Source organism: Variovorax paradoxus B4 (assembly GCF_000463015.1).
Lineage (GTDB): Bacteria > Pseudomonadota > Gammaproteobacteria > Burkholderiales > Burkholderiaceae_C > Variovorax > Variovorax paradoxus_E.
Genome location: NC_022247.1, coordinates 4,701,001 through 4,808,866, shown reverse-complemented (window position 1 = coordinate 4,808,866; position 107,866 = coordinate 4,701,001). Strand labels below are relative to the sequence as shown.

General features: G+C 65.8%; 121 protein-coding genes and 4 tRNA genes (2 of these 125 running past the window's edge). 75 read left to right on the top strand and 50 right to left on the bottom strand.

Annotated elements, in window-relative coordinates:
* The 5 genes from ctaD to VAPA_RS22490 form a co-directional block, all read left to right on the top strand.
* Positions 1 to 248, top strand: partial view of a cytochrome c oxidase subunit I gene (gene ctaD, locus VAPA_RS22505; protein WP_021009072.1) — the end only. It extends 1,384 nt beyond the left edge of the window; only the last 248 of its 1,632 coding nucleotides appear in the window; its start codon lies beyond the left edge, outside the window; its stop codon occupies positions 246 to 248.
* A 23-nt stretch (positions 249 to 271) separates the two neighbouring features.
* Positions 272 to 397 (top strand): cytochrome oxidase small assembly protein, encoded by a 126-nt coding sequence (locus VAPA_RS35235; RefSeq protein ID WP_370878952.1) that lies wholly within the window; start codon positions 272 to 274, stop codon positions 395 to 397.
* A gap of 25 nt (positions 398 to 422) precedes the next feature.
* Positions 423 to 1,049: a cytochrome c oxidase assembly protein gene (locus tag VAPA_RS22500; protein WP_021009070.1), complete on the top strand. Its 627-nt coding sequence runs from the start codon at positions 423 to 425 to the stop codon at positions 1,047 to 1,049.
* Positions 1,046 to 1,255, top strand: a complete 210-nt coding sequence (locus tag VAPA_RS22495; protein ID WP_021009069.1) for a DUF2970 domain-containing protein — start codon at positions 1,046 to 1,048, stop codon at positions 1,253 to 1,255. The genes VAPA_RS22500 and VAPA_RS22495 overlap by 4 nt, the downstream gene beginning before the upstream one ends.
* A 76-nt stretch (positions 1,256 to 1,331) precedes the next feature.
* Positions 1,332 to 2,213: a cytochrome c oxidase subunit 3 gene (locus VAPA_RS22490; RefSeq protein ID WP_021009068.1), complete on the top strand. Its 882-nt coding sequence runs from the start codon at positions 1,332 to 1,334 to the stop codon at positions 2,211 to 2,213.
* Positions 2,214 to 2,287: 74 nt separating this feature from the next.
* Here the strand turns inward: VAPA_RS22490 and VAPA_RS22485 are convergent, their stop codons facing one another.
* Positions 2,288 to 2,509 (bottom strand): twin transmembrane helix small protein, encoded by a 222-nt coding sequence (locus tag VAPA_RS22485; protein WP_021009067.1) that lies wholly within the window; start codon positions 2,507 to 2,509, stop codon positions 2,288 to 2,290.
* A gap of 36 nt (positions 2,510 to 2,545) precedes the next feature.
* Between VAPA_RS22485 and VAPA_RS22480 the strand changes: the two genes are divergently transcribed.
* The 6 genes from VAPA_RS22480 to VAPA_RS22455 are packed head-to-tail and all read left to right on the top strand — an operon-like array spanning position 2,546 to position 7,658.
* Positions 2,546 to 3,355 (top strand): SURF1 family protein, encoded by an 810-nt coding sequence (locus VAPA_RS22480; protein ID WP_021009066.1) that lies wholly within the window; start codon positions 2,546 to 2,548, stop codon positions 3,353 to 3,355.
* A complete protein-coding gene (locus VAPA_RS22475; RefSeq protein WP_021009065.1) occupies positions 3,339 to 4,022 on the top strand; it encodes a hypothetical protein in 684 nt (227 codons plus the stop codon). The genes VAPA_RS22480 and VAPA_RS22475 overlap by 17 nt, the downstream gene beginning before the upstream one ends.
* Positions 4,023 to 4,031: 9 nt before the next feature.
* Complete coding sequence (locus tag VAPA_RS22470; RefSeq protein WP_021009064.1) at positions 4,032 to 5,246, top strand: COX15/CtaA family protein; 1,215 nt, start codon at positions 4,032 to 4,034, stop codon at positions 5,244 to 5,246.
* Positions 5,243 to 6,148, top strand: coding sequence for a heme o synthase (gene cyoE, locus VAPA_RS22465; RefSeq protein WP_021009063.1), 906 nt, complete (start codon positions 5,243 to 5,245; stop codon positions 6,146 to 6,148). The genes VAPA_RS22470 and cyoE overlap by 4 nt, the downstream gene beginning before the upstream one ends.
* A gap of 24 nt (positions 6,149 to 6,172) precedes the next feature.
* Positions 6,173 to 6,790 (top strand): SCO family protein, encoded by a 618-nt coding sequence (locus VAPA_RS22460; protein ID WP_196232520.1) that lies wholly within the window; start codon positions 6,173 to 6,175, stop codon positions 6,788 to 6,790.
* A gap of 28 nt (positions 6,791 to 6,818) precedes the next feature.
* A complete protein-coding gene (locus tag VAPA_RS22455; protein ID WP_021009061.1) occupies positions 6,819 to 7,658 on the top strand; it encodes a DNA alkylation repair protein in 840 nt (279 codons plus the stop codon).
* Positions 7,659 to 7,706: 48 nt separating this feature from the next.
* Here VAPA_RS22455 and rpoH read toward each other — a convergent pair whose 3' ends face one another.
* Positions 7,707 to 8,648 carry an RNA polymerase sigma factor RpoH gene (rpoH, locus tag VAPA_RS22450; RefSeq protein ID WP_021009060.1) on the bottom strand — a complete coding sequence of 314 codons (942 nt, stop codon included), beginning with the start codon at positions 8,646 to 8,648 and terminating at the stop codon, positions 7,707 to 7,709.
* A 146-nt stretch (positions 8,649 to 8,794) separates the two neighbouring features.
* Entirely contained in the window at positions 8,795 to 9,259 is a 465-nt protein-coding gene (locus VAPA_RS22445) for an Mpo1 family 2-hydroxy fatty acid dioxygenase (RefSeq protein ID WP_021009059.1), read from the bottom strand.
* A 168-nt stretch (positions 9,260 to 9,427) separates the two neighbouring features.
* On the opposite strand from VAPA_RS22445, the gene VAPA_RS22440 reads away from it, so the two are divergent.
* From VAPA_RS22440 to VAPA_RS35435, 3 genes are all read left to right on the top strand, one after another.
* Positions 9,428 to 10,141 carry a response regulator transcription factor gene (locus VAPA_RS22440; protein ID WP_041946569.1) on the top strand — a complete coding sequence of 238 codons (714 nt, stop codon included), beginning with the start codon at positions 9,428 to 9,430 and terminating at the stop codon, positions 10,139 to 10,141.
* Between the two features lie 11 nt (positions 10,142 to 10,152).
* Positions 10,153 to 11,946 carry a hybrid sensor histidine kinase/response regulator gene (locus VAPA_RS22435; RefSeq protein ID WP_041946200.1) on the top strand — a complete coding sequence of 598 codons (1,794 nt, stop codon included), beginning with the start codon at positions 10,153 to 10,155 and terminating at the stop codon, positions 11,944 to 11,946.
* 131 nt (positions 11,947 to 12,077) lie between these two features.
* Positions 12,078 to 13,115 (top strand): hypothetical protein, encoded by a 1,038-nt coding sequence (locus VAPA_RS35435; protein WP_021009056.1) that lies wholly within the window; start codon positions 12,078 to 12,080, stop codon positions 13,113 to 13,115.
* 36 nt (positions 13,116 to 13,151) lie between these two features.
* Here the strand turns inward: VAPA_RS35435 and ftsY are convergent, their stop codons facing one another.
* On the bottom strand, positions 13,152 to 14,390 hold the full coding sequence (gene ftsY / locus VAPA_RS22425; protein ID WP_080666824.1) for a signal recognition particle-docking protein FtsY: 1,239 nt from the start codon (positions 14,388 to 14,390) through the stop codon (positions 13,152 to 13,154).
* A 29-nt stretch (positions 14,391 to 14,419) separates the two neighbouring features.
* Here ftsY and VAPA_RS22420 point away from each other — a divergent pair, with 29 nt between their 5' ends.
* Positions 14,420 to 15,886 (top strand): M16 family metallopeptidase, encoded by a 1,467-nt coding sequence (locus VAPA_RS22420; protein WP_021009054.1) that lies wholly within the window; start codon positions 14,420 to 14,422, stop codon positions 15,884 to 15,886.
* Between the two features lie 17 nt (positions 15,887 to 15,903).
* Positions 15,904 to 17,250 carry a M16 family metallopeptidase gene (locus tag VAPA_RS22415; RefSeq protein WP_021009053.1) on the top strand — a complete coding sequence of 449 codons (1,347 nt, stop codon included), beginning with the start codon at positions 15,904 to 15,906 and terminating at the stop codon, positions 17,248 to 17,250.
* 12 nt (positions 17,251 to 17,262) lie between these two features.
* Here the strand turns inward: VAPA_RS22415 and VAPA_RS22410 are convergent, their stop codons facing one another.
* Positions 17,263 to 18,180 (bottom strand): LysR family transcriptional regulator ArgP, encoded by a 918-nt coding sequence (locus tag VAPA_RS22410; RefSeq protein ID WP_021009052.1) that lies wholly within the window; start codon positions 18,178 to 18,180, stop codon positions 17,263 to 17,265.
* A gap of 81 nt (positions 18,181 to 18,261) precedes the next feature.
* On the opposite strand from VAPA_RS22410, the gene VAPA_RS22405 reads away from it, so the two are divergent.
* The 7 genes from VAPA_RS22405 to pcp all read left to right on the top strand — a co-directional run bounded on the left by VAPA_RS22405 (position 18,262) and on the right by pcp (position 23,435).
* Positions 18,262 to 18,897 carry a LysE/ArgO family amino acid transporter gene (locus VAPA_RS22405; protein ID WP_021009051.1) on the top strand — a complete coding sequence of 212 codons (636 nt, stop codon included), beginning with the start codon at positions 18,262 to 18,264 and terminating at the stop codon, positions 18,895 to 18,897.
* A 30-nt stretch (positions 18,898 to 18,927) separates the two neighbouring features.
* Entirely contained in the window at positions 18,928 to 19,596 is a 669-nt protein-coding gene (locus tag VAPA_RS22400) for an RsmD family RNA methyltransferase (RefSeq protein WP_021009050.1), read from the top strand.
* Positions 19,597 to 19,639: 43 nt separating this feature from the next.
* A complete protein-coding gene (gene coaD / locus VAPA_RS22395) occupies positions 19,640 to 20,143 on the top strand; it encodes a pantetheine-phosphate adenylyltransferase (RefSeq protein WP_021009049.1) in 504 nt (167 codons plus the stop codon).
* 143 nt (positions 20,144 to 20,286) lie between these two features.
* Positions 20,287 to 20,952: a 5-oxoprolinase subunit PxpB gene (gene pxpB / locus VAPA_RS22390; RefSeq protein WP_021009048.1), complete on the top strand. Its 666-nt coding sequence runs from the start codon at positions 20,287 to 20,289 to the stop codon at positions 20,950 to 20,952.
* A complete protein-coding gene (locus VAPA_RS22385; RefSeq protein WP_021009047.1) occupies positions 20,949 to 21,947 on the top strand; it encodes a 5-oxoprolinase subunit C family protein in 999 nt (332 codons plus the stop codon). The genes pxpB and VAPA_RS22385 overlap by 4 nt, the downstream gene beginning before the upstream one ends.
* A 71-nt stretch (positions 21,948 to 22,018) precedes the next feature.
* Entirely contained in the window at positions 22,019 to 22,759 is a 741-nt protein-coding gene (gene pxpA / locus VAPA_RS22380) for a 5-oxoprolinase subunit PxpA (protein WP_021009046.1), read from the top strand.
* A 16-nt stretch (positions 22,760 to 22,775) separates the two neighbouring features.
* The gene (gene pcp / locus VAPA_RS22375) at positions 22,776 to 23,435 is read left to right on the top strand and encodes a pyroglutamyl-peptidase I (protein ID WP_021009045.1); all 660 of its coding nucleotides are present in this window, start codon (positions 22,776 to 22,778) and stop codon (positions 23,433 to 23,435) included.
* Here pcp and VAPA_RS22370 read toward each other — a convergent pair.
* Positions 23,423 to 24,124, bottom strand: a complete 702-nt coding sequence (locus VAPA_RS22370) for an alpha/beta fold hydrolase (protein ID WP_196232519.1) — start codon at positions 24,122 to 24,124, stop codon at positions 23,423 to 23,425. The two genes, pcp and VAPA_RS22370, sit on opposite strands and share 13 nt — an antisense overlap.
* 143 nt (positions 24,125 to 24,267) lie before the next feature.
* Here VAPA_RS22370 and VAPA_RS22365 point away from each other — a divergent pair, with 143 nt between their 5' ends.
* Together VAPA_RS22365 and VAPA_RS22360 are read left to right on the top strand one after the other, a co-directional pair.
* Complete coding sequence (locus VAPA_RS22365; RefSeq protein WP_021009043.1) at positions 24,268 to 24,909, top strand: Yip1 family protein; 642 nt, start codon at positions 24,268 to 24,270, stop codon at positions 24,907 to 24,909.
* A 32-nt stretch (positions 24,910 to 24,941) separates the two neighbouring features.
* Positions 24,942 to 25,634 carry a histidine phosphatase family protein gene (locus VAPA_RS22360; RefSeq protein ID WP_021009042.1) on the top strand — a complete coding sequence of 231 codons (693 nt, stop codon included), beginning with the start codon at positions 24,942 to 24,944 and terminating at the stop codon, positions 25,632 to 25,634.
* Positions 25,635 to 25,661: 27 nt separating this feature from the next.
* Here VAPA_RS22360 and VAPA_RS22355 read toward each other — a convergent pair whose 3' ends face one another.
* The 3 genes from VAPA_RS22355 to VAPA_RS22345 all read right to left on the bottom strand — a co-directional run bounded on the left by VAPA_RS22355 (position 25,662) and on the right by VAPA_RS22345 (position 29,158).
* Complete coding sequence (locus tag VAPA_RS22355) at positions 25,662 to 27,257, bottom strand: N-acyl-D-amino-acid deacylase family protein (RefSeq protein WP_021009041.1); 1,596 nt, start codon at positions 27,255 to 27,257, stop codon at positions 25,662 to 25,664.
* Between the two features lie 112 nt (positions 27,258 to 27,369).
* Positions 27,370 to 28,728 carry a tetratricopeptide repeat protein gene (locus VAPA_RS22350; protein ID WP_021009040.1) on the bottom strand — a complete coding sequence of 453 codons (1,359 nt, stop codon included), beginning with the start codon at positions 28,726 to 28,728 and terminating at the stop codon, positions 27,370 to 27,372.
* Positions 28,729 to 28,759: 31 nt separating this feature from the next.
* Positions 28,760 to 29,158 (bottom strand): tautomerase family protein, encoded by a 399-nt coding sequence (locus tag VAPA_RS22345; RefSeq protein ID WP_018906729.1) that lies wholly within the window; start codon positions 29,156 to 29,158, stop codon positions 28,760 to 28,762.
* 111 nt (positions 29,159 to 29,269) lie between these two features.
* Between VAPA_RS22345 and VAPA_RS22340 the strand changes: the two genes are divergently transcribed.
* Entirely contained in the window at positions 29,270 to 30,139 is an 870-nt protein-coding gene (locus VAPA_RS22340) for a LysR family transcriptional regulator (protein WP_021009039.1), read from the top strand.
* 38 nt (positions 30,140 to 30,177) lie between these two features.
* The gene (locus VAPA_RS22335; RefSeq protein WP_021009038.1) at positions 30,178 to 30,804 is read left to right on the top strand and encodes a YitT family protein; all 627 of its coding nucleotides are present in this window, start codon (positions 30,178 to 30,180) and stop codon (positions 30,802 to 30,804) included.
* A 296-nt stretch (positions 30,805 to 31,100) separates the two neighbouring features.
* Here VAPA_RS22335 and VAPA_RS35630 read toward each other — a convergent pair whose 3' ends face one another.
* The 9 genes from VAPA_RS35630 to VAPA_RS22290 all read right to left on the bottom strand — a co-directional run bounded on the left by VAPA_RS35630 (position 31,101) and on the right by VAPA_RS22290 (position 40,667).
* Positions 31,101 to 31,646 (bottom strand): transposase, encoded by a 546-nt coding sequence (locus tag VAPA_RS35630; RefSeq protein ID WP_080666822.1) that lies wholly within the window; start codon positions 31,644 to 31,646, stop codon positions 31,101 to 31,103.
* Positions 31,647 to 31,772: 126 nt separating this feature from the next.
* Positions 31,773 to 32,216, bottom strand: a complete 444-nt coding sequence (locus tag VAPA_RS22325; protein WP_021005052.1) for a helix-turn-helix domain-containing protein — start codon at positions 32,214 to 32,216, stop codon at positions 31,773 to 31,775.
* Between the two features lie 81 nt (positions 32,217 to 32,297).
* Positions 32,298 to 33,710 (bottom strand): amidase, encoded by a 1,413-nt coding sequence (locus VAPA_RS22320; RefSeq protein WP_021009037.1) that lies wholly within the window; start codon positions 33,708 to 33,710, stop codon positions 32,298 to 32,300.
* Positions 33,707 to 35,194 carry an ABC transporter substrate-binding protein gene (locus VAPA_RS22315; RefSeq protein WP_021009036.1) on the bottom strand — a complete coding sequence of 496 codons (1,488 nt, stop codon included), beginning with the start codon at positions 35,192 to 35,194 and terminating at the stop codon, positions 33,707 to 33,709. Before VAPA_RS22315 ends, VAPA_RS22320 begins: the two co-directional genes overlap by 4 nt.
* A gap of 202 nt (positions 35,195 to 35,396) precedes the next feature.
* A complete protein-coding gene (locus VAPA_RS22310; protein ID WP_021009035.1) occupies positions 35,397 to 36,890 on the bottom strand; it encodes an ABC transporter substrate-binding protein in 1,494 nt (497 codons plus the stop codon).
* Positions 36,891 to 37,022: 132 nt separating this feature from the next.
* Complete coding sequence (locus tag VAPA_RS22305; protein ID WP_021009034.1) at positions 37,023 to 37,853, bottom strand: ATP-binding cassette domain-containing protein; 831 nt, start codon at positions 37,851 to 37,853, stop codon at positions 37,023 to 37,025.
* The gene (locus VAPA_RS22300) at positions 37,850 to 38,839 is read right to left on the bottom strand and encodes an ABC transporter ATP-binding protein (protein WP_021009033.1); all 990 of its coding nucleotides are present in this window, start codon (positions 38,837 to 38,839) and stop codon (positions 37,850 to 37,852) included. The genes VAPA_RS22305 and VAPA_RS22300 overlap by 4 nt, the downstream gene beginning before the upstream one ends.
* Positions 38,840 to 38,844: 5 nt before the next feature.
* The gene (locus tag VAPA_RS22295) at positions 38,845 to 39,720 is read right to left on the bottom strand and encodes an ABC transporter permease (protein ID WP_021009032.1); all 876 of its coding nucleotides are present in this window, start codon (positions 39,718 to 39,720) and stop codon (positions 38,845 to 38,847) included.
* Positions 39,717 to 40,667: an ABC transporter permease gene (locus VAPA_RS22290; protein WP_021009031.1), complete on the bottom strand. Its 951-nt coding sequence runs from the start codon at positions 40,665 to 40,667 to the stop codon at positions 39,717 to 39,719. Before VAPA_RS22290 ends, VAPA_RS22295 begins: the two co-directional genes overlap by 4 nt.
* 62 nt (positions 40,668 to 40,729) lie before the next feature.
* On the opposite strand from VAPA_RS22290, the gene VAPA_RS22285 reads away from it, so the two are divergent.
* Positions 40,730 to 41,026 carry a YfhL family 4Fe-4S dicluster ferredoxin gene (locus tag VAPA_RS22285; RefSeq protein ID WP_021009030.1) on the top strand — a complete coding sequence of 99 codons (297 nt, stop codon included), beginning with the start codon at positions 40,730 to 40,732 and terminating at the stop codon, positions 41,024 to 41,026.
* On the opposite strand, the gene VAPA_RS22280 is transcribed toward VAPA_RS22285, so the two are convergent.
* The 8 genes from VAPA_RS22280 to VAPA_RS22245 form a co-directional block, all read right to left on the bottom strand.
* Entirely contained in the window at positions 41,012 to 41,506 is a 495-nt protein-coding gene (locus VAPA_RS22280) for a hypothetical protein (protein ID WP_021009029.1), read from the bottom strand. The genes VAPA_RS22285 and VAPA_RS22280 overlap by 15 nt on opposite strands.
* A gap of 51 nt (positions 41,507 to 41,557) precedes the next feature.
* Positions 41,558 to 42,190, bottom strand: coding sequence for an aminoacyl-tRNA hydrolase (gene pth / locus VAPA_RS22275; protein WP_021009028.1), 633 nt, complete (start codon positions 42,188 to 42,190; stop codon positions 41,558 to 41,560).
* Positions 42,191 to 42,264: 74 nt separating this feature from the next.
* Positions 42,265 to 42,936 carry a 50S ribosomal protein L25/general stress protein Ctc gene (locus tag VAPA_RS22270; RefSeq protein WP_021009027.1) on the bottom strand — a complete coding sequence of 224 codons (672 nt, stop codon included), beginning with the start codon at positions 42,934 to 42,936 and terminating at the stop codon, positions 42,265 to 42,267.
* Between the two features lie 96 nt (positions 42,937 to 43,032).
* Entirely contained in the window at positions 43,033 to 44,004 is a 972-nt protein-coding gene (locus tag VAPA_RS22265) for a ribose-phosphate pyrophosphokinase (RefSeq protein WP_021009026.1), read from the bottom strand.
* 231 nt (positions 44,005 to 44,235) lie between these two features.
* Positions 44,236 to 44,312 (bottom strand) — tRNA-Gln (locus tag VAPA_RS22260).
* Positions 44,313 to 44,378: 66 nt separating this feature from the next.
* Positions 44,379 to 45,269: a 4-(cytidine 5'-diphospho)-2-C-methyl-D-erythritol kinase gene (gene ispE / locus VAPA_RS22255; protein ID WP_021009025.1), complete on the bottom strand. Its 891-nt coding sequence runs from the start codon at positions 45,267 to 45,269 to the stop codon at positions 44,379 to 44,381.
* Entirely contained in the window at positions 45,266 to 45,643 is a 378-nt protein-coding gene (locus VAPA_RS22250) for a lipoprotein insertase outer membrane protein LolB (protein ID WP_230558914.1), read from the bottom strand. Before VAPA_RS22250 ends, ispE begins: the two co-directional genes overlap by 4 nt.
* Positions 45,644 to 45,786: 143 nt before the next feature.
* A complete protein-coding gene (locus VAPA_RS22245; RefSeq protein ID WP_021009023.1) occupies positions 45,787 to 47,631 on the bottom strand; it encodes a tetratricopeptide repeat protein in 1,845 nt (614 codons plus the stop codon).
* A gap of 71 nt (positions 47,632 to 47,702) precedes the next feature.
* Here VAPA_RS22245 and mutM point away from each other — a divergent pair, with 71 nt between their 5' ends.
* The 3 genes from mutM to mutY all read left to right on the top strand — a co-directional run bounded on the left by mutM (position 47,703) and on the right by mutY (position 51,641).
* Complete coding sequence (mutM, locus tag VAPA_RS22240; protein ID WP_021009022.1) at positions 47,703 to 48,515, top strand: bifunctional DNA-formamidopyrimidine glycosylase/DNA-(apurinic or apyrimidinic site) lyase; 813 nt, start codon at positions 47,703 to 47,705, stop codon at positions 48,513 to 48,515.
* Between the two features lie 89 nt (positions 48,516 to 48,604).
* A complete protein-coding gene (locus tag VAPA_RS22235) occupies positions 48,605 to 50,569 on the top strand; it encodes a dynamin family protein (RefSeq protein WP_021009021.1) in 1,965 nt (654 codons plus the stop codon).
* A 7-nt stretch (positions 50,570 to 50,576) separates the two neighbouring features.
* Positions 50,577 to 51,641: an A/G-specific adenine glycosylase gene (mutY, locus tag VAPA_RS22230; protein ID WP_021009020.1), complete on the top strand. Its 1,065-nt coding sequence runs from the start codon at positions 50,577 to 50,579 to the stop codon at positions 51,639 to 51,641.
* 15 nt (positions 51,642 to 51,656) lie between these two features.
* Here mutY and rapZ read toward each other — a convergent pair whose 3' ends face one another.
* The 3 genes from rapZ to VAPA_RS22215 are packed head-to-tail and all read right to left on the bottom strand — an operon-like array spanning position 51,657 to position 55,124.
* Positions 51,657 to 52,532: an RNase adapter RapZ gene (gene rapZ, locus VAPA_RS22225; RefSeq protein ID WP_021009019.1), complete on the bottom strand. Its 876-nt coding sequence runs from the start codon at positions 52,530 to 52,532 to the stop codon at positions 51,657 to 51,659.
* A complete protein-coding gene (gene recN, locus VAPA_RS22220; RefSeq protein WP_021009018.1) occupies positions 52,532 to 54,211 on the bottom strand; it encodes a DNA repair protein RecN in 1,680 nt (559 codons plus the stop codon). Before recN ends, rapZ begins: the two co-directional genes overlap by 1 nt.
* Position 54,212: 1 nt before the next feature.
* Positions 54,213 to 55,124: an NAD kinase gene (locus VAPA_RS22215; protein ID WP_021009017.1), complete on the bottom strand. Its 912-nt coding sequence runs from the start codon at positions 55,122 to 55,124 to the stop codon at positions 54,213 to 54,215.
* 28 nt (positions 55,125 to 55,152) lie between these two features.
* On the opposite strand from VAPA_RS22215, the gene hrcA reads away from it, so the two are divergent.
* The 6 genes from hrcA (at position 55,153) to greB (ending at position 59,033) form a co-directional block, all read left to right on the top strand.
* On the top strand, positions 55,153 to 56,163 hold the full coding sequence (gene hrcA, locus VAPA_RS22210) for a heat-inducible transcriptional repressor HrcA (RefSeq protein ID WP_021009016.1): 1,011 nt from the start codon (positions 55,153 to 55,155) through the stop codon (positions 56,161 to 56,163).
* Positions 56,164 to 56,195: 32 nt separating this feature from the next.
* A tRNA-Ile gene (locus tag VAPA_RS22205) sits at positions 56,196 to 56,272 on the top strand.
* A gap of 64 nt (positions 56,273 to 56,336) precedes the next feature.
* Positions 56,337 to 56,413, top strand: a tRNA-Arg gene (locus tag VAPA_RS22200).
* Positions 56,414 to 56,655: 242 nt separating this feature from the next.
* On the top strand, positions 56,656 to 57,294 hold the full coding sequence (cysC, locus tag VAPA_RS22195) for an adenylyl-sulfate kinase (RefSeq protein ID WP_230558912.1): 639 nt from the start codon (positions 56,656 to 56,658) through the stop codon (positions 57,292 to 57,294).
* Complete coding sequence (locus VAPA_RS22190) at positions 57,291 to 58,418, top strand: hypothetical protein (protein WP_021009014.1); 1,128 nt, start codon at positions 57,291 to 57,293, stop codon at positions 58,416 to 58,418. Before cysC ends, VAPA_RS22190 begins: the two co-directional genes overlap by 4 nt.
* 36 nt (positions 58,419 to 58,454) lie before the next feature.
* On the top strand, positions 58,455 to 59,033 hold the full coding sequence (gene greB / locus VAPA_RS22185) for a transcription elongation factor GreB (protein WP_021009013.1): 579 nt from the start codon (positions 58,455 to 58,457) through the stop codon (positions 59,031 to 59,033).
* Positions 59,034 to 59,049: 16 nt separating this feature from the next.
* Here greB and VAPA_RS22180 read toward each other — a convergent pair whose 3' ends face one another.
* The 4 genes from VAPA_RS22180 to VAPA_RS22165 all read right to left on the bottom strand — a co-directional run bounded on the left by VAPA_RS22180 (position 59,050) and on the right by VAPA_RS22165 (position 63,183).
* Positions 59,050 to 61,305 carry a RelA/SpoT family protein gene (locus tag VAPA_RS22180; protein ID WP_021009012.1) on the bottom strand — a complete coding sequence of 752 codons (2,256 nt, stop codon included), beginning with the start codon at positions 61,303 to 61,305 and terminating at the stop codon, positions 59,050 to 59,052.
* A 100-nt stretch (positions 61,306 to 61,405) separates the two neighbouring features.
* Complete coding sequence (rpoZ, locus tag VAPA_RS22175) at positions 61,406 to 61,609, bottom strand: DNA-directed RNA polymerase subunit omega (RefSeq protein WP_021009011.1); 204 nt, start codon at positions 61,607 to 61,609, stop codon at positions 61,406 to 61,408.
* Between the two features lie 30 nt (positions 61,610 to 61,639).
* Entirely contained in the window at positions 61,640 to 62,260 is a 621-nt protein-coding gene (gmk, locus tag VAPA_RS22170) for a guanylate kinase (RefSeq protein WP_021009010.1), read from the bottom strand.
* An 8-nt stretch (positions 62,261 to 62,268) separates the two neighbouring features.
* Positions 62,269 to 63,183: a YicC/YloC family endoribonuclease gene (locus tag VAPA_RS22165; RefSeq protein WP_021009009.1), complete on the bottom strand. Its 915-nt coding sequence runs from the start codon at positions 63,181 to 63,183 to the stop codon at positions 62,269 to 62,271.
* 91 nt (positions 63,184 to 63,274) lie between these two features.
* Between VAPA_RS22165 and VAPA_RS22160 the strand changes: the two genes are divergently transcribed.
* From VAPA_RS22160 to VAPA_RS34005, 8 genes are all read left to right on the top strand, one after another.
* Positions 63,275 to 64,282: a serine/threonine protein kinase gene (locus VAPA_RS22160; protein WP_021009008.1), complete on the top strand. Its 1,008-nt coding sequence runs from the start codon at positions 63,275 to 63,277 to the stop codon at positions 64,280 to 64,282.
* Positions 64,279 to 65,193: a PP2C family protein-serine/threonine phosphatase gene (locus VAPA_RS22155; protein WP_021009007.1), complete on the top strand. Its 915-nt coding sequence runs from the start codon at positions 64,279 to 64,281 to the stop codon at positions 65,191 to 65,193. Before VAPA_RS22160 ends, VAPA_RS22155 begins: the two co-directional genes overlap by 4 nt.
* Positions 65,194 to 65,256: 63 nt before the next feature.
* The gene (gene rph, locus VAPA_RS22150; RefSeq protein WP_021009006.1) at positions 65,257 to 65,988 is read left to right on the top strand and encodes a ribonuclease PH; all 732 of its coding nucleotides are present in this window, start codon (positions 65,257 to 65,259) and stop codon (positions 65,986 to 65,988) included.
* Positions 65,989 to 65,997: 9 nt separating this feature from the next.
* Entirely contained in the window at positions 65,998 to 66,597 is a 600-nt protein-coding gene (locus VAPA_RS22145; protein WP_021009005.1) for a non-canonical purine NTP pyrophosphatase, read from the top strand.
* Positions 66,598 to 66,600: 3 nt separating this feature from the next.
* Entirely contained in the window at positions 66,601 to 67,860 is a 1,260-nt protein-coding gene (hemW, locus tag VAPA_RS22140) for a radical SAM family heme chaperone HemW (protein WP_021009004.1), read from the top strand.
* A gap of 32 nt (positions 67,861 to 67,892) precedes the next feature.
* A tRNA-Ser gene (locus VAPA_RS22135) sits at positions 67,893 to 67,980 on the top strand.
* A gap of 159 nt (positions 67,981 to 68,139) precedes the next feature.
* Entirely contained in the window at positions 68,140 to 69,288 is a 1,149-nt protein-coding gene (locus tag VAPA_RS22130) for a tyrosine-type recombinase/integrase (RefSeq protein WP_021009003.1), read from the top strand.
* A 93-nt stretch (positions 69,289 to 69,381) separates the two neighbouring features.
* Positions 69,382 to 71,022 (top strand): GIY-YIG nuclease family protein, encoded by a 1,641-nt coding sequence (locus VAPA_RS34005; protein WP_080666821.1) that lies wholly within the window; start codon positions 69,382 to 69,384, stop codon positions 71,020 to 71,022.
* Here the strand turns inward: VAPA_RS34005 and VAPA_RS22125 are convergent.
* The 12 genes from VAPA_RS22125 to VAPA_RS34000 form a co-directional block, all read right to left on the bottom strand.
* Positions 71,019 to 71,285: a helix-turn-helix transcriptional regulator gene (locus VAPA_RS22125; protein WP_230558911.1), complete on the bottom strand. Its 267-nt coding sequence runs from the start codon at positions 71,283 to 71,285 to the stop codon at positions 71,019 to 71,021. The two genes, VAPA_RS34005 and VAPA_RS22125, sit on opposite strands and share 4 nt — an antisense overlap.
* A complete protein-coding gene (locus tag VAPA_RS33625) occupies positions 71,282 to 71,998 on the bottom strand; it encodes an HD domain-containing protein (RefSeq protein ID WP_021009000.1) in 717 nt (238 codons plus the stop codon). The genes VAPA_RS22125 and VAPA_RS33625 overlap by 4 nt, the downstream gene beginning before the upstream one ends.
* Positions 71,995 to 72,192, bottom strand: coding sequence for a hypothetical protein (locus tag VAPA_RS22115; RefSeq protein ID WP_021008999.1), 198 nt, complete (start codon positions 72,190 to 72,192; stop codon positions 71,995 to 71,997). Before VAPA_RS22115 ends, VAPA_RS33625 begins: the two co-directional genes overlap by 4 nt.
* A gap of 31 nt (positions 72,193 to 72,223) precedes the next feature.
* A complete protein-coding gene (locus tag VAPA_RS22110) occupies positions 72,224 to 72,565 on the bottom strand; it encodes a hypothetical protein (protein WP_021008998.1) in 342 nt (113 codons plus the stop codon).
* On the bottom strand, positions 72,562 to 72,729 hold the full coding sequence (locus tag VAPA_RS34550) for a hypothetical protein (RefSeq protein WP_021008997.1): 168 nt from the start codon (positions 72,727 to 72,729) through the stop codon (positions 72,562 to 72,564). Before VAPA_RS34550 ends, VAPA_RS22110 begins: the two co-directional genes overlap by 4 nt.
* Positions 72,726 to 72,848 carry a hypothetical protein gene (locus tag VAPA_RS35430; protein WP_268977777.1) on the bottom strand — a complete coding sequence of 41 codons (123 nt, stop codon included), beginning with the start codon at positions 72,846 to 72,848 and terminating at the stop codon, positions 72,726 to 72,728. The genes VAPA_RS34550 and VAPA_RS35430 overlap by 4 nt, the downstream gene beginning before the upstream one ends.
* Before the next feature lie 48 nt (positions 72,849 to 72,896).
* Complete coding sequence (locus VAPA_RS22105) at positions 72,897 to 73,169, bottom strand: hypothetical protein (protein WP_021008995.1); 273 nt, start codon at positions 73,167 to 73,169, stop codon at positions 72,897 to 72,899.
* Complete coding sequence (locus tag VAPA_RS22100; RefSeq protein WP_041946195.1) at positions 73,166 to 73,672, bottom strand: hypothetical protein; 507 nt, start codon at positions 73,670 to 73,672, stop codon at positions 73,166 to 73,168. The genes VAPA_RS22105 and VAPA_RS22100 overlap by 4 nt, the downstream gene beginning before the upstream one ends.
* Positions 73,669 to 73,863 carry a hypothetical protein gene (locus VAPA_RS22095; RefSeq protein WP_041946194.1) on the bottom strand — a complete coding sequence of 65 codons (195 nt, stop codon included), beginning with the start codon at positions 73,861 to 73,863 and terminating at the stop codon, positions 73,669 to 73,671. Before VAPA_RS22095 ends, VAPA_RS22100 begins: the two co-directional genes overlap by 4 nt.
* Entirely contained in the window at positions 73,860 to 74,210 is a 351-nt protein-coding gene (locus tag VAPA_RS22090; protein ID WP_021008993.1) for a hypothetical protein, read from the bottom strand. Before VAPA_RS22090 ends, VAPA_RS22095 begins: the two co-directional genes overlap by 4 nt.
* 4 nt (positions 74,211 to 74,214) lie before the next feature.
* Positions 74,215 to 74,469, bottom strand: coding sequence for a hypothetical protein (locus tag VAPA_RS22085; RefSeq protein WP_021008992.1), 255 nt, complete (start codon positions 74,467 to 74,469; stop codon positions 74,215 to 74,217).
* A 119-nt stretch (positions 74,470 to 74,588) separates the two neighbouring features.
* Complete coding sequence (locus VAPA_RS34000) at positions 74,589 to 75,239, bottom strand: LexA family transcriptional regulator (RefSeq protein WP_021008991.1); 651 nt, start codon at positions 75,237 to 75,239, stop codon at positions 74,589 to 74,591.
* Positions 75,240 to 75,333: 94 nt separating this feature from the next.
* Here VAPA_RS34000 and VAPA_RS33995 point away from each other — a divergent pair, with 94 nt between their 5' ends.
* Entirely contained in the window at positions 75,334 to 75,597 is a 264-nt protein-coding gene (locus VAPA_RS33995) for a transcriptional regulator (RefSeq protein WP_329604087.1), read from the top strand.
* Positions 75,598 to 75,709: 112 nt separating this feature from the next.
* Here the strand turns inward: VAPA_RS33995 and VAPA_RS22075 are convergent, their stop codons facing one another.
* The 3 genes from VAPA_RS22075 to VAPA_RS34545 all read right to left on the bottom strand — a co-directional run bounded on the left by VAPA_RS22075 (position 75,710) and on the right by VAPA_RS34545 (position 76,973).
* Entirely contained in the window at positions 75,710 to 76,018 is a 309-nt protein-coding gene (locus tag VAPA_RS22075) for a hypothetical protein (protein WP_021008989.1), read from the bottom strand.
* 361 nt (positions 76,019 to 76,379) lie between these two features.
* Complete coding sequence (locus tag VAPA_RS22065; RefSeq protein ID WP_021008987.1) at positions 76,380 to 76,592, bottom strand: hypothetical protein; 213 nt, start codon at positions 76,590 to 76,592, stop codon at positions 76,380 to 76,382.
* A gap of 96 nt (positions 76,593 to 76,688) precedes the next feature.
* On the bottom strand, positions 76,689 to 76,973 hold the full coding sequence (locus VAPA_RS34545) for a hypothetical protein (protein WP_021008986.1): 285 nt from the start codon (positions 76,971 to 76,973) through the stop codon (positions 76,689 to 76,691).
* On the opposite strand from VAPA_RS34545, the gene VAPA_RS33620 reads away from it, so the two are divergent.
* From VAPA_RS33620 to VAPA_RS21930, 28 genes are all read left to right on the top strand, one after another.
* A complete protein-coding gene (locus tag VAPA_RS33620; RefSeq protein WP_021008985.1) occupies positions 76,972 to 77,502 on the top strand; it encodes a phage regulatory CII family protein in 531 nt (176 codons plus the stop codon). The genes VAPA_RS34545 and VAPA_RS33620 overlap by 2 nt on opposite strands.
* 40 nt (positions 77,503 to 77,542) lie before the next feature.
* Positions 77,543 to 78,466 (top strand): helix-turn-helix domain-containing protein, encoded by a 924-nt coding sequence (locus VAPA_RS33615; protein WP_021008984.1) that lies wholly within the window; start codon positions 77,543 to 77,545, stop codon positions 78,464 to 78,466.
* Positions 78,457 to 79,242 (top strand): hypothetical protein, encoded by a 786-nt coding sequence (locus VAPA_RS22050; RefSeq protein WP_021008983.1) that lies wholly within the window; start codon positions 78,457 to 78,459, stop codon positions 79,240 to 79,242. Before VAPA_RS33615 ends, VAPA_RS22050 begins: the two co-directional genes overlap by 10 nt.
* Before the next feature lie 130 nt (positions 79,243 to 79,372).
* The gene (locus VAPA_RS22045) at positions 79,373 to 79,945 is read left to right on the top strand and encodes a hypothetical protein (protein WP_021008982.1); all 573 of its coding nucleotides are present in this window, start codon (positions 79,373 to 79,375) and stop codon (positions 79,943 to 79,945) included.
* Positions 79,942 to 82,002 carry a phage terminase large subunit family protein gene (locus VAPA_RS22040; protein ID WP_021008981.1) on the top strand — a complete coding sequence of 687 codons (2,061 nt, stop codon included), beginning with the start codon at positions 79,942 to 79,944 and terminating at the stop codon, positions 82,000 to 82,002. Before VAPA_RS22045 ends, VAPA_RS22040 begins: the two co-directional genes overlap by 4 nt.
* A gap of 2 nt (positions 82,003 to 82,004) precedes the next feature.
* Positions 82,005 to 82,334: a Mor transcription activator family protein gene (locus VAPA_RS33610; RefSeq protein WP_021008980.1), complete on the top strand. Its 330-nt coding sequence runs from the start codon at positions 82,005 to 82,007 to the stop codon at positions 82,332 to 82,334.
* Positions 82,335 to 82,459: 125 nt separating this feature from the next.
* Complete coding sequence (locus VAPA_RS33990) at positions 82,460 to 86,029, top strand: SIR2 family NAD-dependent protein deacylase (RefSeq protein WP_021008979.1); 3,570 nt, start codon at positions 82,460 to 82,462, stop codon at positions 86,027 to 86,029.
* A 124-nt stretch (positions 86,030 to 86,153) separates the two neighbouring features.
* Positions 86,154 to 86,381 carry a hypothetical protein gene (locus VAPA_RS22030; protein WP_021008978.1) on the top strand — a complete coding sequence of 76 codons (228 nt, stop codon included), beginning with the start codon at positions 86,154 to 86,156 and terminating at the stop codon, positions 86,379 to 86,381.
* A 1-nt stretch (position 86,382) separates the two neighbouring features.
* On the top strand, positions 86,383 to 88,011 hold the full coding sequence (locus tag VAPA_RS33605; RefSeq protein ID WP_021008977.1) for a phage portal protein: 1,629 nt from the start codon (positions 86,383 to 86,385) through the stop codon (positions 88,009 to 88,011).
* Positions 88,008 to 89,360 carry a S49 family peptidase gene (locus VAPA_RS22020; RefSeq protein ID WP_021008976.1) on the top strand — a complete coding sequence of 451 codons (1,353 nt, stop codon included), beginning with the start codon at positions 88,008 to 88,010 and terminating at the stop codon, positions 89,358 to 89,360. Before VAPA_RS33605 ends, VAPA_RS22020 begins: the two co-directional genes overlap by 4 nt.
* A 35-nt stretch (positions 89,361 to 89,395) precedes the next feature.
* Entirely contained in the window at positions 89,396 to 89,773 is a 378-nt protein-coding gene (locus VAPA_RS22015) for a head decoration protein (protein WP_021008975.1), read from the top strand.
* Between the two features lie 38 nt (positions 89,774 to 89,811).
* Entirely contained in the window at positions 89,812 to 90,825 is a 1,014-nt protein-coding gene (locus tag VAPA_RS22010) for a major capsid protein (RefSeq protein ID WP_021008974.1), read from the top strand.
* 13 nt (positions 90,826 to 90,838) lie between these two features.
* Entirely contained in the window at positions 90,839 to 91,135 is a 297-nt protein-coding gene (locus tag VAPA_RS22005; RefSeq protein ID WP_021008973.1) for a head-tail joining protein, read from the top strand.
* 2 nt (positions 91,136 to 91,137) lie between these two features.
* Entirely contained in the window at positions 91,138 to 91,548 is a 411-nt protein-coding gene (locus VAPA_RS22000; protein WP_021008972.1) for a hypothetical protein, read from the top strand.
* A gap of 20 nt (positions 91,549 to 91,568) precedes the next feature.
* Positions 91,569 to 92,357 (top strand): phage tail tube protein, encoded by a 789-nt coding sequence (locus tag VAPA_RS21995; protein ID WP_021008971.1) that lies wholly within the window; start codon positions 91,569 to 91,571, stop codon positions 92,355 to 92,357.
* Positions 92,358 to 92,471: 114 nt separating this feature from the next.
* The gene (locus VAPA_RS21990) at positions 92,472 to 95,192 is read left to right on the top strand and encodes a phage tail tape measure protein (RefSeq protein WP_021008970.1); all 2,721 of its coding nucleotides are present in this window, start codon (positions 92,472 to 92,474) and stop codon (positions 95,190 to 95,192) included.
* 2 nt (positions 95,193 to 95,194) lie between these two features.
* Positions 95,195 to 95,590, top strand: coding sequence for a hypothetical protein (locus tag VAPA_RS21985; RefSeq protein ID WP_021008969.1), 396 nt, complete (start codon positions 95,195 to 95,197; stop codon positions 95,588 to 95,590).
* A 2-nt stretch (positions 95,591 to 95,592) separates the two neighbouring features.
* Complete coding sequence (locus VAPA_RS21980) at positions 95,593 to 99,177, top strand: hypothetical protein (protein WP_021008968.1); 3,585 nt, start codon at positions 95,593 to 95,595, stop codon at positions 99,175 to 99,177.
* Between the two features lie 24 nt (positions 99,178 to 99,201).
* Positions 99,202 to 100,386 (top strand): hypothetical protein, encoded by a 1,185-nt coding sequence (locus tag VAPA_RS21975; RefSeq protein ID WP_021008967.1) that lies wholly within the window; start codon positions 99,202 to 99,204, stop codon positions 100,384 to 100,386.
* Between the two features lie 3 nt (positions 100,387 to 100,389).
* Complete coding sequence (locus VAPA_RS33600; RefSeq protein ID WP_021008966.1) at positions 100,390 to 101,802, top strand: hypothetical protein; 1,413 nt, start codon at positions 100,390 to 100,392, stop codon at positions 101,800 to 101,802.
* Entirely contained in the window at positions 101,799 to 102,203 is a 405-nt protein-coding gene (locus VAPA_RS21965; RefSeq protein WP_021008965.1) for a hypothetical protein, read from the top strand. Before VAPA_RS33600 ends, VAPA_RS21965 begins: the two co-directional genes overlap by 4 nt.
* Positions 102,196 to 104,085, top strand: coding sequence for a hypothetical protein (locus tag VAPA_RS21960; protein WP_021008964.1), 1,890 nt, complete (start codon positions 102,196 to 102,198; stop codon positions 104,083 to 104,085). The genes VAPA_RS21965 and VAPA_RS21960 overlap by 8 nt, the downstream gene beginning before the upstream one ends.
* Positions 104,086 to 104,087: 2 nt before the next feature.
* Positions 104,088 to 104,321, top strand: coding sequence for a hypothetical protein (locus VAPA_RS21955; protein ID WP_021008963.1), 234 nt, complete (start codon positions 104,088 to 104,090; stop codon positions 104,319 to 104,321).
* 19 nt (positions 104,322 to 104,340) lie between these two features.
* On the top strand, positions 104,341 to 104,709 hold the full coding sequence (locus VAPA_RS33595; protein WP_021008962.1) for a hypothetical protein: 369 nt from the start codon (positions 104,341 to 104,343) through the stop codon (positions 104,707 to 104,709).
* On the top strand, positions 104,699 to 105,091 hold the full coding sequence (locus tag VAPA_RS21945; protein WP_021008961.1) for a hypothetical protein: 393 nt from the start codon (positions 104,699 to 104,701) through the stop codon (positions 105,089 to 105,091). Before VAPA_RS33595 ends, VAPA_RS21945 begins: the two co-directional genes overlap by 11 nt.
* Positions 105,088 to 105,672 carry a glycoside hydrolase family 19 protein gene (locus VAPA_RS21940; RefSeq protein WP_021008960.1) on the top strand — a complete coding sequence of 195 codons (585 nt, stop codon included), beginning with the start codon at positions 105,088 to 105,090 and terminating at the stop codon, positions 105,670 to 105,672. The genes VAPA_RS21945 and VAPA_RS21940 overlap by 4 nt, the downstream gene beginning before the upstream one ends.
* A complete protein-coding gene (locus VAPA_RS21935) occupies positions 105,669 to 106,022 on the top strand; it encodes a hypothetical protein (RefSeq protein WP_021008959.1) in 354 nt (117 codons plus the stop codon). The genes VAPA_RS21940 and VAPA_RS21935 overlap by 4 nt, the downstream gene beginning before the upstream one ends.
* Positions 106,019 to 106,288: a hypothetical protein gene (locus VAPA_RS21930; protein WP_021008958.1), complete on the top strand. Its 270-nt coding sequence runs from the start codon at positions 106,019 to 106,021 to the stop codon at positions 106,286 to 106,288. Before VAPA_RS21935 ends, VAPA_RS21930 begins: the two co-directional genes overlap by 4 nt.
* 37 nt (positions 106,289 to 106,325) lie before the next feature.
* Here the strand turns inward: VAPA_RS21930 and VAPA_RS21925 are convergent, their stop codons facing one another.
* Positions 106,326 to 106,637 carry a hypothetical protein gene (locus VAPA_RS21925; RefSeq protein WP_021008957.1) on the bottom strand — a complete coding sequence of 104 codons (312 nt, stop codon included), beginning with the start codon at positions 106,635 to 106,637 and terminating at the stop codon, positions 106,326 to 106,328.
* An 86-nt stretch (positions 106,638 to 106,723) separates the two neighbouring features.
* The gene (locus VAPA_RS21920; protein ID WP_155248087.1) at positions 106,724 to 107,104 is read right to left on the bottom strand and encodes a hypothetical protein; all 381 of its coding nucleotides are present in this window, start codon (positions 107,102 to 107,104) and stop codon (positions 106,724 to 106,726) included.
* A gap of 120 nt (positions 107,105 to 107,224) precedes the next feature.
* Here VAPA_RS21920 and VAPA_RS33590 point away from each other — a divergent pair, with 120 nt between their 5' ends.
* A protein-coding gene (locus VAPA_RS33590; protein WP_021008955.1) for an MrcB family domain-containing protein crosses the window boundary here: on the top strand, positions 107,225 to 107,866 show its 5' portion. It continues 375 nt past the right edge of the window; only the first 642 of its 1,017 coding nucleotides appear in the window; the start codon lies at positions 107,225 to 107,227; its stop codon lies off the right edge, out of view.

Below are 107,866 nucleotides of genomic sequence, written 5' to 3'. Positions count from 1 at the left end.
ACTACCCGATGCAGTTCGCCGACTTCAACGCGGTGGCTTCGGTCGGTGCCTTCGCCTTCGGACTCGCGCAGGTCTATTTCTTCTTCTTCATCGTGCTGCCGACCATGCTCGGCAAGGGCGAGAAGGCATCGCAAAAGCCCTGGGAAGCCGCTGAAGGCCTCGAGTGGGAAGTGCCGTCGCCGGCACCCTTCCATACCTTCGAGAACCCGCCCAAGCTCGATGCGACCGCCACCAAGGTGATCGGCTGAACGGCTCCAGGCCGCCGGCTTGCATGACCACAATGACCACGCCCGAACAAAAAAGGAACAACCGCCGCATGGGGCTCACGCTGGCCTCCATCGCCGTGCTGTTCTTTCTCGGATTCCTGGTCCGCATGATCTGGTTCGGCGGACGCTGAAGCAGCCAACGGAGCCGCCCGCATCATGAGCCTCGGTCAACGCATCAAGCGCGCCAATGTCCGCATGGTCGGCAAGCTGGCCGTGGTGACCTGCGGCATGTTCGCGTTCGGCTATGCCCTGGTGCCGCTGTACCGCGCCATCTGCGAAATGACCGGCATCAACATCCTCGCGCTCAGCGAGCTCGAGGTGCCGGGCGGTGCAAGCGGCGGCAAGAACGTGCGCGTGCCCGACAACACGCAGGTCGACACCACGCGCACCATCACGGTCGAGTTCGACTCCAACGTGCGCGGCGGCCTCTGGGACTTCAAGCCGGCCGAGCGGACGATGCAGGTGCATCCCGGCCAGCTCAACACCGTGGTCTACGAATTCCAGAACGTGCAGAACCGCCGCATGGCGGCGCAGGCCATTCCGAGCTACGCGCCGCAGCAGGCCGCGCCGTACTTCAACAAGCTCGAGTGCTTCTGCTTCAACCAGTACACGCTCGACCCGGGCGAGAAAAAGCAGTGGCCCGTTGCCTTCGTGATCGACCCGAAGATCTCCAAGGACGTGAAGACCATCACGCTGTCCTACACCTTCTTCGAAGTCGGCGGCAAGACGCCCGCAGCCCCGGTGGCTGCTGTTTCGAATGCTGCCCATGAGCCCCGCTCGTGACCGCACCGAACACGCCCCCCAAGGCCACGCTGTGGGACACGGTGAAGGCCGTGTGCTGGTCGTTCTTCGGGGTGCGCAAGAAAAGCGCCTACCAGGACGACCTGGCCAAGCTGAACCCGCTGCACATCATCGCGGTGGCCTTTGCCGCGGTCGTTGTTTTCATCGTCGGCCTGGTGCTGCTGGTGCGCTACGTGGTTGCGCCCTGAACACGGTCCGCATGGCCCACGACATCCAGAACCAGAACCCATCGAATCGAGAGAAGAAAGAAAGCCAGGAGCTGATATGAGTTCAACCACCCACGGCACCACGCCCTACTACTTTGTGCCCGGGCCGTCCGCCTACCCGGTCATGGCCGCGACCGGCCTGTTCTTCGTGATTCTCGGCGCGGGCCAGTGGATCAACGGCCACCAATGGGGCGCCTGGTCCCTGCTGCTGGGCATGGTCGGATGGCTTGCCACGCTGTTCGTGTGGTTCCGCACCGCCATCGGCGAAAGCGAAAGCGGCCAGTACGGCCACAAGATCGACCTCTCGTTCCGTTGGAGCATGAGCTGGTTCATCTTCTCAGAAGTGATGTTCTTCGGCGCCTTCTTCACCGCGCTGTGGTGGACCCGCACCCATTCGCTGCCGGCGCTCGGCAGCCTCGACAACGCGCTGCTCTGGCCCGACTTCAAGGCCGTCTGGCCCAGCATTGCAGCCGGCGCCACCGGTTCGCCGGCCGACATCGTCGAGCCCTTCCAGACCGTCGGCCCGTTCTGGCTGCCCACGATCAACACCGCGCTCCTGCTGAGCTCGGGCGCGACGCTCACCATTGCCCACCACGCGCTGCGCGCCGGCCATCGTGCCCAGACCATCCGCTTCATGTGGCTCACCGTGCTGCTCGGCGTGCTCTTCCTGGGCGTGCAGGGCTACGAGTATCACCACCTGTACACCGACCTGAACCTCAAGCTCAGCTCCGGCGCCTACGGCTCGACCTTCTTCATGCTGACCGGCTTCCACGGCCTGCACGTGTTCATCGGCATGCTGATGCTGCTGTTCATCACGCTGCGCCTGCAAAAGGGCCACTTCACGCCGGAGCGCCATTTCGGCTTCGAGGGCGCGGCCTGGTACTGGCACTTCGTCGACGTGGTGTGGCTCGGCCTTTACATGCTGGTGTATTGGCTTTGAGCGAACCCCGCGGCATGCAGAAAAAAAGGCGCCGGAAGGCGCCTTTTTCATGGTTCTCGTGGAACGAGCACCATCTACTTGCCGAGCGGGAGCCCGGTGGGCTGGATGTAGCCGAATTTCCAGGCCAGCAGCATGCAGAGGAACAAAAACACCGAGAGGCCGATCCGAAAGGTGAGCGCGCGCGCCATGCCGCCGCTCTTGGCGCGCCCGTTGCGCCCGTCTTTCAGCATGTAGAAGAGCGCGAAGGCAAGGCTCACGAAGATGCCCACGAAAACCAGGGCGATGAAATATTTCATGACCCCAATTATCGGCCGCACGCCTCATCCACTCCAGTGACGCCGGAACCCCTTCACCCCGCCGGGACGAGGCCGCGGCGGGGTCGCTTCCTGCTGGTCACGCTGGCCGCCGTGCTGACCCTGTCCGCCACGGTGTCGCTGGGCCGCTGGCAGCTTTCGCGTGCGGCGCAGAAGGAGGCGCTGCAAGCCGAGATCGAGGCCCAGAAGCAGAAGCCGCCGCTGGCCCAGGCCGAGTTTCTTGCGCTCGAAGCGCCGGCCGGCGCGCTGCACCGGCCCGTGCGGCTGCGCGGCCTCTGGCTGACGCCGCAAACGGTTTACCTGGACAACCGGCAGATGCACGGCGTGCCGGGCTTCTACGTGCTGACGCCGTTCGCCCTGGAAGGCAGCGACCAGGCCGTGATGATCCAGCGCGGCTGGGTGCAGCGCAATTTCAACGACCGCACGCAGCTGGGCGCGGTCGAGACGCCGGCCGGCATCGTCGAAGTCACGGGCCTGATCGAGCCGCCGCCGGGCCATTTGTTCGAACTCGGCAAGCCGGCCGCGGCTGCCTCGGCACCGGAATCCACGGGGTCTTCGCCCATCCGGCAGAATCTCGACCTGGAAGCGTTCCGCGCCGAAACCAAGCTGCCGCTGCGAACCGATGTGTCGCTGCAGCAGGTCGGCCCCGCTTCCGAGGGGTTGCAGCGCGACTGGCCGGCCCCCGCTCTGGGTCTGGAGAAGCACTACGGCTATGCATTCCAGTGGTTCGGGCTTTCGGCTCTCGTGGTCATCCTCTATGTCTGGTTCCAAATCATTTCCCCCTACCGCCGCTCGAGGCGCCGCGCACGCAATGCAAACAGCCTCTGACGAACCGCTGGGCCTGACGGTGCACTCCATGCCGTCGCCCAACCAGGCGCTCGACGGTGCCGAGGGCCGCCGCACGGTGGTCGGCCGCTGGAAGATGATTGCCGTGATGCTGATGTGCGCCGCGCCCGTCATCGCGTCCTACTTCACCTACTACGTGATCCGGCCCGAAGGGCGCAGCGTCTACGGCGAGCTCATCGATCCGCAGCGCACGCTGCCGGCATTCACCGCGGCGGACCGCAACGGTGCGCCGGTCGACTTCGCCACGCTCAAGGGCCAATGGCTGCTGGTGGCGGTGGCCGACGCGGCCTGCGACGCGCTCTGCGAACAGCAGCTCTACCTGCAGCGCCAGCTGCGCGAAAGCCTGGGCCGCGAGAAAGACCGGCTCGACCGCGTCTGGCTCGTGAGCGATGCGGCGCCCGTTCCGGCGCGGCTGGACAACGGCCTTCGCGGTGCCACCGTGCTGCGCTTGCCGGCCGAGCAGCTCGCCAGGTGGCTCGCGCCGGTCCCGGGCCATGGGCTGGCCGAGCACCTGTACGTGGTCGATCCGATGGGCAACTGGATGATGCGTTTTCCGGCCCGCATGGACGCCGCGGGCGCGAGCCGCGCCAAGCGCGACCTCGACCGCCTGCTGCGCGCCTCTGCATCCTGGGACGAGCCCGGCCGCTAGCACTGCACGATGGACACCGGCTCGCTCTACGACCTCACACCCATTGCCTGGCTGATGGCTGCCGGCGTGCTGATCGCGCTCGGTCCGCTGGTGTGGGTGTGGCGCCGCAACGCGGGCGCCGGACCGGCGCGCCGGCTGCACGCGCTCACGGTGCTGACGCTGTTCCTCACCTTCGACCTCACGCTGTTCGGCGCCTTCACCCGGCTCACCGATTCGGGCCTGGGCTGCCCCGATTGGCCGGGCTGCTACGGCAACGCGAGCCCGGTGGGCGCGCGCCATGAGATCGCCATGGCGCAGTCGGCCCAGCCGACCGGCCCGGTCACGCACGGCAAGGCCTGGGTCGAGATGGTGCACCGCTACCTGGCCACCGGCGTCGGCGTGCTCATCCTCGCGCTCGCGGGCGCCACCTGGATCGTGCGGCGGCGCCAGCGCCGTGTGCCTGCGCCAGCGGGCGGCGAGCACGCCACGCTCAGCGCATGGTGGCCTGCGCTCACGCTGGTCTGGGTCTGCCTGCAGGGCGCGTTCGGCGCCCTCACGGTGACCTGGAAGCTCTTTCCCGCCATCGTCACGCTGCACCTGCTGGGCGCCGTGGTGCTGCTGGTGCTGCTGTGCATCCAGGCGGTGCGCTACCGGCAGGCCGCGGCGGACCGCCTGCCCACGGCCGTATCGCCTGCGCTGCGCAACGGGTTGATCGCCACCTCGGCACTGCTGCTGCTGCAAATTGCGCTCGGCGGCTGGGTCAGCACCAACTATGCCGTGCTGGCCTGCACCCAGTTCCCGACCTGCCAGGGCAGCTGGTGGCCGCCGATGAGTTTTGCGCAAGGCTTCGAGATCTGGCGCCACCTGGGCGTGACCGGCAACGGCGCGCCGCTCGATTTTTCCGCGCTCACCGCCATCCACTACGCGCACCGGCTGATGGCCTACGCCGTGTTCGCCGCCCTGGGCGTGCTCGCCTGGCAGTTGCGCCGCACCCCGCCGTTGCGGCCGCAGGCGCGCTGGCTTGCCGGGCTGGCCCTGCTCCAGCTTGCCACCGGCCTTGGCAACGTGCTGCTCGGCTGGCCGCTGGCTGCCGCGGTATTGCACACCGGAGGCGCCGCGGCGCTGGCCGTGGTGCTGACCTGGGCGCTGTGCGAGAGCCGCCGCAGGGCGGCCGCTACAGTCGCGCACGACAGAGACAAGGCGCCCGGCGCCCCACATAACAACCAGAGGGAGGCCGCCGCGTGAGCACGCCGATTTCCGTGCAGCAGACAAGCACCGCCAACGTGCTGCGCCAGTTCTATGCGCTGACCAAGCCCCGCGTGGTGCAGCTGATCGTTTTCTGCGCCCTCATCGGCATGGTACTGGCCGTGCCCGGGCTGCCTTCGTGGGCCGACGTTCAGCGCGCCGTGCTGGCCTGCATCGGCATCTGGCTGGTGGCGGGTGCAGCGGCGGCGTTCAACTGCCTGGTCGAGAAGGGCATCGACGCCAAGATGAAGCGCACCGCCTGGCGCCCCACGGCGCGCGGGCAGCTCAGCGACCTGCAGGCGCTGGTGTTTTCCGCGCTGCTGTGCGTGGCCGGCTCGGCGCTGCTGTGGTTCCAGGTCAATCCGCTCACCATGTGGCTGACCTTTGCCACTTTTGTCGGTTACGCGGTGATCTACACCGTGATCCTCAAGCCGCTGACGCCGCAGAACATCGTGATCGGCGGCGCCTCGGGCGCGATGCCGCCGGTGCTGGGCTGGGCCGCGATGACCGGCGATGTGGGCCCCGAGGCGCTGATCCTGTTCCTGATCATCTTCCTGTGGACGCCGCCGCATTTCTGGGCGCTGGCGCTCTACCGCGTCGAGGACTACCGCAAGGCCGGGCTGCCGATGCTGCCCGTCACGCACGGCAACGAGTTCACGCGGCTGCAGGTGCTGCTCTACACCTTCATCCTGTTCGCGGCCTGCCTGATGCCTTTCATCTACGGCATGAGCGGCTGGCTCTACCTGGCGGTGGCGGTGGGCGTGAGCATCGGCTTCACGGGCTACGCCTTCGCGCTCTGGCGCAACTACTCCGACACGCTGGCGCGCAAGACCTTCCGGTTCTCGCTGATCCACCTGAGCGTGCTGTTCGCGGCATTGCTCGCCGACCACTACCTCCGCTGATTGATTGATCGAATGCCCGTGCCCATGAACAAGCGAAACGCTCTGAAACTGATTGCCGGTGGTGCGGGATGGGCCGGCATGGCCGCAACCCTGGGCCTGGGGCTTTCGGCCTGCGGCGAGCCCAAGCCCAGCTTCAATGCGGTCGACATCACGGGTGCCGACTACGCCCGTGACTTCTCGCTGAAGGATGCCGACGGCAAGGTCCGCACCCTGGCGGATTTCAAGGGCAAGGTGGTGGTGCTGTTCTTCGGCTACGCGCAGTGCCCCGACGTCTGCCCCACCACCATGACCGAGATGGCGCAGGTCAAGCAGCAGCTTGGCAGCGACGGCGACAAGCTTCAGGTGCTGTTCGTCACGGTCGATCCCGCGCGCGACACGCCCGAGGTGCTCAAGGCCTACATGGGCGCGTTCGACCCGAGCTTCGTCGCGCTGATTCCCACGGCCGACCAGCTCGTCGCAGTCGCCAAGGACTTCAAGGTCTATTACAAGAAGGTCGAGGGCAAGACCCCCACGAGCTATTCGATGGACCATTCGGCCGCCAGCTTCGTCTACGACGCCGACGGCAGGCTGCGGCTCTACGCACGCTATGGCGCCGGCGCGGCGCCCATGGTGTCGGACGTCAAGGCGCTGCTCAAGTCCTGAGCGGGCCGTGACCTACCCGCCGCCGCCCATGGATGCCGCCGTTGCCCTGGCCTCAGTCGACCACCTGAAGGCGCGCAGGGGCGCCTTCCGCATTGCGCTCATTCCGCCCGAGGTGCTGCGCGCGCTCAACGACGGGCTGCTCGAAACCGTCAACCTCAACGAATTCATGGCGCTCGAGCTGCCGCAGCTCGCGCGCAGCGTGGCGGCCCACATCGGCCTCGATCCGGCGAGCGAACGGCTGGCCGACACCATCGCCATGCTCGGCGCGTTCAAGCCGATGCAGCGGCATGGCCACATTGCGCGGGTGCTTTACGACCTGGCGGCGCTGCATGCCGAGCGCGATACCGTCGCCCACCGGCTGGCCACGCATGCCAGCGACGTTGCGCGCTGCTGGGCCGCGCAGTGGGTCACGCTCTCGGGCTTGCCGCTGGCGGCACAGCTGGAGGCGGTGCGGCGCTTTGCCGCCGATCCGCACTTCGGCGTGCGGGAAATCGCCTGGATGGCGGTGCGCGACGCGGTCATCGCCTCGCTCGACGAGTCGCTCGCGCTGTTGCAGCCGTGGACGGCCGACACCGATCCGAACATCCGCCGCTTTGCCAGCGAGCTCACGCGCCCGCGCGGCGTCTGGTGCGCGCAGATCGATGCGCTCAAGGCGGAACCCTGGCGCGCCTTGCCGCTGATCGAGCCGCTTCGGGCCGACACCAGCCGCTATGTGCAGAACTCGGTGGCCAACTGGCTCAACGATGCGAGCAAGACCCAGCCCGAGTGGGTCGACCGGCTCTGCGCGCGCTGGGTGGCCGAATCGGACACGCCGGCCACCCGGTACATCGCCAAGAGGGCTCTGCGAACGCTGGCCAAACAGGCATGAAAAAGCCCGGCACGCGGCCGGGCTCGTTCGGGCGAAGCGCGACGGGGCTCAGGCGAAATCGGCCAGCGCCTTCTTCATCTTCTTCATGGCCGCGACTTCGATCTGGCGAATGCGCTCGGCGCTCACGCCGTACACCGCCGCCAGGTCGTGCAGCGTCATGCCGCCCGAACCGTCGTCGTTGACCTTGAGCCAGCGCTCTTCCACGATGCGGCGGCTGCGGTCATCCAGCGCTTCGAGCGCGGTGGCAATGCCGTCGCTCGAGAGCCGGTCGCGTTGCTGCGACTCGAGCAGGGCGGTCGGCTCTTGGGTGGCGTCGGCCAGGTAGGCGATCGGGCCGAAGGCTTCGTCGCCGTCGTCCGACGGACCCGGGTCGAGCAGCACGTCGCCGCCCGACAGGCGGGTTTCCATCTCCAGCACTTCTTCGGGCTTGACGTTGAGCCGGGTCGCCATCTGCGACACCTCGTCGGGGCTCAGCGTTTCGCGGTGGGTGCCGTTGTCGGCCGCGGCCGAGTCGGCCTTGAAGCCCTGCTTCATCGAGCGCAGGTTGAAGAACAGCTTGCGCTGGGCCTTGGTCGTCGCGACCTTGACCATGCGCCAGTTCTTCAGGATGTACTCGTGAATCTCGGCCTTGATCCAGTGCATGGCGTAGCTCACGAGCCGCACGCCCTGGTCGGGGTCGAAGCGCTTCACGGCCTTCATGAGGCCGACGTTGCCCTCCTGGATCAGGTCGCCGTGCGGCAGCCCGTAACCCAGGTATTGGCGCGAAATGGACACCACGAGGCGCAAGTGCGAGAGGATCAGCGCACCGGCCGCTTCGAGGTCGTTGTGGTCGCGCAAACGGCGTGCGAAGCCCTGCTCTTCTTCGAGCGTGAGCATCGGCAGGCGGTTGGCGGCCGAAATATAAGCATCCAGGTTGCCCAGCGGCGGCACCATCGACCATGGATTGGCGACGGCGAGCTGGTTGGCAGAGGCTCCAGACAGCGTGGTCATCAGGGGAAACTCCTTTGTATAGGGCATATTAGCACTCGATTAGAGGGAGTGCTAAACCAAGGGTTCCCCCTAAGTTTCTATCGCACCGATAGTCAAAGCTGTCAGCCGGGCGGCGATCCGGCCTGCGGCACCGTCCGGCCCGGGGCCTACCAGCGGATACCCAGGCGCGAAAACAGCTTGGAGAGTACGAACAGGGGCCCCACCCAAAGATATTGGATGTCTTCGAAGAACGAAGGTTTCCTGCCCTCGATCTTGTGGCCGATGAACTGAAAAATCCATGCCACCACGAAGATGGCGGCGGAAACCGGCAGTACAAGGCTCCCCATGGCATGAACCAGCGCCAGCAAAAGGGCCGTGCCGGCCAGCATGGTGACGAGGAAGGCCGGGGAGCGCAGGGTGGCGTAGTAGACCAGGCTCGCGGCCACGAAGACGTAGGCGGCCCAGGGGTGCAGCGCAAACAGCAGGCCGACGAGACTCAGCATGATGGCCGGGATCGCGGCGAAGTGAATCAGCTCGTTGGTCGGATGTCGGTGGCTCTCGCCGTAGTGGGCCAACAGCCTGTCGACCTTGCGCTCGTCCGCTGCCAGTGGGGCATCGGCGGTGTGCATCATGGTTTGTCTCCAAGAGCGCCGTTCGGTGCGGCGGGGTAGCGCATGGTGCTCCCGCCCGCAGTGGATGGCAAGTGCTATGAAAATGGTAGCGAATGCCTCCCGCTTGTGATGGCCGCGCCATGACTTAGGGCACTGTTGCGCAGGTCGGGCATCGCTAAGATCGACCGCGTGGCCTCGCTCGAATCTTCATCCAACCCGCCGCCGCCGCCGACCCTGGAGGGCGGCATCCCCGCGCACCCGGGCGCGATCCTGGTGGTGGACGACCACGATCTGCTGCGGCTCGGTGTGCGCGCGTTGGTGCAGGCGCAGAGCGCTTCTACGGGCGCGAGCATCGAGGTCTTCGAGGCCGGCAGCGTGGCCGATGCGCTGGCGCTCTACGCAAAGCACCGCGAGTCGATTCGCCTGGTGCTGCTGGATCTGGCGCTGCCCGACACCCACGGCCTGAGCGGCCTCGCGGAATTCCGCCTGCGCTATCCGTCTGCCCGCATCGTGGTGCTTTCGGGCACCGGCAGCACGTCGCTGGCACAGGGGGCGGTGGCGCTGGGCGCGAGCGCCTTTCTTCCCAAGTCGGCAGACTTGAAGGAGGTGGTGGGATTCATCCGCGCCTGCGGCTTGCTCGAGCCCGGCGCCTCCGGAATTTCTCCTCCCGCCACGGTACCGAAGGCGCTCGGCGGCTACGCTGAATCCGCCCAGGCCAGCGCCTGGCAGGAACTCACGCCGCGCCAGATGCAGGTGCTGCAGTGGGTGCTCGAGGGCAAGGCGAACAAGGAAATCGCCCAGCTCGCGAACCTGAGCGAAGGCACGGTGAAGAACCATGTATCGACCATCCTGCTGCTCTTCGGCGTGCGTTCGCGCGCGCAGCTGATCAGCAGCCTGCGTTGAGCCCGCCGCGCATGGCCGACACGCCGCTGAACCAGCGGGTGCTGCGCGAGCACGTGGCGTCGGTCTACTTCAACTACAACGCGACCTTCCTGGCCCGCGTCGTCTTCGTCCTGGTGCTCGGCGCGTTCATGTACCTGCAGCTGGGCGACCCGATGGTGCTGCCGTTCGTGGTGCTGCATCTGACGCTGTACTTGTGCATGTACTTCACGCCGCGCTGGAATCCGTCGGTGCCGGCGGCGGACAGCGCCTGGTGGGCACGCAGGATCACCCGCATCGTGACCCTGCTCGGGTTTGCCGATGCCCTGGCGCCGTGGATCTTCGTGCCCGCGGGCAACCTGCCGGTCACCGCCGCGCTGATGGTGGTGATGATGGGCAACTGTGCCCGGGCCGTGCAGTCGCTGCGGCCGCTGAAGGCGGCACTGTTCGGCCACACGCTGCCCATGATGGGCGGGCTGATCATTGCCCTGGCGTGGCAGCGCGACTCCATCCATCTCTTCCTCGCGGCCTTCGCCTCGATCTACCTCTTTCTCATGCTGCGCGTCGGCGTGCAGGAGCACAGGCTGCTGGCGGATTCGCTGATCCTGCGCTTCGAGAAGGAAGCCCTGGCCGTGCGGCTGGCAGAGCAGATTGCCGCCACCGAACGGGCCAGCCAGGAAAAGACCCGCTTCCTGGCGAGCGCCAGCCATGACCTGCGCCAGCCGCTGCACGCCATCGCGCTGTTCGGCGCCGCACTGGAGAACGAGTTGCGCGGCCGCCCGGAAGGAGTCAACGCGGAGCGCCTGATGCGCGCCGTGAATGCGCTGGGCACGTCGCTCGACACCATGCTCGACATCTCCCGGCTGGACGCCGGCGTGGTCACGCCCGCGCTTCAGGCCGTTCAGCTCGATGCCCTGTTCCTGCCGCTCAACCACACCTTCTCGGCCCAGGCCGAGCAAAAGCAGTTGCAGCTGCGCGTGCGCGCCAGCGGATTGTGGGTGCGCAGCGACCCGCAACTGCTGCGTCGGATGCTGTCCAATCTGATGGACAACGCCCTCAAGTACACCGTGCATGGCGGAGTGACGGTGACGGCCCGCGAGCGTGGGGAGTTCGTGTGGATCGAGGTGCGGGACACGGGCATCGGCATTGCGCCCGAGCAGTCGAACCGGATCTTCGAGGAGTTCTACCAGATCGACAATCCGGGGCGCGACCGCTCGCGGGGGCTTGGCATTGGCCTGTCGATCGTGCAGCGGCTCTCGCGCCTGCTGGGGCATCCAGTGCAAATGCATTCGCGGCTGGGGCGCGGCACCCATTTCCGCGTCGTGCTGCCGGCCGCTGCGCCGCAGGCCAGCACGCTTGCCGGAAACTTCCCGACCGACGCTGCGGCGCCGCAGCAGGAACACCGGCCCAGGCGAACGGCGCCGGCACTGCCTGCGCGGGTGCTGCTGCTGGACGACGAATCGGAAATCCGGGAAGCCATGACAGGCCTGCTGCGCTCGCATTCGATCGACGCGTTTGCAGTGGCGGATGAGGCCGCCGCCGCCGCGGCCTTGCAGCAGGCGAGCAGCGAAGGGCGGTCCTTCGACCTGCTGATGTGCGACTACCGCCTGGCCGATGGCGTCGACGGGCTGGACGTGGGCCTGCGCCTGAGCGGCCGGCGGCAAGGCGGGCCCACGATCCCGTTGCTGCTGATCACAGGCGAGACCTCCCCCGACAGGCTGCAGCGCGTTCGGGAATCAGGCGTTCCCGTGCTGTTCAAGCCGGTGGCCACCGATTCGCTGTTCCGGATGATGGCCAGCATGGCAAGCTCGGAACACCGCAGTATTTAATACTTTCGAGCTCGTTGCCGACAATTGACAGGAATTGCCGGCAATGTCATGACTTTTGGCACTGGTGGCAGTCGGACCTCCAGACGTACCTTCCCTGGGTCGCACACACATCGATCAGGGAGGATTCCAAAATGAGATTCAAGCTTGCAGCGGTGGCAGCCGCAGCGGCCGCCACACTGGCCCTGGTGGCCTGCGGCGGCGGGGGAGGAGGAGGGGGTGGCGCATTGCCGATCGGCTGGGGCAACGGGGTTCCGCCGCCGCCTGCGCCCTCGCCGGCACCGGCACCGGCACCAAGTCCGGCTCCGGCTCCGGCTCCGGCTCCGGCTCCGGCCACCCGCACCTTCATGTACGAGGCTCTGCCGCCTGCCGCCGACGCTGCGGCGTTTCTCGATCAGCTCAATGCACAGGGCGCCAAGGCCTTCCGTTTCTTCAGCGGCCTGGCCTTCCCCACCAGCCCGACCAGCACGGAGGTTGTCGAGGCCTACGTGAAGGATGCCGGAACCACCTATGCTTTCGAGCTGCTGCCGGACACCGGCTCCGTGGCGGACCTGCAGGCCCAGCTCAACGCCCAGGGCGCCCGGGGCTTCAAGTGGGGCGGGCCGTACGTGGTCGGCGGCCAGATCCGCACGCTCTACCGCAAGGACAACGGCTCGGCATCGACCTACACCTATGCCGTGCTGGCGGCACCCGCCGACAGCGGCGCCTATCTGGCGCAGATCAATGCGCAGGGTGGCAACGGCTACTACAGTGTCGGCGGTGCCTACATGGTCGGCGGAGCCACGGTGCTGGTCTTTCAAAAGGACACGCAAGGCAGCGCAACCTACGGCTATGAAGCGCTGGACCAGCCCGGCAGCGACGCCGACTTCCTGGCCCAGTTCGAGGCGAAGGGCGCCCAGGGCTTCCGGTTCAAGACCGGCTACGTCTTCTCGGACGGCTTGAAACTGCTCTACGAGAAGGACCTGTCGCAATCGGCCACGTTCAGCTACCAGAACCTGCAGCCCGCGGCCAACAGCGCGGACTACATCGTGCAGGCGAATGCCGAGGGTGCCAAGGGCAACGCCCTGGTGGGCGAATACGGGCTGCCGAGCGGCCAGATCAGGACGCTCTACGTCAAGCCCGCCAATTGCAGCGGCTTTCTCTGCGATACCCGCTCGCTCTTCGGTTTTTGAGCGCAGGCGGCTTTTGCCGCCTGCGTCTCAGCCGACTCAGCCCAGCAGCGCCAGGGCAAACTCGCGCGCGTTGAAGGTCTCGAGGTCTTCCAGCTTCTCGCCCACGCCGATGAAGTAGACCGGGACCGGCCGCTCGCGCGCGATGGCGCAGAGCACGCCGCCCTTGGCCGTGCCGTCGAGCTTGGTCACCACCAGGCCGGTGAGGCCCAGCGTCTCGTCGAAGGCCCTGACCTGCGCCAGGGCGTTCTGCCCGGTGTTGCCGTCGATCACCAGCAGCACCTCGTGCGGCGCGGTGGCGTCGGCCTTGGTGACGACGCGCTTGATCTTCTTGAGCTCGTCCATCAGGTGCAGCTGCGTCGGCAGCCGGCCGGCGGTGTCGACCAGCACCACGTCCTTGCCGCGCGCCTTGCCGGCCGTGACCGCGTCGAAGCTCACTGCCGATGGGTCGCCGCCTTCCTGGCTCACGATCTCGACCGTGTTGCGGTCGGCCCAGACCAGCAACTGCTCGCGCGCCGCCGCGCGGAAGGTGTCGGCTGCCGCCAGCAGGACCGAGGCGCCCTCGTTGGCCAGGTGCTTGGTGAGCTTGCCGATCGAGGTGGTCTTGCCGGCGCCGTTGACGCCCGCCACCATGATCACCGTCGGCGTGAACTGGCCGATCACCAGCGGTTTTTCGAGCGGCTGGAGCAGGTCGGTGATGGCGTCGGCCAGCAGCCGCTTCACTTGTGCCGCATCGGTCGCCATCTGGCGCTTGACGCGGCCGCGCAGGTCGTCGAGCAGGTATTCGGTGGCCTTGACGCCGGCATCGGCCATCAGCAGGGCCGATTCGAGCTCCTCGTACAGCGCTTCGTCGATCTGGGCGTTGACGAATACTGCCTGGATGCCGGTGCCGGTCTTGCGCAGGCCGGTCTTGAGCTTGTCGAACCAGCCCTTGCGCTCGGCCGGCATCGCAGCCTCGGCGACAAGGGCGGGCAGGGGGGTGGCCAGCTCGGCAGGCGCCGGCGCTGGCACCGGTGCGACGTTCGGCACAGCGGCGGGGGCGGCCGGTGGCGGAGGGGGCGCTACCGATGGCGCTGTGGCTGGCGCTGCAGGCGGGGGCACCGCTTCCTCCGCGGCGGGCTTCGAGCCGAACCAGCTCGACGGAGAGAACACCGAGCGCGCGGGTGCGGCAGCGGGCGCAAGCGCGGGCTCGGGGGCAGGTGCCGGCTCGGCGGCCGGGGAGGGCGCCGGCGCGGCCGGGGATTCGGCAGGCGGTTTTTTCTTGAAGAAACTGAACATCGGGAGCTTTTTACAATCCGACCCATTCTATGAAACACCCCTCGCCACGCCGTGCTGCGTCCGGTGCGGTGCTGGCAATGGCGCTTTGCGCGCTGTGGGCCATGCCTGCGCAGGCCCAGTCCACACCGGTTCCCTCTGTTCCATCCACCACCGCTCCATCCGACGCCGCCGCGGCGGCATCCACTCCCCAGCAATTCACCCTGGCCAACGGCATGACGCTGCTGGTGCAGCCCGACAGGCGCGCGCCCACCGCGGTGCAGATGGTCTGGGTACGCGTGGGCTCGGTCGACGAGGTCGACGGCACTTCGGGCGTGGCCCACGTGCTCGAGCACATGATGTTCAAGGGCACCAAGGACATCAAGCCCGGCGAGTTCTCGCGCCGTGTCGCGGCGCTGGGCGGCCAGGAGAACGCCTTCACCACGCGCGACTACACCGGCTACTACCAGCAGATTCCCGTGGCCAGCCTGGAGCAGGTCATGAAGCTCGAATCGGACCGCTTCGCCAACAACCAGTGGCCCGATGACGAGTTCAAGCGCGAGATCGAGGTGGTCAAGGAAGAACGCCGCATGCGCACCGAAGACCAGCCGCGCGCATTGCTCGGCGAGCAGCAGAACGCGGCCGTGTTCACGGCCTCGCCCTACCACCGCCCCGTGGTCGGCTGGATGAGCGACCTCGACGCGATGACGCCCGACGACGCGCGCGCCTTCTTCCGCCGCTGGTACGTGCCCGCCAATGCCGCCGTGGTGGTGGCCGGCGATGTCGACGTGGCCCAGGTGCGCGCGCTGGCCGAGAAGTACTACGGCCGCATTCCCGCGCGCGCCGTGCCGGCGCGCAAGCCGCGCACCGAGCCCGCGCAGCGCGGCATCCGCCGCATCGAGTTCAAGGCGCCGGCCGAGCAGGCCTACGTGTCGCTCGCGTTCCGCATTCCGCAGCTGGAGAGCATCGATGCCGCGGACAGCGACGTGTGGGCGCTCGAAGTGCTGTCGGCCGTGCTCGACGGCTATACGGGCGCGCGGCTCGACCGCGCCCTGACCCAGGGCCCCGACCGCGTGGCCGATTCGGCCGGTGCCTACTCGGGCCTGGCCGGCCGCGGGCCGCAGCTGTTCATGCTGGTAGGCGTGCCGGCCCACGGCAAGAGCGCCGAAGCGGTCGAGGCGGCACTGCGCGCCCAGGTGGCGCGCGTTGCAAAGGAGGGCGTGAGCGAAGCCGAACTCGCGCGCGTCAAGACGCAATGGGTGGCCAGCCAGACCTACAAGCGCGACTCCGTGATGGCGCAGGCCCGCGAGCTCGGCAGCAACTGGGTGCAGGGGCTGCCGCTGGACACCAGCGCGCGCATCGTCGCGAAGCTGCAGGCCGTGACGCCGGCCCAGGTGCAGGCTGTGGCCGCCAAATATTTCGGCGACGACCAGCTCACCGTGGCCACCCTGCGCCCCTTGCCGCTCGAAGCCAGGCCGCGCGGCCGCGGTTTTGCTGCCCCGCAGGGCGAACTGCGCTGAAAGGCCCGGACTCTTCAATGACCCCAATGACAAAAATTCTGCGTTCCGCGCTGTTCGCGGCCGCCACTGTTTTCGCAGGCTTGAACGCCGCACAGGCCGCACTGCCGATCGAGCACTGGACGCTCGCGAGCGGCGCCAGGATCTACCTGGTGTCGACCCAGGCGCTGCCCATCGTCGACGTGCAGATCGATTTCGACGCCGGCAGCCGGCGCGATCCGGCAGACCAGGCCGGCCTTGCCAGTACGACCGCGACCATGGTCGAGAAGGGCGTGCGCGCCGGCAGGAACGGCGAGCCGGCGCTCGACGAGAACGCGCTCGGCGAAGCCTGGGCCGACCTGGGCGCCGAGTTCGGTACCAGCGCCGGCACCGACCGCGCCAGCTACTCGCTGCGCACCCTGTCCGACCCGGCGCTGCTGGCCAAGGTGGTGGCGCTGGCCTCCCGCGAGATCGGCGAGCCGGCCTTTCCCGACGACGTCTGGCAGCGCGAGCGCGAACGCATCAATGCGTCGCTGAAGGAAGCCAACACCAAGCCGGCGACCATTGCGGGCCGCGCCTTCGCAAAGAGCGTCTACGGCAGCCATCCCTACGGGCAGGAAGTCACCGAAGCCACGCTGGCGCGCATCGACACCACCGCCATGCGGCAGCGCTACCAGCATCTGATCGTGCCGTGCCGTGCCAAGCTCAGCATCGTGGGCGCCGTGACCCGTGCCGAGGCGGAAGCCATGGCCACCGCGCTGCTCTCTCGGCTGCCGGGGCCCGAGGCATGCACGCCGCTGCCCGCAATCTCGCCGGTGGCTGCGCTCACCGCGCCCAAGGACGAGCGCATTCCGTTCGCTTCGGCCCAGGCCCACGTGCTGATCGGCCAGCCCGGCTATCCGCGCAAGGACCCCGACCATTTCGCGCTCACGCTCGGCAACTACGTGCTGGGCGGCGGCGGCTTCGTCTCGCGGCTGACCAACGAAGTGCGCGAGAAGCGCGGCCTGGCCTACAGCGTCTACAGCGGCTTTGCGCCGGGCCTGGACGCCGGTGCGTTCCGCATCGGTTTCCAGACGCGTCCCGACCAGGCCGAAGAAGCCGTGAAGGTCTCCCGCGAAGTGCTCGCGAAGTTCGTGGCCGAAGGCCCGACCGCCAGCGAGCTCAAGGCCGCGAAGGACAACCTGATCGGCGGCTTCCCCCTCTTGCTGGACAGCAACCGCAAGCTCATCGGCAACGTGGCCAACATCGCCTGGCACGACCTGCCGCTCGACTATCTCGACACCTGGACCGCGCGCATGAACGCGGTCACCGCGGCTGACATCCGGGCCGCTTATGCGCGCAAGCTGCAGCCCGAACGCATGGTGACCGTGGTGGTGGGCGGCAAGTAGCAGGCCGCGCTGTCAACGCAGGGCGTGCGCGCCGCTTCCGGCGGCTGCGCGCACCGCCGCCTTGAGGCGTTCGAGCAATTGCGGCGCCGCGCGCGCCTGCTGCCAGTAGAGCGGCACCTGCAGCACCGAGCCGGGCACCAGTTCCACCAGTGCGCCCGTGCGCATCGCGTCGGCCGCCATGCTGGCCGGAAGCATCCCCCAGCCCATGCCGGCGCGCGCCGCTTCGACGAAACCCTGGGCCGAGGGCAGCCAGTGCCGCGGTGTCTCGATGCTGCGATGGCAGATGCGCCGCACCCAGCGTGCCTGCAGCCGGTCCTTGCGGTCGAACACCAGGCTCGGCGCATGGGCCAAGGTGCGCGCGCCCACTCCCCTGGCGAAATACCGATCGACGAACTCCGGGCTCGCGGCGGCCACGTAGTGCATGCTGCCCAGCGCCTCGCTGTTGCAGCCGGCCACCGGGTGCGCCAGCGCTGTGACGGCCGCCAGCACCGCGCCGCTTCGCAGGCGCTCGGCGGTGTGGTCCTGGTCGTCCACGGTCAGGTCGAGCAGGGCGGATGCTTCCTGCTTTGCAAAGGCCGCGGCGGCGGCCATGAACCAGGTGGCCAGGCTGTCGGCGTTCACCGCCACCCGCACCGTGACGCGCTCGGCCCCCTCGCCATTCCTGCCGCCCATGCCGAGCGCGGGCAGCGCCTCGCGCAGCTCGTGCTCCAGCATGCCCACGCGCTCGATGTGCCGGCAGAGCTGCTGCCCGGCTTCCGTCGCCACGCAAGGCTGGCCGCGCACCAGCAGCGCGCCGCCCGTGCGCTCCTCGAGCAGCTTCACGCGCTGGGAGACGGCCGACGGCGTGACGTTCAGAGCGCGGGCCGCGCGCTCGAAGCTGCCCTCCCGCACCACGGCGGCCAATGCATTCAGGGCGGCGTAGTCGAGCATGGTTCGTGTGAATTAGAAGAACTGAATGTGGCTTAGGAAGTTTAGTTTGAGTTAATCCGGCCGGAGCGGCAAGTTGGCGCCATGGTCATCGAACAAATCTCTGCCGCATTCGTCAACGGGCTCTTGATGAGCCTGGTGCTCATCGTTGCCATCGGCGCGCAGAACGCCTATGTGCTGCGGCAGGGCCTGCGGCGCGAGCATGTGAGCACCGTGGTGCTGTTCTGTGCGGCGAGCGATGCGGTCCTGATCACGGCAGGCGTGGCTGGAATGGCGCAGGCACTGAAAGGGCGGCCCGCATTTGCCACCGCTCTGGCCGGGCTTGGCGCGCTGTTCCTGGGTGCGTACGGGCTGCGCGCGCTGTGGCGTTCGCGGCAGCCCGGCGCACTGCACGCAAAGGCCCGGGGCGCAACGCTCTCGCGCACCGCCGTGCTGGCGCAGGCGGCGGGCTTCACCTTGCTGAATCCGCATGTCTATCTCGACACCGTGCTGCTCGTGGGCAGCACCGGCGCCCAGTACGGCGGCTCGCTCAAGGCCTGGTTCGTCGCGGGCTCGGCGCTTGCGAGCGCTCTGTGGTTCTCGGCGCTGGGCTTTGGCGCGCGCTGGCTGGCACCGGTGTTTGCGCGCCCGCGCGCCTGGCAGATGCTCGACGCGCTGATCGGCGGCACGATGCTGGTGCTTGCCGCGCTGCTGGCGCGGCGGGCCTTGCTCGGCGCCTGACTTCGCGCGCGGCGGCGTTAAGCTCGCCGCATGCCCCAGAAGAAAGCCGCAGCCGCCAGGCGTTCCCCCTCGACGCCATCGCCGTCGCCATCACCGCGATCGAAATCGCTGCCGCGCGAGGTGCGCATCATCGGCGGCCAATGGAAGCGCAGCCGCCTTTCGGTGGCCGACAAGCCGGGCCTTCGCCCCACGCCCGATCGTGTGCGCGAAACGCTGTTCAACTGGCTGGCGAGCATCGCGGGAGCCGGCGGCGGCGAGCTGCCGGGCTGGCATTGCGTCGATGCATTCGCGGGCACCGGCGCGCTCGGCCTGGAGGCCGCATCGCGCGGCGCCGCGAGCGTGCTCCTCTGTGAACAGGACGCCGCGCTGGCGGCCCAGCTGCAGGCCGCGAAGACCAAGCTTTCCGCCGAAGCCGTCCGCATCGAGCGCGGCAACGGGCTCACCGCGCTCGAACGCGCCCCCGCGGGCAGCCTGGATGCGGTCTTTCTCGACCCGCCTTTCGACAGTACCGCCCTCTACGAACCCGCGCTGCGCGCCGCCGCGCGCGCCGTGAAAGCCGGGGGCGCCGTCTACCTGGAGGCGCCACGCCGCTGGAACGACGAAGAGCTGGCCGCCCTCGGTCTTGTAGGTTTTCGTTACCTGAAGGCCGGGGCCGTGCATGCGCACTTGCTGCGGCAGGCCGCAAACGGGACTGCATAATCCGCCGAACAAGCCGCACCGGCTGCATGAGGAAGAAGCAACCATGGCCAGCAACGTGATCGCGGTTTATCCCGGCACTTTCGATCCCATCACCCTCGGCCACGAGGACGTGGTGCGGCGTGCAACCCAGCTTTTCTCGAAGGTCATCGTCGCGGTTGCGGCGGGCCATCACAAGAAGGCGCTGTTCAGCCTGCAGGAGCGCATGGAGATGGCGCGCGAGGCCGTGAAGCCGTACAGCGACCAGGTCACGGTCGAGAGCTTCTCGGGCCTGTTGCGCGACTTCGTGGTGGCGCGCGGCGGCAAGGCGATGGTGCGCGGCCTGCGCGCCGTGACCGACTTCGACTACGAGTTCCAGCTCGCGGGCATGAACCGCTCGCTGATGCCCGATGTGGAAACCGTGTTCCTGACGCCCAGCGACAAGTACCAGTTCATCTCCAGCACCTTCGTGCGCGAGATCGCCATGCTCGGCGGCGAGGTCCACAAGTTCGTTTCGCCAGATGTGGAGAAGCAGCTCGCAGCCAAGGTGCGCAGCCTCGGTCGTGAATAGGTCCTCCCCCAGTCTTCGCGCACTTCGTGTCGCTTCGCCAACCCCCTCGCCGGGGGCAACACCAGCGGCCCGGCAAAGCCGGTTCCGCGGTGTTCCACGAAGATGCAAGACCGTCATCCGCATAGTCGGCATGGGGCTTTGAGATGAGTAGCCGACTTCCTTTGCCGCGCCTGCATCCGCTGGGCGATGCGGCGTTGCTTTGCGAGCTGGCGCCGCCCGCCACGCTGGCGCAGCAGCAGCAGATCTGGGCGCTGGGCGCCGAGGTGCAGCGGTGGGCCGGCGTGGGCGAGGTGCTGCCGGGCATGAACAACCTCACGCTGACCTTCGATCCGACCGCGATCGGCATCGATGCGCTGATGGCGCGCGTGAACGAGGCCTGGCCGCGGTTGTCGGCCACGGCGATCGAAGGCCGGAGGGTGGAGATCCCGGTGGCGTATGGCGGCGAGCACGGTCCCGACCTTGCCGACGTCGCGGCGCACACCGGGCTCACGCCGGCCGAAGTGGTGCGGCGCCACAGCGCGGCCGAGTACGTGGTCTACCTGCTGGGCTTTCTGCCCGGTTTCGCCTTCATGGGCGGGCTGCCGCCCGAGCTCGCCACGCCGCGCCGCGCCGAGCCCCGCACAGCGGTGCCCGCGCGCTCGGTCGGCATCGGCGGCGAGCAGACCGGCATCTATCCGCTGGTGTCGCCGGGCGGCTGGCAGCTGATCGGCCGCACCTCGCTCGAACTCTTCGATCCGTCGGCCGAGCCGCCCACCCTGCTGCGTCCGGGCGACCGCGTGCGCTTCGTCGTCGAAAGCGTGCAGACATGATGCTCGTGCAGAAGCCCGGCATGCTGGCCTCGGTGCAGGACCTGGGGCGGCACGGGCATCGCCAGCTCGGCATCTGCCCCGGCGGCGCGCTCGACGTGCTGGCGCTCACGCTGGCGAACCGGCTGGTCGGCAATGCCGACGGCGCGGCCGGCCTCGAGCTCACCATGGGCGGGTGCGAGATCCGCTTCGAGACCGCCACGCGCATCGCGCTGGTGGGAGACGGCTTCGGCGCCCGGCTCGACGGCGCGCCCATTTGGCCCTGCTGGAGCGTGCCGGTGTCGGCGGGCCAGACGCTGAAGCTCGCGGGTGCCAACGCAGCCGGCGTGAAGAAAGCCGGGTTGCGCAGCTGGCTCGCGGTGGCGGGCGGCATCGACGTGCCGCTGGTGCTCGGCTCGCGCAGCACCGACCTCAAGGCCGGCTTCGGCGGCCACGAGGGGCGCGCGCTGCGCAAGGGCGACCGGCTCCCACTGGGCGCCACGGCGCTCGATGCCGCCCGGCTCGCCCGGCGCCCGTTCGGCCTGCGTGGTCCGGACTGGGGGCCGGAGGAGGGCGACTCGGCCATCGCCTTGCGCGTGTTGCCCGGCCCCGAGTTCGACCAGTTCACGGTGGCCTCGCAAGCGTTGCTCTGGAGCGAGCGCTGGCGCATCACGGCCCAGAGCAACCGCATGGGAAGCCGGCTCGCGGGCGCCGCACTCAAGCGCAGGCGCAGCGCCGACATGCTCTCGTCGGGCGTCATTCCCGGCACGATCCAGGTGCCGCCCTCGGGCCAGCCGATCATCCTGATGGGCGACGCGCAGACCACCGGCGGCTATCCGCGCATCGGCGTGGTCATTCGCGCCGACCTGTGGAAGCTCGCGCAGGCGCCGCTGGATGGCCGGTTGCGGCTGGTGCAGGTCGACATGGCCGCGGCGCTCGAGGCGTGGGCCGAGCAGCAGCGCTATCTTGCGCAGGTGGCGCAAGGGCTTGCGGCAGCGGGTTGGACCGGACCGGCATAGACTGTGCGAGCAGGCATGCGCGCGGGCTGGCCTCCGATGTGCCGGCCCGTCTTGAAGAAGGAACCAACCCAATGCAAATCGACCTGAATGCCGACCTCGGCGAAGGCGCCGGCAGCGACGAAGCACTGCTCGGCCTCGTGAGCTCGGCCAACATCGCATGCGGCTGGCATGCGGGCGACGCCAAGACCATGCGGCAATGCGTGCGCTGGGCCATCGAGCACGGCGTGGCCATCGGTGCCCATCCGAGCTTCCCGGACCGCGAGAACTTCGGCCGCAGCACCATGCACCTGCCGCCCGACGAGATCGTGGCCAATGTGCTCTACCAGGTCGGTGCGCTGGCCGCGATCGCCAGGGCCGAGGGCGGCAAGCTCTCGCACGTGAAGGCGCACGGGCAGCTCTACAACCAGGCGGTGAAGGAGCCCGAACTCGCCGACGCGCTCTGCGAAGCGGTGCGGCGCTTCGATCCCTCGCTCCGATTCTTCGGCCTTGCGGGCAGCGGCATGATCGACGCCGCGCGCCGCGCCGGCCTCACGCCCGTCGAAGAGGTATTTGCCGACCGCGGCTACATGCCCGACGGCAGCCTGGTGCCGCGCAGCCAGCCTGGCGCGCTGATCGAGGACGAAGAGCAGTCGCTCGCCCAGACGCTCTCGCTGGTGCGCGACCGCAAGGTGACGGCCATCGACGGCAGCATCGTGCCGGTCAATGCCCAGACCGTCTGCCTGCATGGCGACGGCGCCCACGCGCTGGCTTTTGCGCGCCGTATTCGCGACCGCCTGCAGCAAGAGGGCATCGCGGTTCGCGCGATGGCCTGAGCGCCCGGTTCAAGCCGTGGCGCAGCGAACCGATGTCCTGCTGACCGGCTTCGATCCGTTCGACCGCGAAGCCCTCAATCCCTCATGGGAGGCCGTGCGCGCACTCGACGGCTGGAAGTGCGGCCGCGCCACCGTGCATGCGCGCCAGGTGCCCTGCGTCTTCGGCCAGGCCATCGAGGCGCTTGCGAGTGCGATGGACGAACTTCAGCCCCGGCTGGTGCTGTGCATCGGACAGGCCGGCGGCCGCGCCGAGATCACGCCCGAGCGGGTGGCCATCAACATCGACGACGGCCGCATTGCCGACAACGCGGGCCGGCAGCCAGTCGACGTGCCCGTGGTGCCCGGCGCGCCCGCCGCGTATTTCTCGACGCTGCCGATCAAGGCCATGGTGCGCGACCTGCGTGTGGCCGGCATTCCGGCGGCGGTATCGAACACGGCAGGCACTTTTGTCTGCAACCACATCTTCTACGGCCTGATGCACCGCATTGCCACGCATCCGGCGGCAGGGCTGCGCGGCGGCTTCATCCACATTCCCTACCTGCCCGAGCAGGCCGCGCGTTTTCCCGGCGTGCCGAGCATGTCGCTGGCCACCATGGTCGAGGCGCTGCGCATTGCGGTCTCCACCGCGCTGGCCGTCGAAAAGGACGTGGCCGAAACCGGCGGTCAGCTCCACTGAGCGAGCCAGCCGAGCAGCGCCGCATTCACGGAAGCGGGCTTCTCCATCGTCAGCATGTGGCCGCATTGCGGCACCCACACCACTTCGGCATGCGGCACCAGCGCCGCGATCTCGCGCGTGCAGTCGGGTGGGGTCAGCCGGTCCGTATCGCCGCACACCAGCAGCACCGGCGCACGCAGCGAGGGCAGGTGGGTGCGCGCGTCGGGGCGCCGCATCACCGCGCGGTTCTGCGTGATGAGCTGCTGCGTGCCGGCGTCCAGCACGATCTCGACGTAGCGCTGCACCAGCGCCTCGTCGGCGGCCTGCGCGGGGTGGAAGGCGAACACGACGTTCGGCTCGATCACGTCGCGCAGTTCGCCCCGCTCGAACAATTCGATCGCGCTTTCGCGCAGTTCGTACATGTCGGGCGCCTCGGGCCGGGCATTGGTGCCCAGCAGAGCGAGCCCCGCGATGCGTTCGGGCGCCTGCCGCGCGGCTTCCATCGCGACCATGCCGCCCATCGACGCGCCGCACAGCACGAGCGGGCCGGGGTTCTCGCGCAGCACGGCCGCGGCCATGGCTTCGATGGTGTCGTGGCGCATGTGGGCATCGCTCACGCGCGTTTCGAGCAGGGGCGCAAGCGCGGGAAGCTGGGCCTCCCAGATGCGCTCGTCGCAGGCAAGGCCGGGCAGCAGGACAAGGTTGGGCATGGCCGGATTTTGCGCCAAGGCGCCACCCGGCATAACGGCATAGGCTTCCTGGCCAGAAGTTTTTTTGCGCCGGAATCGACATACTTTTTGCCGCTGCGCGCTTGGCGGTCCGCGCCTTTGCGCTCCACATCGAGGACAAAAAAATGAACCTGGTTCAACGCGTGCAGGACATCCTGCTCAAGCCCAAGGCCACCTGGCCGACCATCGACGCAGAGCCCGCGGACGCCGCGTCGCTCTACAAGAACTACGTGATGATCCTTGCACTGATTCCGGCGGTGGCGGGCTTCATCGGCCTGTCGGTCATCGGCATCGGCGCCTTCGGCGTCAACTTTCGCGTGCCCGTTGTCTCGGGGCTCGTGAACATGGTGGTCGGCTACGTGCTTTCGCTCGTCATGGTGTTCGTGCTGGCGCTGATCATCGACGCGCTGGCGCCGACCTTCCAGGGCACCAAGAGCCAGATCGGCGCGCTCAAGCTCTCTGCCTATGCCAGCACGGCCAGCTTCCTGGGCGGGATCTTCAGCCTGATTCCGTCGCTGGCAATCATCGGCGCGCTGGCGGCGCTCTACGGCATCTACCTGATCTACGTGGGCCTGCCGGTGCTCATGAAATGCCCGGCCGACAAGGCGCTGGCGTACACGGCCGTGGTGGTGGTCTGCGCCATCGTCGGCGGTGTGGTGATTGCCTGGGTGCTCTCGCTTCTCACGCCCTCGCCGGCGCGCGTGGGGGCGGTGCCGTTCGAGGTGCGGGTGGTGGCCGTGCAACAGATGCTGCCATCGAGGTCCTGAGCGTCACGCGCGCAGTGGAGAATGGGCGTTCCATGCCCATGCCTCCACCCGACTCCGCGACCGAACTCATCCTGATCCGCCACGGCGAAACCGCCTGGAACCGCGAACTGCGATTTCAGGGGCATGCCGATGTGCCGCTCAACGACATCGGCCACGAGCAGGCGCGCCGCCTCGGCCTGCGCCTGGCGAGCGAAACCGCGCAGCACATCATCAGCAGCGATCTCATGCGCGCGCAGCAGACCGCCGCGCCGGCGTCGCTGCAGCTGTCTCTGCCGGTGGTCACGTCGGCGGGCTTGCGGGAGCAGTATTTCGGCATTGTCGAAGGCATGCGGGCCGACGAGATCCAGACGCTGCATCCGCGCGCCTGGGAGCAATGGCTGGAGTTCCGCGAGGACCACGCCATGCCCGAAGGCGAGACGGCGCGCGAATTCCACACGCGCATCGTCGCGGCCATCGGCGCCCTGGCGGCTGCGCACCGGGGGCAGCGGCTGGTGGTCGTCACCCATGGTGGCGTGCTCGACATGGTGTGGCGCACCGCGCGCGGGCTCAGCCTCAGCGGGCCGCGCCAGAGCGACATTCCCAACGCGGGCTTCAACCGCGTCCGCATTGCCGATCCCGCCATGCCCGATGCCATCGAGATCGTCGACTGGGCCGACACGCGGCATCTGGCCGACTTGCCGCCGCAGCCGACCTACGACCAGCGGCGGCATCTGAAGAAGAGCTGAGCCGCCTGGGCGGGCGGACGCGTCGCCTCAGGTGCAGCTGCCGGCCTTCGGCGTGCGCAACAACGGCTGGCCTGCGCCAACGCCAGTGGGCTTGCCGGCATCCACCGCCAGACGGCCGTTCACCAGCACCGTGACCACGCCTTCCGACAGCAGCGCCGGCTGCGTGTACGTGGCCTTGGCGGCATAGCGTGCGGGGTCGAACACGACCACGTCGGCGTAGTAGCCCGGCCGCAGGTGCCCGCGCTGTTTCAGCCCCAGCGTGTCGGCGGTCAGCGACGAGCTGCTGCGGATGAACTGTCCCAGCGAGATCGTGTGTTCCTTCACCACGTACTGGTCGTACTTGCGTGCGAAGGTGCCGTAGGCGCGCGGATGGCCCAGCGAGGAGTCGGACGAGGTCATGACCCAAGGCCGCTTCATGAACGCGCGCACGTCTTCGTCGCTCTGGTTGAACGAGGCGATCATCAGGTCGCCGTCGCGCAGCACGGCGATGGCGGCATCCACCGGATCGGCACTCGAGGCCTTGGCCACGTCGGCGAGCGTCTTGCCCACGTACTTGGTGCTGCCGGCTGAAAACAGGATGGTCTCCGGACCGCCACGCAGCCGCAGGTTCTCGCGCATGCCGGTTCGCAGGCGCTCCTGGACGGCCGCGTCGTCGAAGCGCTTGAGCATTGCCTCGCGCCCGCCGTCGACCGCCCAGGGCGGCACGAGGGCCGCCGAGAAGCGTGTGCTCGATGCCGTCCACGGATAGTGGTCGGCCGTGATGTCGAGGCCGGCGGCACGCTCCTTCTCGATGCGGCGGATGATGTCGCCGCTCTGGCCCTGCACGTCCACGCCCAGTGCCTTGATGTGCGCCACGTGCACCGGCAGGCGGGCTTCGTGGCCGATGCGAATCACTTCCTCGATGGAACCCTTGAGCCCGATGTTGTACATCGACTCGTCGCGGATGTGGCTGTCGTAGAGCCCGCCGTGGCGGGCCGCGACCTTCGCGAGCTCGATCACTTCCTCGGTCTTCGAGAAATTCTGCGGCGGATAGAAAAGGCCGGTCGAAAGCCCCAGCGCGCCGTCGCACATGGCGTGGCTCACGTGCTGGCGCATGGCGTCGAGCTGCTCGGGCGTCGGCGCGCGGTTGGCTTCGCCGAGCTGGTCGATGCGCACGGGGCCGAAGCCCACGTACATGGCGACGTTGGTTCCAACGGGCGCCGATCGCAGGCGCTGCGTCTGCGCGGCAATGTCGAAGCCGCCGAAGCCGTCGTTGCCGATGACCGCGGTGGTCACGCCCTGGGTGAGGAAGGGAATGTTCAGGCGCTTGCGTGGATCGGTGGAATGCAGATCGGCGTTGGCATGGGTGTGTGCGTCGATGAAGCCCGGTGCCACGACCATGCCGGTCGCATCGATGGTTCGCCGCGCGCTGAACTGTGCCGGCGCCTTCCTGCCCGCGAAGACGATGCGGTCGCCCACGATGCCGACATCGCCCACCACGGGCTCGTTCGAGTCACCCGTGTAGACGGTGCCGCCGCGCAGCAGCAGGTCGAGCTCGGCCGGGGCATCGGTCGCGGCACGGGCTGCGGATGAGAGAACTGCCAGGGCCGCGAGCACGGCGAGCACGACAACTGATTTCTGCATGGGAAGGAACCGGAGCGATGTGGAGCGGGCAGTTTAGAAGTCGCCCTCGCATGTCCGTTAATTCCTTTTGCGACACGCCCCATGACCGGAAGGCATGACCTTCGCTCGCCCGTCAAGGACGGGAAGCCAGCTGCTCGAGGCCGAGCCGCGCATGGACCTCGCCGGCCTGGCGCCGCAGGCGCAGCGATTCGGGCTGGCCGTTGAGCTGCTGCTGCAGGATGCCCTGTGCGCCCATGAGCGTGGCCTGGCTGCCGGTGCGCACGAGCGCATCGAGGTACAGCTGCTCGAACAGGTCGCGCTGCGCATGGCTGCCGCCGATCTGGAGCAGGCGCGGCAGGGCGCTGCCGAGCTCTTCGATGGCGGAAGCGAAATCGCCGCGCGCGTGGGCCGCGAGCCCGCGCGCGGCCGGCACGCACACGTGTTCCCAGGCCGTGCGCGTCGAAAGCGGTGCGCGCGGCGCATGGGCCTCGATGTTGCGCAGCAGCGTATCTGCTTCGGGGCGGCCGGCGCGCGCCAGGCCATACAGGTACTGCAGGTCGAGGAACGGCAGCACATGGTCGGCGGTGCGCTGCAGCAGATGGCTGCTCACGTCGTCCCATCGCGTGCCGACGTCGATGCCCGCGAGTTCGAAGCGCGCGAGCAGCGAGACGGCGCCGATCTGGTCCTGCGAATAGTCCTTCACCACGCCCCACACCTCGCGGTCGTACAGCGCGAGCGCTTCGCCGTCGCGGCCGAGCTCGATCAGGAACAGCGCCACGTGCCACCAGTTGTGCGTGACCATGAACGAATTGAGCCCGCTCCAGGTGTCGCTCACGCCCTGCATGAACGCCAGCCCCTCGGAGAGCCGGCCCTCGGTAAGCATCACATGCGCCAGCGCATGGTGCGCCCACGGCTCCTTGCGGCACATGCCGATGGCGCGTCGCGCACTGGCCTCGGCCTCGCGCATCAAATGGCATTGCTCGTAGCCGAAGGCCGCCATGCCGTGCACGTAGGACACGTCGGACGCGGCCGGCAGCGCGGCGAGTGCCAGGCGCAGCATGCCTGGGCAGTCACCGGTATTGAAGCAGTGGTATTGCCCCAGCTTCACCGATACGAGGTCGCGCGGATGCTCCCGCGCCTGCTCGGCGTGCAGGGCGATGGCCCGGGCGATGTCGCCATCGGCCCAGGCCTCGATGGCTGCGATGTAGCGCCGTTCGCGCGGCGTGGCGCGCTCGGATGCGGCACGGGCCTTGGCAAGAAAGGGCCGTGCATTGGCTGCAGCGTCGCGAGATTCGGCGAAGAGATGCAGCGTTGCGCAGTAGGCCTGCACCATCGGGCTCGCGTCGCTGCCGGCCAGGGCGAGCAGGTTGACCGCGCGCGCCTCGGTCGACACGAAACCCATGACGAAGTCTTCGACCAGCGGCAGGCTGGCGGCGTCGTCGAGCGTGAGCGGGTTGCCGAAGCTGTCGGCGTGCAGGGTGGCGGTGGGCATGGCCGGATGGTGCCATGCCCCGCCGCAGGCTTCAAACGCCCGCTTGCTGGTGGCGGTATTCCTGCGTCTTTCCGCCGTAGCCGTAGGCCGCGCCGCGGGCGTCGATCACGTGGATGTACGAGACCTCGTGCAGGTCGGGCCGCAGCCGCGCCATGGCGGCATGCACCTCGCGCAGGTAGCGCGCCTTTTCCGCCTTGGTGTTGGTTTCGTCCGTGATGCTGATGTCGAGGTGGAAGGCCGACTTGCCGAGCGAGGCCAGCGACTGCCCGCCGATGAACCATGTGTCGGCGGCGATGTACTGCACCGTGATGGCAATCACCGGCAGCTGCTTGCCGAGCACGCTCTGGGTCAGTTCGGCGACCACGTCGACCGTCTTGCGTGTGAGCTGGGCGTCGGGCTCGCCCGAGAGGTGGACAACGATGTGCGGCATAGGGAACTCCATGAAGGAATGAGTGAACGATGGGCTATTGTGGGAATCCAAGGGGCATCGGAAAAGCAGGAAGATATGATGGAATCCATCGGAAAACCGGATGGATGAACCATGCAGACCTTCGATCTGGAACAGCTTCGCACCCTGGCCGCGGTGATCGATGCCGGCAGCCTCACGGCCGCGGCGCCGCGCGTGTTCCTGTCGCAGTCGTCGGTCAGCGAGCAGATACGCAAGCTCGAGGAGCGGGCAGGGCAGTCGCTGCTCACGCGCAGCAAGGCCGGCGTGGCGCCGACCGAGGCCGGCACGCGGCTCCTGGCCTATGCGCGCCGCATCCTCGCGCTCAGCGACGAGGCGTTCCGCGATCTGCACGGCGAAATGCTGCAGGGCGAATTGCGGCTCGCCGTGACCGACTACTTTCGTCCCGGCGATCTCACGCGGCTGCTGGGGCGCCTCGGCGAGAGCTATCCGCAGGTGCGGCTGAACGTGAGCATCATGAAGAGCGACGCGCTGCGGGCCGCCTATGCGCACGGCGATTTCGACGTGGGGCTGGCAATGAATATCGCCGGAACATCGTCTTCGCCGGAGCAAGGCGCAAAGGCACCGGTGATCCGGCGCGAATCGCTGGTGTGGCTCGGCGCGGTCGGCATGCGGCTGGCGCGGGGTGAGCCGGTTCGGCTGCTGGCCTTGCCGGACACCTGCTCACTGCATCAGTACACCGTGGCGCTGTTGCGGCGGCGCCGGGTGCCGTATGTGCTGGCGCACGTGGCTTCGGGCGTGGCGGGATTGCAGTCGGCGCTGGCCGCGGGGCTGGGCGTGGCCTGCCTGAACGAATCGGCGGTGTGCGAAGGGGTCGCTCGGCTCGCACCGCCGCACGGACTGCCGGCCCTGCCCCGGGTCGCGTTCCAGTTCCTGCCCGCGCGCCGCGGAGAGACCGAGTTCGTGACGCGGGCGCGGGAGATGCTGGCGACCTACCTGGTCTGACGCCTGCGGGGTGGCGCGGGATTTGCGTCAGGCCTGCCATGGATGCGCCACAATCCACCACGCGGCCCGAACTGCTGCGTCACTCCCGCTTCGACGACGCGCAGGCCATCTTTTCGGGCACCCTGTTCGTCGCCATTGCCATGATGCTGTGCGGCCAGGCAGGCCTGCTCACGGGCGGCACGGCCGGTGTCGCGTTTCTCCTGCACTACGCCACCGGCGTGAGTTTCGGCAAAGTGTTCTTCCTGGTGAACCTGCCGTTCTACTGGTTCGCATGGCGCCACATGGGGCGGGCCTTCACGGTCAAGACTTTCTCGGCGATCGCACTGCTGTCGGTGATGACCGACTGGGCGCCGCGCTACATCTCGATCGATTCGCTGCACCCGGCCTTCGCGGCGGTGCTCGGCGGCCTGCTGCTGGGCACCGGATGCCTGTTCCTCGCGCGCCATCGCGCGAGCCTGGGCGGTGCTACGGTGCTGACGCTGTACCTGCAGGAAAAGCGCGGCTGGCCCGCCGGCAAGGTGCAGATCGGCATCGACTGCACGGTGGTGCTGCTCGCGTTGTTCGTGATTCCGCCGCAGCGCGTGGGGTGGTCGGTGCTGGCTGCGGTGGTGATGGGGCTTTTTCTGTGGATCAACCACAAGCCGGGGCGCTACGCTGCGACTTGAGTTTGTTCAGGGCGCTGTTGTTCGGGGCGCGTGCACAGGCCACCGGGTACTCCCCTCCGCGAATGTCCCCCGGGGCTACGCCCCTCCTCCTTGATTTCGCTGCGGGGAGTACCCGATGCCCTGCGCACCTGGGCAGCGCTTGTGCCGGCTGATCAACAACCGCTCTGACCAACGCTCTCGCCGATGGGGTGCCTTGCGCAGCGAAATAAAGGAGGAGGCCGCAGGCCGGGGGACATTCGCGGAGCAAGGTACCCTATCGGCGGGAGCGCGCCCTGAACCGCGGCTGTCCTAGTACGTCAACACGTAAGTTTCGAAACGTAATGACGACCGAGCTTGTGATCTGCATCCTGTCGAGTGAACTTCCACTCGATGGTTCGGCGCAGCGCGTTTCGATCTGCTTGCCAGGCATCGACTTCGCGTCGCAGGAGTTGCTGGCTGGGGAGGTGGCGGTTCAGGCATTGGCGCGTGAGGATGCCGATCTCGATTTCTGCCATGTTGAGCCAACTTGCGTGCTTGGGCGTGTAGTGAAAGCACACCCGGCGCAACAGCGTGTTGGCCGCGCGCACTCCCAACACATCGTCGAAGCATTTCCTGAAGTGAATGTTCAGGTTGTCCAGCACGAGGTGAACGCGGCGTGCCGTCGCATAAGTGTCGGTGAGAAGTGCCTGGACGAAGCCGACGAAGTCTGTCTTGCCCCGGTGATCGGTACCTGAGAAGACGCGCTGTCCCGCCTTCGGGCTCGACTGCCACGAACAGATTGGTGGTGCCCTTGCGCACGTATTCGTAGTCCAGCTTGGCCGCCTCGCCCGGCGCCATGGGCAACGGCTCTCGGCTATGAGCAACGAGTTGCAGACTCTTCTCGTCGATGCAGATCACGGGCTCGTCGCCGCACATCGGTTTGGCGTACAGCTTGAGCAGGTTGTACATGCGGCAGCGGTACTCTTCGGTGAGCGTGCCGATGCACCACATCAGCCGTCGCCAGGGCTTGAGATCGTTTTTTTTAGCATGCGCCGGACGGTTTCCCGACTGACGTTGCCAAGGCCCAATTCCTGGCGCGCGGCACGTTCGAGTTCGACGATCGTCCAGCGCTGGCGACCCTCGGGCGCAGCCGAGCATGCCAGTGCCGTCACGCGCGCCTCGGCATCGGTGTCGTACTGTCGCGGCCGACCCGAGCGTGCAACGTCGAACACGGCCAGATCGACGCCCCCTTGCAGGTATGCCGACCGGGTGCGCCACAGCGCGGTGCGTCCGATCCCCAGAACGTCCATGATCTGCGCCTCGGGAATCCCGCGATCCAGGCACCACAGCGCATGCGCCCGGTTCACTTCGCGCGAATGATGGATTCCCTTGCGTCGAATCTCCTCGATGATCGCCCGATCCTTCTCGGTCAAATGCAGTTCGGTCTGGCGCATGAGCACTCCTTCGTAACCCCAACGGGGATAGATGGAGTGTATTCATGTTTTGTTATTTACGTGTCAATGTACTAGTAGCGTTCAATGCGCCGCAGGCCAGGGCCGCTGCGGCTCCCTGATCTGCTCGAACGCACGCGACACGCGCAGCACGCCGAGGTCGTCGAAGCGCTGCCCTGCAATCTGAAGCCCGATCGGCAGCCCGCTCGCAGAGTATCCGCAGTTCACCGAGGAAGCCGGCTGTTCCGACATGTTGAACGGCACCGTGAAGCCGATGTGCTCCAGCGGCCGCAGCGGATCGTTGGTCGGCGAAGGCGCCTCCGCGGCCGCGGGCATGTTCGGCGACACCGGCGAGATCACGTAGTCGAAACGCGCACAGGCCTGCACCGTGGCCACGCGTGTTGCATGGAACTGGCTGAAGCCGCGGAACACATGCTCGCCGCTGAACTCGGCCGCGCTCTCGGCCCACTCGCGGATGTAGGGCAGTACCTTGGCGCGCTGGTCGGGGCGCAGGGCCTTCATGTCCACCAGCGAGCGCATGCGCCACAGATGGTCCATGCCGTCGAGCATGGCTTGCGACATGAACGGCTGCATGGGTTCGACGATTGCGCCGGCTTTTTCGAACAGGCGCGCCGCATGCTCGACCGCCGCCTGGATCTCGGGCTCGACCGCCAGGCCGCAGCCCGCGTCGAGCAGCAGGCCGATGCGCAGCCCGCGCAGGTGGTCGGGCGATACGTCGAAGCTCTCCCAGTCGATGTCCTGCGCCGGCAGGCTCATGCTGTCGCGCGCATCGGGCTTGGCGAGCACCTGCATCATCAGCGCGGCATCGCCGACGCTGCGCGTCATGGGGCCGGCCGCGCGGCCCATGTACGGCGGATCGATCGGAATGCGGCCCAGGCTCGGCTTGAGCGTGAAGATGCCACACCAGCTCGCGGGCAGACGCAGCGAGCCGCCGATGTCGGTGCCGATGTGCAGCGGGCCGTAGCCCGCGGCGGCAGCCGCACCGGCACCGGCGCTCGAACCGCCGGGAGTCTTGCTCAGGTCCCAGGGGTTGCGCGCCAGCGTGTGAAAGCTCGAGAGGCCCGAAGACAGCATGCCGTAGTCCGGCATGGTGGTCTTGCTCACGATCACCGCCCCGGCTTCCTTCAGGCGCGCGGCGGGCGGTGCATCGGCGGCCGCGGGCTTCAGGTCGACGGCGGCCGTGCCGGCCGGCATCGGATCGCCGCGGGTCGCGATGTTCTCCTTGATGGTGGCCGGCACGCCGTCCAGCGGACCGAGCGCGTCGCCGCGCTGCCAGCGTGCTTCCGAAGCGCGCGCCTGCTCGAGCGCGGCTTCGGGCCTGAAGAGCCAGGTGGCCTGCAGCTTCGGCTCCCAGCGCTCGATCTGCGCGATGACGGCCTGCGTGACTTCGACAGGGGACAGGCGCCTGTCGCGGTAGGCGGCGGAAAGTTCCTGGGCGGAAAGCTCGTTCAGCGAGGATGGCACGTCGGCACTCATCCCCACGACAGCGCCGAGAGGTCGTTCACGAAGATCGGGTTCTCCTTCCAGATGCCCTTCACGTTCTTCTTCGCGATGGTGGGGAACTGCGGCTGGTAGAGGAAGCCGTTGGCCGCGTCCACGGCCAGCATCTTCTGCGCTTCGCCGAGCAGCTTGTTGCGCTCGGCGGCATTGGCCGTGGCCCTGATCTTGTCGAACAGCGCGTTGAAGGCCTTCGACTGGTAGCCCCAGTAGTAGTCGGGCTTGGCGTAGTTGCCGAGGTCGAAAGGCTCGACGTGCGAGACGATCGACAGGTCGTAGTCCTTGTTGCCGTAGGTGCCGCTGAGCCACTGCGCCCACTCGACATTCTGCACCTTGACCGTGATGCCGATCTTGGCCAGCTGGGCCACGATCACCTCGCCACCCTGGCGCGCATAGGGCGGCGGCGGCAGCGTCATGGTGAGTTCGAGCGGCGTCTTCACGCCGGCCTCGGCCAGCAGCTTCTTGGCCTTTTCGATGTCGAAGGGGTTGACGCCCGTGGTGTCGACATAGCCCGCGGCGCCCGGCACGTAGTGGCTGCCGATCGGCACGCCGAAGCCGTCGGCCGCGCCTTCGATCACGGCCTTGCGGTCGATGGCCGCGAGGATGGCGCGGCGCACGCGCACGTCGTCCAGCGGCTTCTTCTTGTTGTTGATCGAAAGGATGGTCTTGGCGCGCGAGCCGGCCAGGATGACCTGGAACTGCGGGTTCATCTTGAACTGTGGCACCACGCGCGTGCCGATGCGCGTGAACACGTCGACGTCGCCGGCCATCAGCGCGGCGGCCTGCGCAGCCGTGTCGGAAATGAAGCGGAAGGTGACCTTGTTGATCTTGGCCGTGGCCGGGCTGCGGAAGCCGTCCCACTTGCTCAGCGTGAGCGACGAGCCCTTGGCCCAGCTGTCGAGCTTGTAGGGGCCGGTGCCGACCGGCTTGGTGGCGTTGCCGTCGGCGCTCTTGGGCTCGACGATCACGGCCGTGGCCTGGCCCAGCACGAAGGGCAGGTCGGGATCGATTTCCTTGTTGATGATCACCACGGTGTAGTCGTCGACCACCTGCGTGCTCAGGTTCGCGAAGGTGCGCTTGTCCTTGTTGGTGCTCTTCTCGCTGCCGGCGCGGTCGAAGGCGAACTTCACGGTGCTGGCGTTGAAGGGCTCGCCGTTCTGGTACTTGACGCCGCGCCGGAGCTTGAAGGTGTAGGTCTTCAGGTCGGGAGAGACTTCCCAGCTCTCGGCCAGGAGCGGCGTGACGCTGCCGTCGGCGTTGATCTTGGTGAGCGTCTCGAGGATGTTGTACTGCACCACCTCCGCGATGGCGGCCGCGGCACCGGCGGTCGGGTCGAGGCCCGGCGGCTCGAGCGCCATGCCGATCACGATGGCGTCCTTCCGTCCCTGCGCCATGCCGGCGACGGGAGAGGCCAGTGCCACGGTGGCGCTGGCGGTGGCAAGGAGGGTGCGACGGTTCAACATACGTTGTGATCTCCGGAAAAACGATAGGTGCGAATGGCTGCTTCCGATGTGCACCGCGCCCCGAATGGAGGCGTGGCGGCACGAAGGAAGGACACGCAGCACGAAAGATGCCACGCGCGCAGCAAGTCATTCTCTCGCAGCGCAGGCTTCGGCGCCCGGCCGCGGAGGCGGTTTTTCCTCGGGACGTTCCCGGATGCCGGGCTCAGCTCCAGGAGAGGGCGGCGATGTCGTTGACGAAGATCGGCGTGTCTTTCCAGAGCCCGCGCAGGCCGCGCGCCGCCACCGTGATGAACTGCGGCTGGTACAGGAAGACATTGGCCGCGTCCTCGGCCAGCAGCCGCTGCGCATCGCCCAGGTAGCGCAGGCGATCGGCGGTGCGCGCGCTGTTGCGCGCCTTGTCGAACACCTCGTTGAACCTGGCCGACTGGTAGCCCCAGTAGTACTCGGGCTTGGTGTAGTTCACGAGGTCGAAGGGTTCGACGTGCAGGATCAGCGAGAGGTCGTAGTTCTTGTTGCCGTAGGTGCCGCTGATCCACTGTGCCCACTCGACGTTCTGGATCCTGGCGACGATGCCCACCTTGGCGAGCTGTGCGGCAATGAGCTCCCCGCCTTGCCGCGCATAGGGCGGGGGCGGCAGCACCAGGTCCAGTTCGAGCGGCGTCTTCACGCCCGCCTCGGCCAGCAGCTGCTTCGCCTTCTCGACGTTGTAGGGGTTGATGCCCGTGGTGTCGACGTAGCCCGGCGCGCCCGGCACGTAGTGGCTGCCGATGGGCACGCCGCGGCCGTCCGCGGCGGCCTCGATCACCGCCTTGCGGTCGATGGCCGCGGCAATGGCGCGGCGCACCCGCACGTCGTCGAGCGGCTTGCGCCTGTTGTTGATGGCAAGGATGGTCTTGCCGCGCGAGGCGTTGAAGAGCACCTGGAAGCGCTTGTCGTTCTGGAACTGCGGCAGGCTGCGCGAGACCGAGGCATGTGGGAACAGGTCGACGTCGCCCGAGAGCAGCGCCGTGGTCTGTGGGGCCGGCTCGGAGATGAAGCGGAAGCTCGCCTTGCGGATCTGCACCGCGCCGGCGTTGCGCCAGCCGTCCCACTTGGCGAGCACGATGGCCGAGCCCTTGGCCCAACTGTCGAGCCGGTAGGGACCGGTGCCTACGGGCTTGACGGCGTTCGTCTCCACCGTCCTGGGCTCGACCATGATGGCGGAGGCCTGGCCCAGCAGGAAGAGCAGCTCGGGCTCGATCTCCTTGCTGATCAGCACCACCGTGTGCTCGTCCACGACCTGCGTGGCGATGTTGGTGAAGGTGCGCTTGTCCTTGTTGGTGCTGTTGGCCGCGGCGGCGCGGTCGAACGAGAACTTGACGGTGTTCGCATCGAAGGGCTCGCCGTTGTGGAACCTGACGCCGCGCCGGAGCTTGAAGGTGCAGGTCTTGAGGTCGGGCGAGACTTCCCAGCTCTCGGCCAGCAGGGGCGAAACGCTGCCGTCGGAGTTGATCCTGGTGAGCGTCTCGAAGACGTTGTAGAGCACCACCTCCGCAATCTCGGCATCGGCCTTGGCCGTGGGGTCGAGCCCCGTGGGCTCCAGCGTGAGCGCCAGCACCGGCGCGTCCTTTCTTCTCTGCGCGAATGCGGTTGCCGGCAGCGCGAGAGGGGCCAGGGCTGCGGCGCCGGTGGCGAGCAGGGTGCGTCGTTTGAGCATGAAGCGGAGTCCTCGGAACGGGGGCAGGCATCTTGCGCGCAGGCAGGCGGCCGCGCAACCAGATGCTTATGACCCACTCATCCTAGGGCTGGCTCGCGAAGCCTCGATGTCAGGCCACGGCCCGACGAGGAATCAGGCCGCCAGCAGCGTCCCGCCGGCAGGCGTGCGCGGCACCGCGTCGAGCAGCGTGCGCGTGTAGGGATGCTGCGCATTGCGAAAGAGTTCGCCGGGAGGGCCCTGCTCGACGATCTTGCCTTTCCACACCACGCAGACCTCGTCGCACAGGTGGTTCACCACCGCGAGATCGTGGCTGATGAGCAGGTAGCTGACACCGAACTGCTGCTGCAGGTCCTGCATGAGATTGAGCACCTGGGCCTGCACCGACACGTCGAGCGCGCTCACGGGCTCGTCGGCCACGATGAGCTTGGGCCGCGTGATGAGCGCGCGTGCGATTGCGATGCGCTGGCGCTGCCCGCCCGAGAACTCGTGCGGGTACTTGTCCATGTCGGTGGTGCGCAGGCCCACTGCGGCCAGTGCTTCGGAGGCGCGCTCGCGCTGAATCGCACGGCTGGTTTCGGCCAGCGCTTCGAGCGGTTCGGCGACGATGCGCGCCACCGTCTGGCGCGGATCCAGCGAGCCGTACGGGTCCTGGAACACCATCTGGAAGTCTCGCCGCGCCGTGCGCAGCTCGCCCTTGGGCAGCCGGTGCAGGTCGCGGCCCAGCATGCGCACGCTGCCCGAGGTGGGCGTGTCGAGCGCCATGACCAGGCGTGCGATGGTCGACTTGCCCGAGCCCGATTCGCCGACGATGCCCAGGCTGCGGCCGGCCGCCACTTCGAAGCTGACGCCGTTGAGCGCCTTCACAAGCGGCGGCGGCCCGAAGAGCTTTTCGCGCGGCAGCGCGTAGTGGCGCACGAGGTCCGTCACCTCGAGCAGGGGCTGCGTGCTGGCGGGCTGGTTCATGATTCGAGCGCGCCTTCCGCCGCAATTTCCTCGAGCCGGATGCAGCGCACCGCGTGCTCGTGCCGCAGCACGGTGGGCGGCGGCCGGGTCGTGTGGCAGGCATCGACCGTGTACTTGCAGCGGCCCGCGAATGGGCAGCCCGGCGGCAGGTCGACCAGTTCGGGCACGCTGCCCCGGATGGTTGCCAGGCGAATGCCGCGCGGCGCGCCGAGCGCCGGTCGCGCCGCGAACAGGCCCTGGGTGTAGGGATGCGCGCGCTCGGCGAACACCGTGTCGGTCGGGCCGCTCTCGACCACGCTGCCGCCGTACATCACCAGCATCTTCGAGACGCTCTGGGCGATCACGCCAAGGTCGTGCGAGATCAGGATCAGCGCCATGCCGCGCTCCGCGACCAGGCCCTGGATGAGTTCGAGGATCTGCTTCTGGATGGTGACGTCGAGCGCGGTGGTGGGCTCGTCGGCAATCAGCAGGTCGGGGCCGCAGGCCAGGGCCATCGCGATGCCGATGCGCTGGCGCTGCCCGCCCGAGAACTGGTGCGGATAGGCATCGAGCCGCGAAGCCGCATCGGGAATGCCCACGCGCTCGAGCAGTGCCAGCACTTCCTTGCGCGCTTCGGCGCCCGTGAGCCCGCGGTGCAGCCGAAGCGGCTCGCCGACCTGGCGCGCAATGGTGTGAACCGGGTTCAGCGCTGTCATCGGCTCCTGGAAGATCATGCCGATGCGGTTGCCGCGGATCTGGCACATGGCTTTTTCGCCCAGGCCCACGAGCTCGGTGCCGTCGAAGCGGATGCTGCCCCTGACCTTGGCGGTCGACGGCAACAGGCCCATCAGCGACATCACCGTGATCGACTTGCCGCAGCCCGATTCGCCGACGATGCCCAGCGTTTCGCCGCGCTCCAGCGTGAAGCCGATGCCGCGCACGGCCTCGGCGGGGCCGCGCTGCGTTTGCAGTTCGACGTGCAGGTCTTTGACTTCGAGCAGTGGCATATCGCTTAGCGGGCGCGCGCAAGGCGCGGGTCGAGCAGGTCGCGCAGCCCGTCGCCGAGCAGGTTCAGGCCGAGCACCGCCATGGCAATGGCCATGCCGGGGAACACCGCGAGCAGCGGCGACTGGAACATCATGGTCTGTGCCTCGCTCAGCATGCGGCCCCACGAGGGCTGCGGCGGCTGCGTGCCCAGGCCGAGGTAGGAAAGGGCGGCCTCGGCCAGGATGGCGATCGCGAAGCGGATCGTGATCTGCACGATCAGCACGGCCGAGATGTTGGGCAGCACGTGCTGCATCGTGATGGCGAACGAACCCTTGCCGCAGGCGCGCGCGGCCGCCACGTATTCGCGCGACCAGATGGCGTTGGCCGAGGCGCGCGTGATGCGGGCGAAGGTCGGGATGTTGTAGATGCCGATCGCGATGATCGCGTTCACGATGCCGGCGCCGAACACCGCCGTCATCATGATGGCCGACAGGATGGCCGGAAACGCGAGCGAGAAATCGGTGAGCCGCATGATCGCTTCCTCGACCCAGCCGCGCCGCGCCGCGGCGAGCAGGCCCAGCGCCGTGCCGACGACCAGGCCGATGCCCACCGCGATCACGCCCACCAGGATGGACGCCCGCGCGCCCACGAGCAGCAGGGAGGCCACGTCGCGTCCGTAGGTGTCGGTGCCCAGCCAGTGCGAGCCCGAGGGTGGCTTCAGCTTGCTGGCCATGTCCATCTCGTAGGGCGACCAGGGCGTCCACACCAGCGAGACGGCGGCGGCCAGCAGCAGGAGCAGCGTCAGCACGCCGCCGAGCGCGAAGCTGCGGTGCCGGAGCGCGCGGCGCCAGAAGCCCGGCACCTTGAGCGCCGCTGCGCTCGGAACAGTGGTGGCGCTCATATGTCGCTCGCCTTGATGCGCGGATCGATCACGGCATAGAGCACGTCGACCACGAAATTCACGATGACCACCAGGGCCGCGAGCAGCATCACGCAGTTGCGCACCACGATCAGGTCGCGGTTGCTGATGGCCTGGAAGATCAGCCGGCCCAGGCCCGGCAGGTAGAACACGTTCTCCACCACGATGGTGCCGGCCAGCAGCTCGGAAAACTGCATGCCCATGACGGTGACCACCGGGATCATCGCGTTGCGCAGCACATGGGTCCAGAGCACCGCGCGCTGCGAAACGCCCTTGGCACGCGCGGTGCGCACGAAGTCTTCGCGCATTACCTCGAGCACCGCCGAGCGCGTGATGCGCGCGAGGATCGCGGCCTGCACCACCGCCAGCGAGAGGGCAGGCAGCAGCAGCGACTTGATGCCCGCGAAGATGCCTTCGCCCCAGCCCTCGAAGCCGCCGGCCGAGAACCACTGCAGCTGAACCGAGAACACCAGGATCAGCAGGATCGCGAACCAGAAATTGGGAATGGCGATGCCCACCTGCGTGAGACCCATCAGGCCGACGTCGCCGAGCTTGTTGTGGCGCGCGGCGGCGGTCACGCCCACCAGCAGCGCGAGCACCGTGGTCAAGGCCATCGCGAGCAGGGCGAGCGGCACGGTGAGCGCGAGCCGTTCGAGGATGAGGTCGAGCACCGGCGAGCTGTAGGCGTAGCTGTCGCCCAGGTTGCCGGTCAGGAGGCCGGCAATCCAGTGCCAGTAGCGCGTCCAGGCCGGCTGGTCGAGGCCGAGCTTGGTGGCCAGGGCGGCCACCGCCTCGGGCGCGGCGTCGGGCCCCATGAGCATCTGCGCGGCATTGCCGGGCAGGATCTCGAGGACGAGGAAGACGATGACCGAGGCGCCGATCAGCGTACCGATCAGCGTGGCGAGGCGCTTGAGAATAAACAGGCTCATGGGGCGGGGCGCAGCATAACCCGACTCGTGCAACAAGCGTGCCTTGTTCGCGATAATCAGGTATGGCCCTCATGATCACCGACGAATGCATCAACTGCGATGTCTGCGAGCCCGAGTGCCCGAACGATGCGATCTACATGGGTGCGGAGTTCTACGAGATCGACCCGCACAAGTGCACCGAATGCGTCGGCCACTTCGACGAGCCGCAGTGTGTGCAGGTGTGCCCGGTGGCGTGCATCCCGATCCACCCGGAGCACGTGGAAAGCCGCGAGACGCTCTGGCAGAAGTTCGAGCGGCTCGCCGCAGCCAAGGCAAAGGCCGTGGCCGCGCAGTCGCAGGCGCCTTCAGCCGGCGCTTGAATCGTTTCGCTTCTTCCTGCGGCTGCTTCCTCGCGCAGAGTCGGGTTTGTCAATGGCTGCTGCGCCGCTGAAGCGCGGGCTCGATTTGCGGGGTTCCGCGCCGAGTCTTTGGGCGCGTGCCCGTGCCAGCTGTTCGGAAGACGCGAGCCGGCGTTCGGCGATGGCGGCTTGCCGGGCGTCGTGCGCCGACCGGCGGCTGCGCTCATAGGCCTCCTTTTCCTGCGACAGGCGAATGCGCTCGAGCTGGTCGGCGCGCGCCTCGGCCCTGCGCGTGGCGGCATCCGCCGCGCGGCGGTCCGCCTCGGTGGGCGCGTCGTCCACCGCCAACTGCTTTCCGCCTTCGCAGGGGCGGTCGGTGTAGGTGTTGCCGCAGCGGTAGGTCTCGGACCTTCCTTGCGCCACGGCGGGCATCCAGAAAGTGCCGCAGGCCACCAAAAACAAGGCGGCACCCGCTTTCCCGGCCCTGGTTTTATTCTTCATTTCTTTTTCTCTCCCTTTTCTTTTCTCTCCCGCGCTCTCGTGGCCGGCTGACTAGGCGGCGGCGGGCGCGCCTCCGTCGCCGGGCTCCCGCCGCGGCGGTTTGGGCCGGGGCGGTTTGCTCGTGTGGATGATCAAGGTGGCCTTTTCCATTTCGCCCGCCACCAGCGCGGGCGCCGCGTGCAGCGTGCGCGCGATGGCGTCCTCGATGGCTTCGCGCTGCTCCTTCAGCGGCTTCTTGAGCACCCAGTTGATGACCTCTGACTTCACGCCGGGGTGTCCGATGCCCAGGCGCAGGCGCCAGTAGTCGCCGGTGCCCAGCTGCGCATGGATGTCGCGCAGGCCGTTGTGGCCTGCGTGGCTGCCGCCGAACTTGAGCTTGGCCTGGCCGGGCACCACGTCAAGCTCGTCGTGCACCACGAGGATTTCCTCGGGCGCGATCTTGAAGAAGCGGGCAAGCGCGCCCACCGATTTGCCCGACAGGTTCATGAAGGTCTGCGGCTCCAGGAGCCAGACGCTTTGCCCGTCGATGTTCGCGCGTGCCGCAAGGCCGTGGTAGCTGCGCTCGGGCGCGAGGTTGAGCTTCCAGTCGCGCGCGAGGGCGTCGATCCACCAGAAGCCGGCGTTGTGCCGGGTGGCTTCGTATTCAGGACCCGGGTTACCGAGGCCGACAAACAGCTTGATCATGAGGTGAATTATCTCGCCGCCCAAAAAGCAGAAAGCCCGCACGAGGCGGGCCTTCTGCAGGGACGCGAAAGGAATTACTTCTTCGCGGCGGGCTTTGCCGTCTTGGCGGCAGGCTTGCCACCGGCAGCCGGTGCGGCGCCTTCGGCAGGTGCTGCGCCTTCAGCGGCGGCTGCCGGCTCTTCGGCGACCAGCGGCGGCACGGCCGACACGATGACCGGGTTCAGCTTGCCGTGGCTCACGAACTTCACGCCCTTGGGCAGCTTGATGTCGCTCACGTGCAGCGTGGCGTTCTTCTTGAGGCTCGAGAGGTCCACTTCGATGAACTCGGGGAGGTCGCTCGGCAGGCAGCTGACTTCGAGTTCGGTCATGACGTGGGTCACGAGGTTGTGGTCGAGCTTGACGGCGTCGGACTCTTCTTCACCCTTGTAGTGAAGCGGCACCTTCATGTGCATGCGGGTCTTGGCATCGACGCGCTGGAAGTCGATGTGCTGCACCAGCTGGCGGAACGGGTGGTACTGCACGTCGCGCAGCAGCACCTTGCTGGTGGCGCCGCCGAGTTCCATTTCGAGGATCGACGAGTGGAAGGCTTCCTTCTTGAGGGCGTGCCACAGCGCGTTGTGATCGAGCTCGATCAGCTGGGGCTGGCCTTCACCACCGTAGACGATACCGGGCGTCTTGCCCGAGATGCGGAGACGGCGGCTCGCACCCGTGCCCTGCTTGGCGCGCTCAAAAGCGACGAATTTCATAACAACTCCTGTGAGAGTCCACCGCGACCAGTGCGACTCCGGTTCAACAAGGGCGCCATTCCGAAAGAGGAAGGTGGCGCCCGCTTTTTGCCCAGATCAGAACAGGTTGTCCTGGTCCGAGAACAAACTCATGACCGACTCGCCCTTGGCAATGCGCTGGATCGTCTCGGCGATCAGCGGTGCCACGGAGAGCTGGCGAACCTTTCCACACGCCAGGGCGCTGTCGGAAAGGGGAATGGTGTTGGTCACGACCACTTCGTCGAGCGCGGAGTGGGTGATGCGCTCGATGGCCGGGCCCGAGAAGATCGGGTGCGTGCAATAGGCGTAGACGCTTTTCGCACCGCGCTCCTTGAGCACTTCGGCCGCCTTCACCAGCGTGCCCGCGGTGTCGATCATGTCGTCCATGATCACGCAGTTGCGGCCGTCGATTTCGCCGATCACGTTCATGACCTCGCTCACGTTGGCCTTCGGGCGGCGCTTGTCGATGATGGCGAGGTCGCAGTTCAGCTGCTTGGCCAGCGCACGGGCGCGCACCACGCCGCCGACGTCGGGCGAGACCACGATCAGGTCTTCGTAGTTCTTCTGGCGCAGATCGCCCAGCAGCACCGGCGACGCATAGATGTTGTCGACCGGAATGTCGAAGAAGCCCTGGATCTGGTCGGCGTGAAGGTCCATCGTGAGCACGCGCTCGACGCCCACGGTTTCCAGCAGGTTGGCCACCACCTTGGCCGAGATCGGCACGCGGCTCGAACGCGGGCGGCGGTCCTGGCGGGCATAGCCGTAGTAGGGAATCACCGCGCTGATCCGCTCGGCCGAAGCGCGCTTGAGCGCGTCGACCATGATGAGCAGCTCCATCAGGTTTTCGTTGGTCGGAGCGCAGGTCGACTGCACCACGAACACGTCGCGCGCCCGGACGTTCTGGTTGATCTCGACGGTGACTTCGCCGTCGGAGAAGCGTCCAACGCGCGCGGCACCCAGCGAGGTACCGAGGTTGTGCGCGATTTCTGCGGCCAGGCCAGGATTGGCGTTGCCGGTGAAAACCATGAAATCAGGGTGATTAGCCTGCATGAGCGCGTCCCGGCAGTGCGAATTGGCTTTTAGGAAGCCGCCAAAGAGTTTGAATCGTGGCGACCCATGGGCCACCGATTATTGCAGCGGGCAGGCTGCAAAAGAAGCACTGCGGCCGTTGGGCCGCAGTTTGAAAAACGCTGCGGGCAGTTAGACCGCAGCCTGAAGCGCTGCGGGCGGTTAGACCGCAGCCTGAAGCGCTGCGGGCGGTTAGACCGCAGCCTGAAGATTTGGCAGGGGAGAAAGGATTCGAACCTTTGCATGCTGGAATCAAAATCCAGTGCCTTAACCAGCTTGGCGACTCCCCTACACGGGTCGATGGCTTTCGCCACAAACCGATATGTCGCATCGGACCCATAACGATCCGATTATCTTCAGGTCGCCCATCCCCAAAGTGGATGAACGGCCAGGTTGCTGCATTGGCGAACCTGCCAGCCCTTGGGGGCTTCGGCCAGTTGCGCTTCCTGCGGCTCTTGCGGCATTTTCGCGAAAACCGAACTTCCGGAGCCGGTCATCCGGGCTTTCAATCCTTGGGCACCGAGCCATTCGATGGCGTCGGTGACCGCGGGGCAAAGCCGCTGGGCAACCGGCTGCAGGTCGTTGTGGCCGAAGTCGAAAACCTTGAAAGCGCTGCTTTCGGGGTTTGGAGCTTCAAGCTGTTCGCTATCTGCAGCAAAGCCCGAGATTATAGCAACAGGAGTGGCGCGTTGAAGGTCGGGCGCAGAAAAAATTAGCCGGGTATCGAGTCCCTGGGGTGGCTTGGCCACCACGAACCGTGCGGGCGGGATGTCCACGGGCCTGATTTTCTCGCCGATTCCCTCAACCCAGGCATTGCGCCCGCCAAGGAAGAACGGCACGTCGGCGCCCAGTTTCACGCCGATGTCAGCCAGGCGCGACAGCGGCAGGTTCAGGTTCCACAGGCGGTTCAGGGCCAGCAGGCATGTGGCGGCATCCGAAGAGCCTCCGCCCATGCCGGCCTGCGCCGGCACCTGCTTGGCAATGCCGATGTGGGCGCCCTGGCCGGGCGCCGCATGCGCCTGGAGCGCCCGCGCCGCGCGCAGCACGAGATCGTCGGGCGGCAGTTCGGTCGTCAGGTCTTCGCGGCTGAGCTGGCCGTCGCTACGCAGCTCGACGTGGAGCGTGTCGCACCAGTCGATCAGCATGAAGACCGACTGCAGCAGGTGGTAGCCGTCTTCGCGCCGGCCGGTGATGTGCAGGAAGAGGTTGAGCTTGGCCGGTGCTGGAAGGTCGTAGATCGCCTTCATGACCGCTCGAAGACGATGCGCAGGTCCGCCGTGGGGCCGGGAGTTTCGCGGGTGGCCTGCAGGCGGCCGTTCGCGACCTGCGCCAGATCGGGACGCCAGCCGGGCACGCGTTCGTTGCGGCCCGCGAGCCAGCCGAAGAGCGCGCCGACGGGTATGGCGGCACCGGTGGCGGCCTCGATCAATGCGTCGACCGAGTCGAAGCGCCGGATATCGCTGCCATTCTTGAGCAGGGCCTCGCCGGGCGCCCAGTGCAACTGGGCCAGAGTGCTGCCGATCGGGCTCGTGAGCGAGAGCTCGCCCGCCTCGGGGGAACCACGCAGTTCGAACAGTGCGGAGAAGGTCTGCACCGGCTGGCTGTCGATGCGCAGCGACATGCGGCCGCTCCAGCTGTCCGAACTCCTTGGCGCGGAGGATCCTCCCGTCAATTGGGCGCAGCCCGCGATCGAGAGAAGAGCAGCCCCGCCCGCAACCAGAAGGGCGCGGCGGCTGCCGCCGGCATGCCCGGAGGCGAGCATGTTCACGGCTTGACCCGCAGGCGCTTGAGCGTTTCCTGCAAGGTCTCGTTCTCGGCGTCGCTCAGAAGGGCTTCCTTCCAGATCGTGACCGCGCGGTCCTTCTGGCCGGTTGCCCAGAGCACTTCACCGAAATGCGCGCCGATTTCCGGATCGGGCCGGGTCTTGTAGGCCGCCTCGAGGATGCGGATGGCCTCGGTCGTGTTGCCCAGCCGGAATTCCACCCAGCCCAGGCTGTCCGCAATGAAGGGATCTTCGGGGGCCAGCTGCACGGCTTTCTGGATCAGCGTTCGCGCCTCGTCGAGGCGGATCTTGCGATCGGCGAAGGAGTAGCCGAGCGCGTTGTACGCGTTCTGGTTCTCGGGCTTGAGTTCGATCAGCCTGCGCAGGAGCCGCTCCATTTCGTCGAGGCGGTTGAGCTTTTCGGCCACCATCGCCTGGTCATAGACCAGGTCGCTGTCGTTCGGGGCGGCGGCGGAAGCCTGCGTCAGCATGTCGTAGGCCGCCTGGTATTGCTTGGCGTCGCGCAGCAGCTGCACTTCGGCGAGGAATTTCTGCTTCTTGTCTTCGGGCGTGCGCTCGGGCAGGCCGCGCACGAGTTCACGCGCCTGGGGCAGCTTGCCCTGGCGCGCCAGGAGACCTGCGCGGCGCGTCTGCGCAACGACGAGGTCGTCGGTGCTGTCGACGCGTGCGAGCCAGCGCTCCGCGGCCGTGAAGTCCTTGCGGCGCTCCGCCAGTTGCGAAAGAACGAGATACGCCTGCGTGGTGCCGCGCTGGCGATCGTCCGGGTCTTTCTGGTTGGCCGACAGGTCGATGTAGCGCTTGAGCGATGTTTCGGCCGCCGCGTCCTGCCGGGCCTGCGCCTGCAGGCTGCCGAGCAGCAGCCAGGGCTCGGCCAGTTCGGGCCGCGCCGCGGTGAGCGCCTGCAGTTGCGCGGTGGAATCCGCATAGCGGCGGTTTTCGACCAGCACGCGCGCGTAGGCGATGCGCAGGTCGGGCGGCGCCTTGGGGTTGTTGGCCAGGTAGCGCGTGACGATCGGTTCCGCGAGCGGCTGGCCGGGGTCGATCATCTCGAGCGCCAGTGCGGCCGGCGCGTCGGAAGCGGGGTCGATCTGCTGGCCCTTGAATGCGGCGTCCAGGGCGCCGGAGGTGTCGCCGGCGTTCAGGCGCATGCGGCCGACCGTGGCCCAGGCCAGTGCGCCGGTCGCCGGGCTCTTGAGCTCGTCGACCAATGCCTGCTCGACCACCGAGGCGGCCTGCTTCTTGTCGGAGGCGCGCGAGTAGTTGCGCGTGATCACCGCCATCAGCATCGGCTTTTCGATCTGCGGCGTGGCGGCGATTTCGGCCCGCAGCGGCTCGACCGTTTCGCCAATGCGGTTGAGCGCAATCAGTATCTGCAGCTCGATGCGCCGAGCATCGCGCGAGTTGGGCAGCGTCTCCTGCCATGCGCGGGAGGCCGCGAGCGCTGCGTCGCCGGAGCGCGACTGCAGGGCGATCTCGACCGCGCGCTGGAACAGCTTGCCGTCGCGCAGCCGCCGGGCCGCGTCGAGCACCAGCGCATAGCCCGATCCGGGGTCGCCGGAGCGCGCGGTCATCTCGCCCATCAGGATTTCGTAGAACAGCTCGGAGGTGAGCGCCGAGGGCCGCGCGTCCGGTTCGCTGGCCGGCTTCGCGGCGGCCGCCGGCACCGTTGCCGGCCTCGTGCCCGGCCGGGATGGCGCCGGCCGTTCGATGATGGGTGCCGGGCTCTTGGGCGCGGCGGGATCGGAGGTTTGCGCCTGAGCGGCACAAGCCAGCAACATGAGAGACGCGGCCGCCGCAAGGCGGTGTCGGCGGAGCGATGGAATCATCGAACCATAATAATCCAAGCTTTTGAGCGAGCATCGTGTGGGGCTTCGTCTCAGCCCGGAGTTTTTATTTCATGCCTGAGCTTCCCGAAGTCGAAGTGACGCGGCGCGGTTTTGCCGAACGCATTGCCGGTGCACGCATCGATGCGGTTCGCATCGGCAAACCGTTGCGGTGGGCGCTGATGGTCGCGCCCGAGACGCTGGTCGGTCGCCGGGTGCTGCAGGTGCGGCGGCGCGGAAAGTACCTGCTGATCGACCTCGATCGCGGCCTGCTGCTGCTGCACCTGGGCATGTCGGGCAGCCTGCGCTTCGATGCGTTGCTTCCCCCGCCGGGCGTTCACGATCATTTCGATCTCGTGACCGAACTCGGTACGCTGCGGCTGAACGATCCGCGCCGCTTCGGCGCCGTGGTCTACGTGGAGGACGAGGCCGCGCCGTGGGCCGTCAAGCTGCTCGGCGGCCTGGGGATGGAGCCGCTGGGCGATGCCTTCGATCTGGATGCGTTTCACGCCGGCCTTCGCAAGCGCCGGACGGCGGTGAAGCAGGTGCTGCTCGCGGGCGACGTGGTGGTGGGGGTGGGAAACATCTACGCGTCGGAGGCGCTGTTCCAGGCGGGCATCCGACCCACGCTTTCGGCCGCGCGCATCAGCCGGCCGAGGGCGGCCAGGCTTCATGCGGCCGTGCGCGAAATCCTTGCAAGGGCGGTCGAGAAGGGCGGCAGCACGCTGCGCGACTTTTCCAACGTGGACGGGCAGAACGGCTATTTCCAGCTCGAAGCCACGGTCTACGGCCGGGCTGGCGAACCCTGTCGGGTCTGCGCAACGCCGATCCGGCAACTGCGCCAAGGGCAGCGTTCCACTTACTATTGCCCGAATTGTCAAAAATAGTGTCGTAGTCTCCGCGTTCGAATATCCTGCAATCGGTTGTGCTCCAGTTTGCAATGCTATATTTGTAAGTTATTTCTTACATATTCCCCTTGAGCCGCTCTTTCAATCAACAACTCGATCAGCACGGTGCCTGGCGAAGCAATTTCGCGCACCGCCTCCAGTGGCTGTCCCGCTGGCTGACCGAGAACGAGCTGCTCGACCAGGCGGTGGCCGAGCGCCTGCGCGGCCTCGAGCTGCAGATTCGTACCAGCAAGGTCATGGTGGCCTTCGTGGCGGAGTTCTCGCGCGGCAAGTCGGAGCTCATCAACGCGATCTTCTTCGCGGCCTACGGGCGGCGCATCATGCCGGCCAGCGCCGGGCGCACCACGATGTGCCCGACCGAGCTGGGCTACGACGCCGCGGTATCGCCGAAGCTGCGGCTGCTGCCGATCGAAACCCGCCTGGAGCCCCACTCGCTCACGCATTGGCGCGAAAAGGCCACGCGTTGGACCGAAATCGCGATCGATGTGGGCAATGCCGACCAATTGGCTCAGGCCATGAGCAAGGTGGCCGAAGTGCGCTGGGTCAGCAAGGACGAGGCGCACGCGCTGGGCTTCTGGAACGAAGAGACGCCGGACGACAATCCCGTGCAGGACGCCGAAGGCCGGGTCGAGATTCCGCGCTGGCGCCATGCCATCCTGAACATGCCGCATCCGTTGCTGGAGCAGGGGCTGGTGATTCTCGATACCCCGGGCCTGAACGCCATCGGCGCCGAGCCCGAGCTCACGGTGAGCCTGATCCCGCAGGCGCACGCTGTCGTCTTCATCCTGGGCGCCGAAACCGGCGTGACGCGTTCCGATCTGTCCATCTGGCGCGAGCACCTGGTCACCGAGAGTGAAGGCAGCGACACGCGCTTCGTGGTGCTCAACAAGATCGACACCATGTGGGACTCGCTGAGCACGCCGGCGCAGATCGAGCTTCAGATCGAACGCCAGCGCGAGGTCGCGGCCAAGTTCCTCGAGGTTCCGCTGGCGCAGGTGCTGCCGGTTTCGGCGCAGAAGGGCCTGCAGGCAAAGATCCAGCGCGATGCGCGGCTGCTCGACGCCAGCCGGCTGCCGGCTTTCGAAGCGCTGCTCGCGGAAGGCGTGCTGGGCAAGCGCGAAACCATGCTGCGGCTCGCGGTGGACGCCGGCATGGTGGCATTGCGGACCGAGGCCGAGCGCATCCTGAAGGTCCGCCAGCGCGACCTGTCGGAGCAGGCGCTCGAGCTGCAGGGATTGCGCGGCAAGAACGTGTCGGTCATTCGCCACATGCGCGCGCGCATCGACCAGGAGCAGACCGAATTCGAGGGCAGCAACACGCGCATCCTCGCGCTGCGTTCCGTGCAGGGCAAGCTGCTGCGCGAGGTGTACGCCGTGCTCGGCCGCACCGCGCTCAAGGAAGACATGGTGCGGCTTTCGGCTGCACTCAAGCGCCCGGGCGTCAAGTTCAACGTGCGCAAGGTGTACGGCGAAACCTTCGACTCGCTGCGCAACAACTTGCGCGAAGTGCAGGCGACGACGGCCGAGATCCAGTCGATGCTGCACGCCACTTTCCGCCAGCTCAACGCGGAGCAGGGCTTTACCCTTCAGGCGCCCGCCGAGCCTGACCTGACGAGCTTCGAGCAGGAGCTCAGCCAGATCGAGCGCAGCCACATTCACTACCTGGGTGTCGGCAATCTGCTGAAGCTGGCGCAGGCGGACTTCTGCGACAAGCTGGTGCGGGCGCTCGCGAGCCGCCTGCGGCTGGTCAACGAAGCCGCAATGACCGAGGTCGAGCGCTGGAGCAAGGGCGCGAGCGCCCAGATCGATGCCCAGCTGAAGGAGCGCCGCCGCAATTTCAGCAAGCGCATCGAGGCGATCGAGCGCATCCAGAATGCGGCCGGCAACCTCGACGAACGCCTGCTCGAACTTGCCCAGCAAGAGAGCAGCCTGGCCGAGCTGTACCTTCGGCTCCATGAATTCACCTCGGCCATCGCGCAACAGGGGAGGCCGGCAGCCGCTGCCGCCGTCGGCGAGCTGCGTGCGGCGGCCTGATCGTCCGGTGCCGGCTGCGGCCGTGGAGTCGCAGGCGCCGGCCGATTTCGCCGGGCGCATCGTGGCCTGGCAGCGCAGCCACGGACGCAGCGAGCTGCCGTGGCAGAACACGCGGGATCCCTATCGCGTGTGGCTGTCGGAGGTCATGCTCCAGCAGACCCAGGTTTCGACCGTGCTCGGGTACTTTGCGCGCTTTCTCGAACGCTTTCCGACCGTGCGGGCCTTGGCCGACGGCACCGAGGACGAGGTTTTCGGCCTCTGGAGCGGCCTCGGCTACTACAGCCGCGCCCGCAACATGCACCGTTGTGCGCAGGAGGTGGTGGCACGTTTCGGCGGCGAATTTCCGCGCACGGCCGCCGAGCTCGAGACTTTGCCCGGCATCGGCCGTTCCACCTCCGCGGCGATCGCGGCCTTCTGCTTCGGAGAGCGGGTCGCAATTCTCGACGGCAACGTCAAGCGCGTGCTGACGCGCGTCCTCGGCTTTGGCGGCGACATGTCCTCGTCGGCACAGGAGCGCGCGCTGTGGGACCGGGCCACGCAGCTGCTTCCGCCGGCCGAGCAGAAAGAAGCCATCGCGAGCTACACGCAAGGAGTGATGGACCTGGGCGCCACGGTCTGCCTGCCGCGCAAGCCGAGCTGCATGATCTGTCCGCTGGACAAGACATGCGTGGGGCTGCGCGAGGGCCAGCCGGAACGCTATCCCGTCAAGACCCGCAAGCTGAAGCGCAGCGCGCAGTCGCTCTGGGCGCTGCTCGCGCGCGACGCGCAAGGCCGTGTCTGGCTGGAAAAACGGCCGGCAAAGGGCATCTGGGCCGGGCTCTACTGCCTGCCCGTGTTCGAGAGCCGCGAAGACCTGCTGGCCGCGCTGCCGCCGGCGGCGCTGGCCGACGCACAGGATCTGCCGCCCTTCGTGCATGTGCTGACCCACAAGGACCTGCACCTTCACCCGGTGATGCTCCAAGGCAGCCAGCCGCAGGGCGATGCCGCGCGCTGGGTGGATGCCGAAGAGTGGGGCCGCCTGGGGTTGCCGGCACCGATGCGCAAGCTGCTGGAGAGCAGTAGCGCGGGCTAGCCGGGAGGGGCGGACTCAGCCCGCGTCGAGTTCGCGGTGGCGCTTGAGGGCGACCCAGCGGGTTCCGAACGCCCGCGCGAGTTGCTCGACCAGGAACACCGAGCGGTGCTGGCCGCCCGTGCAGCCGATGGCCACGGTCACATAGCTGCGATGGTCCCGCGCCAGGGCGTCGAGCCAGCGCGAGAGGAACTGCTCGATGTCGTCGTACATGCGCGCGACGTCGTCGTGTTCGCGCAGCCATTCGACCACCTGCGCATCGCGGCCCGTGAGCGGCCGCAGCGCGGGCACGTAGTGCGGATTGGGCAGCATGCGCACGTCGAACACGTAGTCGGCGTCCAGCGGCACGCCGCGCTTGAAGGCGAAGGATTCGAACACCAGCGTCAATGCGCTCTGCGGCGCGGAGATCAGCGCCTTGATGTAGCTCTGCAGCTGGGCCGGCCGTATGAGGCTGGTGTCGATCACGTCGGCGCCGTCGCGCAGGTCGGCCAGCAGCTCGCGCTCGAGTTCGATGGCCTGCACCAGCACGCGCTCCTGTTCGGGCGCATCGTTGCGTCCCTCCTGGCGCGATAGCGGATGGCGCCGGCGGGTTTCCGAATAGCGCCGCAGCAATGCGTCGGTGGTCGCTTCGAGGAAAAGCGAGCGCAGCGAAACGCCGTCCTGCCGCAAGGCCTCGAGCTGCTGCGGAACGATCGGCAGCGACACGCCGCTGCGCACGTCCATGGCAATGGCGACGCGCGTGGCCTGCTGCTCGTGCTGCAGCGCGATGAAAGCCGTCAGCAGTTCGGGCGGCAGGTTGTCGACGCAGTAGTAGCCGGCGTCTTCCAGCGCATGCAGCGCCACCGACTTGCCCGAGCCCGACATGCCGGTGATGAGCACCAGGTCGAGGTCCATCACAACGCCGCCGAAGTCTTGTGGCCCAGCATTTCGCGGGCATGCGCCAGCGAGGTCTGCGAAAGCTTCTCGCCGCCGAGCATGCGGGCGATTTCGCGGGCACGGGTGTCGTCGTCGAGCCGCGAGACGCCGCTTTCGGTGCGCGGGCCGTCCTGGCCGATGGTTGTCGTTTGGCGCTTGGCCACCACCAGGTGGTGGTCGGCGCAGGCGGCAACCTGCGGCAGATGGGTGACCGCCAGCACCTGGCGATCGCGCCCGAGCTGCTTCATGAGGCGTCCCACGGTCTCGGCAACGGCGCCGCCGACGCCGGCATCGACCTCGTCGAAGATCAGCGTCTGCGCGGCACCGAGCTGGCTGGTGGTGACCGCAATGGCCAGGGCGATGCGCGAGAGTTCGCCGCCCGAAGCCACCTTGCCGATGGGGCGCGGCGTGCTTCCGGGATGGCCGCTCACGAGAAAGGCAACGTCTTCAAGCCCGGCACGGCCCGGCTGCGCCAGCGGCTGCAACTCGACCTCGAAGCGTCCGCCCTGCATGCCAAGCCCCTGCATCGCCTGCGTGACCGCCTCGGCCAGACGCGGGGCGGCCAGCTTGCGCGCCTTGGCGAGCGCCTTGGCTTCTTTCAGGTAGGCCTGCTGCGCGCCTTGCTCGGTGCGCTCGAGGCCTGCGAGATCGCTCTGCGCGTCGAGCGCCTCCAGTTCGGCCTGCCAGCCGGCCAGGAGTGCCGGCAGGTCGTCCGGCGTGCGCTTGTAGCGGCGCGCGAGCGACATCCACAGGCCCATGCGCTCGTCCAGCTCGGCCAGGCGCTGCGGATCCGCCTCGGCGTCCCGCAGGTAGCCGTGCAGCGTGTGGGCGGCATCGGACGCCTGCGCGACGCTGGAGGCCAGCACTTCGCCGAGGGCGCGGAATTCGGGCTCGATGTGCTCGCAGTTCTGCAGCAGGGTGACGGCGCGCGACAGCGCGGCGAGCGCGCCGTTGTCGTCGTCTTCGAGCGCCTGGCTTGCGCCCTGCGCCGCGTCGATCAGTGCCTGCGCATTGGAGACGCGGGCGTGGTTGGTCGAAAGCTCTTCCCATTCGCCTTCGGCCGGTGCCAGCTTCATGACTTCGGCGATCTGCCATTGCAGCCGCTCGCGTTCGCGCAGCAGCGAGTCCTGTGCCGAGCGCGCGTGGTCGAGCGCGGAAAGCGCCTGGCGCCAGCCCTGCCAGGCTGCGTCCAGCGCATCGGTGCGCACACCGGCATAGGCGTCGAGCAGGCCTCGCACGGCCTCGGGTCGCGTCAGGCTTTGCCAGGCATGCTGGCCGTGGATGTCGAGCAGGCGGTCGCCGAGTTCGCGCAGCTGGGTGGCGGTGGCCGGGCTGCCGTTGATCCAGCCACGGCTGCGGCCTTGCAGGTCGACGGTGCGGCGCAGCAGCAGGGCGTCGCCGTTTTCGAACCCGCCCTCGTCGAGCCAGGCTGCAAGCGCCGGGTCGGCATCGAATTCGGCGCTGACGTCGAGCCGTTCGGCGCCTTCGCGCACGGCGCCCGCGTCGGCCCGGTTGCCGAGCGCCAGTTGAAGCGCATCGATCAATATCGATTTGCCCGCGCCGGTCTCGCCGGTCAATACCGTGAAGCCTGCCGACAGGTCGAGTTCGAGTGATCGCACGATCACGAAGTCGCGCAATGCGATGCGTCGCAGCGCCATTTCAGGAGCCTCCTTCGTTCCAGTGAAGTTTCTTGCGCAGCGTGTCGAAATAGCTCCAGCCTCGGGGGTGCAGAAAGCGCACGCGGAAGTCGGAGCGGCGCACCACCACGCGATCGCCGATCGCGAGCGACGCCAACGACTGCATGTCGAAATTGGCGCTGGCGTCGCGCCCCGCCACCAGTTCGATCACGATCTCGTCGGCATCGGGCAGGAGCACGGGGCGGTTCGACAGCGTGTGCGGCGCAATAGGCACCAGCACCCAGCCAGGCACCGCGGGGTGCATCAGCGGCCCGCCGGCCGAGAGCGCATAGGCCGTCGAACCGGTAGGCGAAGCGATGATCAGGCCGTCGGCGCGCTGGTTGGCCACGAAATGCCGGCCCACGGAAACGCGCAGCTCGACCATGCCCGAGGTGGCGCCGCGGTTGACCACCACGTCGTTCATTGCCAGCGCATCGAAGACCGATGCACCGTCGCGCATGACGTGCGCATGCATGAGGCTGCGGTGGTCTTCTTCGTATTCCCCGGCCAGCATCGGGATCAACGTGGCCTGGTAGTTGTCGAGCGGGATGTCGGTGATGAATCCGAGCCGGCCGCGGTTGATGCCGATCAGCGGAATCCCGTAGCAGGCAAGCTGCCGGCCGATGCCCAGCATGGTTCCGTCGCCTCCCACCACCAGGCCGAGATCGCAGCGCTGGCCGATTTCCTCGACGCTCAGCGGCTGGTAGCGGCCGCCGACGCTGGCGTGTGCATCGGCTTCCTCGGCCGCCGATTTTTCGACGAATACCTCGCAGCCTTGCGATTCCAGGAAGGCACCGATATCTTCCATCACGCCGTCGCGGGCATCGGCCTGCGCCCGGGCGCCTGAAGCCTGGTATTTGCCGATCAGCGCGACGTGACGAAAGCGGGAAGTCATCTACAAATTACAACACTAAAATCTTGCAATGCTGGACGACCGTGCCAAGTTGCTCCTCAAGACGCTGGTAGAGCGTTATATCGCCGAAGGCCAGCCGGTCGGGTCGCGGACTTTGTCGCGCGCCCCGGGTCTGGACCTGTCTCCCGCGACCATCCGCAACGTCATGTCCGACCTCGAGTCGCTGGGGCTGATTGCCAGCCCGCACACCTCGGCCGGACGCATTCCCACCGCCCGCGGCTACCGGCTGTTCGTCGACACCATGCTCACCGCCCAGCGCGAGCACATGAATGCGCCGAGCCATCTTCCCCCTGACCAGCCGCAGAAGGTGATTGCCAACGCGGCCAACCTGCTGTCCAACCTGTCGCAGTTCGTCGGCGTGGTCATGGCGCCGCGGCGGGCTTCCGTCTTCAAGCAGATCGAGTTCCTGCGCCTTTCGGACCGGCGTCTGCTGGTGATCATCGTCTCGCCCGATGGCGACGTGCAGAACCGGGTGATCTTTCCGGAGGCCGACTACACGCAGTCCCAGTTGGTGGAAGCATCGAACTACATCAATGCCCACTACGCGGGCCTGACTATCGAGCAGGTGCGCGACCGTCTCCAGTCCGAAGTCGAAAAACTGCGCGGCGAAATTGCCGCGCTGATGCAGGCCGCGGTCAACGTCAGTTCCGAGGTGCTCACCGAGGCGCAGGAAGACGACGTCGTGATTTCCGGCGAGCGCAACCTGCTCTCCGTCACCGATTTTTCGAGCGACATGGGACAGTTGCGCCGTGCCTTCGAGCTTTTCGAACAGAAGGCGCAGCTGATGCGGCTGCTCGACGTGTCGAGCAAGGCCGAGGGCGTGCGCATCTTCATCGGCGGCGAGAGCCAGGTGGTGCCGTTCGAGGAGCTCTCCATCGTCAGTGCCAACTACGAAGTCGACGGCCAGGTGGTGGGCACGCTCGGCGTGATCGGGCCGACCCGCATGCCCTACGAGCGCATGATCCAGATCGTGGACATCACCTCGCGGCTGGTCAGCAATGCGCTGAGCCACCGCAAGTAGGCAACGCCGCGAATAGAATCGTGGCCTCTCGTGGGCCGTTAGCTCAGTTGGTTAGAGCAGCGGACTCATAATCCGTTGGTCGATGGTTCAAGCCCATCACGGCCTACCACTTGCATTCATTTCTGAGCCTGGTTCGCCAGGGACCAAAAATGGATGCTATAATCGATAGCTGTGCGGCTGTAGCTCAGTTGGATAGAGTACTTGGCTACGAACCAAGGGGTCGTGGGTTCAATTCCTGCCAGCCGCACCACTCTTTGAAGGGTTAGGACATTACGTGTCCTAACCCTTTTTCTTTTTGCGCGGCTCTCTGCGGGATCTTTTTCCGTTCAACGAGATCACGGGCAATGTCCCCGTTCCGGGGCTCGGTGCGATGCGATCGGTTCTGTGCCAGACGCTCTCGACCTTCGGATGTTGTTGAGGCATTCTTGATGTTCATCGGAGGAGCCGGAAGAAAACGGGCCGCTTGAGAACCTTCGTCTTCCTTCACACCGGGTGAGCCATCTCTCTTGGATCGCCACGCCCGGGCAGATCTGTTTTTCGATGCCAGAACAGTTGCAGAATCCAGACGATCGTCCTGCTTCGACAACACCGCGGCCGCCTCCCGTCATATGGCTCACAGGGCTGTCCGGCGCGGGAAAGTCCACCATCGCCGCCGCCTTGCAGCCCTTGCTGCGGGCCAAGGGCGTGGGTGCCGTGAGGTTGGATGGAGACGAGGTCCGCAAGGGGCTGAACCGCGGGCTCGGTTTCAGCGCGGAGGACCGCCACGAGAACATCCGCCGTATTGCCCATATCGCGCGGCTGTTGAACGAGCAGGGCATCGTGGCAATCGTTGCCGTCGTTTCACCGCTGCAGGCGCTCAGGGATCTCGCGCGCTCGATCGTCGGCCCTTCGTACCACGAGGTCTTTGTGCATGCGCCCTTGGAAGTCTGCGAGCGGCGCGATCCCAAGGGGATGTACGTGCGAGCGCGGCAGGGCGAGATTGCGCGCTTTACCGGCGTGTCCGACATCTTCGAAGCCCCGGAAAACCCCGCTCTCACAGTCGACACTTCCAGCTGCGATGTCTCTGCCGCGGTCGAGCAGATCATGGCTTCGCTGGACGGGTCGGCGCCAACCCGTACGCTGCACGAATGACGCCTGCAAGAAAAAACCACTTGATGATTGCCGGCACGGGACGCGCCGGCACGACCTTCCTCGTTCAGTATCTGGCGGCTTGCGGGCTGGACACGCATCTTGCACGGCATCCGGCAGCGAACACCTACAACGACGATGCCAACGCAGGCCTCGAGGATCTGCCGTTCGACAACCCCAACCTGCCGTATGTCATCAAGTCGCCCTGGCTGCACGCATACGCCACACGCTTGCTCGCGGATCCGTCCATCGTGCTCGATGCGGTGATCTTCCCCATGCGCAGCATCGTGGAGGCCTCCACCAGCCGCGTGGTCAACGAGTTGCGCGCGCGGTATGCCATGGAAGGGCTGCCGGATGACTGCCGGCTTTGGGAGTCCTGGGGAACGACACCGGGCGGCGTCGTCTATTCGCTCAATCCGATCGACGAAGCGCGCCTTCTTGCGCTGGGCTTTCATGAATTGATGCATACGCTGGTCAGGCACGACGTGCCGCTGGTGATGCTCGACTTCCCGCGCCTCGTCGAGGATCCCGGCTACCTCTATGAAAAGTTGCATCCGGTGATCGGCGGGAAGGTCGACAGGGAGCGGGCACTGTCGGCCCACCGGGAGACCGCGGTGCCGGCGAAGGTCCGGGTGGGCAGGGAACTGGCCGCCAGCACCGCGGCCCTGCGCCCGCAAGAGCCAGCCGCGCAGACGCCGGGCATCGAATTTCCTTCTCAGGCCACCCTGGATCGCGTGGCGATCAAGCGTGAACTGGACAAGGCCGTGTCCGAGCGTGCCGTTCTCCAGCGGAAACTCGACGAGGCGACTGCTGGCCGCGCTGAGCGCCAGCGTGAGTTGGACGAGGCGATTGCTGCCCGTGCGGCGTGCCTGCGCGAACTGGACGGGGCGATCGCCGGCCGTGCGGCATGCCAGCATCAATTGAGCGAGGCAATCGCCGAAGGTGATGCGCGCCGACATGAATTGGCCGAATCCCGGCGCAGCCAGGCCGCTCTCGCTCAGGATCTGGAGCGCCTCGGATTGCGCGCCTCGCATCTGGAAGCGCAATGTATCGCCGTGAAGGCGTCGAACTCATGGCGAGTGACCGCGCCGCTGCGCGCCCTGTCGCGGATGCTGAAGGTACGATGAGCAGGCACTCCCTTCCTTGAGACCAGAGGTTCTAAGTTGAGCAAAGCATTCACCAAGGAAACCGATACCGACGGTGACGACGACGGCGGCGAAAGCACCGCCCCCGCGCTGCCGAGCGGCAGCAAGAACTACATGACGCCGGCCGGCTATGCCCGGCTGCGCGACGAGTTGCTTCAACTGATGGATGAAGAGCGGCCGAAGGTGGTCGAAGCCGTGCACTGGGCCGCCAAGAATGGCGATCGCTCCGAGAACGGCGACTACCTCTACGGCAAGAAGCGGCTGCGGGAAATCGATCGGCGCATCCGCTTTCTCACCAAGCGGCTCGAAATTGCCGAAGTGACCGATCCCTCGGTCCATCACGGCAGCGACCAGGTGTTTTTTGGCGCGACGGTGCGCTATGTGGACGAAACGGGCGACGAGCGCAGCGTGACGATCCTGGGCATCGACGAGGCGGACAGTGCCCAATCACAGGTCAGCTGGATTTCTCCGATCGCCCGCGCGCTGCTCAAGTCGCGCGAAGGCGATGTGGTGAAGCTCGTGACGCCGGGCGGTGCGCATGAAGTGGAACTGCTGTCCGTCAGCTATCCGGCGCCAGGCGCGAGCGCGGCCCGTTAGCTTTCCTGCCCTTCGGTCAGGGTGCGGGAACCGTTCTCGCGGCAGTCAGCACCGAGGCCGTGCGCCGCGCGGCGCGCAACACGCTGTCGAGGTGGCTTCGGTCGCGCACTGCAATCACGAAGCGCAGGTCGGTCGAATCCTGCGGCGTCTCGTCGGCCATTTCGACATGCGTGATGTCGGCCTCGGCGTCCGCCAGGGTCGCGGCCACGCGTGCCAGCACGCCCTTGTCGTTGCGCACCGTGATGACCACGCCGGTTTCGAAGGTGCGGGTCGGTTCGTCCGCCCATTCGACCGCGAAAAAGCGCTCGCTGTCCTTGTGGCGCAGCCGCTGGCCAACGCCGCAGGACTCGGTATGCACGACCAGGCCTTCGCCGTGCCCAAGGTAGCCGACGATCTCGTCGCCCGGAATCGGCCGGCAGCACAGCGCAAAGCGGACCGACGAGTTCTCGCTGCCGTCCAGCGTGACGGCGCCCTGGGAAATGGTCTCGTGCGAGATGAAGCGCTCGCGGCTCAGCAGCAGTGCATCCGGGCGCTCGCCGAGTTCGGACAGCATGGCCACCAGCCGCTTTGCCACGATGCTGGCAATCCGCTTGCCCAGGCCGATGTCGGTCAGCAGTTCGGCACGCGTGCGGTTGCCCGTGAAACGCAGCAGCTTTTCCCACAGCGCCTGGTGCTCGGCGTCTTCGGCCGGCAACTTGCTGAGGCCTTCGGCGCGCAGTGCCTGAGCCAGCAGCTTTTCGCCCAGGCCTTCGGATTCGGCATGGGCCAGGGTCTTCAGGTAGTGGCGGATCTTGGAGCGCGCCCGGCCGGTTCGCACGAAACCGAGCCATGCGGGATTGGGCGTGGACACGGGCGCGGTAATGACCTCGACCACGTCTCCATTCTTGAGCTCCGTGCGCAGCGGCACCTGGTCGCCATTGATGCGTGCTGCGGAGGTGTGGTCGCCGATGTTGCTGTGGATGGCGTAGGCGAAGTCGACCACCGTGGCGCCACGCGGCAGCGCCAGGATCTGGCTCTTCGGCGTGAAGACGTAGACCGCATCCGGAAACAGGTCGACCTTGACGTGGTCCCAGAACTCGGCGGCATCGCGGGTTTCGTCCTGGATGTCGAGCAGCGACTGCAGCCACTTGGTGCCGAGCCTGTCGTTGCTGGCCGCGTTCGGCTCGGCGGCCTTGTAGAGCCAGTGCGCCGCAACGCCGGATTCGGCCACCACGTGCATGGCTTCGGTGCGCAGCTGGAACTCCACGTTCACGCCGGCCGGGCCCACCAGGGTGGTGTGTAGCGACTGGTAGCCGTTGAGCTTGGCGATGGCGATGTGGTCCTTGAACTTGCCCGGCAGCGGCTTGTACATCTGGTGCAGGATGCCCAGGCCGGTGTAGCAGGCAATCACGTTCGGCACGATCAGGCGAAAGCCGTAGATGTCGGTCACCTGGGCGAAGCTCAGGTGCTTTTCCTCCATCTTGCGGTAGATCGAATAGAGCGTTTTCTCGCGTCCCGCGATGCGCAGCGTCATGTTGGCGTTGGCAAAGGCGGTCTCGACCTCGCGCTGCACCTTCTGGATCAGGTCGCGGCGGCGACCGCGCGCCTTGGCCACGGCCTTGGACAGGGTGGCATAGCGCCAGGGTTTCAGATGCCGGAACGACAGTTCCTGCAATTCGCGGTACGTCTGGTTCAGTCCGAGCCGATGCGCGATGGGCGCATAGATCTCGAGCGTTTCGCGCGAGATCCGCGCCCATTTCTCGCGCGGCGCATCGTCGAGCGTGCGCATGTTGTGCGTGCGGTCGGCCAGCTTGACCAGGATCACGCGCACATCGCGCGCCATGGCCAACAGCATCTTGCGGAACGACTCGGCCTGGTTTTCCTCGCGGGTATTGAACTGCAGCTTGTCCAGCTTGGTGAGCCCGTCGACCAACTCGGCCACCGGCGCGCCGAAGCGCTCGATCAGTTCGGGCTTGGTGACGCCGCAATCCTCGATGGCATCGTGCAGCAGGGCGGCCATCAGCGCCTGGGCATCGAGCTTCCATTCGGCGCATTGCGCCGCCACGGCAATGGGGTGGGTGATGTACGGCTCGCCGCTGTTGCGCAGCTGGCCCAGGTGGGCTTCGTCGGCGAAGCGGTAGGCGCGGCGGACCAGCTCGGTGTCTTCGGGGCTCAGGTAGTCGAGCCTGGCGGTCAGCGCGGCAAAGCTCGCGGCAGCCGCATTCAGCGCCGCCGGACTCGGCTTGGGCGTGCCCGTGGGGGCATGGGACTGATGTTTGGCAACCGCGCTCATGGCTACCACTTTAGCGTGACCGCTGTATGGACGCGTCCAGACGTAAAAAAAGCACCGCTTTGCGGTGCCTTTTCGTTGCAGGGCTGCGTCAGAGCAAAGATCAGCCCGGCACCTTCTTGAGCATTTCAATGCCGATCTTGCCTTCGGCGATCTCGCGCAGGGCGGTCACGGCAGGCTTGTTCTTGCTTTCGATCTTGGGCGCGTGGCCCTGGCTCAGCATGCGCGCACGGTAGGTGGCGGCCAGAACCAGCTGGAAGCGGTTGGGGATCTGAAGCAGGCAATCTTCGACGGTGATGCGGGCCATGATGGAATCTTTCGGTCAGTGAGCAGGAAATCAGGGGATGTTCAGGGCGGCGAATGTGTCGGCACGTGCGCGGCGCTGTGCAGAATACCGAAGCCGCTGAGCGTGGACGATCGCCTTGAGATCGAAAAGCGCGCGCTCAAATAACTCGTTGATTATAACGAAGTCGAATTCCCCCGCCCGGGCCATTTCTTCGGCGGCATTCTTGAGGCGCAGCTCGATGACGGCGGCGCTGTCTTCGCCGCGCCGCTCCAGCCGGGAGCGCAATTCTTCCCAGCTGGGCGGCAGGATGAAGATCATGACCGCGTTGGCAAAGGTCTGGCGGATCTGGATGGCGCCCTGGAAGTCGATTTCCAGGATGACGTCGGCCCCCTGGGCAATCCGCTCCTCGATGGCTTTCTTGGAGGTGCCGTACCGGTGTCCATGCACATGGGCCCACTCCACGAAGCCGTCCGCCGCGATCATGGCGTCGAATTCGGAGGGCGAGGTAAAGAAGTACTCCCGGCCGTGCTTTTCCTGCCCGCGGGGTGGCCGGGTGGTGTGGGAAACCGAAGGCTGGACGGCCGTATCCAGCTCCATGAGCGCCTTGACCAGGCTCGATTTGCCGGCACCGCTCGGTGCCGCCACGACAAAGATGTTGCCCGGATAGTCCATTCGCTCGCTCATTCGATGTTCTGTACCTGTTCGCGCATCTGCTCGATCAGCACCTTCATGTCCACGCCGATGCGGGTGAGGTCCAGCGCCGCCGACTTGGAGCCCAGTGTATTGGCCTCGCGATGCAGCTCCTGGATCAGGAAGTCCAGCCGCTTGCCGATTTCGCCGCCCTTCTTGAGCAGCCGCTCGATCTCGTCGAGGTGCGAATTGAGGCGCGTGAGCTCTTCCGCCACGTCGATGCGGATCGCGAAAGCGGTTGCCTCGGTCAGCGCCCGGTCCTGGGCCGCCTCGGGCAGCGTGCCGCCGGTCAGGCCCATGGCTTCCTGCCAGCGCTCCAGGAAACGAGCGCGCTGCTGCTCGACCAGCTGCGGAATCAGCGGGCCGGCCTGTTCGACCAGGGTGCGCAACTGGGCCAAGTGGGCCTCCAGCATCTTGGCGAGCCGCGCGCCTTCGCGCTGGCGGGCCGACATCAGCGCATCCAGCGCCTTGCCGGCCACCTCGAGCAGGTCGCTGCCCCAGTCGCCGCGCATGGCGCTGTCGCCGCCGGCGAGCCGCAGCACGTCGGCCACGCTCAATTCGCGGGCGCCGGGCAGCCAGGCCTTGATGCCATCCTGCACGCCGTTGAGCCGCTGCAGCAGCTTGACGGAGGGCTCGACGACGCCCGCCTGGGCGGTGTTCTCGATGGCGGCCCGCACCTCGACCTTGCCGCGCTTGAGCTTGCCCGTGAGCAGCTCGCGCAGCGCGGTTTCATGCTGACGCAGTTCCTCCGGCAATTTGAAGGTGAGGTCGAGGAAGCGGCTGTTGACCGAGCGGATTTCGACCCCGAGTCGGCCCGCGGCGGCAGGCCGTGCTTCGGCTTCGGAGTGGCTGCCGACGGGGCCGTTCTGGCCACTGGCATAGCCGGTCATGCTGTAAACTGGCATTGCGCCTCACTGTGGTTTTGCTTGCATGCACCGAGGCGTCGGCATGGCGTTCGCTTGCCGCACCATCGCCTTCGGGCGAAACTCCCGGATTATGTCAAAGGTCAAGCCTTCGCCCCTGCTGCCCGATACGGTCATTGGCGGTTACCGCATCGTTCGCCGGCTTTCCGCAGGCGGGTTTGGCGTTGTCTACCTCGCCATAGACCCCAGCGGACAGCAGGTTGCCATCAAGGAATACCTGCCATCATCGCTGGCAACGCGCGGGCCGGGTGAACTGACGCCCGAAGTTGCGCCCGAAAAGCTCTCCCTCTACCGGCTCGGCCTCAAGAGCTTTTTCGAGGAAGGGCGCTCGCTCGCGCAGATTTCGCATGCCTCGGTGGTCAGCGTTCTCAACTTTTTTCGCGAGAACGAAACCGTCTATATGGTCATGAACTACCTGGAGGGCGCCACCCTGCAGGATTTCGTGGTGACCGCGCGCGACCTGAAAAGGCCGAAAGTCTTCCGGGAATCGACCATCCGGTCGCTTTTCGATGAAATCCTGCGCGGCCTTCGCATCGTGCACCAGTACAAGATGCTGCACCTGGACATCAAGCCCGCCAACATCTTCGTCACCGACGAAGACCGCGCGGTGCTGATCGACTTTGGCGCCGCGCGCGAAGTGCTCAGCAAGGAGGGCATCTTCATCCGCCCGATGTACACCCCCGGCTTCGCCGCCCCCGAGATGTACCGGCGCGACTCGTCGATGGGCCCCTGGACCGACATCTACGCCATCGGCGCCTGCATCTACGCCTGCATGCAGGGCTATCCGCCCAACGACGCCCCGCGCCGCATCGAGAAAGACCGCCTCAGCCTGTCGCTGTCGCGCCTGCGCGGCGTGTACTCCGACAACCTCATCGAGGTGGTCGAATGGTGCATGTCGCTCGATCCGCTCTCCCGCCCGCAATCGGTCTTTGCGTTGCAAAAGGAACTGAGCCGCGAAGGCGAGCGGCGCTATACCAAGCTCACCGTCGGCGAAAAGGTACGGCTTTCCTTCGACAACATCCGCTCCTTCGACAAGAAGGCCCTGCCCAAGGCGGCGGCACCTACCACGCGTCCGGCATGAAATTCTCGGTATTCCAGGTCAGCCGCAAGGGCGGCCGTCTCAAAAACGAAGACCGCATGGGCTACTGCTACACGCGGGAGTCGGGCCTTTTCGTGCTGGCCGACGGCATGGGCGGCCATCCCGAGGGCGAGGTTGCTGCCCAGTTGGCGCTGCAGACCATTGCGGCCCTCTACCAACGCGAAGCGCGCCCCACCGTCAAGGACGCCAAGGCCTTCCTGGCCGAATCGGCCATGGCGGCGCACCAGCAGATCATGCGGTATGCGAGCCACAAGGCCATGCTCGACACGCCGCGCACCACCGTCGTCGCAGCCCTGCTCCAGGGCACCACGGCCACCTGGATGCATTGCGGAGACTCGCGCCTTTACGTGGTGCGCGACGGCCGCCTGCTGACCCGCACGCGCGACCATTCGCATGCCGAGCGACCGCGTCCGCATGGTGCGGACATGCCGGTCAACCGCAACCTGCTGCTCACTTGCCTGGGCTCGCCGACCACGCCGCTGTTCGATATTTCGGCCCCGCTGCAGCTGCAGCGCGGCGACCGCATCATGCTGTGTTCGGATGGCGTCTGGGGCGTGCTCGATGACGCCGTCATCGTGCACACGCTGTCTTCCGACAAGCCGGTGTCCGATGCCGCGCCGGACCTGGCCGAAATGGCGCTTCGCAAGGGCGGCGCGCACAGCGACAACGTGACGCTCATCGCCCTCGAATGGGAAATGCCCGACGCGGCGGGCGACGACCGCGGCGTTTCCACCGAGACCATCGACGACGGCGTCTTCGCCTCCACCATCCAGGCCGGCATGCCTTCGGACGGCGAGCTCGACGCCCTCGATGAACTCGACGAAGACGCCATCGAGCGCTCGATTGCCGAAATCAACGAAGCCATTCGCCGCTCTGCTGCAAAGAAAATCTGATACCCGGGCTGCTTAGTCTTGCGGGGCTATCCCGCTTTTGTTCCACATACCCCTCACAAGAAAATGACTGCTTTCACACGAAGCGGCGGCCGCGCCGCCGACCAGCTGCGCCCGGTGCGCATCACCCGCGGCTTCACCATTCACGCGGAAGGTTCGGTGCTCATCGAATTCGGCCAGACGCGCGTGCTGTGCACCGCCTCGGTCGAAGAGCGCGTGCCGCCGCACAAGCGCGGCAGTGGTGAAGGCTGGGTCACGGCCGAATACGGCATGCTGCCGCGCGCCACCCACACGCGCAGCGACCGCGAAGCCGCCCGCGGCAAGCAAAGCGGCCGCACGCAGGAAATCCAGCGCCTCATCGGCCGCTCGATGCGCGCCGTGTTCGACCTGGCCGCGCTGGGTGAGCGCACGATCCATCTCGACTGCGACGTGCTGCAGGCCGATGGCGGCACCCGCACCGCCGCCATCACCGGCGCATTCGTCGCCGCGCAAGACGCCGTCAACAAGCTGCTCGCCGCCGGCACGCTGGCCGCGACGCCCATCAGGAGCCATGTGGCGGCCATTTCGGTCGGCATCGTCGGCGGCACCCCGCTGCTCGACCTGGAATACACCGAGGACTCCGCCTGCGATACCGACATGAACGTCGTGATGACCGGCGCCGGCCATTTCGTCGAAGTGCAGGGTACCGCCGAGGGCGCGGCGTTCTCGCGCGACGAGATGAACCTCCTGCTCGGCCTGGCCGAAAAGGGCATCGGCGAACTGATCGTGCTGCAGCAGCAGTCCCTGCTTGCGAAGTAACTGATGGCGATGAAACTGGTTCTGGCCTCCAACAACGCCGGCAAGCTTGCCGAACTCCAGCTGCTGTTTGCGGAGCTGGCCGTGACGCTCGTGCCGCAATCGGCATTGGGCGTGGGCGAGGCCGAAGAGCCGTTTCGCACTTTCGTCGAAAACGCGCTGGCCAAGGCGCGCCATGCCTGCGCCGCAACCGGCCTGCCGGCCATTGCCGACGACGCGGGGCTTTGCGTCGATGCCTTTGGCGGCCTGCCGGGCGTGGACACCGCGTTCTATGCCATGCAGTTCGGCTATGCCAAGGGCGACGCCAACAACGTCAAGGCCCTGCTCGAGCAGCTCGACGGCGTGGTCAACCGGCGCGCCGCGCTCGTCAGCACGCTGGTCGCGCTGCGCGGGCACGACGACCCCGAGCCCCTCATCGCGGTCGGGCGCGTGGTCGGCGAAATTGCGAAGGCGCCCATCGGCGACAACGGCTTCGGCTTCGATCCCGTCATGTACCTGCCCAGCTTCGGCAAGACCTTTGCCCAGCTGCCGCCCGAGGTGAAAAACGCCAACAGCCACCGGGGCCAGGCGGCCAAGGCCATGCTGGCCCTGATGCGCGAACGCTGGTTCTGAGCGATGGCCTCCGTCGTTCCCATCCAGCCCGCGCAGCCCACCGGCGCACCGCAGGCCAACGACGTGCTGCACTGGATGCGGCCCGGCCCGCTGCAACTGGCGGCGTTGCCGCCGTTGTCGCTCTACATCCATCTGCCCTGGTGCCTGCGCAAGTGTCCTTACTGCGACTTCAACTCGCACGAGTGGCGCGCCACCAGCGAGGCCGAGGCCGAAGGCATTCCCGAGGCGGCGTACCTCGACGCGCTCATTGCCGACCTGGACGCCGCACTGCCGCTCATCTGGGGCCGCACCGTTCACACCATCTTCATCGGCGGCGGAACGCCGAGCCTTTTTTCGCCGCAGGCCATCGATCGCCTGCTCGGTGATGTGCGCGCCCGCCTCAAGCTGGCGCCCGAGTCCGAGATCACGCTCGAAGCCAACCCCGGCACCTTCGAGCGCAACCGCTTCCGCGCCTACCGTGCCGCGGGCGTCACGCGGCTTTCGGTGGGCGTGCAGAGCTTCAATGACGAACACCTGAAGGCGCTGGGCCGCGTGCACGACCGTGCCCAGGCCATCGCCGCCATGGAAGAAGCCGCGAGTGCATTCGACACCTTCAACCTCGACCTGATGTATGCGCTGCCGGGCCAGACGCTCGAGGGGCTGGACGCCGACCTGACCCAGGCGCTGGCGCTGGCGCCGCCGCACATCTCGGTGTACCACCTCACCATCGAGCCCAACACCTGGTTCGCCAAGTTTCCGCCGGCCTTGCCCGAAGACGACCTGGCCTACGCCATGCTCGACCGCATCACCGAACGAACCGCCGCCAGCGGCATGTCGCGCTACGAGGTTTCGGCCTATGCACGCAGCGGCCACACCTGTGCGCACAACCTCAACTACTGGCAATTCGGCGACTACCTGGGCATCGGCGCCGGCGCGCACAGCAAGCTGAGCTTCGCGCACCGCATCGTGCGCCAGGTGCGGTTCCGCGAACCGCGCCTGTACATGAACAACGCCCGCGCCGGCGCCGCCGTGGCGCAAAGCGACGAAGTGGCGCTGGCCGACCTGCCGTTCGAGTTCATGCTCAATGCGCTGCGCCTGAAGGAAGGCTTCACGCTGCCCCAGTTCAGCGAGCGCACGGGGCTTGCCATGACCAGCATTCAAAAGGGGCTGGAGGAAGCCGAGCGCAAGGGCCTCATCGCGCGCGACCTGCACCGCGTGTGGCCCACCGAGCGCGGGCTGGACTTTCTGAGCGATCTGCAGTCGCTCTTCCTGCCCGAGGAGTGACGGGCCGGCGTCAGCATAAAATCGACGGTTCCGGAGAGTTGGGTGAGTGGTTTAAACCAGCAGTCTTGAAAACTGCCGACGTGAAAGCGTCCGTGAGTTCGAATCTCACACTCTCCGCCAGAATCCATCTTTGGCAGTTTCTTGAAGTCCCGCGCAGTTCATGCGACGGGACTTTTTCATTGGGAGCGGCATCCTTTTTGATCTAATGGGGGCTGTCGCAGACTGCCCCTAGCCAAGCTCCAAACATGGCATCAGTCATGGTATTTTCTAGCCGATACCATGACCCTCACTGTTAAAGCTGTTGACGCCGCCAAACCGCGCGAAAGGGCCTACAAGCTGGCCGATGCGCATGGCCTCTATCTGTTCGTTTCGCCCACCGGCGCAAAGAGTTGGCGAGCCAACTACACCGCCGACGGAAAGCAGAAAACCAAGACCTATGGCCTCTACCCTGGGGTGAGCCTGGCTGAAGCGCGGAAAGAGCACGCAGCGGCTCGTGAGGGGCCGCCGGCCGCAGCAGCGGCGCCGACCTTTGAGACGGTAGCGCGCGACTGGCTCAAGGCAAAGCTGCCGACCCTTGCCAATGGCAAGCATCAAATTCAGGTGCAGAACACGCTAGAGCGGTACGCGTTTCCGCTGCTTGGCTTCCGGCCCATCGACGCCATTCCGCGGTCGGAGTTGGTCGCGGTGGTGCGGGCTGCGCAAGCCGGCGGAAAGATCGAAACCGGGCATCGCGTTGCGAGCCGCATCTCGGCAGTCTTCGACTTCGCGCAGGACACGGGTTTGCTTCAACAGCACGGTGCGGCCGGGTTGACGCGTGTGCTCACTGCTCGCAAGACCAAGAAGCCGATGGCGAGCATCCCGGCGGAAGAGGCTGGCGAGTTGATGCGCGCGATCGATAGTTACGAAGACTCGGTGACTCGGCTCGGCTTACAGCTCCTGGCGCATACGTTCGTACGCGTGGGCGAGCTGCGCGGCATGCTTTGGGGGGAGTTGAAGGAGCAAGGGGCGATTTGGGTGGTACCTGAAGTGCGCATGAAGATGCGCATTCCTCATGTTGTGCCATTGTCGCGGCAGGCACAAGCCATTCTTGCGACTCTGCGGAAGATGAGTGGCGACGGCTCGCTCGTGCTCGATTCGCCAATTCACCCTGGGCACCCGCTTTCGGAAAACACCTTTCTGTTTGCCTTGTATCGTCTGGGCTACAGGGGGCGCATGACAGCGCACGGTTTCCGCGCATTGGCTTCGACTGTGCTAAATGAGCGTTCGGGATTCTCACACGATGTGATAGAGCGGCAGCTTGCGCACAAGGAAACGAATGCCGTTCGCGCTGCGTACAACCGTGCGGATTACCTTGCACAGCGCCGCGAGCTGATGCAATGGTGGTCCGATTGGTTGGAGAGGGCGCAGTTGACTCCCGCTGACTCCTAGTTTTCCACGAATCTGCATCGCTCGGAGGCTCGCTGTAACGTAATATCTCAAAAATACTACGTGGAGCAAAACTTGGCATCACACCAGGATCGCATGGCAGAAATTGGATTCTGGACTCTGCCTCCCAAGGGGTCGGAACGCAGAAAAGGACTTGATGCCTTTATTGAGGAAAATAAAGATAATCCAAAGCACCAAAAGTTGCTCAAGGAAATATTCGAAGGGGCAACTGCGTTAGTCATCGTTCAGAATGAAAACGGTGCTGGCCTGTCTGCGGACAGGCAATTGAGAGAATACAACGCAGAGTATAACAACCGGGTATTTCACGGCTCTTTGCGCGACATGCCGAGTTCCTTCAATGTAGTGGAGGCATTTAATAAATTTCTTCCGAAATCAGGAACATTTGAACTGAGGGATGAGTGTGATCATCTGTTCTCGTTCCAACATTTCATCGATTGGGTAACGAGTGGCGCTTCGGATCAATTTCCTTTGGATATTCAGAGAATATTGCCGGAGGGGAAGGCTCATTCATATAATTCGATTGATAAGCCTTCTGGCCTGTTGTTTCGGAGTGAAGGCAGTGAGGAATTTGGGTTTTCTTCAATTTCGCTGATTAGAGTCGAAAAAGAAGTCACAGCATTGCTTGTTGCAGGGCAAAAATGCAATCTCGAAGATGAAACGAAGAATATTCATAAACTCTGGGAGTCCACTGAGGCCCTCCCACATCGGGCGCATATTGCCCCTGATGAAGATCTAATAGCGCGCGCCGAGCCCTTAGTCGAGGATCCTGATCTATGGAAAACTGTCGTCCTTCTGCGGTTCGATCTTGAGACAAAGACCGTCGATGCGCAATATGTGTTCCATGACTGCGGAACAACTTACACAGGAAAGACGGACGATGTGTCTGCATTTCTTGACGAAAAAGGCGAATTCTTTTCCGAGAAAATAAAGAAGCAGTTCGAGCAATCAGCGAGCGCCATGAAAGATTATGGGACGCTATTTGAGCTGTGCAAAACCTGTTTGCTCCTCCCTACCTTCTTCGAAGCTCATAACGATGATATCGAAATTGAGCGCCACCCTACCTCCTTCAGGGAGTATCGATCGCATCTCAAAAACAAGAAGGTTTTTGAGCGTGTAAATCCGAAACATTGGATTACCTACAGAGATGTTCGACTGCTGCGAGCACCTCCAACCCGTTCCCCGGACCGGACGATTTTTAATGCACCCGAATACAAGGTTGAAAAAAGCGGTTACTGGCGGAAGTTGCCGATCGATGTAGAGGGGAGAGACAAAGTGGGTCGGCCGATCCATGGCAGAACCTGGGTTAGTCAGGTTCAGTCATGGGTGGAGGATTCACCCACGAATTCAACTGTTTTCGCTTCTCGCGGAGGGGGTGAAATTCCTGGCTCCAACCCGGGATTTATATACGTTATGCGCTCCGCGGCGCATCTTAAAGATGTGTTCAAAGTCGGGCTAACACGCCGTACGTCAGATGAACGTTCGGGGGAATTGTCGAGAAGTACAAGCTCCCCCGACCATTTTCTTGTCGTAGAAGAATGGGCGACTGGTGACTGCGTGCAAGCCGAAAGACTGATTCACGAAGAACTGGCGTCGTACAGATTCAATCCAAGTCGGGAATTTTTTAAGGCGCCGTATCGCACGATTTTTAAAGTGATCGACAAGGTGATTTCAAGCCTTGAGGGCGATGTGGAACCCTGCAGACCAGGCGGTACTTAACTAGAAACCACGTTCACGAATCCTCGCAAATCTGAGACGCGCCACCGCGTGATGCCCGCAATCTTCACCGGCTGGGGGAGCTGCTTAAGCTTCACCTTGTTCCAGAAGGTGGACCGGCCCATGGACAGCATCTTTGCAGCCTCTGCCGCTGGGACGAGAAGTTTTTCGTTCATTTGAGTTTCCTGGTTCTTGATTGAGGTTGGAATGCGCGGGGTGCACCCCGCGGGGAAAGGCTTCGTTGCGATGAATTCGGGTGGGCTCATGAGGTTTCCTTGTTCGTGGCCAAGTTCAGTGAATGACGAGCGGTGCTGTCAGCGTTGGTCGCCGCCAATCCGGCGAGGGTGCGCTGCACCTGCAACTCGAGAAAGCGATTGCGGAACTGCTCGCGCCAGTCTTTCCACGTAGCTGCTTCGCGCTCGGGCGTGTCGAGGCGAATCCAGTCCGCGGGTGCCATTGGCTGCGTGGTGTTGTCGCCCAATACGGCCCACGGCAGATGCCGTGCTGGGTCAAACGGAGTCAGGTCGCGCCGCGCCGTGGCGAGCGCCTGCGAGTCGATGGAGCGCAGCAATGTCTTGTGGCTGGCGAACACCGAAAGCAGCTTGAAGTGCTCGCGAACGGTCTTCGCATGCTCGGCCTCGAAGAGTGCCCACGCGGCGATGCCACCGGCGCCCATGCTGAAGCTGTTCACGGCGAGCTTCGCCGGACTGATGAGGTCATTGGTGTATGCCTCGTGTGCGTCATGCATCAGCGCGGCCATCTGCACGAACACCGAAGCACCGGCGTGCCGCGCGATGTCGCAGCACAGCAGGCTGTGCTCGGCGACGCTGTACGGGCGCGTGGTGGCGCCGTTGAACTGGTTCACGATGGCGAGGTGGTGGGACACGTCGCGGATGTCCACGGGACGGCCGCTTGCGGCAAGCGCGGCGGGGCCAGTGAGATGGTATTCGGCGCCTGTGCTGGTGAGCATCCACGTCATACGCTGCGCTCCGACGTGTGCTGCGATGCGCGGACGCGCAAGGCGTCACGGTGCTCGTTGTAGATCCGGACGAACGCCTGTCCGGCCGGGTCATCGAAGGGATATCGGCAAGCTTCATTCGGCGTTTCGCCGCGTTCGGCTGCGGCCTTGGCTTCGCGCTCGATGGTCGCGAGCGGGGTAACAGAAAAGGGCATGGTGTTCTTTGGGTAAGTGATGCCTGCCGCGCTATGCGGCCTGGGCGATTGCTGGGGCGCGTGCGGGCAGCGGCTCGCACGTCTTAATGGCGGCATGGATTTCCGGCGCTTGAGCGCCTGGCATCGAACGCGGGTTCGTGAGTTCAAGGCGCAGCGCATCGCCGGCTTTGAGGTTGCGGTGCTGCGCACGCCACGCAGCGGCAGAGGGACCGATCCAGCGCACGACGTACACCTCGACGGCGCGCGGCCCTTGGTTGTCGACGACTCGCATCTTCAGAACGAACTCGCCCGCGTTAGACGTGTGTTCGCTGACGGCGGGGCGTCCTGGGCGGTCCTTGCCGACGAAGAAAACGCCGGTGGTCGTGGTCGTCATGCCTGCGCACCTCGCTGCTCGGCACGGATGCGCTTGAAAGTCTTGCGGATGTCGGTGGCGACGCTCGGCGTGTACTGAAAGCGGCTGTCGGTGAGGCCACCGATGGGGCCGGTTTGTTGCGGCTGCTTGGGGCGCCGCGGGCGAGGGGAAACGATCACGATCATGGTGTGCTCCAGCCGTAGACACACATCGCGGCAAGCGCGATGGGCAGGACGATGAAGACCGCCAGCGCGGCAGCGGTCGCGAGGAAGCCCGGGATGGGCTTGACGGGCGATGTCCTCATGAGGCCAACGCCGGTTTCTTGGAATGAGGTCGAGCGCATGCCGGCCTTTCAGAACGGGCAGTGCAGGGCAGTGCGCCTGCGCGTGGTCAGAACGATTTCGAGCGCGATGTCGGTCACCTCTTCGTCAGAGGCGCCGTAACGGCTCGCGAGCAGGGCCGCGCTCATGGGATTGCGCTCGCAGAATGGCGAACCTGGGCGGTGCTCGTAGTGGTAGCCGCCGCACCGGCACAGCCGGTGGCCGGTCGCGCGCAGGTGCTGCGAGAACAGGCCGTGATCGCGGCGGCGCGTGCGGCATTCGGGGCAGCGGAAGAGGAACGTCACGCGGCGCCTCCGGTGCCCTTCACGCTCTCAGGCTCGGCCGCGGCGGTATGCCCTTGCGCCATACTCTCCGCGACAACTCCGGAGGACTCATGGCACGCGGAAACATTGTGGACATCAACCGCAGGAACGGCCTGTTTGTCGTGCGGGACGAGAGCGATCAACTCGTCGTGTTCGAGCTGTTGGACAGCGTTGACCTTGAAATCGACGATGAGGTAATCGGCGATCTCTACGTCCTCGGCGGTCACGAACTCAGGCATGTCCGCAGCGGCGAGACGATGGCCGTCTATGGGCAGAGCGGCGTTTGCACTTTGGCGCATGCTCGCGCAGTGTTGGGCGGCTGAGTCCTTCGCCGCTGCCTTCTTACCGCCGCCCGAAAGCAAATCGCGCAGGCCCTTGGCGTAGCCGCGCCAAAACGCTCGCACCGATTCCGAGGCGCCGTCTTGGTCTTTGAGGGCGTCAGCCCTCCGCAGGAGCGCGCCGATTTCTTCATTCGACGCGCTCACGACTTCACCTCGCGGATCGAGTGATTGACGTGCGCCAGAGCCTCATGGAGCGGCTGAGTCACGAGAGAGCCATAGCCGGCTGCTTGGTAGGCAGCGATGGCCTGCGCGATGGCTGCGGCTGCTTGCGCTGCCGCCAAGTTCGCCTTCGTCTCGGCGATGCTGAGAGGGCTCGCTTTGAATGCCGCGGTCATGCCGCACCCCGCGCCGAGAGGTTGAGCGAGTCGATTTCGCTGTTGAGCGCGCGTGCGCGGTCGCCGAACTCGGCCGCCATCGGATGTGCGGGTGCGTCCTCCATGTAGGCGGTGACGGTCGCGTCAGAAATGCCGGGCAAGCTGATGCTGCCGAGCTTCAGTGCCTTATTGGCGAGTGGCACGCCCATGGCTTGCCAGTTCGCGACGCCTGCGGCGCTGCAGCGATAGAACGCCTGGCGGCGGCGGCCGATGGTGCGAATCCAGATGTCCACGCGCGCCGAACTGGTGGCCGCGTGGCGCGATGCGGCGCGGCTGTCGGTGGCGTGATTGATTTGAGCGCGGGCCACGGGGTCAACCCTCGATGCGAGTCGCTTCGATCACCGGACATCCGGTGATGCGGCGGGCGATGTCGAGCGCTGCGGTCGCATTGGCCGCGCGGAATTGCACGAAGGGGGCCGCGCCGGTGTCCGAAGGATTCAGGTGGCCGAGGGCGTCGCGCGGCGTGTAGCTGCAGCGATAGCGACGCTCGTTGTCAGCCTTGGTGGCTGAGATCTGAGAGAGGCGATGTGTCGCCCGTGGGGGGTGCTTGTGTCCAGTGAGATCCATGTCCATCTCCGTGTTGAGATGGACAAATTAAAGCATCGCTTTGCTTTATTCGTCAAGCGTAGCTTTAAAATAAAGCGGCACTGCCGGCACTGGCCGGCGCCCAAGGGGACAGTTGAACCTTAGTCAGGGCTCCATTTGCTCGGTGAGACGACCGCACCAACAGGTTGCATGTCTTCGAGGTCTTCAAGATCAACTGTGAATCGTTCTTCCCCGTTCACCGACATAACTTGGATTGAGCCGGGGCGGCGAAACAGCAACTCCTTAACCATCTTCTTGCCGTCGCGAAGCTTCAGCAGCACGTACTCGCCTTCTCTCGGCTGTCCGTTCGGTTCGATCAGTACGTACCAACCGTCTCGAATTGCCGGGTGCATGCTCATACCCCTCACGCGGAGGCAGTAAGCGTTTGGGTCTTGGGTCTGGATTTCGATGTGCCCGTCGCCTGCGCCAGGCACCCATGAGAAGTCTTCGAAGTAGCCGTTGTCACCCATTTTGGCTGTGCCCACCACGGGCACGCGGCGAGCGATCTTTGCCATCCCAGCGAACTCTGGCTGCGGATCATCATGCGCGCCTCCAAGCAGTCTTTCCACTGACCAGCCTGTCAACTGGGCAATCGTGGGCAAGTGTTCGCGAGCGATCTTGCCGGTACGTTTCCAGTTACTTACGGCTTGCTCTGTGATGCCGCGAGCTTCGGCTATTGCCTTCGGCGCAACGCCGGATTCAGCTAGGGCGCGAGTGAAATTGGACGCGAGCGTTTGCTGGGCCGGTGTCATGGTCGCTTTATCCTTAAGCATTGCTATAGTTTCCCGGCGAGTTGACACTACGGCAACAAGCAGCGATTGACTTTAAGTAAAGCGACGCTTTAAGATGGCGGATATGGAAACCGCCACCCCGTTCCCTCCTATCGAGCGTGCCATCGCGGTCGTTGGCTCTGCCACCGCATTGGCGCATCGTCTCGGGGTCACTCCTGCGGCTGTAGGTCAGTGGAAAAGCCGAGAGCGTCGTGTGCCCGCTGAGCGCTGCCCCGAGATCGAGCGAGAAACCGGACGCGCCGTACGCTGCGAAGACTTGCGGCCTGATGTCGCGTGGGGCGTGTTGCGGGCGGCTGGCGGGGAGGGCGCCTATGAATAAGGTGCACGGCTCCCACGACGCTTCGCGCCGCTCACTGCACTCGGCGCTGATGTCGTCCGTTGTGGCCGACGAAGTCGAGTGCTTTTTCGACGGTGCTAAAAGGCAGCCCGAGCTAACTCTGACTGCGTGCGAGCCAGTCGGCTTGTTCTCGAATGGACGAGAGCAACCGATAGCGCATCTCCTGCATGACGCCGGCGGCGCCTCCTTGCTCACTGGCATGGCGTCGAGCACTGAAATAGATCGCGGCGCGAGATGCCAAGCGATTCGCCTTCTGCCGGATGTAGGAGTCGGTGCCCAAGTGTCCGCACAAGAAGGTGATCCGGTTGAGGCGCGCCGAATCTGCGACCGGTGCGGCCCCGTCGAGCAACTGTTCAATTTCATCGCACGTCGAAAGGATCTCGGGCCATGAGTTCGTTGCCATGTGCAATGCCGCCTCTGTCGGTCAGGGTTGAGAAAGTCGTACTCGTCCAATGCCAGCGGGGCGAAGGGGAGTCTCGGCGTGATGTGCTGCAGATTTTCCACCTGAACGGTGATTTGCTGGCCGAGCATGACCGCATCCATGAGGACCCGGAATACGCGTCCTACCACTTGCGCAAATCGCTTGAATTGGGGAGGCCGCTTGGATAACGCCCTGGCCAGCACTTCCGGGCGAGGGCCTGGCGGAGCCGCGAGCGGTGCAGCCGCTTTCGCGCTATTGGTTTCAATCGACGAGGACGGCAACGTAGAGATCAGGTCGCCAGAGCGGCGCCGGGGGCTCCGGTTGACCGCGGACGAAGCGCGCGCTATCCAAGCAGCGCTAGTGCATCGCGATCTCCAATCCAGACTTGGTAGTGCACCTGCTTCTGGTCCTTCTTCGTCCACTTGCGGCCTCGGTACGCGAGCATCGCAATCTTCGCGGCCTGAGCGTCCGTCAAGGGAAAGTACGTGATGACGCCGATGCGAATCTCTCCGACAGCGAAGATCTTCGGATGGGTGACGCGGGGAAGTGATGTCATGAGTCCTGCCTCCGACAGTCATTCTGCCCGTCCCCCGCAGTCGTTCCCATGGTCGCCTATCCGTAGAAGACCGGTTGATCGCGCGAGGACGATCCGCTACCGCGAACACGATTGCACCAGCTCGAACGAAGGCGCCAGCACGCGCGAGCACAGCAGCTCCATCGCCGCTTGCTGCCGCGGCGTTTGGAGTCCGTGGGCGCGTGCGCTCGCGCCCACGATTTCCAGCCATGCCGCGATGTTCGCGCGGCTCAAATCCGGTTCCACCTCAAGCAGAACCACAAGCTGCTCAAGGAACTTTTCAATTGCATCAATGCGCTCGCCGAGCGTGGGAGCGCCTGGCGCTGCTGCTGCGTGGAGAGCGTGAGTCTCTGAGGTTTGCATGAGAACGAATATCTCAATTGACGCGGCGCACGGCTATGGCGCCGATGAGCCCGTACCCAACAAGCTGCGTGGCCACGATGCGGCGGTCGCTGCCTATGACACTGCGCACGGCTATCAGGGCGGCATCGTTGCCCTTGCCAAGCGCGTGGGACACAACCCCAACACGTTGACGCACAAGGTCAACCCGCAGAACACGACCCATCACCTCACGCTGCGCGACGCCATCGAGATGCAGTGGCAGAGCCGGGACTACCGCATCCTGCACGCCATGGCCGGGGAGCTGGATCACGTCTGCATCCGGGCCACGCCGGCGCATTCCGAAGGCGATCCGCTCGATGCCCTTGTGCAGCTCCAGATGGCGTTCGCCGACTACGTGCAGGCGCTCGGCGAAGCATTGACGCGCCGCAAGGACGGCGTGTCGCGCAACCAGATGCGCAAGGCGGAGCACCACGCGGCGGAGCTGGTCGCCAATGTCGGCCATTCGCTGGCGATGCTGCGCGGCCTGATGCGGGAGGAACCGAAGGCATGAGCGCAGCGGATCGACTTGGCCGGGGAGGGCGCCCGACGCCATGAGCATCAAAGTGATGTCGATGGTCTTTGATCGCTATCCATCGGGCGGCATGGAGCGGTTGCTCGCGCTCGCGATGGCCGACCATGCCAGCGATGACGGCCGGCGCATCTGGCCCTCGGTGGATGAGCTGGCCCGCAAGACCATGCAGAGCCGCAGCAGCGTGCAACGGCAGATCCGCCGGATGGTGGCAACCGGGTGGCTGATTCAGGTCAAGACGGCGACCGGGCGCCCGGGCGTGACCAACGAATACCGCATCTGTCCCGAGTGGATCGAAGGCGGCGAAGTGCCGGTTCCTGAGAGGGGTGTCAATTTGACACCCCTCGATGACGCGCCCCCACCTGAAGTTATCCACACGGGTGTCAATCTGACACCCGTCTCGAAGCCCGAGAGGGGTGTCACCACGGACGAGAGGGGTGTCACCGGAGACGAGAGGGGTGTCACAGCTATGACACCCGAATCTTCAGAACCATCAATGAACCAATCCCCCCTACCCCCCGGCGGGGGGGCGACCGGGTTCGATGAACTTTTTGCGATCTACCCGAACCACGACAACCGGCTGAAGGCCGAACGCCGATACCGGCGGATGGCGCCAACCGCCGCGCTGCAGCAGACGATGCGCTCGGCCATCGAGGCCCAAAGGCTTAGCAAGAGGTGGACAAAGGACGGCGGGGAGTTCGTGCCCGAGTTCGCCACCTGGCTCCGCAACGAGCGATGGCGGGACGTGCCGCGTGCGCCTGACGCTGGCCCTGCGGCCGGGGCATGGCACGAGACGCGCAGCGGCATCGACGCGAAGGCGCGTGCACTGGGCCTGGCGCCATGGGACGAAGCGGCCTTCTCGGTGGGGCGCGGCGAAACCTATCTCGCCTTCACCGCAAGGGTGCGGCGTGTGGCCGAGCAGGCAGGGGAGGCGGTATGCGCGTGACCATAGGCTTCAGTGGTGCTGGCCTTGCCAGCATGCAGGCGCAGCTTGCCAAGCTGTCGGGGCAGCAGGCCAAGCAAGCCTATGCGAATGGGCTCAGCGATGGCGGCTTCCTCGCGCGGCGCGAGTGGCAGCGCGAGATGCGCGACCAGTTCGACCGGCCGACGCCCTACATCCTCAAGAGCGTCTATGTGCGCAAGGCCACGCCCGACCGGCTGAGCGTGGACATCGAGCCGACCTACTTCGGCGGCAAGGGCGTGGACCCGCAGAAGATCCTGCAGGCGCAAGAGTTCGGCGGTGCGCGCAGAGACAAGCGCAGCGAGGCCGCACTGCGCCGCATCGGCATCCTGCCTGCCGGCTATCAGACGGCCATCCCCGACACGCCTTTCCCCGGCAGCGACGACGGGCGCGGCAATGTGCGCGGCGGCTTTCTCGTGCGCCTGCTGTCCTACTTCCAGGCCATGGGCGAGCAGGGCTACAAGGCCAACATGACGGACAAGCGCAAGGCCCGTCTGCACAAGGGCACCAAAGGCCGCGAGGGCGTGCGCTTCTTCGTGGCCTATGGTCATCTTCGGGGTGGCCCGACACAGCACCTTGCGCCCGGCATCTGGGCCGCAACAGGCCAAGACGGATTCATCGTGCGGCCCGTGCTGATGTTCGTGCGTGATGGCATGTACGAGTCGCGCATCAGCCGCCAGCGCGTGGCCGAGCGTGCAGACCTTGAGCCCTACGTCGAGCGACGCATCCGCTATCACGTCCGAAAGCTGGTGGGCGAATGAACAACAGGCAAGCCATGTCCATCCGCCGGGGCGCCCCTGGGAAAAGGAGCGGGTCCCTCCTGGGAGCACCGGATACGGGTAATTCGAACCGCGTGCTCGGACTGTTCAGCGCACTTCCTAAGGGGGTTAAGTGAAGGTCATCGAAGCACTCAATGTGCAGATCACGCAGGCCGAGTTCGCAGAAATGATCGGCGTCAGCGAAGCGAAGGTCAGCCAGCTTGTCGGCGAGGGCGTTATCGCGCGCGGCGAGACGGCGCGCACCTGGCTGCAGGCCTACTGCCAGCGTCAGCGCGAAGTGGCGGCCGGCCGCATGTCGGCCGAGATGGGAGGACTCGACCTTGTGCAGGAACGCGCCGCGCTTGCGCGCAGTCAGCGCGAGGCGCAGGAAATCAAGAACGCCACCGCGCGCGGGGAGTACGCCCCGGTCGAACTGCTGGCCGATGTGCTCAGCACCGCATCCAGCGCGGTGGTTGATCGCTTCGAGCAGTTGGAAGGCGCGCTGCGCCGGACCTGTCCCGATCTGCCGGACGAAGCGAAAGCCACCGTGATGCAGATCGTCACGTCGGCGCGCAACGAATGGATTCGCTCGACCGCCAAACTGGTGGCCGAGCGCGTCGAGGATGCGTATGGCGAAGATGATGAAGAGGACGAGGACGGCGACGAAGCCGCAGGGATGCTCGCAACCACGGGGGCATCCGTTTGAAGCCCGTTTCGCGTGAAACACTCGACGCCGCCATCGGCGCCGTGCGCATCGGCCTGAGCGGTCTTCGCGCAGAGGCCTTCCAGCGGCTGAGCGACTGGGCGGCCGAGCACTTCAAGCTGGCCGGAGAAAGCTCGCACCAAAAGGGCGGCTGGGTTGCTTGGTCCTTTCAGGTCGGCATCCTCGACTTCATGAGCGACGACCGCATCGAGGAACTCGATGTGATGAAGTCCAAGCGCGTGGGCTACACGAAGATGATCACCGCCTTCGTCGCCTATAACATCGCGCACCGCCGCCGCAAGCAGGCGCTGTGGCAGCCCACCGACGACGACCGCGACAGCTACGTCAAGAGCGAAATTGATCCGATCCTCGACCCGGTAGACGGTGTGCCGGCTGTGCGCGCGGCGCGCAAGCAGGGCAGGGGCGTCGAAGACACCATCAAGCTCAAGAAATTCCGCGAGAGCGTTCTCCATCTGCTCGGCGGCAAGGCCAAGCGTGCCTATCGCCGCATCACGGTGGCTATTGCCATCCTCGACGAATGGTCCGCGTTCGACCAGTTGATCGAGAAGTCGGGCGATCCGGGCGGCCTGGCGAAAGGACGGCTCGAAGGCGCGCCGTATCCGAAGTTCGTCGGCGGCTCGACGCCGGGCGTCAAGGGCCTCTGTCATGTCGAGCGTGCGGTCGACAACGCCGAAGGCTACGTGCGCTTTCACATCGACTGCCCGCATTGCGGCGTCGAGCATCCGCTCATGTGGGGTGGCAAGGACAAGCTCTACGGCTTCAAGTGGGAGCGGGGCCAGCCCGAGAGCGTTCGCCACGTCTGCCCCCATTGCCACCAGTCCATCCGCCAGAACGACTACCTGCCGAGCGATCAGCCGCTTTCCGGCTCGTGGGTGTGCGGCAAGACCGGCAAGCGCTATGGCCCGGATCGCATCTGGCGCGACAGCGCCGGCATGCCGACTCGGCCTCCGAAATCCCTGGGCGTCCACATCTGGGCGGCCAACAGCCCACAGCGCACCTGGGAAAGCATCGTCAAGGAATTCGAGGAAGCGCTCGGCCCGCTCGCCAGCGGCGACACCGGCCCCATGCAGCTCTTCGTCAACGAGACGCTTGGCGAGACCTGGGAGATTTCCGGTGAGCGCACCGACGAGCATGCACTGCAGGCGCGCGCCGAGCCCTACGCGCTGCGCACCGTTCCGGTCGGCGGACTCGTACTCACGGCCGGCGTGGACGTGCAGCGCGACCGTTGGGAAATCGACGTGTGGGCCTGGGGGCGCGGACTCGAGTCGTGGATCGTTGACCACCACGTCATCCACGGCAATCCCGCCTCGGAGGACGATTGGCTACCGGTGACCGAGTACCTGAACCGGCGCTACACGCAAGCCTGGCACGGCGCGAGCATGGGGCTGAGCGCCATCTCCATCGACTCCAGCGACCAGACGCAAGCCGTCTACAACTGGGTTCGAAAGAACCAGCATCACTTGCCGAAGCTGCGTGCCGTCAAAGGACGTGGCGAAGAGAACATCCACGTCCTCGGCCCAAGCAGCCCGCAGGAAGTGCGCTTCAACGGCAAGAAGATCCCGAACGGCATCAAGCTGTGGAATGTCGGTGTGGACACGGCGAAGGACCTGCTGCTCGGCCAGCTCGCCATCGAGAAGGCCGGGCCGGGCTTCGTGCATTTCAGCCAAGAGCTGCCGCGCGAGTGGTACGAGCAGCTCACGGCGGAGCAGCGCATTCTTGCCAAGGTGAACGGCAAGGAGGCCTATCGCTGGGTGAAGCGCCGGCCGCGCAACGAAGTGCTCGACAACCGCAACTATGCGCTGCATGCCGCCTTTGGACTGGGGCTGCACAACCATTCGGACAAGCGCTGGGGCGAACTCGAAGCCGCGGTGCAGCCGCCCCAGGATCTCTTTTCCACTGCCAGCGCACCGGCCAGCGTCAGCGCGACCGGTCCTCTGCTGGACGCAAAGTCATTGCATTCGGCCCCGTTCGTGGCTCCCCTGCCTACGGCGACCACCGCAGCGGATGCGGACATCTTCTCTCCCATTGCCTTGAACTGACCATGACGGCCCCAATCCCAAATGACGAACCGCTTGCCATCATTGAGGAGGAAGCTCGCGCGATGGCGCGGTGTTTTGGTGTGGCCGTACCAGAAGACGCTGCAGCGTCACTGATCGAACGCATCCTCCTCAGGCTGGGAGGCGCACACATCTATCTCCCCCGGCGGACTTCACGAAAGCGGCAGCAAGCGCATCGAGAGATTGTTTGTAAATTCAACGGCAGCAACTTGATGGCGCTCGCGAAGGAGTACGGTATGACGCCGCGGCATGTCAGGCGGATCATCTCAGATGGAGCGCAGAAGCAGCCTTTGGGGAAAGCAGATGTCCCGTAGCCCGATGAGTCGGCACTTGCTCCGATACGCGCTTCGCTCAAAAGAGAGACTCCATAGCAGAATGGTCAGGCGAACAGCTTGTGACATGCGAGAAGCCAACCCCTCCGCCAATATCTACAAATGATATGAACTCCAGCGAAACCGAAAAAGCATTGCAATTGCCAGATTATGCGGCACTAAAGAAATTGGCGGCAGGACTTTGGCGTCAAGACAATTCTTCCCACGGCGCAGCAATTATGGTTGGAGCGGGATTTAGTCGAGTCGGCGCAGTAACATTGGATGGAAAAAAGAAGTTACCTCTTTGGATTCATCTATCTCAAGCGCTTTCTCAAGACTTGAATGCCACCGGCGCTGGAGACCCGTTGCGCCTCGCCGAAGAATACCAAGCTTACTTCGGTAAACCTGCGTTGCATGATTTAATTAAACGAGAAATTAATGACGGCTCTTGGCTTCCTGGTGATCTTCACAAAGATCTATTGAAGCTCCCGTGGACGGATGTTTTAACGACAAACTGGGATTCTCTTCTAGAGCGCGGCGCTTGGGAGGTAATGGAGCCTGCGTATAACGTCGTATCAAAGGCGGAAGATCTGGCCAATTCGCGATCTCCGCGAATAATCAAACTGCATGGCACGGTTAATTTGTCTGAGGAATTGATTTTCACTCAAGAAGATTACAGAAAATACCCTGAATCTCATGCTGCCTTTGTGAATTTGGCGCGCCAGATTTTTATTGAAAACGAATTATGTCTGCTCGGATTCTCCGGAGATGATCCTAATTTTTTGCAATGGGCCGGCTGGGTGCGGGATAAGTTGTCTGCACACGCCCGTCGCATTTACCTAGTTGGCCCGCTCAATCTCACCGCCTCGAGGCGTCGATACTTGGAGTCGATAAATATTGCTCCTATAGATTTAGGCGCGATTGTTTCGGAATACGACGATCTCGATACCAAGCACCTAAAGTCAACCGAAGTCTTCTTGGAAATTTTGACCGCGCTAAAACCCAAGGCGCCTTGGGATTGGGCGCCGCGCTCAATCCACAGATCTTTAGTTTCAAACGAAGAACTCGATAAAACACATAAAGACGAAAAACATGCGGCAACATTGCTTGAACGGCAGTTGTCAATGCTTATTTCTGATAGAGAGTCATACCCGGGTTGGGTTATCTGTCCTGGGGGGATCAGATTTCCATTGCAAACTCAAATCTGTGATCCTTATCCGAGCCTTAAGATAATTTCTGCCCTGTCGGAAGATGTGCGTGCGAAGTTGCTCTATGAGATCGCATGGCGGCATACTGTTTCCTTCGAGTTGGCTCATTCATGGCTTGCAGAGCAATTCTATTCAATTTGCAATCCGGCAGTTGGCTGTGCTTTAACTAAACGGCAACAGATGGAAGTGGCATTGCTGCTTTTAAAAAGATCTAGTTGGTTTGATGACGAATCAAGCCAAAAATTGGCGAAAGACGTTTTAAAAATTCTTGAAGATAATGTTCGATTTTGGCCGGAAATCGCAAGTGAGATTGCTTTGCATCAGGCACGCGAAGCGCGAGATAGACTCGATTTCTCCACGATGGAAAATAAGGTTGAAAGCGTCGCGGAGATCGATCCCGTCCAAAAGCTGCAAAAGGCAGCAATCCTAGCGGAGTGTGGCAGATTCGAAGAGGGTGAGAAACTTGTAAAGGCCTCATTTCGTGAGCTATCTGATCAATATCGGAATAGCCGGAATTCAATTTTCGTTTTATCTCGATTGGCGTGGGCGACTTGGCTTTTGCGTGGCTCGCAACGCTGGAGCTCTGAAGCTCCTTTTGATGCTTTTTCAATTAACTATCAAGAGGCTAAGTGCAATCCGTGGGATTGCATGGAACAAATTCAAGACCGAATTACCAAAGCTGCTGAAAAGCAAAACCAGAACGAAATCAATCCGTCTTTTGAGCCTGGACGGTACACCGACAACTCAAAGAATATACATTTTTCCAATGAGATTCACCCTATTTTGCTATTCCAAGGGATCGCCGACTCTATCGGTATACCCTTGCGCCTAGACGGGGTCAGCTTCTTAGTTGATAAAGCTGCACGGTTAGTAAAACTTGACGGTATTGACGACCTTCATAGATTTTCGCTCGCAATACGCGCAGCGGATAGTGATTCTGCCGACTCTATAAAGCATGTCTTCTCCAGAGTGCAGATGGCTCGAATCTCACCGGAAGTTGCGAACGAGCTCCTCGCCAGATGCATGCGTGCGGTCGACTATTGGAAGAGCAAGCTAGTTTCTTCAACGGGTCCTATGAGAGGCACTGCGCTGAACAAATTGAGAGTTTTCATGGAGGTTCTTGCGCGTGCGATGGTTCGTGCCTCATCTGATCAAGCCAAACAAGCTTTCAGTATCGCGATGGAGATAGGGAAAGATGGGCGATTTCGGCATATTTGGCTGGTAGAAGCATTGGGGCATTTGATTGAATACTCATTGCAAAGCATTCGGGCCGATCAGCATAAAGAAATACTGTTAGAAGCGCTGAATTTTCCGCTTCAATCGGAAATTAATCTTGGTGATTTTCCGCGATGGCCTGACCCTGCCATCAAGAAACCTGGCGAGAGGGGTTTGAATCCTACTCTTGATCGTCGCATTGACGAAATCATCGAAAAAGTAGGCCCTTGCTCTAAGGCGAGCGCCTCAGCGCTACTTAGACTTTTGCCGCTTATTGCGGCTGATTTCCTTACTGAAGTAGAAAAGGAGAAATGCGCCAGAATGATTTGGGGGTGCGAGTCCGTTGGTAGCCTCGTTCCTGAAACAGGGCTTTTTAAATCTGCTCTTCTCGAACTGCCATCCCCTGACGTTGTTGCGACAAGATCTGTGGTGCGAACATATCTCTTCGAAAGGATGGACGACAGTCTGTATCTTCACGAAGTTCTGGCTTCCATTCTTAATGCATCAAATATGGCAATTGGAAATGAGTTTCCGAGCGAAGCTCAGGCGATAAATTACTTCCAGCGTTTGACAGAGTGGCGGCCCAAAAATGATGCCAATGACTACTTTGATACGTTGGCTGCGTCTCAAAGAAGGATCTCACTTTTAATTGGAGACGTTCTTGCTCGCTCAGTCGTACCATCATTGCCATCCACTGAGTTGACGAAAGCCAACTTCGAAAGGCTTTTGTCATTCTGCTTGGATGCGAACTCGCCGAGAGCGAACGCGGCGCTCGTTTTTTTTGCTCCTCTGCACAGCGAGAATTCCGCTGCCGTGAAGAAAATAATAAAAGGAGGATTGGGCGACCAGGACTCTCTTAAGGTTGCTTGTTCTTCTTATGCGCTTCTTAAATGGAGAGAACTGCGCGCAGATGAAGTGGTCGATGAATTAATATCGAGGCTGGTTTATCTGGTGGAGACAATGCGTTCGCCCGGCCTGCCAGTTCTGCTTTGGACCGCAAATCAGATGGTTAAAAATAATTGGCTTAACTCTTCGCAACTCGAAGTGTTGACCGATGCAGTTCCCGTGATATTTGACGGGGCAAATTACAATCTTACTGCTCCGGTAAGTCGCGATGCTGTCAGCGTTTCCCTATTGCGCGCGGCTTGTGTCAAGCTTGCCCGTGAATTGATCGCTGTGAACGATCACTGCGCCGAAGAATTGATGCGGGTGATGGAGGAGGCCAAAGCAGATCCGCTTCCTGAAGTTAGATTTGCTGAAATTTCGACTGAATGAGTAGAGTTGGTCGTCGCTCTTTTTTTTCGAAAATTCGTGCTGGGCGCAGTTCATTCGCTTGGGGACGCAATTTTGTGATTTTGTCCAGCGGAAATGTCCGCGATGAACTGTTGTCATCGCATGCATGGGCATTTACCGCCACCTCTCAGTTGCTGAACTTCAAGCCACCCGCACGCGCCTCATGGCGTCGCTGCAGGATCGGCTGACCGCTCCCAGCTCCGCCGCCCATAACGGGCGATCCGTCCAGTACCAGCAGAACGTCGCCGAGATCCGCAAGGAAATCGCCGCCGTGAGCGAAGAGCTTGACCGCCGCTCGGGCGGTGGCTCGCGTGGCCCCATCTACATCGTCTGAGATGGCTCGCCGCACACGTCGATTCCATCCGGCTGCAAGCGCGAGCGCCTCGGCGCGCCCTGGCGCGGCGATGGCCGCCCACGACGCCGCATCCGGCAACGACCTGGCGATGCGCGACTGGAACCCGGTCAGCGGCAGTGCCGATGCGGATCTGCTGCCGGACCTCGACACGCTGACCGCGCGGTCCCGCGACCTCGGCCGCAACAACGGCCTGATGGCCGGCGGCATGCAGACCCTGCGCGACAACATCGTGGGCGCGGTGCTGCGCCTGAGCGCCACGCCGGATTACCGCCTGCTCGGCTGGACGCGCGAGAAGAGCCGCGAGTGGGGCAACATCACCGAAGCCAAGTTCCGGTCATGGGCCGAGACGGTCGAGTGCGACGCCTCGCGCACGCAGAACCTGCTCGGCCTGACCCTTCAGGCGCTGGGCGGCGCCATGCTCAATGGCGACGCACTGGGCCTGCCGCTCTGGCTGCCGCGGCCCGGCTCGCGCTGGAACACGCGCCTGATGATGGTCGAGTCCGACCGGCTCATGACGCCGGTCGGCCTGGAGCACCGCGAAGACATCCGCAAGGGCATCGAGTTCGACAAGTGGGGCGCGCCGGTCGCGTACCACGTCCTCAAGCGCCACCCGGGCGATGCCTTCGCGTTCGGCTTCTACGGCATGACGCGCGACGCGCAGCTCATGGAATGGGATCGCATCCCCGCGTTCACTCCATGGGGCCGTCGCCGCGTCATCCATCTGCACGACAAGGAGCGCACCGGCCAGTCGCGCGGCAAGCCTGTGGTGTCGGCCGTCATGCGCGAGTTCCACATGGCCGGCAAGTACGCAGCCAACGAACTGCAGGCCAGCCTCGCCAACTCGCTGGTCGCGGCTTTCCTCGAATCCGATCTGGACCCGGCCTCCGCCGCTGAGCTGTTCGGCGAGAACCCGCGCGAGGCGTGGAATGCCTCGGTCGCGCAGACCCGCAACATCCGCCAGCTCAAGGGCGCCGCGGTCATCCCGCTGCCCGCCGGTGCGCGCCTGTCGAGCTTCACGCCCGGGCGCCCCAATCAGGCCTTCGAGGCTTTCATGCTCGCCTCGCTGCGGCACATCGCGGCGGGCATGAACCTGCCCTATGAGCTGCTGCTGAAGGACTTCAGCAAGTCCAACTACAGCAGCGCGCGCGCCGCGCTGCTCGAAGCCTGGCGCTATTTCCATGGCCGGCGCCGCTGGCTCTCGGACTACTGGCTGCGCGCCATCTATGAGCTGTGGCTCGAAGAGGCGATCAACGCGGGCGAGATCGAGGCGCCGGGCTTCTACGAGAACCGCTACGCCTATGTGCGTGCGCGGTTCATCTTTGGTGGCCGGGGCTGGGTCGACCCAGTGAAGGAAGCGCAGGCCGCCGCGCTGCGCATCGAAACCGGGATCTCGACGCTGGAAAAGGAATGCGCCGAGCAGGGCGACGACTTCGAAGAAGTCATGGACCAGCGCGCCATCGAAATGCGCATGGCCGCTGAGCGTGGCCTGAACACCGCGCAGCCGATTGCCGTCGCTCTGGCCGCGAGCGGGCAGGCGAGCCGCACGGACGAAGACGAGGGAGCCGGCAAGACCAGCGGCAACGGCCAGACCGAGGAAACCACCGCATGAAGTACCCCCACATCGCCGCGCGCATCTTTAACACGCCGCTGTTGATCCATCCCCAGAAGCTCGACGCGATCATCGCCGGCTTGAGCGACCGACTGCTCGGTGCGGTGCCGTTGGCCGTAGCTGCCGCAGATGGCTCCCGCATGCTGGCGCCGGAGCTGTTCTCGACGCGGCGCGGTGAAGCGAGCGACCGCGGCTACCGCGTGGTCGAGGGCGTCGCCGTGCTCAACATCAGCGGCGCGCTCCTGCACCGCAGCCGGCTCGACATGGCCGAGAGCACCTTTCTGGTGGGCTACAACGACCTGGCCGCCGACCTCGAAGATGCGATGGGCCATCCCGACGTGCATGCGGTGCTGCAGGTCTACGACAGCCCGGGCGGTGAGGCGCAGGGCGCCTTTGAATACGCACAGCGCGTCTTCGATCTGCGCGGACGCAAGCCTATGCAGGCCATTGCCGATGGTATGGCGCTGTCGGCGGCCTACCTTGGCGCAAGCGCAGCCGATGAAGTGGCCGTGACAGCCACCGGCTATGCCGGCTCCGTCGGCGTCGTGTCGCGCCACGTCGATTTCTCGCGCGCGCTCGACCAGGACGGCATCACCGTGACGCACATCTTTGCGGGTGCGCACAAGGTGGACGGCAACCCTTACGAGCCGCTGCCCGAGGATGTGCGCAGCGCATGGCAGGCCGAGATCGATGGCCTCTACACGATGTTCGTCGATGCGGTGGCGCGCCATCGCGGCATGGATGCCGTCGCCGTGCGCAAGACACAGGCCGCCAGCTATTCGGGCGTCGCCGCCGTGGCCTCCGGCCTGGCCGACCGCATCGCCACCACCGACCAACTCATTTCCGAGCTGGCTGCCCAGCGCAGCCGGTCCTTTCCTGTCGGGCCGACCGCCCGATCCAACGCCAACGACAAAGGAGTTTCAATGTCTGGCACCACCACCAACGAGGCGGGCGGTCATCAAGCCGCAGCAGCCACCGCCGGCACCCCGCCGGCCGCCCCGGGCGCGTTCACGCAAGCCCACGTCGATGCCGCGCGCGCCGAGGGTCGCGACGAAGGCGCCAAGACCGAGCGCACCCGCGTGAGCGGCATCTTCGCGCACGAAGCCGCCGCCGGCCGCACGCAGCTCGCCATCCAGTGCGTCACCAGCGGCCTGACGGTCGAGCAGGCCGGCGCCGTCCTCGGCGCGGCGCCTGCCGCCGCGCCCGCCAGCTCCGCGAACGCCTTCGCCACCGCGATGGCCACGCTGGGCAATCCCGACGTGTCCGGCGTCGAGGCCGCCACGGGCGCAGCCGCCGACGAGGCCGCGCTCGCCAGCCAGATCGTGTCGAGCTTCCGCGGCTCGCGCTGATTCCCCCCACACACAGGAACACAGGAGTTCTCGACATGGACTATCGCGCCGAATTCAAGAGCGAAGGCGTCTCGTCTTCCAAGGTGCTCGTGGCAGGCAATGCGCACCTGCTCGTGGGCCGCAAGGTCACGCTGCTGGCCGGTCGCACCTACGCGGCCGGCACCGTGCTGGGCGTCATCACCGCTTCGAAGAAGCACACCGTGAGCGAAGCCGCCGCCGCCGATGGCAGCGAAGCACCGGATCTCATCCTGGCCGAAACGGTCGATGCCACGGGCGGCGACCGTGAAGCGCTGGGCTACGCCCGGGGCGACTTCAACGCGAGCGCGCTCGTGATCGGCGCCGGCCACACGCTCGATGGCATCACCGAAGGCCTGCGAACGAAGGGCATCACCTTGCTGCCCGACATGGCCTGAGGCGGCTTCACCCCACACATCCCACAGGAGAAACTTTCATGGACATCTTTTCCACCGGCGTGCTCGCGCGCGTCATCGCCGAGCTTCCGGCCCCCGCGCCCTTCATCCTCAACTCGTTCTTCCGCGATCTGCAGACCGAGACAAGCGAGGACATCCATTTCGATGTCGCTAACGGCCGCCGCCGCCTGGCCCCGTTCGTCGCGCCCATCGTGGCCGGCAAGGTCGTGCAGTCGAAGGGCTTCAAGACCGGCACCTTCAAGCCCGCCTATGTGAAGGACAAGCGCGTCTTCGACAGCTCGCGCCCCTTCAAGCGCGCCATCGGCGAGCGCATCGGGGGCGAACTGTCGCCGGCGCAGCGTCAGCAAGCCTTGCTGGCGGGCGATCTGCAGGACCAGCTTGAGATGCTCGCGCGCCGACAAGAAGTCATGGCGGTGGAGGCACTGCGCACTGGCAAGGTCACGGTGGTGGGCGAAGAGTATCCGGCCGTGGTCGTGGACTTCGGCCGCCATGCCGACCTGACGAAGGCGCTGGCGGCGGGTGCGCGCTGGGGAGAGGCCGGCGTCGATCCGCTCGAAGATGTCAACGAGTGGTCGATGCTGGTCACGCAGCACTCCGGCGCTGCGGCCAACACGCTCGTGATGGACGTGAAGGCCTGGCAGCTCTTCAGCGCGGCGCCTTCGGTGCAGAAGCTGCTCGACCGCTTCCGCGGCAACGACAAGCTCAACGCCACGGTGGTGGGCGAGGGCGGTCGCTATATGGGCAACATCGGCGACTTCGACATCTGGGTGTACGCAGGCTGGTACGAAGACCCGGCGACCGAAACGTTGGTGCCCTACCTGCCTGACTACACGGTGCTCATCACCAGCCCGGACCTCGAAGGCGCCCGGGCCTATGGCGCGATCCGCGACGAAGAGGCCGGCTTTCAGGCCGTGCCGTACTTCTCGAAGTCTTGGGTCGAGAAAGACCCCGCCGTGCGCATCCTGCTGCTGCAGTCGGCGCCGCTGCCGGTGCCGTACCGCGTCAACGCGTCGTTCTCGGCCAAGGTGCGCTGAGCGAGGCGTGGCGATGGAAGCTCCCTTTGCCCAGATCGAACGCATGGTGGACGCCGGCGTGCTCGGCCATCTGGCCAATGCCATCGCGACGGTGGCGGGGCGCGACGTGCCCGTCATCTTCGACGATCCGGCCTCGCATCTCTTCGACGGTCAGGTCGACGCGCGCGCGCCGGAGTGCTCGGGTGCGATGGCCGATCTGGGCGCCGTGGTGCGTGGTGACTCCATCGTCGTTCGCGGGGTTGCCTACGAGGTCATGCGCACGGACCCTGATGGCGCCGGCTTCGTCCGCCTGACGCTCGGGAGCCTCTGAACGTGCTTGCCCTCGAACCCGTCATCGTCAGCCGGCTGCGCGAGACCCTGGACGCTGCGTGGACCGTCAAGGGCTACACGTCCGACAAGGGCGAGCGCCCCGGCCATGCGCTGGCCTCCGTCATGTTCGCCGCCGGCGCCGTGTCGGACGTGAAGGCCGGCGCGGTGGCGCTGCAGCCTGGATGGCAGGTGCTGCTCAGCGCCAAGCAGGGCGCGGACGCGGCGCTTCTGCTCGACGCGGCCTTCGCCGAAGTCATCGCCTCGCTTCACAACTGGGAGCCGGGGTCCGCCGGCGGCCGGCGCTGGGGCGCGCTGTCGCTGGTGCGCTTCGCGCCGCCGCAGTACCCGCTCGAAGGCTTCGTCGGCATCGAGCTTCTCTTCTCCACCACCGGCCGCTACCACGGCCAAGCGTGAAACCAATCTACGGAGCCACCATGGCAAACATCTACGAAAAGAGTCAGTACATCATCCCGCGCGGTCGCGTCTTCTTCGACGTGCTCGATGCGGCCGACCAGCTCACGGGCGAGCGCCACCTCGGCAACTGCCCCACCGTCACGCTCAACATCGCGACGGAGAAGGCGCCGCACTACAGCGCCGAGGCCGGCCCGGGCGTCAAGGACGCGAATCGCGTCGTGCGCATCGACCGCACCGGCAAGATCACCTGCGACAACATGAGCGCGGACAACCGCGCCATGTTCATCTCGGGCGAGAAGTCCACGGTCACGCAAGCGACCGGCGCGGTTGCCGCCGAAGAGATCACCGTCACGCCTGGCCGGTTCTACCAGCTTGGCCGCACCGACGCGAACCCGGCCGGCGCGCGCAAGGTGTCGGACGTGGTCGTGACGCCCGATGCCGGCGGTGAGCCTTACGAGCTGGGCGTCGACTACACCGTCGATGCCGCCCTCGGGCGCCTGCAGATCCTCGCAAGCGGCGGCATCCCGGCCGGAAAGATCAAGGTCGCGTACGCGAAGCCCGCCACCACCTGGCTGCGCATCAAGTCCGGCGACAAGGCCGAGCTGCGCGGCGCGCTTCGTGTGCTTTCCAACGTGGCCGAAGGCGAGCAGATCGACACCTATTGCCCGCTCGTGACGCTGGCGCCCACCGGCGACATGTCGCTCATCACCAGCGACGACGCCTATGTGCAGATGGAGTTCGACATCGAGGTTCTGACGCCGCCCAACGGCGTGGCGATCTTCGAGGACGGCCGCCCCATCGAGATCTAACCACTTCGCCTCGCTGCCGCTCTCGCCGAGCGGCGGCGACGCCTGGCGCTTCGCTGGAGGCGCCACACGTCGCCGCACAGGCCCTCATCTCAACACTCTCCCAAAGGTTTTCACTTGGCCTTCAAGCCGATTCAGATCCTCATCAATGCCAAGGACGATGCGTCCAAGGTCTTCGACAAGCTGCAGGCGCGCCTTGCCGCGTTTGCGGCCGTCGTGCTCGGCTACTTCGGCATTCAGGCATTCGCCGGGTGGGTGAAGGGCGGCGCCGACTTCGAGCAGGCGCTGAGCCGCGTGCAGGCCGCCACCGGTGCGACTGCCGCCGAGATGCGCGCGCTGCGCAAGGCGGCGCAAGAAGCCGCCGCCGATGCCCGCTATGGGTTCACCGAGCTGGAAGCCGCCGGCGCGCTGGAGAACCTGGCGAAGGCCGGCCTCAGTGTGCGCGACGCCATTGCCACATTGCCCTCGGCGATGCAGCTCGCACGCGCCGGCGATGTCGAGCTGGCGACCTCGGCCGAGTACCTGACAAAGATCGTCAATGGCCTGGGCCTGTCCTTTGCGGATGCGGGCCGCGTGGCCGACGTGCTCGCGCTCGGTGCGAACGCCACCAACACCAGCGTGGCGGGTTTGGCGCAAGCGCTGAGCTATGCGGCGCCGCTCGCCAACACACTCGGCCTGAGCCTCGAATCCACGGTCGCCATCGTGGGCAAGTTCGCCGATGCGGGCATCGACGCAAGCCGCGCCGGCACGGCGCTGAACAGCATCTTTGCGCAGTTCTCCGACCCGGCCAGCAAGTTCCGCACGGAACTGGCCGCCGCCGGCATCACGTCGACCAATTTCGAGAAGGCGCTGCACGAGCTGGCCGCGGCCGGCCCCGCGGGGCAGCGCGCCATTGCGGCGGTGGGGCAGGAAGCCGGCCCGGCATTGCGCGCGCTGCTGAATCAGGGCGTGGTTTCGCTCGATGCGCTGACCAAGAAGCTGGAGAACGCCAAGGGCAGCGCGGCCGAGACGGCCGCCATCATGCAGTCGAACCTCAATGGCGCGCTGAATGCCCTGCGCACCGCATGGGACTCGACGCTCAACGCGCTCACCACGCCCATCCTCCCGGTGCTGAAGCAAGGCGTCGAACAACTGTCCGGCGCACTGCGTGCCGCAGTCGCCGATGGCACGGTAGCTAAGTTCGGCGCCGCGCTTGCGCTGGCGTTCCAGAACGGCATCAAATGGGTGCAGGCCTTTGTGGCGAGCGTCGATGTGCCTGCCCTCGTGGCGAAGGCGCAGGCGATTGCCGACCGCGCCGGGGCGCTGCTCGACAGCTTCGGCCAGAAGGCGCAGACCACCGGCAACATCGTGCAAACGGTGTGGGGCGTGATGGTGGCCGGCGCCAACGTGGTGCTGGCGGCCATCTACAAGCAGGCCGAGGGCATGGCCATGGTGGTCAGCGCCGTGCAGGCCGGCATCGCCACCATCATTGCCGGCCTGGCGAAGATCACCTTCGGCGGCCTCTCGGCCGCCTTCAAGGCCGCGGCCGAAGAGGTGCGCCTCTCGGCCGAGGCCACCGGCGCGGTGGCCGATGCGTTTGGCGAGAAGGCCGGCCAAGCTTTCGACCGCGCGACCGAGGGCGCCGAGCAAGCGCGCGCCGGATGGGCGGGCCTGACCGGCAGCGCCGAAACGACCACGGCCGCCGCCACCAGCGGCGCGGCGGCCTTCGCGGACATGGCCGCCGAGATGAAAGCCGCCGGCGACAGCGCGCAGGAAGCAGGCCAGAAGGCCGCCAGCGCGGCCGAAGAGCAGCGGGCAAATGCAGAGGAAGCCCGGGCCTCGGTCGCGCGGCTGCGCGGCGAATACGACCAGGCCATTGCCACCGGCAATCTGGAGCTTGCGGCGCAGAAGCTCGGCGAGCTGAAGAAAGCGAACCTGGCCGCGGCCGACGCGGCAGGCGTCAACAAAAAGGCCCAGACGGAAGCGGCGGCGGAGATTGCCGCGGCCTTCCAGCGCGCCGGCGTGGAAACCAAAGAGCAGCTTGAGATTGCGGCCAAGACCGCCTTGCGCGACTTCGAGCTGATTCGCGACAGCGGGCAAGCGACGGCCATCGGCCTGGGCGAGGCATGGAAGCGTGCCGCCGAGGCGGCCATCGCTGCCGGCAATGGCGTGGCCCCCGGCTGGGTGGAAGCGCAAGCTGCGATGCGCGGCTTCGAGGTCGTGCTCGACAGCGCGGGCCGCTCCACGCTGAAGCTGCGCGACGCGCAAACCGACGCCATGCAGGCGGCCCATGGCCTGGCCGGTGCGCTGCGCGAGGTCACGAACGCACGCGAGCGCGACATCGAGACGCGCGAGAAAGCCAACGCCCTCAAAGAGCGCGAGAACGCGCTGGAGAACAAGCGCCTCGGTCGCGATGCGAAAGGTTTCTCGACCGACAAGGACGGAAAAACCGTCAACGCCGGCAGCGACCTGGGCACCTTGACCGGCATTGCCGCGTTCCTCAAAGCCGCCGGCGTCAGCGACGAGAAGAGGGCGCGCGCCATCGCGATGGAGTTCGCCGATTCCAAGGGCGACATCCCGTTCTTCAACAACCCGGGCCAGAAGAAGTACGCGGACGGCGGCACGCTGAGTCAAGCGCTGCTCAAGGCGGCCGAGAAGGAAACCTTCTTCGGCAAGGGCAACACGCCGACCGCGATCCCGGTCCCCGAATCCAACCGCACTGTGAACCTGCATCTCAACCTCAACGGCCGCGACTACGGGACGGTCCAAACCAATGCCGCCGGTGCGGACGCCATCGAGGACTTGCTCGCGCAGCTCGGCGCCGCGGCCGGCACGTCGTCCAACCGCCCGAGCCGATAGACATGGCCACTTCGAAGTTTCACACGCTGGCCGGCCTGCAGATCCCGCGCGGCATGGTCTGGTCCGATGAGTTCGGCTGGAGCCGCGTCGAGAAGAGTCTCGAGTATTCGCTCACGGGCGCGGCCTTGATCGATGCCGGCGTGCGCCTGGCGGGCCGGCCAATCACCTTGCAGGGCGAGGTCGATGCCGGGTGGATTCAGCGCGGCGCCCTGTCGGCACTGCAGGCCCTGGCCGAGGCCAACGCCATCGGCACCCATGCGCTCGTGCTGGCCGATGGCCGCACGTTCAACGTGCAGTTCGCACCCGGCCTGCCCGTCGAGGGCAAACCGCTCGCGCGCCCCGAGCTGCCCGTCGAGGACTACCCCTACATCGCCACCGTGCGACTCATCACCGTCTGACCATGCCCATCTTCGAATCCGACATCAAGCTCGTGGCGACCCAAGTCATGGACGACGTGCCCGAGGGCGGCGGCGCGCCGACCTCGACCGTCATCCCCGATGGCAAGAGCAACGCCATCTTCAAGGACATCAGCGAAGTGGACCGCGCGCAAGGCGACGTGTCCATCATGAAGGTGGCCGCGACCGTCCAGACGCTCAACACCGATACGGCGCTGGGCGGCACCGTCATCATCGCCCGGCCGCCGCTCGACCCGAACGTGTCGGCGGCCCTGTTCGTCACGAACGACTTCTTCGACCGCCGCGCCGCGATCCAGAACCGGCTGGAGGCCTACACGACGCCCGGCGAGGAATTCACCGGCTACCTGCTCGCGAACCATGTGCAGGGCCAGCGCTCGATGTTGATCTTCCAGCGGCCGGGCGCCACGCCGCCGACCGTGAACAGCACCTTGCAGCTGAGCGGCGGCGGCAACACCGAGGCCGTGCGCCTCACCGAAGTCAAGGTGGAGTCCCGCACCTACAGCTATTCCACCAGCGGTGGTTTTGTCGACTACGAGGCGCAGGTGTGCGTCTGCGAGCTGCAGAACGGCCTCAAACACGACTACGCCGGCACGCCGGCCAACCGCCTCTTCGAGCGCACCCAGACGGCTGCGGCAATCAATCGCATGCTCGTGGCCGACGCGGCGCGCTTCTACGGCGTCTCGCGGCTGGTGGTGAACGCCAGCACCGGCGACCTGTCGGTGAAGGTGGACCGCATCGACACCCAGATCGCGCCGACCTCGACCACCGAGATCTCGATCACCGACACCTCGGCGGCCGGCTCTTCCATCGCGCTCGTGCGTTCGGGCGCCGGCGTCGTCACCTTGAACACCGGCGCGCTCTTCGGGCCGAACGCCACGCTCACGCTCGGCAATCCGTTCTATGCCGGCACGCTGTCGATTGCGACCAGCGCCGGCACGATCACCGATGACGGCGGCCGGCTCAAGCTCGGCGCGCTCACCATTGGGACGGCCTCCTATGTCGGCGGCACGCTGACCTTTGCGAGCGACGCGCCGCAGATCGGCGGCACGAAGGCCATCACCTTCGGGCCGGCCGCGGCGCCGATTGAGCTGGCGGATTCGGCCTCCATCGCCGTCAACGCGGAGAATCGGCGCGTCAATTACCCGCTGACCATCCTGCCGCCGCCCGCGCCTGGCACCTTGCGCGTGGCCTACCGCGCGGGCGCGAACTGGTACGAGCTGGCCGACGACGGCGCCGGCCGGCTGCGCGGCGCCGATTCGAGCATTGGCTCGGGCACCGTGGACTACACCACCGGCACCGTCGCGCCCACACTCGGCGTGCTGCCCGACGTGGGCAGCGAGGTGCTGTACTTCTGGGGCGCCAAGGCCAACTACCGCGACCGCAGCGGCGTGCTGCCCTCGGCCGTGTTGATCCGCCTCGCGCTCGACAACCAGGCGGCGCAAGCGAGCACCATTGCGGTGGACTGGAACGACGGCGCGGACCGCCACGCGAGCGACAACGGCAGCGGCGTGCTCACGGGCGACGCCACCGGCCCGGTCAGCTACGCGACCAGCACCATCGACCTGCGCCCCAACACGCTGCCGGCGTCGTCGGTCGCCTTCACCGTGGCCTACAGCCATGGATCGCCCGAAACCAAGGCCTTCCCGGCGCCGGCGCGGGATGTCGATGGCGCCATCACCTTGAACCTCGGCAAGACCAACATTGCGCCGCGCTCGCTGGCGCTGAGCTGGAACCTCGTGCTGATGTCCACCGGCGGCGTGCCGGCCGACATGTGGGTGCCGCAGAACTTCGCATCGACGAAGACCATCACCGACGACGGCGCCGGCAAGCTGGTCGATGGCCTGGGCGTCGAGTTCGGCACGATCACCTACGCGACCGGCGTCGCCAAGCTCTACCCGGAAGCGGTCGTGACCGTGCCGGTGCCGCAGTGGGCCGTCAATCAGCTGGGCATCCTCGGCACGGTGCTCTCGCCGGCGCTGCCTGGCGCCTTCCGCAACACGCTGACGGGCTACACCTATGTGCCGCTCAATGCCACGCTGCCGGCCGACGCCTCGGCGCTCGTAACGGCCGATTTTCGGGTCGCCGGCGCCGGCACCGCGAAGAGCCAGACCTTCAATCAGCCGAAGCTCTCCATCCAGCTCCTGCCGAACGCGAGCGAAGTCGGCGTGCCGGGCAGCGTGAATTTCACGGTGGGCGGCAAGACCTACTTCGACCGGGCCGGCGCGCTGTACACCGACCTCGATCCGGCCACTGGCGCGGCCACGCAGGCGGGCAGCTACGACTACGCCACCAACACCGCGAGCCTCGACGTGTGGCCGGCTTCGGCGTCGAGCACCGTCACGGTGAACAGCCTGCTGACGGCGCTCAGCGGCCAGCCGGTGGAGTACGTGGTGTTCCGCACGCCCGTGGCGCCGATCAGCCCGGGCACACTGCAATTGCTGGCGACCAAGCTCAACGGCGGCACGATCAACGTCACGGCCGACATGACGGGCTTCATCAGTGGGGCGAATGTGCGCGGCACCGTGGACGCCTCGACCGGCGTCGTGAAGGTGCGCTTCGGCGACTGGGTGACCGCGGCCGGCAATGAGTCGGAGCCGTGGTTTCACGCCGATGCGGTCGGCAGCGACGGCAAGATCTGGAAGCCGGTTCCGGTGTTCGCCAGCACCGTCCGCTACAACGCGGTCGCGACCACCTCGCTGCCTGTGGACGCGACGCTACTCGGCCTCGATCCGGTGCGCTTTCCGGCGGATTGCCGCGTGCCGATCTTCTGGAAGGGCGGCCTCGTGGTCATCGGCAACACCAAGCGCCTGCCGGCGGCCGTGGTGTCGAACGGCCAGACGCTCAGCGCCGGCCGCGAACGGCTCTCGCGCACACGCCTCATCGGGGCCGATGGCCTCGCCATCGAGACGGGGTACACGCGCAATCTCGACGCCGGCGAGCTCACCGTCACGGACGCCTCGGCCTTCGCGCAGCCCGTCGTCTACGAGCACACCATCGAAGACATGCTCACGCTCACCGATGTGTCGATCGATGGGCGCCTGTCGTTCGCGAGCCGCCTGTCGCACGACTACACCGCCGGCGACACCTACGTGAGCAGCGCGGTGCGCATGGGCGATGTGAAGGCCCGTGTGTCGCTCTTGTTCGACCAGCAGAGTTGGACCGGCCAATGGTCGGACAGCCTCATCGGCAACGCGGCCGATCCGACCTTCAACGACATCGATTACCCGATCACCGTCACGAACAAGGGCGCCGTGACCGAGCGATGGCGTATCCAGATCAACGGCAGCGGCACGGCCTACAACCTGATCGGCGAGCACGTCGGCCAGATCGTGACGGGCCAGAGCCTGACAGCCGACTGCGAGCCGGTCGGCCCCTCGGGCGTGCCGTACATGCGCATCCCCGCGGCCGGCTTCGGCTCGGGCGGCTGGCCTGCGGGCTCCGTCATCCGCTTCAACACCGTGGCGGCCACGTTCCCCTTCGTGGTCATCCGCACCGTCCAGATGGGCGCCGAGGCCGTGAACGACGACTCCTTCGAGCTGCTGGTGCGCATCGGCGTGGACCGCCCCTGATTCAAGAGAACGAGAGGAATTGAAATGGCTTCTGTAGTCGATACCAGCGTCAAGCACTTTGGCAGCTTCATGGGCGCGGCGGTGCCCGTCATCAACGGGGTCGCGGGGTCCGTCATCGCCGCCATCGACGCGTTTGCGGTCAATGGGTTTGACCTCAAGAGCGCGACCAGCCTCGTGGTTTCGGGCGGCGTCGCGACGCTGGCCTTCACCGGCTCGCACAGCGCGAAGGTGGACACGGTGATCCTCGTGGCCGGCAGCAGCGTCGCGGCGCTCAATGGCGAGCAGAAGGTGACGGCGGTCGAGGCCGGCGTGGTGCGGTTCGCCACCGCGGCACCGGACGGCGCGGCCTCGGGGGCGACCACCTTCAAGATGGCGCCCCTCGGCTTTCTGAAGACCTTCGCCGGCGTCAACGTCGCGACGTACAAGCCGAGCGCACCACAGGCCAGCGGGTTCACCTTGCGGGTCGATGACACGCTGGCGAACTACGCGCAGGTGCGTGGTTACGAGCAGATGACGGACGTGAACACGGGCATCAAGCAGTTCCCGTCTACGGCGCTGGTCGGGGCCCAGAACTGGGGCAAATCGGAGGTCGCGACGGCGGCGGCCCGCAACTGGTGGGCCTTTGGCGATGCACGAGGCTTTTATCTTTGCATCGCACCGGGAAACACCTATCCGCTGAACAGCCAGTGCTTCTACTTTGGTGACCTGAATGCCTACAAGAGCGGGGATGCTTTTGCCTGCGTGCTGAATGCCTTCAACGGCACGAATCCGCATCTCATCGCGAGCCTCGTCAACGGCTGCGTGGGGGCCACCAGTCGCGGCGTCATTGCCGGCGGTGTGGCGCGGGCTTCAACCGGCGTCGGGGGCAGTCAGTACAACTATGCGATTGGCGCGGCAGGTTTTGGCAGCGACCAATACAGCGGAGCGAGCAACTACGGGTTGGGCAACTACCCGAACCAGGCCGACAACGCGCTCATGACACACAAGCTGTTGTCTTACCAAACGGTGAACAGCACCTGGCGGGGCGCCTATCCGGGGCTGTTGCATACACAGCAGACCGGCGCCGGGCCCGCATTCCTGCCGGGCGACATCGTGGACGGTTCCGGTGCGTTGGCGGGGCGCCGGCTGCTTGCCGTTCGCGTCGGACCGCCTGGGGGCAGCTCGTACGGGGTCATCTTCTTCGACATCACCGGCGGCTGGAGAGACTGACCGATGGCGGCTTCACGCTACTGGCGCGCGATCAACGTCGAGACCTACGGCACTGGTGGTCTCGAAATCAGCGAGCTGCAGCTCTACTACAACGGCGTGCGCGTCGATGTGGGCGCCACCATCTCAGCATCGATGGCGCCCGCCAGTGGCACCCTGTCGGCTTTGCAGGACGGCAGCGCCGCGGAGACGGTCGCATGGGATGGCGCGACGGTGAAGTCTCCGGGTTTTGCGATCTATTTCGATCTCGGGGCGGCGGGCACGTCCGAGGCCGATGCCGTGCGCGTCGGCGGCGGCTCGGCGCAGGCCTCGATGATTTCATCATTGGTGCTGCAGAACTCGACGGATGGTGTCACTTACGAAGGCGCCGTTCCAGTCGGGCGCTTTCCGTGGCCGGGTGCCAACGCGATGACACCTGCGCCGGCTCAGACCCTGCAATTGATCGGCGCGGAGACGTTCGCAACCGGCATACCGGCTGGATTCGGCAGTGTCTTGGTGGACTCCGCCACGCTGTCACCGGTGTGGGACGCGGCCTCGCAGGCCGTGGACTTGGATTCGAGCGGATTCAATGCCGCTTGGATGTTCGGGCTCTATGCGGCCGTCAATGGGCTGCGCCTGGAATTCGATGTCGAGATCCTGACCGCCAACTACGGCAACAACCCGATGATCGGTGCCGTGTTCAAGGGCGGGCCGCAGCTCCTGCAGAACTTCTTCCAGCACGCCGCTGCACCTCAGGCGATTTCCTCGGCGCGCTCGGCAAGCGCCACGACGCTGGGCATCTCCGCGATTGACTTCAACGCCACGGCGCCGGGGACCTTGCCCACTTCCGGACTGCACACGTACGTGTTGTCCAGTGCGCCCAATAGCAGCGGCACCCGCGACTATCTGATGAGTGTCGACGGCTTGGGGACCGCCTTCTCGCATGGGCAGACGCCTTCGTCGGCGATGCTGACCGGTGGCATTTTCGTGCGCTCGTGCAAGATTCGATTGCACGCCGTGCGTGTCTACGAAGTCATCGCCGGCGGGAGCCTGTTGCCGATGCTCAAGCCGGCAACCCTGCTGGGGCTGGACGTTCTCCCGCCGGTGCAGCCGGTCGATGCGTTCCGCGTGCGCTCGACCTATGCAGATATCGGCCGCAAGGATCTGGAGTGGGGCGGCAAGGGCCGTGTGCGTGGCTTCACGCTTGACTACGTGAATCCGGTCAACAAGCCCTATCCGTGCCGCGTGCGGCTGGTGCGTGATCTCGATGGCATGGTGATTCGAGAGGCGTGGTCCGGCGCCGATGGCGGCTATGACTTCCAGCACATCGACGAATCGCAGAGCTATTCCGTCATTGCCTACTACCTCGCGCACGGCAAACGGGCCGTCATCTCGGACGGCTTGACCCTTGCCAATGGCAAGGTGGAGCTGATGGCATGAACGTGCTCGCGATCAACGTCATGCTGCAGGCGCTTGTCGGCTATCTGGCCGAGGGCGCCCGCTTCATGGTGTACGGCGGCGTGCAACCTGGCGAGGGCGGCGCGCCCACCACGTTGTTGGCCGCGGCCGTGCTCGCGTTGCCGGCCGGCGCCGTTGCCGATGGAACGCTCGCGCTCGCGCAGGCCGACAGCGCGGGCGACCTGGCGCTCGCGACGGGGGTTGCGACGTGGGGCCGCGTGGAGCTGGCGGACGGCACCTGGGTGGCCGACTTCAGCATGAGCGGTCCCTCGGGTGCGGGGCAGGTCAAGCTGGTGGTGCAGAACCCGCCCGAAGGCGACCCCGAGGCCAAGCTCTACCAGGGCGGCACCTTTTTCCTCGGCGAGGTGCTCATCGGTGGCTGAAGACCTCATCTTCCGGAAGCTGCCGCTCGACGGGCCGCCGAACATCCTTGTGTTCGGGGAGCCGGACGAGACCGCCAGCGCGGTCTATGCGCTCGGCCGCATCCCGCTGCCGGCCTTCATGGTGTCCGGCGCTGCGGTGGTCACGATGCCGCCCTATGCGACGGCAGGCGGCTCGGTCCCGCTGCCGGCCTTCATGGTAAGCGGTGCCGCGCGCTACGACAGCGCCACGCAGCGCCCGCTCGTGGGCAAGGTGTCGTCGGGGTGGCAAGTGGCGGACACGGCGAGCGTCGGCGCCGTGGCGCGGCACCAGGGCGCCGCACGCGCCAATGCGGGCCGTGTGTCGCGCTGGCAGCGTGCCGAGCTTCGGGCAAGCGGGGCGGCGCCGGTGTGGCAAGAGGCGGGCAGGGCGCGCAACCAGGTGGCCGCGCGGCACCAGGCGGCCGGCTCGGTCTCGACCTCGGCCGGACTGCGCTGGCAAGAGGCAGGCCGTGCCCGCAATGCGGCGTGGGTGCGGTGGCAGGCGGCGCAGCAGCTCGCGCCGGCGGCGCTGGCGGTGCGCTATCAGGAGGCCGAGCGGCTGCGGCGCGCCGTGCATTCGGGTTGGCAAGAGGCCGCAAACCTCGCACACGGGCATAGCGAAGGCTTCGGCGTGGCGCAACTCATCGAGCGGGGATGGCTGGTGCGCTGGCAGGCGGCCATGGCACCGCTGCCGGGGCGCTCGGTCCTCGTGCCGCCCGCGGGCGATCCCTGCTATGTGCCCTCGACCGAACTCGTGTTTCGTGAGCCGCAGAAGCACGCCACCACGCTCATTTTCTTTTGCGAGCGGCACGCGCCGCCGCCTGGCACCGGGCAGACCGTCGTGGTGCCCGTCTTGGAGGTTTATTCCGTGGAGAACAGCATTGCGCTCACGCGCGTGGAGGGTGGGGAAGTCATCGAGGCCCGCGGCTTCTCGATGTCGCTCGACGCCGATTCGTGGACCTGGCAATGGAGCGCCACGCTGCCGGGCTCGGCGTTGCCGCTGGTGCAAGAGGACGGCAACGGCGACCCGGCCGAGCTGCTGGCGATGGTCAACGGCGTGCCCTATCGGCTCGTGGCGGATCTTCCTGCGCGTGATCGGCGCTTTGCGCGCGCCGATGTGCGGGTACGGGGCAAGGGCCGCGCTGCGCTGCTCGACAAGCCCTTTGCGCCAGAGCAGAACTTTGCCTCCGCCTCGGGGCGCACGGCGGCGCAGCTCATGGCGCTCGCCATGACGATCAACGGCGTGAACAACGGCTGGGCCATCGACTACCGCATCGGCGATTGGTTCGTGCCGGGCGGGACCTGGGCCTTTCAGGGCACGCCGATTGCGGCGGTGCTCGACATCGCCACGGCCGCCGGCGCCATCGTGCAGCCGCACAACACCGAGCCGACGCTGCGCATCCTGCCGCGCTATCCGGCCGCGCCATGGATGTGGCACACGCTCACGCCCGACTACGTGCTGCCCGCCGATGTCGTCTCGGTGGAGGGCATCGAGTGGGTGCGGCGGGCCGCCTACAACCGCGCCTTCGTCTACGGCACCACGAGCGACGGCGTGCGCGGCGACCTCACGCGCAGCGGCACGGCCGGCGACTACGCGGCGCCCATGGTCACGCATCCCTTGATGACGCACGGCGATGCCGCCATGCAGCGCGGCCTGGCCGTGCTGAGCGACACGGGTCGGCAGGCGCATGTGAGCCTGCGCATGTCGGTGCTGCAGGACACGGGCTTGATCCTGCCGGGCTCGCTGGTGCGCTACGACGGCGGCGATGCGCTGCGCCTGGGCCTCGTGCGCAGCATCGCACTCGATGAGGCCTGGCCGACCTTGCGCCAGACCCTCACCGTCGAAACGCATGTGGAGGTCTGAGCATGAGCCGCAATCCCTACAGCGTCTTTCTTGAACTTCTGCCGGCCACGCCGCTGCAGATCGCGACCGTGACGGCCGTCGATGGCGACATCGCGCGGCTGGTGCTGCCTGGCGGCGGTGTGCTCACGGCGCGCGGCGTGGGCGACCGGGCCATCGGTGCCGAGGTGTTTGTCCGCGACGGCGTGATCGAGGGCGATGCGCCCGCCGGCATGCCGCTCGTGCAGTTCGAAATTTGAAAGAGAGAAGAGGCACCTCATGGACATGGGCGACATCGCCGGCAATCCGATTGCGCAGTTGGCGTTCCTCATTCTTTCGGCCGCCGGTGGCTATCAGGTATGGCGCAAGCAGCAGCCGACCGATGCGAAGGAGCGCGCCGACAGCGAGGGCCAGATTGCCGCGCTCGGGACGTGGAAGGAACTGCTCGAAGGCGAGCGCGCCGCACGCCTGAAGGCCGAAGAGCGGGCCGACAAGTTCGCGGCCGAGCGCAACGAAGCCTTGAAAGAGCTGTGGGAAATGAAGGGGCAGCTCAGGGCCATGAACGAAACCCTTGCCGCGCAGACCGCCGAGCTGAGTTCGCTGCGCGACCAGGTCCGCCAATTGAAGGAGCAACTGCATGCACAGTGATTCGCACATCGATTCGGATCGCGCGGCGCTCGAAGACCTGCCGCGCGTGCGTCCGCCGCGCCAGTGGCGCCGGTTCTTCGAAACCGTGGGTGTCGTCGGAAGCCTCTTCCTCGGCGGCTTTGGCTCGGGCTATTTCTGGGCCGCGCGCAACGCCGAGGCGCAGATCACGCGCCAGCGCGAAGACCACCTGGCCGAGATCGCCCGCCTGCGCGAGGCCTTCGGCGACCGCCTTTCTTCCCTGACCGGCCGCGTTAACCGTGCGGCCGACACCGCGGCGAGCGCCGCGCAGACCGCAGGCGAGGCCGCGAGCACTGCGCAGACCGCCGCACAAGCCGCCAACCAGGCCGCGAAGACCGCAGCAAAGGAACTCAAGAAACCATGATCGACACCCAGACCCTCATCGACTGCACCGGCGCCGCACGCGCCGACGCGGAGCGCTACACCTTGCATCTCGCGGACGGGATGAACCGTTTCGGCATTCACTCCGTCAACGCGATGGCGGCCTTCCTCGGGCAGCTCGCCGTCGAGTCCGACGCGCTGCAGAAGGTCGAGGAAAACCTCAACTACACCACGCCGGCGCGGCTGCGTGAGATCTTCCCGAGCCTGTTCGTCAAGGGCGGCTACCGGGCCGAAGAGTACGTGCGCAACCCCCGGGGGCTGAGCATGCTTCGGTACAAGGGCTTCCATGGCCGCGGCCTCATCCAGCTTACCTGGGAAGACGCCTACGTCGCTGCGGGCCATGCGCTCGGCGCGGACTTCCGCCGCCATCCCGAGCTGTTGCTGCAGCCGCAGTACGCGGCCCAATCGGCGTGCTGGTTTTTCGCGGTGTTCAAGGACTGTTTGCCGGCGGCCGAACGGGGCGATGTCTACGACGTGACCGGGCGCGTCAACGGCCCGGCGCGCCTGAAGCTCGCGGAGCGCAAAGCGATCACGGCGCGCGCGTACAAGGTGCTGAGCAAATGAGCCTCCTGCAAACCTTGTTGCTCGCGCTTGGGCTGAGCGTTGCCGGCAATGCGGCCCTCGGCTGGGCATGGGTGGGCGCGCGCGAGAAAGCGGCGACGACGGTCGTCGAGCGAGACAGCGCGCGATCGGCGGCTTCTGCATGCAGCGATGCGACCGAAGACCTCCGCGACCTGGCCGACAAGCGCGGCGCCGAGGCGAAGAAGGCGCAGGCCGCGGCGCGCAATGCTGCGACTGGACGACAACAAGCTGCCCACACGATCTTGAGCACGCCGCCGGCCGTGCCGGGAGACGCCTGCGCGAGCGCTCGGGTGCGCGTCGATACGTGGTTGAAGGGGAGGGCGCAACCATGAAGCGATGCGCGCTCATAGGCCTCGCCGCGTCGGTTGCCGCGTGCGGGGTGACCCCGATGCAAACGGTAAAGGTGCCGATCCCGATCGAGTGCGATGTGAAGGTGCCTGCGCGACCGGCCATGCCAACGGAAGCGCTTTCGCTGGGCGTCGATCTTGACCGATTCAGCGCCTCGGTATTAGCCGAGATCGAGGTGCGCGAGGGCTATGAGGGTGAGTTGCGAGCGGCGCTTATTGAGTGCGTTAAGCCGATCCGTCTGCAGCGATAGCGAGACCGCCTCTGTGGCCGCTCAGAAGGTGGTCGGACTAGCGAAACGAACGGTTCATGCGCTTTGTGGCAGTGACGAGCCAAATACCAAGCGCCGCCACGCCTATAGCGAGCGCATAGCCGAATGCGCTTTCGGGAATCCACCAGATCGGCAGACTCGGGTAGAGCTCGGCCAAAGTGCGAGTCGGCGGCGATGCAGGCCCTGGATGGCTTAGTTCTGAGGTTGCCTTAACGGCCAGCTGCCCCCAAAGGCCAGCGATGCACGCGAGGCCGCCTACGTTAACGAATAGCCTGCCCCAGAACATCACCGTTTTGGGCCTGTCGATCATCTGAATGAACAGCCATGTCATGAATCACTCCTTTGTTGGAATAAGGGAACGTCAAGGCCCCTATTGGAAGGGGATATGATGTTCCTGTCAAGGGACCTGTAGTTCCCTTACTCGGCTAAGGAGCGCTTGTCGATCTGGAGTGTTGGTTTTTCGTCGCCGGAGACGAGCTTCCAGAAGTTGGAAACACTCTGAATGAGCTTGTAGGCGTTCGTTCGATCCGCGTCCGGACCGTACTCGGGAAATACCTCGCTGATCTTGAGGCCCAAGATGCTCTCGTACTTCTTGATCGTGCGCTTGCTGTGAACCAGGTACAGCACACGCCAGCCGAAATGAAAGCCGACCATGTACATGCCGAGAGCCGATTCCAACTCGTCGATGTGAAATCCCGTTTGCCTGATGGCGCGGTCCATCAGGGCATATCGGGCCACCGCCTCTTCAGGGGTGGTCCGGGGCGTTTTGGTTTTGCTCAGTTTAGGGCTTTGGGCCATATGGAGAGCATACGCCAAAGGGAACACCAGCACCCCTTAGAGCCGCGGTCGGTTCGCGTCGATTCTATTTAAATCCATGGGGCTATATTCAAGCCAGGCATGATGCCGTAAGGAGACCCCATGGGGTTCGGAGATCACCTTCGCGAAATCGCGCAAGGCTTTCAGCGCGCTAGGACGGAACCGCTCGCGAACCATCCGCTCGCAGCATTGATTCGTCAGAGCTGGCCGTCTTCGTTGCGCGACTCTCTGGGTGGGCGAGATGCCGAGCGCTATCAATTTGTTGGGAGCCCTGGACAAGGGCAATGGTCTGCGGCCCCGTGGTTGGCTGTTCTCTTACATACCGTCACTAAGAGCGCCATGGGCGGCTTTTACCCTGTATATCTCTTTGAACCTGGATTTCAGACGGTGTGCCTTGTCATGGGACAGGGGGCGCAGCAGCTCACCGACGCCGTTGGGCGAAAGCGCGCCGGGGTTGAATTGGCGCTTAGAGCTCAGCAGATGCGTGCGAATGGTGGCCGCTGGCGTGAGCAAGGATTCAATGAGGGGCCGTTTACAACGCTCAAGTTCGTGACCACTGCGAACCAGCGCGACTATGCAGCTGACCCGTGGTCGAACACAGCCGCATTTGGAAAGCGGTATGCGGTGTCCGCACTTCCTGAGGATGCAGAACTGGTCGCGGATCTGCGTGCGATGCTTCAACTCTATGACGCGATGGCCGAGCAACGCATTCTGAAGTTCTCGGAGGAAGACGAGGAGCTTTCG

Excerpts from the sequence above, each read along its gene's own strand:
- VAPA_RS35235 (WP_370878952.1), top strand. The coding sequence starts at position 272 with ATGACCACAATGACCACGCCCGAACAAAAAAGGAACAACCGCCGCATG.
- VAPA_RS22500 (WP_021009070.1), top strand. The coding sequence starts at position 423 with ATGAGCCTCGGTCAACGCATCAAGCGCGCCAATGTCCGCATGGTCGGC.
- VAPA_RS22490 (WP_021009068.1), top strand. The coding sequence starts at position 1,332 with ATGAGTTCAACCACCCACGGCACCACGCCCTACTACTTTGTGCCCGGG.
- VAPA_RS22485 (WP_021009067.1), bottom strand. The coding sequence starts at position 2,509 with ATGAAATATTTCATCGCCCTGGTTTTCGTGGGCATCTTCGTGAGCCTT.
- VAPA_RS22475 (WP_021009065.1), top strand. The coding sequence starts at position 3,339 with ATGCAAACAGCCTCTGACGAACCGCTGGGCCTGACGGTGCACTCCATG.
- VAPA_RS22470 (WP_021009064.1), top strand. The coding sequence starts at position 4,032 with ATGGACACCGGCTCGCTCTACGACCTCACACCCATTGCCTGGCTGATG.
- VAPA_RS22460 (WP_196232520.1), top strand. The coding sequence starts at position 6,173 with ATGAACAAGCGAAACGCTCTGAAACTGATTGCCGGTGGTGCGGGATGG.
- VAPA_RS22455 (WP_021009061.1), top strand. The coding sequence starts at position 6,819 with ATGGATGCCGCCGTTGCCCTGGCCTCAGTCGACCACCTGAAGGCGCGC.
- rpoH (WP_021009060.1), bottom strand. The coding sequence starts at position 8,648 with ATGACCACGCTGTCTGGAGCCTCTGCCAACCAGCTCGCCGTCGCCAAT.
- VAPA_RS22445 (WP_021009059.1), bottom strand. The coding sequence starts at position 9,259 with ATGATGCACACCGCCGATGCCCCACTGGCAGCGGACGAGCGCAAGGTC.
- VAPA_RS22435 (WP_041946200.1), top strand. The coding sequence starts at position 10,153 with ATGGCCGACACGCCGCTGAACCAGCGGGTGCTGCGCGAGCACGTGGCG.
- VAPA_RS35435 (WP_021009056.1), top strand. The coding sequence starts at position 12,078 with ATGAGATTCAAGCTTGCAGCGGTGGCAGCCGCAGCGGCCGCCACACTG.
- ftsY (WP_080666824.1), bottom strand. The coding sequence starts at position 14,390 with ATGTTCAGTTTCTTCAAGAAAAAACCGCCTGCCGAATCCCCGGCCGCG.
- VAPA_RS22420 (WP_021009054.1), top strand. The coding sequence starts at position 14,420 with ATGAAACACCCCTCGCCACGCCGTGCTGCGTCCGGTGCGGTGCTGGCA.
- VAPA_RS22415 (WP_021009053.1), top strand. The coding sequence starts at position 15,904 with ATGACCCCAATGACAAAAATTCTGCGTTCCGCGCTGTTCGCGGCCGCC.
- VAPA_RS22410 (WP_021009052.1), bottom strand. The coding sequence starts at position 18,180 with ATGCTCGACTACGCCGCCCTGAATGCATTGGCCGCCGTGGTGCGGGAG.
- VAPA_RS22405 (WP_021009051.1), top strand. The coding sequence starts at position 18,262 with ATGGTCATCGAACAAATCTCTGCCGCATTCGTCAACGGGCTCTTGATG.
- VAPA_RS22400 (WP_021009050.1), top strand. The coding sequence starts at position 18,928 with ATGCCCCAGAAGAAAGCCGCAGCCGCCAGGCGTTCCCCCTCGACGCCA.
- coaD (WP_021009049.1), top strand. The coding sequence starts at position 19,640 with ATGGCCAGCAACGTGATCGCGGTTTATCCCGGCACTTTCGATCCCATC.
- pxpB (WP_021009048.1), top strand. The coding sequence starts at position 20,287 with ATGAGTAGCCGACTTCCTTTGCCGCGCCTGCATCCGCTGGGCGATGCG.
- VAPA_RS22385 (WP_021009047.1), top strand. The coding sequence starts at position 20,949 with ATGATGCTCGTGCAGAAGCCCGGCATGCTGGCCTCGGTGCAGGACCTG.
- pxpA (WP_021009046.1), top strand. The coding sequence starts at position 22,019 with ATGCAAATCGACCTGAATGCCGACCTCGGCGAAGGCGCCGGCAGCGAC.
- VAPA_RS22370 (WP_196232519.1), bottom strand. The coding sequence starts at position 24,124 with ATGCCCAACCTTGTCCTGCTGCCCGGCCTTGCCTGCGACGAGCGCATC.
- VAPA_RS22365 (WP_021009043.1), top strand. The coding sequence starts at position 24,268 with ATGAACCTGGTTCAACGCGTGCAGGACATCCTGCTCAAGCCCAAGGCC.
- VAPA_RS22360 (WP_021009042.1), top strand. The coding sequence starts at position 24,942 with ATGCCCATGCCTCCACCCGACTCCGCGACCGAACTCATCCTGATCCGC.
- VAPA_RS22355 (WP_021009041.1), bottom strand. The coding sequence starts at position 27,257 with ATGCAGAAATCAGTTGTCGTGCTCGCCGTGCTCGCGGCCCTGGCAGTT.
- VAPA_RS22350 (WP_021009040.1), bottom strand. The coding sequence starts at position 28,728 with ATGCCCACCGCCACCCTGCACGCCGACAGCTTCGGCAACCCGCTCACG.
- VAPA_RS22345 (WP_018906729.1), bottom strand. The coding sequence starts at position 29,158 with ATGCCGCACATCGTTGTCCACCTCTCGGGCGAGCCCGACGCCCAGCTC.
- VAPA_RS22340 (WP_021009039.1), top strand. The coding sequence starts at position 29,270 with ATGCAGACCTTCGATCTGGAACAGCTTCGCACCCTGGCCGCGGTGATC.
- VAPA_RS22335 (WP_021009038.1), top strand. The coding sequence starts at position 30,178 with ATGGATGCGCCACAATCCACCACGCGGCCCGAACTGCTGCGTCACTCC.
- VAPA_RS22325 (WP_021005052.1), bottom strand. The coding sequence starts at position 32,216 with ATGCGCCAGACCGAACTGCATTTGACCGAGAAGGATCGGGCGATCATC.
- VAPA_RS22320 (WP_021009037.1), bottom strand. The coding sequence starts at position 33,710 with ATGAGTGCCGACGTGCCATCCTCGCTGAACGAGCTTTCCGCCCAGGAA.
- VAPA_RS22315 (WP_021009036.1), bottom strand. The coding sequence starts at position 35,194 with ATGTTGAACCGTCGCACCCTCCTTGCCACCGCCAGCGCCACCGTGGCA.
- VAPA_RS22310 (WP_021009035.1), bottom strand. The coding sequence starts at position 36,890 with ATGCTCAAACGACGCACCCTGCTCGCCACCGGCGCCGCAGCCCTGGCC.
- VAPA_RS22305 (WP_021009034.1), bottom strand. The coding sequence starts at position 37,853 with ATGAACCAGCCCGCCAGCACGCAGCCCCTGCTCGAGGTGACGGACCTC.
- VAPA_RS22300 (WP_021009033.1), bottom strand. The coding sequence starts at position 38,839 with ATGCCACTGCTCGAAGTCAAAGACCTGCACGTCGAACTGCAAACGCAG.
- VAPA_RS22295 (WP_021009032.1), bottom strand. The coding sequence starts at position 39,720 with ATGAGCGCCACCACTGTTCCGAGCGCAGCGGCGCTCAAGGTGCCGGGC.
- VAPA_RS22290 (WP_021009031.1), bottom strand. The coding sequence starts at position 40,667 with ATGAGCCTGTTTATTCTCAAGCGCCTCGCCACGCTGATCGGTACGCTG.
- VAPA_RS22285 (WP_021009030.1), top strand. The coding sequence starts at position 40,730 with ATGGCCCTCATGATCACCGACGAATGCATCAACTGCGATGTCTGCGAG.
- VAPA_RS22280 (WP_021009029.1), bottom strand. The coding sequence starts at position 41,506 with ATGAAGAATAAAACCAGGGCCGGGAAAGCGGGTGCCGCCTTGTTTTTG.
- pth (WP_021009028.1), bottom strand. The coding sequence starts at position 42,190 with ATGATCAAGCTGTTTGTCGGCCTCGGTAACCCGGGTCCTGAATACGAA.
- VAPA_RS22270 (WP_021009027.1), bottom strand. The coding sequence starts at position 42,936 with ATGAAATTCGTCGCTTTTGAGCGCGCCAAGCAGGGCACGGGTGCGAGC.
- VAPA_RS22265 (WP_021009026.1), bottom strand. The coding sequence starts at position 44,004 with ATGCAGGCTAATCACCCTGATTTCATGGTTTTCACCGGCAACGCCAAT.
- ispE (WP_021009025.1), bottom strand. The coding sequence starts at position 45,269 with ATGAAGGCGATCTACGACCTTCCAGCACCGGCCAAGCTCAACCTCTTC.
- VAPA_RS22250 (WP_230558914.1), bottom strand. The coding sequence starts at position 45,643 with ATGTCGCTGCGCATCGACAGCCAGCCGGTGCAGACCTTCTCCGCACTG.
- VAPA_RS22245 (WP_021009023.1), bottom strand. The coding sequence starts at position 47,631 with ATGATTCCATCGCTCCGCCGACACCGCCTTGCGGCGGCCGCGTCTCTC.
- mutM (WP_021009022.1), top strand. The coding sequence starts at position 47,703 with ATGCCTGAGCTTCCCGAAGTCGAAGTGACGCGGCGCGGTTTTGCCGAA.
- rapZ (WP_021009019.1), bottom strand. The coding sequence starts at position 52,532 with ATGGACCTCGACCTGGTGCTCATCACCGGCATGTCGGGCTCGGGCAAG.
- recN (WP_021009018.1), bottom strand. The coding sequence starts at position 54,211 with ATGGCGCTGCGACGCATCGCATTGCGCGACTTCGTGATCGTGCGATCA.
- VAPA_RS22215 (WP_021009017.1), bottom strand. The coding sequence starts at position 55,124 with ATGACTTCCCGCTTTCGTCACGTCGCGCTGATCGGCAAATACCAGGCT.
- hrcA (WP_021009016.1), top strand. The coding sequence starts at position 55,153 with ATGCTGGACGACCGTGCCAAGTTGCTCCTCAAGACGCTGGTAGAGCGT.
- VAPA_RS22190 (WP_021009014.1), top strand. The coding sequence starts at position 57,291 with ATGACGCCTGCAAGAAAAAACCACTTGATGATTGCCGGCACGGGACGC.
- VAPA_RS22180 (WP_021009012.1), bottom strand. The coding sequence starts at position 61,305 with ATGAGCGCGGTTGCCAAACATCAGTCCCATGCCCCCACGGGCACGCCC.
- rpoZ (WP_021009011.1), bottom strand. The coding sequence starts at position 61,609 with ATGGCCCGCATCACCGTCGAAGATTGCCTGCTTCAGATCCCCAACCGC.
- gmk (WP_021009010.1), bottom strand. The coding sequence starts at position 62,260 with ATGGACTATCCGGGCAACATCTTTGTCGTGGCGGCACCGAGCGGTGCC.
- VAPA_RS22165 (WP_021009009.1), bottom strand. The coding sequence starts at position 63,183 with ATGCCAGTTTACAGCATGACCGGCTATGCCAGTGGCCAGAACGGCCCC.
- VAPA_RS22160 (WP_021009008.1), top strand. The coding sequence starts at position 63,275 with ATGTCAAAGGTCAAGCCTTCGCCCCTGCTGCCCGATACGGTCATTGGC.
- VAPA_RS22155 (WP_021009007.1), top strand. The coding sequence starts at position 64,279 with ATGAAATTCTCGGTATTCCAGGTCAGCCGCAAGGGCGGCCGTCTCAAA.
- rph (WP_021009006.1), top strand. The coding sequence starts at position 65,257 with ATGACTGCTTTCACACGAAGCGGCGGCCGCGCCGCCGACCAGCTGCGC.
- VAPA_RS22145 (WP_021009005.1), top strand. The coding sequence starts at position 65,998 with ATGAAACTGGTTCTGGCCTCCAACAACGCCGGCAAGCTTGCCGAACTC.
- hemW (WP_021009004.1), top strand. The coding sequence starts at position 66,601 with ATGGCCTCCGTCGTTCCCATCCAGCCCGCGCAGCCCACCGGCGCACCG.
- VAPA_RS22130 (WP_021009003.1), top strand. The coding sequence starts at position 68,140 with ATGACCCTCACTGTTAAAGCTGTTGACGCCGCCAAACCGCGCGAAAGG.
- VAPA_RS34005 (WP_080666821.1), top strand. The coding sequence starts at position 69,382 with ATGGCAGAAATTGGATTCTGGACTCTGCCTCCCAAGGGGTCGGAACGC.
- VAPA_RS22125 (WP_230558911.1), bottom strand. The coding sequence starts at position 71,285 with ATGAGCCCACCCGAATTCATCGCAACGAAGCCTTTCCCCGCGGGGTGC.
- VAPA_RS33625 (WP_021009000.1), bottom strand. The coding sequence starts at position 71,998 with ATGACGTGGATGCTCACCAGCACAGGCGCCGAATACCATCTCACTGGC.
- VAPA_RS22115 (WP_021008999.1), bottom strand. The coding sequence starts at position 72,192 with ATGCCCTTTTCTGTTACCCCGCTCGCGACCATCGAGCGCGAAGCCAAG.
- VAPA_RS22110 (WP_021008998.1), bottom strand. The coding sequence starts at position 72,565 with ATGACGACCACGACCACCGGCGTTTTCTTCGTCGGCAAGGACCGCCCA.
- VAPA_RS34550 (WP_021008997.1), bottom strand. The coding sequence starts at position 72,729 with ATGATCGTGATCGTTTCCCCTCGCCCGCGGCGCCCCAAGCAGCCGCAA.
- VAPA_RS35430 (WP_268977777.1), bottom strand. The coding sequence starts at position 72,848 with ATGAGGACATCGCCCGTCAAGCCCATCCCGGGCTTCCTCGCGACCGCT.
- VAPA_RS22095 (WP_041946194.1), bottom strand. The coding sequence starts at position 73,863 with ATGACCGCGGCATTCAAAGCGAGCCCTCTCAGCATCGCCGAGACGAAG.
- VAPA_RS22085 (WP_021008992.1), bottom strand. The coding sequence starts at position 74,469 with ATGGATCTCACTGGACACAAGCACCCCCCACGGGCGACACATCGCCTC.
- VAPA_RS34000 (WP_021008991.1), bottom strand. The coding sequence starts at position 75,239 with ATGACACCGGCCCAGCAAACGCTCGCGTCCAATTTCACTCGCGCCCTA.
- VAPA_RS33995 (WP_329604087.1), top strand. The coding sequence starts at position 75,334 with ATGGCGGATATGGAAACCGCCACCCCGTTCCCTCCTATCGAGCGTGCC.
- VAPA_RS22075 (WP_021008989.1), bottom strand. The coding sequence starts at position 76,018 with ATGGCAACGAACTCATGGCCCGAGATCCTTTCGACGTGCGATGAAATT.
- VAPA_RS22065 (WP_021008987.1), bottom strand. The coding sequence starts at position 76,592 with ATGACATCACTTCCCCGCGTCACCCATCCGAAGATCTTCGCTGTCGGA.
- VAPA_RS33620 (WP_021008985.1), top strand. The coding sequence starts at position 76,972 with ATGAGAACGAATATCTCAATTGACGCGGCGCACGGCTATGGCGCCGAT.
- VAPA_RS34545 (WP_021008986.1), bottom strand. The coding sequence starts at position 76,973 with ATGCAAACCTCAGAGACTCACGCTCTCCACGCAGCAGCAGCGCCAGGC.
- VAPA_RS33615 (WP_021008984.1), top strand. The coding sequence starts at position 77,543 with ATGAGCATCAAAGTGATGTCGATGGTCTTTGATCGCTATCCATCGGGC.
- VAPA_RS22050 (WP_021008983.1), top strand. The coding sequence starts at position 78,457 with ATGCGCGTGACCATAGGCTTCAGTGGTGCTGGCCTTGCCAGCATGCAG.
- VAPA_RS33610 (WP_021008980.1), top strand. The coding sequence starts at position 82,005 with ATGACGGCCCCAATCCCAAATGACGAACCGCTTGCCATCATTGAGGAG.
- VAPA_RS33990 (WP_021008979.1), top strand. The coding sequence starts at position 82,460 with ATGAACTCCAGCGAAACCGAAAAAGCATTGCAATTGCCAGATTATGCG.
- VAPA_RS22030 (WP_021008978.1), top strand. The coding sequence starts at position 86,154 with ATGGGCATTTACCGCCACCTCTCAGTTGCTGAACTTCAAGCCACCCGC.
- VAPA_RS33605 (WP_021008977.1), top strand. The coding sequence starts at position 86,383 with ATGGCTCGCCGCACACGTCGATTCCATCCGGCTGCAAGCGCGAGCGCC.
- VAPA_RS22020 (WP_021008976.1), top strand. The coding sequence starts at position 88,008 with ATGAAGTACCCCCACATCGCCGCGCGCATCTTTAACACGCCGCTGTTG.
- VAPA_RS22015 (WP_021008975.1), top strand. The coding sequence starts at position 89,396 with ATGGACTATCGCGCCGAATTCAAGAGCGAAGGCGTCTCGTCTTCCAAG.
- VAPA_RS22010 (WP_021008974.1), top strand. The coding sequence starts at position 89,812 with ATGGACATCTTTTCCACCGGCGTGCTCGCGCGCGTCATCGCCGAGCTT.
- VAPA_RS22005 (WP_021008973.1), top strand. The coding sequence starts at position 90,839 with ATGGAAGCTCCCTTTGCCCAGATCGAACGCATGGTGGACGCCGGCGTG.
- VAPA_RS21995 (WP_021008971.1), top strand. The coding sequence starts at position 91,569 with ATGGCAAACATCTACGAAAAGAGTCAGTACATCATCCCGCGCGGTCGC.
- VAPA_RS21985 (WP_021008969.1), top strand. The coding sequence starts at position 95,195 with ATGGCCACTTCGAAGTTTCACACGCTGGCCGGCCTGCAGATCCCGCGC.
- VAPA_RS21980 (WP_021008968.1), top strand. The coding sequence starts at position 95,593 with ATGCCCATCTTCGAATCCGACATCAAGCTCGTGGCGACCCAAGTCATG.
- VAPA_RS21975 (WP_021008967.1), top strand. The coding sequence starts at position 99,202 with ATGGCTTCTGTAGTCGATACCAGCGTCAAGCACTTTGGCAGCTTCATG.
- VAPA_RS33600 (WP_021008966.1), top strand. The coding sequence starts at position 100,390 with ATGGCGGCTTCACGCTACTGGCGCGCGATCAACGTCGAGACCTACGGC.
- VAPA_RS21965 (WP_021008965.1), top strand. The coding sequence starts at position 101,799 with ATGAACGTGCTCGCGATCAACGTCATGCTGCAGGCGCTTGTCGGCTAT.
- VAPA_RS21955 (WP_021008963.1), top strand. The coding sequence starts at position 104,088 with ATGAGCCGCAATCCCTACAGCGTCTTTCTTGAACTTCTGCCGGCCACG.
- VAPA_RS33595 (WP_021008962.1), top strand. The coding sequence starts at position 104,341 with ATGGACATGGGCGACATCGCCGGCAATCCGATTGCGCAGTTGGCGTTC.
- VAPA_RS21945 (WP_021008961.1), top strand. The coding sequence starts at position 104,699 with ATGCACAGTGATTCGCACATCGATTCGGATCGCGCGGCGCTCGAAGAC.
- VAPA_RS21940 (WP_021008960.1), top strand. The coding sequence starts at position 105,088 with ATGATCGACACCCAGACCCTCATCGACTGCACCGGCGCCGCACGCGCC.
- VAPA_RS21935 (WP_021008959.1), top strand. The coding sequence starts at position 105,669 with ATGAGCCTCCTGCAAACCTTGTTGCTCGCGCTTGGGCTGAGCGTTGCC.
- VAPA_RS21930 (WP_021008958.1), top strand. The coding sequence starts at position 106,019 with ATGAAGCGATGCGCGCTCATAGGCCTCGCCGCGTCGGTTGCCGCGTGC.
- VAPA_RS21925 (WP_021008957.1), bottom strand. The coding sequence starts at position 106,637 with ATGACATGGCTGTTCATTCAGATGATCGACAGGCCCAAAACGGTGATG.
- VAPA_RS21920 (WP_155248087.1), bottom strand. The coding sequence starts at position 107,104 with ATGGCCCAAAGCCCTAAACTGAGCAAAACCAAAACGCCCCGGACCACC.